At 72.0% G+C, this 113,047-nt stretch carries 100 protein-coding genes, 3 tRNA genes and 2 pseudogenes (1 of these 105 running past the window's edge); 51 read left to right on the top strand and 54 right to left on the bottom strand.

All coding sequences use genetic code 11. The features are described 5' to 3' along the window. Window positions 1-1,935, top strand: partial view of a pyruvate, phosphate dikinase gene (gene ppdK, locus ACIA6T_RS04905; RefSeq protein WP_399445128.1) — the 3' portion only. Its footprint begins 786 nt before the window's first position; the window shows 1,935 of its 2,721 coding nt (coding positions 787-2,721); its start codon lies off the left edge, out of view; it ends in the stop codon at window positions 1,933-1,935. 125 nt (window positions 1,936-2,060) lie between these two features. Here ppdK and ACIA6T_RS04910 read toward each other — a convergent pair whose 3' ends face one another. The 5 genes from ACIA6T_RS04910 to ACIA6T_RS04930 all read right to left on the bottom strand — a co-directional run bounded on the left by ACIA6T_RS04910 (window position 2,061) and on the right by ACIA6T_RS04930 (window position 7,885). Then, on the bottom strand, window positions 2,061-2,495 hold the full coding sequence (locus tag ACIA6T_RS04910; protein ID WP_399445129.1) for an LAETG motif-containing sortase-dependent surface protein: 435 nt from the start codon (window positions 2,493-2,495) through the stop codon (window positions 2,061-2,063). Window positions 2,496-2,645: 150 nt separating this feature from the next. After that, on the bottom strand, window positions 2,646-3,593 hold the full coding sequence (locus tag ACIA6T_RS04915) for an SMP-30/gluconolactonase/LRE family protein (protein WP_399445130.1): 948 nt from the start codon (window positions 3,591-3,593) through the stop codon (window positions 2,646-2,648). Between the two features lie 130 nt (window positions 3,594-3,723). After that, window positions 3,724-4,074, bottom strand: a complete 351-nt coding sequence (gene nirD, locus ACIA6T_RS04920; RefSeq protein ID WP_385048951.1) for a nitrite reductase small subunit NirD — start codon at window positions 4,072-4,074, stop codon at window positions 3,724-3,726. Beyond that, a complete protein-coding gene (gene nirB, locus ACIA6T_RS04925; protein WP_399445131.1) occupies window positions 4,071-6,668 on the bottom strand; it encodes a nitrite reductase large subunit NirB in 2,598 nt (865 codons plus the stop codon). The genes nirD and nirB overlap by 4 nt, the downstream gene beginning before the upstream one ends. After that, a complete protein-coding gene (locus ACIA6T_RS04930; RefSeq protein ID WP_399445132.1) occupies window positions 6,668-7,885 on the bottom strand; it encodes an NAD(P)/FAD-dependent oxidoreductase in 1,218 nt (405 codons plus the stop codon). Before ACIA6T_RS04930 ends, nirB begins: the two co-directional genes overlap by 1 nt. A 174-nt stretch (window positions 7,886-8,059) precedes the next feature. Here ACIA6T_RS04930 and ACIA6T_RS04935 point away from each other — a divergent pair, with 174 nt between their 5' ends. Further along, window positions 8,060-8,842: a sulfite exporter TauE/SafE family protein gene (locus ACIA6T_RS04935; protein ID WP_399445133.1), complete on the top strand. Its 783-nt coding sequence runs from the start codon at window positions 8,060-8,062 to the stop codon at window positions 8,840-8,842. A 132-nt stretch (window positions 8,843-8,974) separates the two neighbouring features. On the opposite strand, the gene ACIA6T_RS04940 is transcribed toward ACIA6T_RS04935, so the two are convergent. The 5 genes from ACIA6T_RS04940 to ACIA6T_RS04960 form a co-directional block, all read right to left on the bottom strand. Beyond that, complete coding sequence (locus ACIA6T_RS04940) at window positions 8,975-9,625, bottom strand: class F sortase (protein ID WP_399445134.1); 651 nt, start codon at window positions 9,623-9,625, stop codon at window positions 8,975-8,977. Between the two features lie 118 nt (window positions 9,626-9,743). Beyond that, window positions 9,744-10,289: a hypothetical protein gene (locus tag ACIA6T_RS04945; protein WP_399445135.1), complete on the bottom strand. Its 546-nt coding sequence runs from the start codon at window positions 10,287-10,289 to the stop codon at window positions 9,744-9,746. Window positions 10,290-10,643: 354 nt separating this feature from the next. Next, on the bottom strand, window positions 10,644-11,051 hold the full coding sequence (locus ACIA6T_RS04950; protein WP_399445310.1) for a gamma-glutamylcyclotransferase family protein: 408 nt from the start codon (window positions 11,049-11,051) through the stop codon (window positions 10,644-10,646). Between the two features lie 67 nt (window positions 11,052-11,118). Next, window positions 11,119-13,251 (bottom strand): molybdopterin oxidoreductase family protein, encoded by a 2,133-nt coding sequence (locus ACIA6T_RS04955; protein WP_399445136.1) that lies wholly within the window; start codon window positions 13,249-13,251, stop codon window positions 11,119-11,121. Window positions 13,252-13,350: 99 nt separating this feature from the next. Continuing rightward, window positions 13,351-14,052 (bottom strand): vancomycin high temperature exclusion protein, encoded by a 702-nt coding sequence (locus tag ACIA6T_RS04960; protein ID WP_399445137.1) that lies wholly within the window; start codon window positions 14,050-14,052, stop codon window positions 13,351-13,353. A gap of 211 nt (window positions 14,053-14,263) precedes the next feature. Between ACIA6T_RS04960 and ACIA6T_RS04965 the strand changes: the two genes are divergently transcribed. The 7 genes and pseudogenes from ACIA6T_RS04965 (at window position 14,264) to ACIA6T_RS04995 (ending at window position 24,536) form a co-directional block, all read left to right on the top strand. Continuing rightward, window positions 14,264-15,031, top strand: a complete 768-nt coding sequence (locus tag ACIA6T_RS04965; RefSeq protein WP_399445138.1) for a sirohydrochlorin chelatase — start codon at window positions 14,264-14,266, stop codon at window positions 15,029-15,031. Window positions 15,032-15,239: 208 nt separating this feature from the next. Beyond that, the gene (locus ACIA6T_RS04970) at window positions 15,240-16,514 is read left to right on the top strand and encodes a deoxyguanosinetriphosphate triphosphohydrolase (RefSeq protein ID WP_399445139.1); all 1,275 of its coding nucleotides are present in this window, start codon (window positions 15,240-15,242) and stop codon (window positions 16,512-16,514) included. A gap of 92 nt (window positions 16,515-16,606) precedes the next feature. Continuing rightward, window positions 16,607-17,872 (top strand): NAD(P)/FAD-dependent oxidoreductase, encoded by a 1,266-nt coding sequence (locus ACIA6T_RS04975; RefSeq protein WP_399445141.1) that lies wholly within the window; start codon window positions 16,607-16,609, stop codon window positions 17,870-17,872. A 212-nt stretch (window positions 17,873-18,084) separates the two neighbouring features. After that, window positions 18,085-18,768, top strand: a pseudogene (locus tag ACIA6T_RS04980) (DUF4157 domain-containing protein); the annotation flags it as partial. A 278-nt stretch (window positions 18,769-19,046) separates the two neighbouring features. Continuing rightward, the gene (locus tag ACIA6T_RS04985; RefSeq protein WP_399445142.1) at window positions 19,047-21,038 is read left to right on the top strand and encodes a hypothetical protein; all 1,992 of its coding nucleotides are present in this window, start codon (window positions 19,047-19,049) and stop codon (window positions 21,036-21,038) included. Between the two features lie 194 nt (window positions 21,039-21,232). Further along, a complete protein-coding gene (gene dnaG, locus ACIA6T_RS04990) occupies window positions 21,233-23,161 on the top strand; it encodes a DNA primase (RefSeq protein WP_399445143.1) in 1,929 nt (642 codons plus the stop codon). Between the two features lie 106 nt (window positions 23,162-23,267). Then, entirely contained in the window at window positions 23,268-24,536 is a 1,269-nt protein-coding gene (locus ACIA6T_RS04995) for an RNA polymerase sigma factor (protein WP_399445144.1), read from the top strand. Window positions 24,537-24,707: 171 nt separating this feature from the next. On the opposite strand, the gene ACIA6T_RS05000 is transcribed toward ACIA6T_RS04995, so the two are convergent. The 4 genes from ACIA6T_RS05000 to ACIA6T_RS05015 form a co-directional block, all read right to left on the bottom strand. Next, on the bottom strand, window positions 24,708-26,636 hold the full coding sequence (locus ACIA6T_RS05000; protein ID WP_399445146.1) for an ABC transporter ATP-binding protein: 1,929 nt from the start codon (window positions 26,634-26,636) through the stop codon (window positions 24,708-24,710). After that, window positions 26,636-28,369 (bottom strand): ABC transporter ATP-binding protein, encoded by a 1,734-nt coding sequence (locus tag ACIA6T_RS05005; RefSeq protein WP_399445147.1) that lies wholly within the window; start codon window positions 28,367-28,369, stop codon window positions 26,636-26,638. The genes ACIA6T_RS05000 and ACIA6T_RS05005 overlap by 1 nt, the downstream gene beginning before the upstream one ends. A 104-nt stretch (window positions 28,370-28,473) precedes the next feature. Then, window positions 28,474-29,928: an FGGY family carbohydrate kinase gene (locus tag ACIA6T_RS05010; RefSeq protein ID WP_399445148.1), complete on the bottom strand. Its 1,455-nt coding sequence runs from the start codon at window positions 29,926-29,928 to the stop codon at window positions 28,474-28,476. A 175-nt stretch (window positions 29,929-30,103) separates the two neighbouring features. Beyond that, window positions 30,104-30,409, bottom strand: coding sequence for a YtxH domain-containing protein (locus ACIA6T_RS05015; RefSeq protein WP_385054672.1), 306 nt, complete (start codon window positions 30,407-30,409; stop codon window positions 30,104-30,106). Window positions 30,410-30,556: 147 nt separating this feature from the next. Here ACIA6T_RS05015 and ACIA6T_RS05020 point away from each other — a divergent pair. The 6 genes from ACIA6T_RS05020 to ACIA6T_RS05045 all read left to right on the top strand — a co-directional run bounded on the left by ACIA6T_RS05020 (window position 30,557) and on the right by ACIA6T_RS05045 (window position 32,640). Further along, window positions 30,557-30,629, top strand: a tRNA-Asn gene (locus ACIA6T_RS05020). Window positions 30,630-30,634: 5 nt separating this feature from the next. Continuing rightward, window positions 30,635-30,707: transfer RNA gene (locus ACIA6T_RS05025), tRNA-Asn, on the top strand. Between the two features lie 177 nt (window positions 30,708-30,884). Next, window positions 30,885-30,958: transfer RNA gene (locus ACIA6T_RS05030), tRNA-Ile, on the top strand. Between the two features lie 360 nt (window positions 30,959-31,318). Then, a complete protein-coding gene (locus ACIA6T_RS05035) occupies window positions 31,319-31,840 on the top strand; it encodes a hypothetical protein (protein ID WP_399445149.1) in 522 nt (173 codons plus the stop codon). A gap of 162 nt (window positions 31,841-32,002) precedes the next feature. Beyond that, window positions 32,003-32,236, top strand: coding sequence for a type II toxin-antitoxin system VapB family antitoxin (locus ACIA6T_RS05040; protein WP_399445150.1), 234 nt, complete (start codon window positions 32,003-32,005; stop codon window positions 32,234-32,236). After that, entirely contained in the window at window positions 32,233-32,640 is a 408-nt protein-coding gene (locus tag ACIA6T_RS05045; RefSeq protein WP_399445151.1) for a PIN domain nuclease, read from the top strand. Before ACIA6T_RS05040 ends, ACIA6T_RS05045 begins: the two co-directional genes overlap by 4 nt. 18 nt (window positions 32,641-32,658) lie before the next feature. On the opposite strand, the gene ACIA6T_RS05050 is transcribed toward ACIA6T_RS05045, so the two are convergent. Both ACIA6T_RS05050 and ACIA6T_RS05055 read right to left on the bottom strand, forming a co-directional pair. Continuing rightward, window positions 32,659-32,823, bottom strand: a complete 165-nt coding sequence (locus tag ACIA6T_RS05050; protein ID WP_399445152.1) for a hypothetical protein — start codon at window positions 32,821-32,823, stop codon at window positions 32,659-32,661. Window positions 32,824-32,888: 65 nt separating this feature from the next. Next, window positions 32,889-33,569, bottom strand: coding sequence for an ANTAR domain-containing response regulator (locus ACIA6T_RS05055; protein ID WP_399445153.1), 681 nt, complete (start codon window positions 33,567-33,569; stop codon window positions 32,889-32,891). 260 nt (window positions 33,570-33,829) lie between these two features. Here ACIA6T_RS05055 and ACIA6T_RS05060 point away from each other — a divergent pair, with 260 nt between their 5' ends. Further along, on the top strand, window positions 33,830-34,126 hold the full coding sequence (locus tag ACIA6T_RS05060) for an STAS domain-containing protein (protein ID WP_399445154.1): 297 nt from the start codon (window positions 33,830-33,832) through the stop codon (window positions 34,124-34,126). Next, window positions 34,123-35,076: an anti-sigma factor RsbA family regulatory protein gene (locus tag ACIA6T_RS05065; protein WP_399445155.1), complete on the top strand. Its 954-nt coding sequence runs from the start codon at window positions 34,123-34,125 to the stop codon at window positions 35,074-35,076. Before ACIA6T_RS05060 ends, ACIA6T_RS05065 begins: the two co-directional genes overlap by 4 nt. 171 nt (window positions 35,077-35,247) lie before the next feature. Here the strand turns inward: ACIA6T_RS05065 and ACIA6T_RS05070 are convergent, their stop codons facing one another. The 3 genes from ACIA6T_RS05070 to ACIA6T_RS05080 all read right to left on the bottom strand — a co-directional run bounded on the left by ACIA6T_RS05070 (window position 35,248) and on the right by ACIA6T_RS05080 (window position 39,237). After that, entirely contained in the window at window positions 35,248-36,285 is a 1,038-nt protein-coding gene (locus tag ACIA6T_RS05070) for a rod shape-determining protein (protein ID WP_399445156.1), read from the bottom strand. A gap of 125 nt (window positions 36,286-36,410) precedes the next feature. Beyond that, on the bottom strand, window positions 36,411-37,763 hold the full coding sequence (locus ACIA6T_RS05075) for a carboxyl transferase domain-containing protein (protein ID WP_399445157.1): 1,353 nt from the start codon (window positions 37,761-37,763) through the stop codon (window positions 36,411-36,413). After that, window positions 37,756-39,237 (bottom strand): acyl-CoA synthetase, encoded by a 1,482-nt coding sequence (locus ACIA6T_RS05080; protein WP_399445158.1) that lies wholly within the window; start codon window positions 39,235-39,237, stop codon window positions 37,756-37,758. Before ACIA6T_RS05080 ends, ACIA6T_RS05075 begins: the two co-directional genes overlap by 8 nt. 224 nt (window positions 39,238-39,461) lie before the next feature. Here ACIA6T_RS05080 and ACIA6T_RS05085 point away from each other — a divergent pair, with 224 nt between their 5' ends. Continuing rightward, window positions 39,462-40,334, top strand: coding sequence for a RimK family alpha-L-glutamate ligase (locus ACIA6T_RS05085; protein ID WP_399445159.1), 873 nt, complete (start codon window positions 39,462-39,464; stop codon window positions 40,332-40,334). On the opposite strand, the gene ACIA6T_RS05090 is transcribed toward ACIA6T_RS05085, so the two are convergent. Continuing rightward, complete coding sequence (locus tag ACIA6T_RS05090) at window positions 40,315-40,926, bottom strand: hypothetical protein (protein WP_399445160.1); 612 nt, start codon at window positions 40,924-40,926, stop codon at window positions 40,315-40,317. The two genes, ACIA6T_RS05085 and ACIA6T_RS05090, sit on opposite strands and share 20 nt — an antisense overlap. Window positions 40,927-41,261: 335 nt before the next feature. Between ACIA6T_RS05090 and ACIA6T_RS05095 the strand changes: the two genes are divergently transcribed. Both ACIA6T_RS05095 and ACIA6T_RS05100 read left to right on the top strand, forming a co-directional pair. Next, window positions 41,262-42,035 (top strand): IclR family transcriptional regulator, encoded by a 774-nt coding sequence (locus tag ACIA6T_RS05095; RefSeq protein WP_399445161.1) that lies wholly within the window; start codon window positions 41,262-41,264, stop codon window positions 42,033-42,035. After that, a complete protein-coding gene (locus ACIA6T_RS05100) occupies window positions 42,032-42,886 on the top strand; it encodes an SMP-30/gluconolactonase/LRE family protein (RefSeq protein ID WP_399445162.1) in 855 nt (284 codons plus the stop codon). Before ACIA6T_RS05095 ends, ACIA6T_RS05100 begins: the two co-directional genes overlap by 4 nt. A gap of 164 nt (window positions 42,887-43,050) precedes the next feature. Here ACIA6T_RS05100 and ACIA6T_RS05105 read toward each other — a convergent pair whose 3' ends face one another. From ACIA6T_RS05105 to ACIA6T_RS05120, 4 genes are read right to left on the bottom strand one after another with little or no spacing between them, the layout of a single operon-like run. Beyond that, on the bottom strand, window positions 43,051-44,457 hold the full coding sequence (locus ACIA6T_RS05105) for an FAD-dependent oxidoreductase (RefSeq protein ID WP_399445163.1): 1,407 nt from the start codon (window positions 44,455-44,457) through the stop codon (window positions 43,051-43,053). Then, window positions 44,447-45,652, bottom strand: coding sequence for an MAB_1171c family putative transporter (locus tag ACIA6T_RS05110; RefSeq protein WP_399445164.1), 1,206 nt, complete (start codon window positions 45,650-45,652; stop codon window positions 44,447-44,449). The genes ACIA6T_RS05105 and ACIA6T_RS05110 overlap by 11 nt, the downstream gene beginning before the upstream one ends. Window positions 45,653-45,683: 31 nt before the next feature. After that, window positions 45,684-46,874 carry an MAB_1171c family putative transporter gene (locus tag ACIA6T_RS05115; protein ID WP_399445166.1) on the bottom strand — a complete coding sequence of 397 codons (1,191 nt, stop codon included), beginning with the start codon at window positions 46,872-46,874 and terminating at the stop codon, window positions 45,684-45,686. Further along, a complete protein-coding gene (locus ACIA6T_RS05120; RefSeq protein ID WP_399445167.1) occupies window positions 46,871-47,380 on the bottom strand; it encodes a toxin in 510 nt (169 codons plus the stop codon). Before ACIA6T_RS05120 ends, ACIA6T_RS05115 begins: the two co-directional genes overlap by 4 nt. 287 nt (window positions 47,381-47,667) lie before the next feature. On the opposite strand from ACIA6T_RS05120, the gene ACIA6T_RS05125 reads away from it, so the two are divergent. The 5 genes from ACIA6T_RS05125 (at window position 47,668) to ACIA6T_RS05145 (ending at window position 53,407) form a co-directional block, all read left to right on the top strand. Beyond that, window positions 47,668-49,020, top strand: coding sequence for an extracellular solute-binding protein (locus tag ACIA6T_RS05125; RefSeq protein WP_399445168.1), 1,353 nt, complete (start codon window positions 47,668-47,670; stop codon window positions 49,018-49,020). Next, window positions 49,017-49,958: a carbohydrate ABC transporter permease gene (locus tag ACIA6T_RS05130; protein WP_399445169.1), complete on the top strand. Its 942-nt coding sequence runs from the start codon at window positions 49,017-49,019 to the stop codon at window positions 49,956-49,958. The genes ACIA6T_RS05125 and ACIA6T_RS05130 overlap by 4 nt, the downstream gene beginning before the upstream one ends. Next, window positions 49,955-50,821 (top strand): carbohydrate ABC transporter permease, encoded by an 867-nt coding sequence (locus ACIA6T_RS05135; RefSeq protein WP_399445170.1) that lies wholly within the window; start codon window positions 49,955-49,957, stop codon window positions 50,819-50,821. Before ACIA6T_RS05130 ends, ACIA6T_RS05135 begins: the two co-directional genes overlap by 4 nt. A 21-nt stretch (window positions 50,822-50,842) precedes the next feature. Beyond that, window positions 50,843-51,811: an arabinan endo-1,5-alpha-L-arabinosidase gene (locus tag ACIA6T_RS05140; RefSeq protein WP_399445172.1), complete on the top strand. Its 969-nt coding sequence runs from the start codon at window positions 50,843-50,845 to the stop codon at window positions 51,809-51,811. A gap of 90 nt (window positions 51,812-51,901) precedes the next feature. Further along, window positions 51,902-53,407 (top strand): alpha-N-arabinofuranosidase, encoded by a 1,506-nt coding sequence (locus ACIA6T_RS05145; protein ID WP_399445173.1) that lies wholly within the window; start codon window positions 51,902-51,904, stop codon window positions 53,405-53,407. A 16-nt stretch (window positions 53,408-53,423) separates the two neighbouring features. On the opposite strand, the gene ACIA6T_RS05150 is transcribed toward ACIA6T_RS05145, so the two are convergent. Beyond that, window positions 53,424-56,267, bottom strand: a complete 2,844-nt coding sequence (locus ACIA6T_RS05150; protein ID WP_399445174.1) for a beta-galactosidase — start codon at window positions 56,265-56,267, stop codon at window positions 53,424-53,426. Window positions 56,268-56,561: 294 nt separating this feature from the next. On the opposite strand from ACIA6T_RS05150, the gene ACIA6T_RS05155 reads away from it, so the two are divergent. The 3 genes from ACIA6T_RS05155 (at window position 56,562) to ACIA6T_RS05165 (ending at window position 59,818) form a co-directional block, all read left to right on the top strand. After that, window positions 56,562-57,212 (top strand): DUF4360 domain-containing protein, encoded by a 651-nt coding sequence (locus tag ACIA6T_RS05155; RefSeq protein WP_399445175.1) that lies wholly within the window; start codon window positions 56,562-56,564, stop codon window positions 57,210-57,212. A gap of 213 nt (window positions 57,213-57,425) precedes the next feature. Next, window positions 57,426-58,403, top strand: coding sequence for an arabinan endo-1,5-alpha-L-arabinosidase (locus ACIA6T_RS05160; protein ID WP_399445176.1), 978 nt, complete (start codon window positions 57,426-57,428; stop codon window positions 58,401-58,403). Beyond that, window positions 58,385-59,818: a family 43 glycosylhydrolase gene (locus ACIA6T_RS05165; protein ID WP_399445177.1), complete on the top strand. Its 1,434-nt coding sequence runs from the start codon at window positions 58,385-58,387 to the stop codon at window positions 59,816-59,818. The genes ACIA6T_RS05160 and ACIA6T_RS05165 overlap by 19 nt, the downstream gene beginning before the upstream one ends. A 55-nt stretch (window positions 59,819-59,873) precedes the next feature. Here ACIA6T_RS05165 and ACIA6T_RS05170 read toward each other — a convergent pair whose 3' ends face one another. From ACIA6T_RS05170 to ACIA6T_RS05185, 4 genes are all read right to left on the bottom strand, one after another. After that, window positions 59,874-61,085, bottom strand: coding sequence for a helix-turn-helix domain-containing protein (locus tag ACIA6T_RS05170; protein WP_399445178.1), 1,212 nt, complete (start codon window positions 61,083-61,085; stop codon window positions 59,874-59,876). A 217-nt stretch (window positions 61,086-61,302) separates the two neighbouring features. Then, on the bottom strand, window positions 61,303-62,244 hold the full coding sequence (locus tag ACIA6T_RS05175; protein ID WP_399445179.1) for a hypothetical protein: 942 nt from the start codon (window positions 62,242-62,244) through the stop codon (window positions 61,303-61,305). Window positions 62,245-62,279: 35 nt separating this feature from the next. Further along, a complete protein-coding gene (locus tag ACIA6T_RS05180; RefSeq protein WP_399445180.1) occupies window positions 62,280-63,872 on the bottom strand; it encodes a DUF6801 domain-containing protein in 1,593 nt (530 codons plus the stop codon). Between the two features lie 101 nt (window positions 63,873-63,973). Continuing rightward, complete coding sequence (locus tag ACIA6T_RS05185) at window positions 63,974-64,606, bottom strand: hypothetical protein (protein WP_399445181.1); 633 nt, start codon at window positions 64,604-64,606, stop codon at window positions 63,974-63,976. 650 nt (window positions 64,607-65,256) lie between these two features. Here ACIA6T_RS05185 and ACIA6T_RS05190 point away from each other — a divergent pair. Genes ACIA6T_RS05190 through ACIA6T_RS05255 form a run of 14 tightly spaced genes read left to right on the top strand, consistent with a single transcriptional unit; the run spans window position 65,257 to window position 78,786 of the window. Further along, complete coding sequence (locus ACIA6T_RS05190) at window positions 65,257-66,267, top strand: ABC transporter ATP-binding protein (RefSeq protein WP_399445182.1); 1,011 nt, start codon at window positions 65,257-65,259, stop codon at window positions 66,265-66,267. After that, window positions 66,264-67,028, top strand: coding sequence for an MlaE family ABC transporter permease (locus ACIA6T_RS05195; protein WP_399445183.1), 765 nt, complete (start codon window positions 66,264-66,266; stop codon window positions 67,026-67,028). The genes ACIA6T_RS05190 and ACIA6T_RS05195 overlap by 4 nt, the downstream gene beginning before the upstream one ends. Window positions 67,029-67,034: 6 nt before the next feature. Further along, the gene (locus ACIA6T_RS05200; protein WP_085574364.1) at window positions 67,035-67,841 is read left to right on the top strand and encodes an ABC transporter permease; all 807 of its coding nucleotides are present in this window, start codon (window positions 67,035-67,037) and stop codon (window positions 67,839-67,841) included. A 1-nt stretch (window position 67,842) separates the two neighbouring features. After that, window positions 67,843-69,108 (top strand): MCE family protein, encoded by a 1,266-nt coding sequence (locus tag ACIA6T_RS05205; RefSeq protein ID WP_399445184.1) that lies wholly within the window; start codon window positions 67,843-67,845, stop codon window positions 69,106-69,108. Further along, a complete protein-coding gene (locus ACIA6T_RS05210) occupies window positions 69,105-70,169 on the top strand; it encodes an MCE family protein (protein ID WP_399445185.1) in 1,065 nt (354 codons plus the stop codon). Before ACIA6T_RS05205 ends, ACIA6T_RS05210 begins: the two co-directional genes overlap by 4 nt. Next, window positions 70,166-71,206: an MCE family protein gene (locus ACIA6T_RS05215; RefSeq protein WP_399445186.1), complete on the top strand. Its 1,041-nt coding sequence runs from the start codon at window positions 70,166-70,168 to the stop codon at window positions 71,204-71,206. The genes ACIA6T_RS05210 and ACIA6T_RS05215 overlap by 4 nt, the downstream gene beginning before the upstream one ends. After that, window positions 71,206-72,228: an MCE family protein gene (locus tag ACIA6T_RS05220; RefSeq protein WP_399445187.1), complete on the top strand. Its 1,023-nt coding sequence runs from the start codon at window positions 71,206-71,208 to the stop codon at window positions 72,226-72,228. Before ACIA6T_RS05215 ends, ACIA6T_RS05220 begins: the two co-directional genes overlap by 1 nt. Then, window positions 72,225-73,493 (top strand): MCE family protein, encoded by a 1,269-nt coding sequence (locus tag ACIA6T_RS05225; protein ID WP_399445188.1) that lies wholly within the window; start codon window positions 72,225-72,227, stop codon window positions 73,491-73,493. Before ACIA6T_RS05220 ends, ACIA6T_RS05225 begins: the two co-directional genes overlap by 4 nt. Continuing rightward, on the top strand, window positions 73,490-74,767 hold the full coding sequence (locus tag ACIA6T_RS05230) for an MCE family protein (RefSeq protein ID WP_399445189.1): 1,278 nt from the start codon (window positions 73,490-73,492) through the stop codon (window positions 74,765-74,767). Before ACIA6T_RS05225 ends, ACIA6T_RS05230 begins: the two co-directional genes overlap by 4 nt. Continuing rightward, complete coding sequence (locus ACIA6T_RS05235; protein ID WP_399445190.1) at window positions 74,764-75,279, top strand: hypothetical protein; 516 nt, start codon at window positions 74,764-74,766, stop codon at window positions 75,277-75,279. Before ACIA6T_RS05230 ends, ACIA6T_RS05235 begins: the two co-directional genes overlap by 4 nt. Continuing rightward, complete coding sequence (locus ACIA6T_RS05240) at window positions 75,276-76,052, top strand: hypothetical protein (RefSeq protein ID WP_399445191.1); 777 nt, start codon at window positions 75,276-75,278, stop codon at window positions 76,050-76,052. The genes ACIA6T_RS05235 and ACIA6T_RS05240 overlap by 4 nt, the downstream gene beginning before the upstream one ends. A gap of 26 nt (window positions 76,053-76,078) precedes the next feature. Then, window positions 76,079-76,627, top strand: coding sequence for a nuclear transport factor 2 family protein (locus tag ACIA6T_RS05245; protein ID WP_399445192.1), 549 nt, complete (start codon window positions 76,079-76,081; stop codon window positions 76,625-76,627). A gap of 48 nt (window positions 76,628-76,675) precedes the next feature. Beyond that, window positions 76,676-77,485 (top strand): hypothetical protein, encoded by an 810-nt coding sequence (locus ACIA6T_RS05250; RefSeq protein WP_399445193.1) that lies wholly within the window; start codon window positions 76,676-76,678, stop codon window positions 77,483-77,485. A gap of 41 nt (window positions 77,486-77,526) precedes the next feature. Continuing rightward, window positions 77,527-78,786, top strand: a complete 1,260-nt coding sequence (locus tag ACIA6T_RS05255) for a lytic transglycosylase domain-containing protein (protein ID WP_399445194.1) — start codon at window positions 77,527-77,529, stop codon at window positions 78,784-78,786. A gap of 33 nt (window positions 78,787-78,819) precedes the next feature. On the opposite strand, the gene ACIA6T_RS05260 is transcribed toward ACIA6T_RS05255, so the two are convergent. The 8 genes from ACIA6T_RS05260 to ACIA6T_RS05295 form a co-directional block, all read right to left on the bottom strand. After that, a complete protein-coding gene (locus tag ACIA6T_RS05260) occupies window positions 78,820-80,637 on the bottom strand; it encodes a pyridoxal phosphate-dependent aminotransferase (protein WP_399445195.1) in 1,818 nt (605 codons plus the stop codon). Between the two features lie 158 nt (window positions 80,638-80,795). Continuing rightward, complete coding sequence (locus ACIA6T_RS05265) at window positions 80,796-81,953, bottom strand: aldose epimerase family protein (RefSeq protein WP_399445196.1); 1,158 nt, start codon at window positions 81,951-81,953, stop codon at window positions 80,796-80,798. A gap of 55 nt (window positions 81,954-82,008) precedes the next feature. Further along, the gene (gene mmsB, locus ACIA6T_RS05270) at window positions 82,009-83,253 is read right to left on the bottom strand and encodes a multiple monosaccharide ABC transporter permease (RefSeq protein WP_399445198.1); all 1,245 of its coding nucleotides are present in this window, start codon (window positions 83,251-83,253) and stop codon (window positions 82,009-82,011) included. Then, window positions 83,250-84,800 (bottom strand): multiple monosaccharide ABC transporter ATP-binding protein, encoded by a 1,551-nt coding sequence (gene mmsA, locus ACIA6T_RS05275; RefSeq protein WP_399445199.1) that lies wholly within the window; start codon window positions 84,798-84,800, stop codon window positions 83,250-83,252. Before mmsA ends, mmsB begins: the two co-directional genes overlap by 4 nt. Window positions 84,801-84,832: 32 nt before the next feature. Beyond that, entirely contained in the window at window positions 84,833-85,945 is a 1,113-nt protein-coding gene (gene chvE, locus ACIA6T_RS05280; RefSeq protein ID WP_399445200.1) for a multiple monosaccharide ABC transporter substrate-binding protein, read from the bottom strand. A gap of 137 nt (window positions 85,946-86,082) precedes the next feature. Continuing rightward, a complete protein-coding gene (locus tag ACIA6T_RS05285) occupies window positions 86,083-87,051 on the bottom strand; it encodes a hypothetical protein (RefSeq protein ID WP_399445201.1) in 969 nt (322 codons plus the stop codon). Between the two features lie 127 nt (window positions 87,052-87,178). After that, window positions 87,179-88,183, bottom strand: coding sequence for a zinc-binding dehydrogenase (locus ACIA6T_RS05290; RefSeq protein ID WP_399445202.1), 1,005 nt, complete (start codon window positions 88,181-88,183; stop codon window positions 87,179-87,181). Between the two features lie 28 nt (window positions 88,184-88,211). After that, on the bottom strand, window positions 88,212-89,375 hold the full coding sequence (locus ACIA6T_RS05295) for a mandelate racemase/muconate lactonizing enzyme family protein (protein ID WP_399445203.1): 1,164 nt from the start codon (window positions 89,373-89,375) through the stop codon (window positions 88,212-88,214). A gap of 241 nt (window positions 89,376-89,616) precedes the next feature. Here ACIA6T_RS05295 and ACIA6T_RS05300 point away from each other — a divergent pair, with 241 nt between their 5' ends. Continuing rightward, window positions 89,617-90,465, top strand: coding sequence for a hypothetical protein (locus tag ACIA6T_RS05300; RefSeq protein ID WP_399445204.1), 849 nt, complete (start codon window positions 89,617-89,619; stop codon window positions 90,463-90,465). A gap of 11 nt (window positions 90,466-90,476) precedes the next feature. Here ACIA6T_RS05300 and ACIA6T_RS05305 read toward each other — a convergent pair whose 3' ends face one another. After that, window positions 90,477-91,715: an RNA-guided endonuclease InsQ/TnpB family protein gene (locus ACIA6T_RS05305; RefSeq protein WP_399445205.1), complete on the bottom strand. Its 1,239-nt coding sequence runs from the start codon at window positions 91,713-91,715 to the stop codon at window positions 90,477-90,479. Window positions 91,716-92,051: 336 nt separating this feature from the next. Then, a complete protein-coding gene (locus ACIA6T_RS05310) occupies window positions 92,052-92,489 on the bottom strand; it encodes a MarR family winged helix-turn-helix transcriptional regulator (RefSeq protein ID WP_399445206.1) in 438 nt (145 codons plus the stop codon). A 92-nt stretch (window positions 92,490-92,581) separates the two neighbouring features. On the opposite strand from ACIA6T_RS05310, the gene ACIA6T_RS05315 reads away from it, so the two are divergent. Continuing rightward, on the top strand, window positions 92,582-93,601 hold the full coding sequence (locus ACIA6T_RS05315; protein WP_399445207.1) for an NADP-dependent oxidoreductase: 1,020 nt from the start codon (window positions 92,582-92,584) through the stop codon (window positions 93,599-93,601). Between the two features lie 95 nt (window positions 93,602-93,696). Here the strand turns inward: ACIA6T_RS05315 and ACIA6T_RS05320 are convergent, their stop codons facing one another. After that, entirely contained in the window at window positions 93,697-94,299 is a 603-nt protein-coding gene (locus tag ACIA6T_RS05320; RefSeq protein WP_399445208.1) for a hypothetical protein, read from the bottom strand. A gap of 62 nt (window positions 94,300-94,361) precedes the next feature. Here ACIA6T_RS05320 and ACIA6T_RS05325 point away from each other — a divergent pair, with 62 nt between their 5' ends. Both ACIA6T_RS05325 and ACIA6T_RS05330 read left to right on the top strand, forming a co-directional pair. Beyond that, entirely contained in the window at window positions 94,362-95,159 is a 798-nt protein-coding gene (locus ACIA6T_RS05325) for an EI24 domain-containing protein (protein ID WP_399445209.1), read from the top strand. Continuing rightward, on the top strand, window positions 95,156-95,770 hold the full coding sequence (locus ACIA6T_RS05330; RefSeq protein WP_399445210.1) for a LysE family translocator: 615 nt from the start codon (window positions 95,156-95,158) through the stop codon (window positions 95,768-95,770). Before ACIA6T_RS05325 ends, ACIA6T_RS05330 begins: the two co-directional genes overlap by 4 nt. Here ACIA6T_RS05330 and ACIA6T_RS05335 read toward each other — a convergent pair. The 3 genes from ACIA6T_RS05335 to ACIA6T_RS05345 form a co-directional block, all read right to left on the bottom strand. Further along, the gene (locus tag ACIA6T_RS05335; protein WP_399445211.1) at window positions 95,742-96,989 is read right to left on the bottom strand and encodes a pyroglutamyl peptidase; all 1,248 of its coding nucleotides are present in this window, start codon (window positions 96,987-96,989) and stop codon (window positions 95,742-95,744) included. The genes ACIA6T_RS05330 and ACIA6T_RS05335 overlap by 29 nt on opposite strands. Before the next feature lie 536 nt (window positions 96,990-97,525). Beyond that, window positions 97,526-98,503 carry an aldose epimerase family protein gene (locus ACIA6T_RS05340; protein ID WP_399445212.1) on the bottom strand — a complete coding sequence of 326 codons (978 nt, stop codon included), beginning with the start codon at window positions 98,501-98,503 and terminating at the stop codon, window positions 97,526-97,528. 15 nt (window positions 98,504-98,518) lie between these two features. Continuing rightward, window positions 98,519-99,433, bottom strand: coding sequence for an SGNH/GDSL hydrolase family protein (locus ACIA6T_RS05345; RefSeq protein ID WP_399445213.1), 915 nt, complete (start codon window positions 99,431-99,433; stop codon window positions 98,519-98,521). Window positions 99,434-99,616: 183 nt separating this feature from the next. Here ACIA6T_RS05345 and ACIA6T_RS05350 point away from each other — a divergent pair, with 183 nt between their 5' ends. Next, complete coding sequence (locus tag ACIA6T_RS05350; RefSeq protein ID WP_399445214.1) at window positions 99,617-100,111, top strand: DUF3145 domain-containing protein; 495 nt, start codon at window positions 99,617-99,619, stop codon at window positions 100,109-100,111. A 343-nt stretch (window positions 100,112-100,454) separates the two neighbouring features. Here ACIA6T_RS05350 and fabF read toward each other — a convergent pair whose 3' ends face one another. From fabF to fasR, 5 genes are all read right to left on the bottom strand, one after another. Further along, window positions 100,455-101,726 (bottom strand): beta-ketoacyl-ACP synthase II, encoded by a 1,272-nt coding sequence (gene fabF / locus ACIA6T_RS05355; RefSeq protein ID WP_399445215.1) that lies wholly within the window; start codon window positions 101,724-101,726, stop codon window positions 100,455-100,457. Between the two features lie 124 nt (window positions 101,727-101,850). After that, on the bottom strand, window positions 101,851-102,099 hold the full coding sequence (locus ACIA6T_RS05360; protein WP_004931691.1) for an acyl carrier protein: 249 nt from the start codon (window positions 102,097-102,099) through the stop codon (window positions 101,851-101,853). An 80-nt stretch (window positions 102,100-102,179) separates the two neighbouring features. Continuing rightward, complete coding sequence (locus ACIA6T_RS05365; protein ID WP_399445216.1) at window positions 102,180-103,181, bottom strand: ketoacyl-ACP synthase III; 1,002 nt, start codon at window positions 103,179-103,181, stop codon at window positions 102,180-102,182. Between the two features lie 22 nt (window positions 103,182-103,203). Then, window positions 103,204-104,118 carry an ACP S-malonyltransferase gene (locus tag ACIA6T_RS05370; RefSeq protein ID WP_399445217.1) on the bottom strand — a complete coding sequence of 305 codons (915 nt, stop codon included), beginning with the start codon at window positions 104,116-104,118 and terminating at the stop codon, window positions 103,204-103,206. An 89-nt stretch (window positions 104,119-104,207) separates the two neighbouring features. Further along, complete coding sequence (gene fasR / locus ACIA6T_RS05375; RefSeq protein WP_399445218.1) at window positions 104,208-105,413, bottom strand: fatty acid biosynthesis transcriptional regulator FasR; 1,206 nt, start codon at window positions 105,411-105,413, stop codon at window positions 104,208-104,210. Between the two features lie 50 nt (window positions 105,414-105,463). Here fasR and ACIA6T_RS05380 point away from each other — a divergent pair, with 50 nt between their 5' ends. Further along, a complete protein-coding gene (locus ACIA6T_RS05380) occupies window positions 105,464-106,135 on the top strand; it encodes a pirin family protein (RefSeq protein WP_399445219.1) in 672 nt (223 codons plus the stop codon). A 68-nt stretch (window positions 106,136-106,203) separates the two neighbouring features. Here the strand turns inward: ACIA6T_RS05380 and ACIA6T_RS05385 are convergent, their stop codons facing one another. After that, complete coding sequence (locus tag ACIA6T_RS05385; protein WP_399445220.1) at window positions 106,204-106,767, bottom strand: DUF4232 domain-containing protein; 564 nt, start codon at window positions 106,765-106,767, stop codon at window positions 106,204-106,206. A 316-nt stretch (window positions 106,768-107,083) separates the two neighbouring features. On the opposite strand from ACIA6T_RS05385, the gene ACIA6T_RS05390 reads away from it, so the two are divergent. Next, complete coding sequence (locus tag ACIA6T_RS05390) at window positions 107,084-107,350, top strand: hypothetical protein (protein ID WP_399445221.1); 267 nt, start codon at window positions 107,084-107,086, stop codon at window positions 107,348-107,350. A 60-nt stretch (window positions 107,351-107,410) separates the two neighbouring features. Here the strand turns inward: ACIA6T_RS05390 and ACIA6T_RS05395 are convergent, their stop codons facing one another. Continuing rightward, entirely contained in the window at window positions 107,411-108,232 is an 822-nt protein-coding gene (locus tag ACIA6T_RS05395) for a serine hydrolase domain-containing protein (protein ID WP_399445222.1), read from the bottom strand. A gap of 75 nt (window positions 108,233-108,307) precedes the next feature. Then, a pseudogene (locus ACIA6T_RS05400) lies at window positions 108,308-108,427 on the bottom strand (GNAT family N-acetyltransferase); the annotation flags it as partial. 96 nt (window positions 108,428-108,523) lie between these two features. Between ACIA6T_RS05400 and ACIA6T_RS05405 the strand changes: the two are divergent. Beyond that, window positions 108,524-108,997, top strand: a complete 474-nt coding sequence (locus ACIA6T_RS05405; protein WP_399445223.1) for a MerR family transcriptional regulator — start codon at window positions 108,524-108,526, stop codon at window positions 108,995-108,997. Beyond that, a complete protein-coding gene (locus ACIA6T_RS05410; RefSeq protein ID WP_399445224.1) occupies window positions 108,994-110,010 on the top strand; it encodes an aldo/keto reductase in 1,017 nt (338 codons plus the stop codon). The genes ACIA6T_RS05405 and ACIA6T_RS05410 overlap by 4 nt, the downstream gene beginning before the upstream one ends. An 83-nt stretch (window positions 110,011-110,093) precedes the next feature. Here ACIA6T_RS05410 and ACIA6T_RS05415 read toward each other — a convergent pair whose 3' ends face one another. The 3 genes from ACIA6T_RS05415 to ACIA6T_RS05425 all read right to left on the bottom strand — a co-directional run bounded on the left by ACIA6T_RS05415 (window position 110,094) and on the right by ACIA6T_RS05425 (window position 112,970). Continuing rightward, window positions 110,094-110,942 (bottom strand): DUF4429 domain-containing protein, encoded by an 849-nt coding sequence (locus ACIA6T_RS05415; RefSeq protein WP_399445225.1) that lies wholly within the window; start codon window positions 110,940-110,942, stop codon window positions 110,094-110,096. Window positions 110,943-111,008: 66 nt separating this feature from the next. After that, complete coding sequence (locus ACIA6T_RS05420; RefSeq protein WP_399445226.1) at window positions 111,009-112,226, bottom strand: alpha/beta hydrolase; 1,218 nt, start codon at window positions 112,224-112,226, stop codon at window positions 111,009-111,011. Window positions 112,227-112,280: 54 nt separating this feature from the next. Next, window positions 112,281-112,970: a TetR family transcriptional regulator gene (locus ACIA6T_RS05425; RefSeq protein ID WP_399445227.1), complete on the bottom strand. Its 690-nt coding sequence runs from the start codon at window positions 112,968-112,970 to the stop codon at window positions 112,281-112,283. Window positions 112,971-113,047 lie beyond the last annotated feature (77 nt).

Consider the following 113,047-nt stretch of genomic DNA (forward strand, 5'->3'; position numbering starts at 1 on the left):
TTCACCCGCGATCCCGCCTCCGGCCACCAGGGCGTCTACGGCGACTACCTGCAGAACGCGCAGGGCGAGGACGTGGTCGCGGGCATCCGCAACACCGTGCCGCTCGCGGAGCTGGAGTCGATCGACAAGAAGTCGTACGACCAGCTCATGCGGATCATGGAGACCCTGGAGAACCACTACAAGGATCTCTGCGACATCGAGTTCACCATCGAGCGCGGCCAGCTGTGGATGCTCCAGACCCGCGTCGGCAAGCGCACCGCGGGCGCGGCCTTCCGCATCGCCACCCAGCTGGTGGACCAGGGTCTGATCGACGAGGCCGAGGCGCTCAGCCGCGTCAACGGCGCCCAGCTCGCCCAGCTGATGTTCCCCCGCTTCGACGAGAGCGCCAAGGTCGAGAAGGTCGGCCGGGGCATCGCGGCCTCGCCGGGCGCGGCGGTCGGCAAGGCGGTCTTCGACTCGTACACCGCCGTCAAGTGGTCCCGCTCCGGCGAGAAGGTCATCCTCGTCCGCCGCGAGACCAACCCCGACGACCTGGACGGCATGATCGCCGCCGAGGGCATCCTCACCTCGCGCGGCGGCAAGACCTCCCACGCGGCCGTCGTCGCGCGCGGCATGGGCAAGACCTGTGTCTGCGGCGCCGAGGAGCTGGAGGTCGACACCAAGCGCCGCCGGATGACCGTGCCCGGCGGGCACGTCGTCGAGGAGGGCGACGTCATCTCCATCGACGGCTCCTCCGGCAAGGTCTACCTGGGCGAGGTCCCGGTCGTCCCGTCGCCGGTCGTGGAGTACTTCGAGGGCCGGATGCACCCGGGCGCCGACGACGCCGACGAACTCGTCGAGGCCGTGCACCGGATGATGGCCTTCGCCGACCGCAAGCGCCGGCTGCGGGTGCGCGCCAACGCCGACAACGCCGAGGACGCGCTGCGGGCGCGGCGCTTCGGCGCCCAGGGCATCGGCCTGTGCCGCACCGAGCACATGTTCCTCGGCGACCGCCGCGAACTGGTCGAACGCCTGATCCTCGCCGACACCGAGGCCGAGCGCGAGGAGTCCCTGAAGGCCCTGCTCCCGCTCCAGAAGCGGGACTTCGTCGAACTCTTCGAGGCGATGGACGGCCTCCCGGTCACCATCCGCCTCCTCGACCCGCCGCTGCACGAGTTCCTGCCCGACATCACCGAACTGTCGGTCCGTGTCGCCCTCGCCGAGTCCCGGCAGGAGCCGCACGAGAACGAGCTGCGCCTGCTCCAGGCCGTGCACCGGCTGCACGAGCAGAACCCGATGCTGGGTCTGCGCGGTGTCCGCCTCGGCCTGGTCATCCCCGGCCTGTTCACCATGCAGGTGCGGGCCATCGCGGAGGCGGCGGCCGAGCGCAAGGCGGCCAAGGCCGACCCGCGCGCGGAGATCATGATCCCGCTCGTCGGCACGGTCCAGGAGCTGGAGATCGTCCGCGAGGAGGCCGACCAGGTCATCGCCGAGGTCGAGCAGACCACCGGCACCAAGCTGAAGCTCGCCATCGGCACGATGATCGAGCTGCCGCGCGCCGCGCTGACCGCCGGCCAGATCGCGGAGGCGGCGGAGTTCTTCTCCTTCGGCACGAACGACCTCACCCAGACGGTGTGGGGCTTCTCCCGCGACGACGTGGAGGCCTCGTTCTTCACGGCGTACCTGGAGAAGGGCATCTTCGGGGTGTCGCCGTTCGAGACGATCGACAAGGACGGCGTGGGATCCCTGGTCGCCGCCGCCGCGCAGGCCGGCCGCGCCACCCGCCCCGACCTGAAGCTCGGCGTCTGCGGCGAGCACGGCGGCGACCCGGAGTCGGTCCACTTCTTCCACGAGGTCGGCCTGGACTACGTCTCCTGCTCCCCGTTCCGCATCCCGGTCGCCCGCCTGGAAGCCGGCCGCGCGGCCGTCACGTCGACGGGCAGCGACCACCGGTAGGGGCACGCGAAGCCCCGGAGCCGTCGTCTGTCACCCGACCACCCTCACCGATCGGCGACGGCTCCGGACCACGAAAGAGAGGGCGGCACCCGTGCGGGGGTGCCGCCCTCTCGCGCGGCATGGACTCAGCGGCCGTCGCCGCGGCGCCTGCGGGCCGCGATCATCACGCCGCCGCCGAGGAGGACGACGGCGGCGCCGCCGGCCGCGATGTACGGCGTGGTGTCGCTGCCACCGGTCTCGGCGAGGTCGGTGCCGCCGCCCTGCTCCTTGCTGTCGGAGGAGCCGGTGTTCCCGGTCTCCGTGCCGTCCTCGGCCTCCGCGTTCTCCTCGTGGGGCTTGAAGTCCGCCGGCGGCCGGTCGCAGCCGATGCCGTCGTCGTCGCGGTCCAGGTGCTCGCCGTAGTGGTCGTCGCCCTTGGGGATGCTCTCGTACCCGTTCTCGTACGCCTCGGTGCAGTTCTCGAACGGGTGGTCGCCGTCGTGGGCCACGGCGGTGGCCGGTACGGCGGCCAGGGCGAGTGCGGCGAGGACCGCGGCGGCGGAGGTGCGGAACGGGTGCATGGCGGAGAGCCCCCCAGATCGGGCGATTGCGTGTGCTTGGTGCGGAAGTGACGAAGCTACTGGGGGGATCGTGCCGTGTGGGGCATATGGAGGGCCCGTGATGCGAACGTGACGTGACCGGAAGGTAGCTCTCCGCTGCCGTCCCGGTGGTTACAGCGGTACCGCCACCGCCGTGAACGTCGTCTCCGGGGTCTGTGGGCTGGTGAAGCGGGCGTTGACCAGGTAGAGGCGGTCGCCGAAGCGGGCGGCGGTGGCGGGGACGTCGAAGCGGGGGTCGGTGATCGAGCGGCGCAGGGTCGCCTTCGTGGAGTCGGCGTCCAGGTCGAAGACCGTGACCATGTTCGAACGGTTCTGTACGACGTACAGGGTGCGGCCGACGCGGACCAGGCCGTCGCCGTTGACCACGTTCTCCGCGCCGGACAGGGCGATACGGGTGGCGCGCCCGGTGCGGAGGCTCACGCGGTACAGCTCGCCCGGGGTGCTCTTGACCACGATCACATCGCGTCCGTCGGGGGTGCTCACGATGCCGTTGGCGTTGTTGACGCCCGGCAGTTGCTCCCAGTCGCCGGTGAGCGGCAGGGCGCGGACGCCCCCGCCCCGGCCGCGCGCGACACCGTACAGGACCGCGTCGCGGGAGTCGGTGAACCAGGCGCGGTCCGGGAAGAGTACGGCGTCGTTGATGAAGTGGCCGGTGGTGGAGGTGAGTTGGTGTGTCCGCTCCGGCTCGCCGGTGCGGGCGTCGACGACGCGCGCGGTGCCGCCTCCGCCGCCGGCGACGTACAGCAGGCCGTCCCGGCCCAGTTTGAGGCCGATGGCCACGAGGCCGGGGGCGCCCTCGTGGAGGACCTCGCCCTTTCCGGTGCGCAGGTCGGTGCGGAGGATCGCGCCGTCGGCGCGGGATCCCATGTAGGCGTACGGCGCGCCGCCGATGGTGATGCCCTCGGGCAGCCAGCCGTCCGGAAGCGGGAACTCGGTCGGCCAGGCGGGCCGGTGGCCGGCGGCCTGCGCCGTACCGGTGCCGGCCGCCACCGCGAGCGCGGTGACGGCGGCACCGCCGAGCAGGGCGCGCCGGGAGGGTCGGGTGTGCTTGCGGGTCATGGTTCGGGCCTCCGTGACGGATGGGTGTGGGGCCTGAAACGGGTGGGGCACGACCGATGTAACCCGATGGACCCGGCCCGCCGGGCGGAACGACCCGAACCGACAGTGATTCGACAGGCGTCCCGCCGGATCAGGCCGCCTTCACCTCGTACGCCGTCACCCGTACCGCCTCGTCGTCCAGGCACTGGCCCGACTCCAGGTCGAAGCGCTGCTTCAGGAGCGGGGAGGCGACGAAGGGGCGGCCCTGGTGGGTGCCGGTCAGGCCGCGGGAGAGGACCGCCGCGCCGGTGAAGGGGTCGCGGTTGTCGATGGCGTACAGGCGGCCGGTGCGGTCGGCGAAGACGGCGACCTGGCGGCCGTCGGGGAGGAGGGCGGCCACCCCGCGGCCGGGGAGCAGCGCGCTCAGGTCGCAGACCGTGAACCAGTCGTCGGCGAGGCGGAGCTGGACCTTCAGATCGGTGGTCTCGAGTGCCAGGGTCATCGCGTGGCGCTTCCTTCCAGGATCTCGTCGGCGGGACGCAGGCCGATGTTCAGCAGCGGCAGGTCGGGCTTCATCTGGTCGCGCTCGGGGACGAACGCGACCACCGGGTCGGGGGTGTCGGGGGCGTTCACGAAGGACACGAAGCGGGCCAGCTTCTCCGGGTCGTTGATGGTCTCGGCCCACTCGTCGCGGTAGTGCGAGACGTGGGCGGCCATCAGGCCCTCCAGTTCGTCGCAGATGCCGAGCGAGTCGTGGACGACGACGTCCCGTACGTGGTCCAGGCCGCCGGGGACGCGGTCCAGCCACACGCTGGTGCGCTCCAGGCGGTCGGCGGTGCGGATGTAGAACATCAGGAACCGGTCGATCAGGCGGATCAGTTCGGCGTCCGAGAGGTCCTGCGCGAGCAGGTCCGCGTGGCGCGGGGTGGCGCCGCCGTTGCCGCCGACGTAGAGGTTCCAGCCGCCCGCGGTGGCGATGACGCCGAAGTCCTTCGACTGGGCCTCGGCGCACTCGCGCTGGCAGCCGGAGACCGCGGACTTGAGCTTGTGCGGGGAGCGCAGCCCCCGGTAGCGCAGCTCCAGGTCGATCGCCATGCGGACGGAGTCCTGGACGCCGTAGCGGCACCAGGTCTGCCCGACGCAGGACTTCACCGTGCGCAGCGACTTGCCGTAGGCGTGCCCCGACTCGAAGCCGGCGTCGACCAGGCGGGCCCAGATCACCGGGAGCTGTTCGACCCGCGCGCCGAACATGTCGATCCGCTGGCCGCCGGTGATCTTCGTGTAGAGGCCGAAGTCGCGGGCGATCTCACCGATCACGATCAGCTTCTCCGGGGCGATCTCACCGCCGGGGATGCGCGGCACGACCGAGTACGAGCCGTTCTTCTGCAGGTTGGCCAGGAAGTGGTCGTTGGTGTCCTGGAGGGCCGCCTGCTCGCCGTCGAGGACGTGGGTGCCGGCGCCGATCGTCGGGGCGAGGGAGGCGATGATCGAGCCGACCGTCGGCTTGCAGACCTCGCAGCCGTCGCCGCCCCGGGCGGCCTCGCGGCCGTGGCGGTCGAGCAGGTCCCGGAAGGAGGTGACGCGCAGGGCGAGGACGATCTCGTACAGCTCCTCGCGGGTCTGGGAGAAGCAGCCGCACAGGCCCTTGTCGACCTCGACGCCGCTCGCCTCCAGCTCGGCGTTGATGAGCTGGCCGAGGACCTTGACGCAACTGCCGCACGTCGTGCCGGCCTTGGTGCACTTCTTCACCTCGGGCACGGTGGTGCACCTGTGCTCGGTGACGGCCTCGCGGATCGTGCCCTTGCGGACGTTGTTGCAGGAGCAGATGATCGCGTCGTCCGGCAGCGCGGACGGCCCGAGCTGCACGGGGGCGCCCGCGCCGGCCGGCAGCACCAGCGACTCGGGCGGGACCGGCGGGACGGAGCCGGTGAAGGCCTTCAGGGTGCCGTACGCCTCCGCGTCGCCGACCAGGATGCCGCCGAGCAGCGTGCCGTCGCGGCCGATGACCAGCTTCTTGTACAGGCCGGCGCGGGAGTCGGAGTAGACGACGTCCAGGCAGTCGTCGGCGGTGCCGTGCGCGTCGCCGAAGGACGCCACGTCCACGCCGAGCAGCTTCAGCTTGGTGGACAGGTCGGCGCCGGTGAAGGACGACTCGTCCTCGGCGATGGTCGCGGCGACCGTCTCGGCCTGCTCGTAGCCGGGCGCGACCAGGCCGTACACCCGGCCGTCGGCGGCCAGCGCGCACTCGCCGATCGCGAACACGTGCGGGTCGGAGACCGTGCGGCACTGCTCGTCGACCGCGATGCCGCCGCGCTCGCCGACGGTGAGGCCGCAGTCGCGGGCCAGCTGGTCGCGGGGGCGGACACCGGCGGAGAACACCACCAGGTCGGTGGTGAGTTCGGAACCGTCGGAGAGCTTCATGCCGGTGACCGCGCCGTCCTCGCCGACCACGATCTCCTGGGTGCCCACGCCCGTGTGGACGCTCAGGCCCATCTCCTCGATGGTGCGCAGCAGCGCCGCGCCGCCGCCCTCGTCGACCTGGACGGGCATCAGACGGGGCGCGAACTCCACGATGTGGGAGGTGAGTCCGAGGCCCTTGAGCGCGCCCGCCGCCTCCAGGCCGAGCAGACCGCCGCCGACCACGGCACCGGTCGTCGACTTCCTCGCGTACTCCTCGATCGCGAGCAGGTCCTCGATCGTGCGGTAGACGAAACAGCCCTCGGCGTCCTTGTTCGGCACCGGCGGCACGAACGGGTAGGAGCCGGTGGCCAGCACCAGGACGTCGTAGTCGACGACCAGCCCGGAGCGGGCCGTCACCCTGCGCGCCTCGCGGTCGACGGTCTCCGCCGGGTCACCGATGTGCAGCTCGATGCCGTGCTCCTCGATGAACGCCATGTCCGTCATCGACAGGTCCTCGGGCGTCCTCCCCGAGAAGTACGAGGTGAGCTGGACACGGTCGTACGCCGGACGCGGCTCCTCGCACAGCACGACCACGCGGTGCGTGGCGGTCAGGCCGCGCTCGGCGAGCGCCTCCAGGAAACGCTGGCCGACCATGCCGTGGCCGATGAGCACGATGGTCGATGTGTCCGTGGACATCAGGAGCCTCCGTCATTGGTGAGCAGGTGGAGCAGGGGCCCGCCGGCGGACGGGAGCGGCTCTGCTCCCTCCCAGGCGCGCGCGAGGGCGCCGACGGTGCCGAGTTCGCCGACCAGGACCCCGCCGACCAGGCGGTCGTCGCGGACGACGACCTTGCGGTAGGTGCCCCGGGTGGCATCGGTGAGCTGGACGACGTCGTCGCCCGGCAGCGCCTCGGTCTCGCCGAACGCGGCCAGGTCGAAGGGGCTGTCCGGGCCGGTGAGGGTGAGCCGGGTCAGGGAACGGGTGCCGGTGTAACGGGCGCCGCTGTCCCCGGCGAGCAGCGCGGCGAGCGCGTCGGCCTGTTCCAGCGCCGGGGTGGCCAGCCCGTACACCGTGCCGGCGTGCTGGACGCAGTCGCCGATCGCGTGGATGTACGGGTCGGAGGTGCGCAGCTCGTCGTCGACGACGACGCCCTTGCGGACGTCGAGCCCGGCCGCCTGCGCGAGACCGGTCCTCGGGTGCACCCCGCAGGCCAGCACCACGAGGTCGGCGTCGAGGGCGTAGCCGTCGGCCATCTCCACCGAGCGGACCGCGCCGCCGACGCAGCGCACGTCCCGCACCCGGCACTCGGTGTGCACCTCCACGCCGAGGTCGGTCAGGTGCCGCCGGACCAGCTTGGACGCGGCCGGGTCGAGCTGCCGTTCCATCAGCCGCTCGGACTGCTGGGCGAGGACGACCTGCGCGCCGCGCACGGCGAGAGCGCGGGCCGCGGAGACCCCGAGCAGCCCGCCGCCGATCACCACCGCCCGCACCCCGGGCCGTACCGCCTCGGCCAGGCCCAGGCAGTCGTCCAGGGTGCGGAACGCGTGCACGCCCTCGGGCAGCTCGTGGTCCTCGGTGAACAGGCCGCGCAGCGGCGGCAGTACGGGGTTGGAGCCGGTGGCCAGGACGAGCCTGTCGTATGCGATCACCGAACCGTCCGCGCAGCCGACGGTCCGCGCCGCGCGGTCGATGCCGGTCACCCGGGCGCGGGTCAGCTCCGCGGGCGCCGGCAGGGCGATCACCTCGGGGCTGTAACGTCCGGCCAGCACCTCGGCGAGCAGCACCCTGTTGTACGGGCGGTGCTCCTCCTCGCCGATCAGCGTCACGGGCGTGCCGAGCTCGCCGAGCCGCCGGGCGAGTCGTACGCCCGCGAGGCCGGAGCCGATCACCACCACACGCTCATTCGAGGTCATGCCCCTGAGCCTGCGGTGCGGGTGTTACCCGTCGGCATCCCTTCTGTTTCCCGCGCGGAACGCTGCCCTCAGCGAAGGGGTGCGGCGGATGTGAGGAGGCCGGCCCCGCCGGCAACCTCAAGTAACGCTCATCTTGATGGACGTGGCATCTATCTCGTCCATAGGCTCCCGACCATGCCCGACATCTCCCTGACCACGGTCGTCCTGCTCTGTCTGGCCGCCCTCGCCGCCGGCTGGATCGACGCCGTGGTCGGCGGCGGCGGACTGCTGCTCCTGCCCGCCCTGCTGCTCGGCCTGCCCGCCGGCACCCCCGCCGCGCACGCGCTCGGCACCAACAAGGCGGTAGCGATCGTCGGCACCACGGGCGCGGCGGTCACCTACGCCCGCAAGGCGCCGGTCGACGTGAGGACCGCCGTACGCATCGGCCTCGCGGCCCTCGCCGGATCGTCGGGCGGGGCCTTCTTCGCGGCCGGGATGAGCACCGAGGTCCTCAAACCGGTGATCATGGTGGTGCTGCTCGCCGTGGCCGCCTTCGTGATCCTGCGCCCCGCCTTCGGCACGGCCCCCGCCACCGGCCCGGCGACCCGCCGCCAGATCCTCGCCGCGATCGGCCTGGCCGGCCTCGGCATCGGCTTCTACGACGGTCTCATCGGCCCCGGCACCGGTACGTTCCTCGTCCTGGCGCTCACCGCCCTGCTCCACCTCGACCTGGTCACCGCCTCCGCCACCGCCAAGATCGTCAACTGCTGCACCAACGCCGGCGCGCTCGCGATGTTCGCCTGGCAGGGCGCGGTGCTGTGGCAACTGGCGTTGCTGATGGCGGTGTTCAACCTGGCGGGCGGCACGCTCGGCGCGCACACGGCACTGAAGAAGGGCAGCGGCTTCGTCCGCGTCGTCCTGCTGACGGTCGTCTTCGCCCTGGTGGCGAACCTGGCGTACGAGCAGTGGCTGGCGTGAGGGTCCGAGCAGTGGCCGGCGTGAGGGTCCGAGCAGTGGCCGGCCTGAGGGTACGAGCGGTGACCGCAGCCGGTCCGGGCGGGCGACGACCGTCCCGGCGCTCGCGGTCGGTGCCCGGTCGGCGTCCCCGGCTCAGCGGCTGCCGGTCAGGTGGGCGTACACGACGACGTTCCCCCGGTACCCGGTCGTCCGGGAGTAGCCCCCGCCGCAGGTGATGACCCGCAGTTCGGGGCGGGGCGCCGCCCCGTACACCTTCCCGTCGGGGAAGTCCCGGGCGTCGTACACCTCGACGGCGTCCACCGTGAACACGGCGACGGTGCCGTCGCGGCGGTCCACCTCGATGGTGCCGCCCTTGCGCAGGGCGCCGAGGGAGTAGAAGACGGCGGGGCCGTCGGCGTTGTCGACGTGGCCCGCGACGATCGCGGTGCCCGTCTCACCGGGGGTGGTGCCGGCCTCGTACCAGCCGGCGAGGTTCTTCCGGTCGGGGGGCGGGGCGTCGAGACTGCCGGTCCTCGTCAGGCCGAGGCCGGTCAGGGGCGCGTCCACGTCGATCGCGGGGATGCGGACGCGGTCGGGAGGAGAGGGCGGCAGGGCGGGGGCCGAGGCCCGGTCCGCGCCGCGGTCGTCGTCCCCCGCGTGCGCCTGGGCGGCGGACGGCTGCGGCGGCGCCTGCGCCCCGGTCCCGTCGTGCAGCAGCCACATCCCCGCACACAGGGCGCACACCGTGACGGCGGCTACCGCTGCGTTGCCCGGACACCCGGCCCGGCGGAACCTGCGGCGCATGACGGACTGACCTCGTCTCGAATCGGTCCCCGTGCCCCCTCCGGGCCGCGAGGGGCGTCGGACCCGGAGGGGGAGGGGACGTGCGGTACCGGCGGGGACGGGCGGCGGAGGGTGCCCGTCAGATGTCATCGCCTCTCGCCCGGCGATGCAGGAGCCAGGTACCGCCCGCGGCGGCGACGGCGAGAGCCGTCACACCGGCCGCGGTCTGTACGGGGTCGGGGCCCAGCGCGCCCCCGACCCCCGTCTTCACACTCCCCCGGGGAACCACCTGCCGCGCGTCGGGCGTCAGCGTGACCACCAGGTCACCGGCCACCCGCCGGTCGCTCCCGTCACACGTGGCGACGATCTCGTACGTCCCCGGCTGCGCGCTCGGCGGCACCTGGAACTGTCCGATCGCGTCCCGTTCGTGCGCGCTCGGCGCCAGCGTGAACCGGCCGGCGCCCACGGCGGTGGCGTCGCCCGCCGCCGTCCCTCCGTCGCCGCACGCCGCGGTGTTCACCGTGACGTGGGATCCCGGCGCGACCGAGGACGGGTACACCTCCAGGCTTCCCGTCGACGTGCCGGCGCTCTCCCCGGCGTACGCGGGCGTGACGAGCAGCCCCGCGGTGGCCACGGCGAGCGCGGTGCCGGTCAGGCCGGTCAGCAGCCGGGCGGTACGTCGCATCGATGCTCCCTCGGGTTCACGGCGGGGCCACGGCCCGCGGCACCCCCATGTGCCGCCGTCGGACGCGTCCCTGCCCCTTCGAGGTAAGTGCCACCGAGGCCGTACCGCTTCTTGAGGGGGCGTCAGGAGGCGGGCTGAACGGGTGTCAGGCGCACCCGGACGGCCGCCGTCCTTTGTGGCGTTTCAGCAGGTCACCGGCGCCGCGCCGATCCGGTCGCGGTGAAGTGCCCGAAGGGTGCGGCACACGGGGGTGAACGGGTGACCGGCGCGTCCGCGAGGCCCGGACGCGACGCCCGTGAGGCGTTCACGGGGCGTCCGCGCGGCCCCTCGGCCGCTGGGGGCGCCGTCCGGCCGTCACCCCCGCCACTCCCCGCCCTCGACGATCTCCCCCCGTACCCGCAGCCGGGCGGCGACGGCGGGCGCGGCGACGTACACCCAGGCCCGTACCGCCGTGCCGTCGCCGGCCCGGACGACGTCCCGCGCCACCCGCTCGTAGAGGTTGCGCGGATCGCCCGGCACGTACTCCTCCAGCCGGTCCAGCTCGGTGAGCAGCCCCGCGTACGCCTCCGGCAGCGCGGTCACCAGCTCCCCGTTCACCACGGAGCCCGGCTCCTCGACGGCGTACGGATATCCGGGCCCCTCGTACAGCACCGCGCCCCGGAGCCGGCCGGGTTCCTCGCGCAGGGTGCGGCCGCGCAGGAAGAGGTCGTGGTTGGTCCCGCCGGGGCGGAGGGTGCCGTAGACGAAGAAGGGGAGGATCACGTTCACCCGCGCGGACGGTCGGCGGAACCTTGCGGAACGATTCTCACCCCGCGCGCACCCGTGGCCGCTACGGCGAGGAAGGCGCGGGCCGGCCGGCCTCCACCGCCTCGAGGCGTACCGCGCACGCCTTGAACTCGGGCATCCGGGAGACCGGGTCGAGGGCGGGGTTGGTGAGGGTGTTGGCGCGGCCCTCACCGGCCCAGTGGAACGGCATGAACACCGTGTCCGGCCGGATCGCGGTCGTGATCCTGGCCGGCGCCACCGCCCGCCCCCGCCGGGACACCACGGCCACCGGCTCGCCCTCGGCCGCGCCGAGCCGCTCCGCGAGCCGGGGGTGCAGCTCCACGAACGGGCCGGGCGCGGCGGCGTTCAGCTCGTCGACGCGGCGGGTCTGGGCACCGGACTGGTACTGCGCCACGACCCGCCCGGTGGTCAGCAGCACGGGATACTCGTCATCGGGCTCCTCGGCGACCGCCCGGTGCGACACCGGCGCGAACCGCGCCCGCCCGTCCTCGGTGGCGAACCGGTCGTGGAAGAGGCGGGGGGTGCCGGGGTGGGCACCGTCTTCCGGGCCCTCGTCCGCCGGGCACGGCCAGAAGACGCCGTTCTCCTCCGCCAGCCTCCTGTAGGTGATCCCGGAGTAGTCCGCGGGCCCGCCCGCGCTGGCCCGGCGCAGTTCCTCGAAGACCTCCTCGGGGTCGGTCGGGAAGCCCTTCTCCAGGTTCCTCTCCCCGCCCAGCCGCGCGGCCAGCTCGTGCATGACCTCCAGGTCGCTGCGGACGCCCTCCGGTGGCGCGATCGCACGCCGCCGCAGCAGTACCCGCCCCTCCAGGTTCGTCGTCGTCCCCGTCTCCTCCGCCCACTGCGTCACCGGCAGGACGACATCGGCGAGCGCGGCCGTCTCCGACAGCACCACGTCGCACACCGCCAGGAAGTCCAGCGAGCGGATCCGCTCCTCGACGTGCGCGGCGCGCGGTGCCGACACCACCGGGTTGGAGCCCATCAGCAGCAGCGAGCGGATGTCCGTGCCGAGCGCGTCGAGCAGCTCGTACGCGCTGCGCCCCGGCCCCGGCAGCGAGTCGGGGTCCACGCCCCACACCTCGGCGACGTGCGCCCGCGCCGCCGGATCCGTCAGCTTGCGGTAACCGGGCAACTGGTCGGCCTTCTGGCCGTGTTCGCGCCCGCCCTGACCGTTGCCCTGCCCGGTCAGGCACCCGTACCCGGACAGCGGCCGGCCCGCCCGCCCCGTCGCCAGGCACAGGTTGATCCACGCGCCCACCGTGTCCGTGCCCTTGGACTGCTGCTCGGGCCCGCGCGCGGTGAGCACCATCGCGGCCTCCGGCTCGCAGAACATCCGTACGGTCTCCCGCAGTTCGGGAACGGGCACGCCGGTGATGCGCTCCACGTACTCCGGCCAGTGCGCCATCGCGGCGGCCCGGGTCTCCTCCCAGCCGCTGGTGCGCTCCCGGATGTACGCCTCGTCGGTGCGCCCCTCGGCGACGATCAGGTGCAGCAGCCCCAGCGCCAGCGCGAGATCGGTGCCGGGACGCGGCGCCAGGTGCAGATCGGCCTGCTCGGCGGTCTTCGTACGGCGCGGGTCGACGACGATCAGCGTGCCGCCGTTCTCCCTCAGTTCGGTGAAGTACCGCAGCGACGGCGGCATGGTCTCCGCCGGGTTCGACCCGACCAGGATCACGCACCCGGTCCGCGGAATGTCCTCCAGCGGAAACGGCAGCCCGCGGTCGAGACCGAACGCCTTGCCGCCCGCCGCCGCGGCCGACGACATGCAGAACCGCCCGTTGTAGTCGATCTGGGAGGTCCCCAGCACCACCCGCGCGAACTTCCCGAGCGAGTACGCCTTCTCGTTGGTCAGCCCGCCCCCGCCGAACACCCCGACCGAGTCCGCCCCGTACTCCGCACGCGTCCGCCCGAGCCCCTCGGCGACCCGCGCCAGCGCCTCCTCCCAGGAGGCCGGCACCAGCGCGCCCCCCTCGGACCGCACCAGCGGCGAGGTCAGCCGCACGCTCGACGACAGCACGGCGGGCGCCGTGCGCCCCTTCCCGCACAGCGCCCCCCGGTTCACCGGGAAGTCCGTACGCTCACTCACCTCGACGGCTCTCCCGTCGGGGGCCGGCGTCAGATTCATCCCGCACTGCAGGGCGCAGTAGGGGCAGTGCGTGGGCGTCACGGTGTCTCGCATACCGCCCAGGCTGAGCCCCCGGTGTTACACACCGCACCGGCCGCTGTTACACCCCGGGTACGGCGGCCTCCCCGCCGGCCGCGCCCCACGGTGAGGGGTTCATCCGACGCTCCGCGCGGACGCCTCCTCGAGCGCCCGCTCCACCCCCGGCTCCCTCGGCCCGAGGAAGTGCGGGTCCGGGCGGAAGGTGACGTCCAGGGCCGCCTTGCCCGCCGCGAAGATCTCCCTGACGCCCCCGTAGTACCAGGTGACGTCGTGGCGGTCGTCCACGCCGATGCCGTACGAGGTGACGCCGGCCGTCCGGCACAGGGCCACCGCGCGGCGGATGTGGAAGCCCTGGCTGATCAGCACCGCGCGGTCCACGCCGAAGATCTTCTTCGCGCGGACACAGGAGTCCCAGGTGTCGAAGCCCGCGTAGTCGCTGACGATCCGCGCGTCGGGGACGCCGTGCCGGGTGAGGTAGGCGCGCATCGCGTCCGGCTCGTCGTACTCCTCGCGGCTGTTGTCGCCGGTGACCAGGACCACCTCGATCCGTCCCGCGCGGTACAGCTCCGCCGCCGCGTCCAGCCGGTGCGCGAGATACGGCGACGGCTCCCCGTCCCACAGACCCGCGCCGAAGACCACGGCGACGTCGGTGCGCGGCACGTCGGCGGTGGTGCGCAGCCGGTCCTCCGTCGTCAGGCGCAGCCAGGCCGCAGGCAGCAGCGCCAGCACGCACACCGCCACCACCCCCCGCACCAGCCGCCGCCGCCCCGTACGGGTACGCGGCAGACGCGGGCGGCGGACTCTGAAACGGCACATCGGACGGGCCCTCCCCGGTCGGTCCTCGACCGTGAGAGACGCCCCGCCGAGCCTTCCGGTTCACGTCACGCACTGTGACCGGCTTCACGGCCGGCGCGAACCCGCGGGCCGAGCGGCCTCACACCCGCCGCCGTCCACATCGTGAACCGCGGGAAAACACCCGTCACGCCCGCGCAACGGGAAGGCAACGTGCCGCGTCCACCATCGGTGCATGACGACGTACACCACGAACCCTCCCGCCCTCGTCGTCGTGGCCCACGGCAGCCGCGACCCGCGCGCGCTGAGCACCGTACGGCAGCTCCTGGACCGCGTCCGCGCACTGCGGCCGGGCCTGCCCGTGCACCTGGGCCACATCGAGCTGAACGCGCCCCTGCTCCCCGACACCCTCGCCGAACTGGACGCGCACGGCACCGGGGCCGCCGTGCTGGTACCGCTGCTGCTCAGCCGGGGCTACCACGTCAAGCGGGACATCCCCGAGATGGCCGCCGGGGCACGACTGCACACGCGCGTGGCCGCACCGCTCGGTCCGCACCCCCTGCTCGTGGACGCCCTGCACGCCCGCCTCACCGAGGCCGGCTGGCGCACCCCGGCGGACGAGGCGACCCGCCGCGCGAGCGGCATCGTGCTCGCCGCCGCGGGCTCCCGCGACCCCGAATCGGGCATCGACACGAACCGCACCGCGCGACTGCTCGCCGAACGCCTCGGCGTCCCCGTCGTCCCCGCCTACGCCTCCGCCGCGTCCCCCACGGTCCCCGGAGCCGTCCGCGCCCTGGCCGCCAGGGGCCGCCACCGCGTCGCCGTGGCCTCCTACTTCACGGCCCCCGGCCGCTTCGCCACGGAATGCGCGGCGGCGGCGCCGGGAATCGCCTCCGCCCCCCTGGCCACCCACCCCGCGATGGCCCACCTCCTCCTCCACCGCTACGACCAGGCTCTGCGCACTCCGTCCACCACGCCCATGGAGCTGGCGCCGGCCGTCTGAAGGGGCGCGGGGAACCGCGCGAGGAAGAGGGGCCCGGGGGGCGCAGCCACCGGGGGCGGCGCGTAGCGGGCCGTGCGGGTGCCGCCGGCACCGGTGAACAGCGAGTGTGACGGTGCGCCGCCTCGTCCGAGCCCCGGAACGGCACGGACGCGGCCCCCGGAGGGCGGGAAACCCCCCGGTTGTCACACCCGCCCCGTACTGTCGGGGCATGGAAGGCGCCGCACCACCCCCCGCATACGACCCGACGTCAGTCGCCCGCTGGGCCCCCGAACCCGACAAACGCCCCGGCCGCACCGCCTTCCAACGCGACCGCGCCCGCGTCCTGCACTCCGCAGCCCTCCGCCGCCTCGCGGGAAAAACGCAGGTCGTCACCCCCGGCGAACGCAGCCAGGTCTGGGACGCCAGCCCCCGCACCCGCCTCACCCACTCCCTCGAATGCGCCCAGGTCGGCCGCGAACTCGGCGCCGCCCTCGGCTGCGACCCCGACCTCGTCGAGGCCGCCTGCCTCTCCCACGACCTCGGGCACCCGCCCTTCGGCCACAACGGCGAACAGGCGCTGAACGAGTTCGCCGAGGACTGCGGCGGCTTCGAGGGCAACGCCCAGTCGCTCCGGCTCCTCACCCGCATCGAACCCAAACGCTTCACCCCCGAAGGCTCCGTCGGCCTCAACCTCACCCGCGCCGCCCTCGACGCCGCCACCAAGTACCCCTGGCCCCGCGGCGCCCACCCCACCGACCCGGCCTCCCCGAAGTTCGGCGTCTACGACGACGACCGTCCCGTCTTCGACTGGCTCCGCGAGGACGCCCCCGGCACCCGCACCTGCTTCGAGGCCCAGGTCATGGACTGGTCCGACGACGTGGCCTACTCGGTGCACGACGTGGAGGACGGCCTGCACGCCGGCCACATCGACCCGAACTGCCTGCACTCCGATCCGGAGCGGGAAGCCGTCTTCGCCGTCGCCGTCGGCCGGTACGTCCCCACCGGCACCGACCCCGCCGAACTCGCGGAGGCCCTCGACCGCCTCCTCGACCAGGAGTGGTGGCCGCACGGCTACGACGGCACCGCCGTCGCCCAGGCCCGCCTCAAGGACGCCACCAGCCAGCTCATCGGCCGCTTCTGCCTCGCCGCCGAAGGCGCCACCCGGCAGGCCTTCGGCACCGGGTACCTCACCAGATACGGTGCCGAACTGGTCGTACCGCGCAGCACCCGTATGGAGTGCGCGGTCCTCAAGGCGGTCGCCGACCGGTACGTCATGCAGCGCGCCGAACAGGAGCTGCTCCGCGCCGACCAGCGGATCGTCGTCCTCGAACTGGCCGAGGCGCTCACCTCCCGCGCCCCCTACGGCCTGGACCCCCAGTTCCGCACCCTGTTCGAGCGGGCCCCGGACGACCGCGCCCGCAAGCGCGTGATCGTCGACCAGATCGCGTCGCTCACCGACGCCTCGGCCCGCTCGCTTCACGCCCGGCTCACGGGGCAGGCATGAGCCGTACGGCCTGATCGGGTCGCTCCCCCTTACGGCATCATGCTGAGTGCGGGACGCTCACAGGTGGCTACACCGTTACGAGGAGGCATCACGTGGTCGACGCGGATCAGACATTCGTCATCGTCGGAGGCGGCCTGGCCGGCGCGAAGGCGGCCGAGACGCTGAGAGCGGAGGGCTTCACCGGCCGCGTGATACTGATCTGCGACGAACGCGACCACCCCTACGAGCGTCCGCCCCTCTCCAAGGGCTACCTCCTCGGCAAGGACGAACGCGACAGCGTCTTCGTCCACGAGCCCGCCTGGTACGCGCGCCACGACGTCGAGCTGCACCTCGGCCAGACCGTCGACGCCGTCGACCGCGCCGCGAGGACCGTCCGCTTCGGCGAGGACGGCACCGTCGTCCGCTACGACAAACTGCTGCTCGCCACCGGCGCCGAACCCCGTCGCCTGGACATCCCCGGCACGGACCTCGTCGGCGTCCACCATCTGCGCCGCCTCGCCCACGCCGAACGTCTCAAGGGCGTCCTGGCCTCCCTCGGCCGCGACAACGGCCATCTGGTGATCGCCGGCGCCGGCTGGATCGGCCTGGAGATCGCGGCGGCGGCCCGCGGGTACGGCGCGGAGGTCACCGTCGTCCACCGCGGCGAGACCCCGCTGCACTCGGTCCTCGGCCCCGAGCTCGGCCAGCTCTTCGCCGAGCTGCACCGGGAGCACGGCGTCCGCTTCCACTTCGGTGCCACGCTCACCGAGATCACCGGCCAGGACGGCATGGTCCTCGCCGCCCGCACCGACGACGGCGAGGAGCACCCCGCGCACGCCGTCCTCGCGGCGATCGGCGCGGCTCCCCGCACGGCCCTCGCGGAGGCGGCGGGACTGGAGCTCGCCGACCGCGCGGACGGCGGCGGCGTCCGCGTCGACGAACGGCTGCGCACCTCCGACCCGGACATCTACGCGGCCGGTGACGTCGCGTCCTTCCCGCACGGCCTCTTCGGCACGCGGCTGCGGGTGGAGCACTGGGCCAACGCGCTCAACGGCGGGCCGGCGGCGGCCCGCTCCATGCTGGGCCGGGAGGAGGTCTACGACCGCGTCCCCTACTTCTTCACCGATCAGTACGACCTGGGGATGGAGTACTCCGGGTGGGCGCCGCCGGGGTCGTACGACCAGGTGGTGATCCGCGGGGACGCGGGGAAGCGGGAGTTCGTCGCGTTCTGGGTGAAGGAAGGGCGCGTGCTCGCCGGGATGAACGTGAACGTGTGGGACGTCACGGAGCCGATCCAGAGGCTGATCCGCTCCGGTGCGCGGGTGGACACGGAGACGCTGGCGGATCCGCACGTGCCGCTGGAGAGCGTCGGGGCCTAGGGGGGCGTTCGGATCAGGCCGGCTCAGTGAGCGGTGCCAGGGCCCGCGACCCCGGCAAGACCCGAACGGCACCCCCTGGCGCTCCGGTACGGCTCCACGATCCGGCCGGCGGGTTCGCGGGGGTCCGGTGCGGTGCAATTTCCGCAGCGGACAAGCGAATTGGAGAGCGGAGGGCCTGGATGTCCCGGGGCGGGATGGCCGATGATCGGAGTATGCGTCTACAGGATCAGCAGGACACCGCCGCCCGTCCCGCCCGGACCGCGCCTGCTGTCGCGCGCTCGACCGATGCCGCCGGACCGGCGGCCGCGAGGCGGCTGCTGGCGTTGCAGCGCGCGGCCGGCAACGCCGCCGTCGTCCAGGCGCTGGAACGGCAGCGGCGGGCCGGGCCTCACCCGCACGGACCCTCCTGCGGTCACGACGACCCCACTCCCGTGCAGCGCCACGCGCACGGACCCTCCTGCGGCCACGACGAGTCCGCGCCGGTGCAGCGTTCGTCCGTGCCGGACGTGCTGCGTACCGCCGGACGGCCGCTGGACGGGGCGGTCCGCACGGAGATGGAGGCGCGGCTGGGCGCCGACTTCTCCGACGTACGGCTGCACACCGGAGCGGCCGCCCAGCGCTCGGCAGCCGAGGTGGGGGCCCGCGCCTACACCTCCGGCAGCCATGTCGTCATCGGGACCGGCGGTGCGGACCGGCACACCCTGGCCCATGAGCTGACGCACGTCATCCAGCAGCGTCAGGGACCGGTCGCGGGTACCGACAACGGCTCGGGGCTCAGCGTCTCGGACCCCTCCGACCGCTTCGAACGCGCGGCGGAGGAGAACGCCCGTCGTGTCCTGGCGGGCCCCGTGCCCACCGGGGCGGCGCCCGTGCAGCGGACGGCGGCCGCTCCCGCCCACTCCGGCGGGGAGACCGCCCACTCCGGCGGCCGCTCCCGCCCACTCCGGCGGGGAGACCGCCCACTCCGGCGGCCGCTCCCGCCCACTCCGGCGGGGAGACCGCCCACTCCGGCGGGGAGACCGCCGTACAGCGCGCCGGCGGCGGCGAGGCGCCCTTCGACCACGCCCAGTACTACGCGAAGACGGACTGGCAGGCGGCGGCCGAGGAGTTCGAGAAGCGGCTGGGCGCGTACTCCTTCGGGCATCCGAAGGCGCTCGCCGCGGCGCGCGGGACCGTGAACCGGCTCAAGCAGCTGCTCATCGCCTACGCCCACGCGGAGCACAAGGACCCGGCACTCGCCAACAAGTCGTTCTTCAAGAACGACAGGACGAGCGCCGGGCAGGTGGGCGAGGGGATGGCCACCGAACAGATCAAGGACTTCTTCTCCCGGGACGGCAACGTCCGGGAGCTGATCACGGCCGTCTACAACGCCGCCTACTACAACAAGGGGGCGGAACTCTCGCTCAAGCACGTCCTCGAAGGCGTCATCGGGCCCAAGCCACAGCTCGCCTCGACCCTCGGCATGAACGAGGAGGAGCTGAAGAAACACTCCGCGTTCCTCAACAGCTGGTCCCGGCCGCCCATGTGGGCCGTGGCGAACCTCGTGGGCAAGGGCTACAACTACGAGAAGGACCCGTACGCGCTGGGCAACCTGCTGTGGCAGTCGACCCCGGAGGCCTTCGCCGGTGACACCCGCGAGATGATCAACAGCCAGGGGCCGCGCAAGCCGCGGAGCCAGGCCGACAAGGAGGCCAACCGCAAGACCCCCCGCGACTACGCGGACCGGGGCGCCCCGCTCAGCGCGCGCGAGCTGGCGTTCGCCGGCAAACCCGGCCCGGACGACAAGCTGCCCTGGGACGAGGGCACCGCCTACTGGGAGATCCAGCAGAACGAGTCCTGGCCGAAGCAGAACGCCGCGCGCGGCATCCCGACCGTCGCCGGCATGTCCGGCACCACGACCCGGATGCTCAAGACCTTCCAGTGGATCAACGTGCCCGGGGTGGACGTCTTCGACTACCGGATGGCCGTGATGGGCTGGATGCTGCCGTCCTGGGACCACTCGCTCTACGAGATCCTGCGCGGTTCCTGGGCGGCCGGGGTCAAGGGGCCGGGCGAGTCCGCGGCCCGGGCGGGCAGGGGCGCGGCGCTGATGTACCAGAACATCGCGCCCTTCACGGAGGAGGAGCTGCGGCAGCACGTCTGCGTCGACGGACAGTTCCCGCACGAGCTGATGTACCTCGCCGAGGCCAACAAGCCGCGTACGGAGGACCCCGCGACGAGCGGCTTCATGGAACCCGGCCAGGCCGCGGCGGGCGAGGTACCGGACAAGTACGACGAGTTCGTGGCGGGCGACACCGCGCCCACGGCGCGCATCGCCCAGTGGAAGGCGGACAACAACGACGCCTCCACCGAGGCCGTCGCGAAGACGTTCAAGCCCGCCCACGCGACCGCGCTGATGACGTACACCGGCGGCGCGCACCAGATGATCAACTCGGTGGTGCGCAGCCGGCTGCTGCCCGGGGGGTACGCGCCGTACGGCACCGCCGGCGTGGCCACCGCCGGCGCCGAGGCCGTCTCCTTGCGGCAGATCAAGGGACAGCTCAGCTGGGCCGCCCAGAACAGCCACAACCAGGAGCCGGTGCCCACCCTCGACGAGGATCCGGTGATCGGGCCGCAGCTCGCGGCCGCCCGGGGCACGGACCCGGTGGCCAAGAAGGCGGCGATGGCCGTCATCGACGCGCGGATCGAGGTCATCGCCCCCGCGCTCTTCGAGGAGCTCAAGATGCACGCCGACATGACGATGGAGGCGCTGAACCGGCTGCCTCCCGTCACCGGCACCGTCTTCCGCGGCGACTGGAACCTCGGCGGGGACGAGTCGGTCTACCGGCTCGGCAAGCAGGCCGCGCTGAACTACCGGCCGGGCTCCGTCTTCACGAGCTCCTTCGACAGCACCAGCAGGGAGCAGTCCGTGGCCCTGGGCTTCATGCGTGGCCAGCGGGTCTCCGGCACGAAGACGCACCGGATCCTCCTGGAGCTGACGCTCACCGGGAAGTACGGCCGTGACATCGACCCCTTCCACCAGTACCAGGGCACCGAGGCGGAGGTCCTGCTCATGCCGGGCGCGAACTTCAAGGTGGACCGGAGCGAGTGGGAGCACGACCCGGACCACGACCCGGCCGACGGCGGCAGCGACTGGTACGAGCACGTCTACGCGACGGAGGTGTGAGGGCACGCCGGACCGGCCGGGAGACCGCGTACGACACCGGGGCCCTCCTCGGAGGTCTCCTCCGTCCGTCGTGGCCTCGGCACCGTCGCGGCCGGTCGCGTCCACGCGGTGGAGCCGCGTATGTCACAGTCCCGGGCCCCCTCCGGGGCGCTCCACGCCCCGGAGACGCCACGGCGCACCCGTAGAATCTACGCGTGGCAGGACGGATCAATGACGAGGACGTGAAGGCGGTTCGGGACGCGGTCCCGATCGACGCCGTCGTGTCCGAGTACCTCCAGTTGCGGAACGCGGGCGGTGGGAACCTCAAGGGGCTCTGCCCGTTCCACGACGAGAAGTCGCCGTCCTTCCAGGTCAGCCCGAGCAAGGGACTCTTCCACTGCTTCGGCTGTCAGGAGGGCGGCGACACCATCACGTTCGTGATGAAGGTCGACCACCTCTCCTTCTCGGAGGCGGTCGAGCGCCTCGCCGGTCAGGCCGGCATCACCCTGCGTTACGAGGAGGGCGGGTACAACCCGACCCACCAGCGCGGTGAGCGCATCCGTCTGGTCGAGGCCCACAAGATCGCCGCCGAGTGGTACGCGGAACAGCTCGCGACCTCCCCCGAGGCGGACACCGGCCGGATCTTCCTCGCCGACCGCGGCTTCGACCAGGCCGCCGCCGTCCACTTCGGTGTCGGCTACAGCCCGCAGGGCTGGGACCACCTCACCCGTTTCCTGCGCGGCAAGGGCTTCAGCGACAAGGAGCTGATCCTCTCCGGCCTCTCCCAGGAGGGCCGCCGCGGCCCCATCGACCGCTTCCGCGGCCGGCTGATGTGGCCCATCCGCGACATCGGCGGGGAGGTCGTCGGCTTCGGCGCCCGCAAGCTCTACGAGGCGGACACCGGCCCGAAGTACCTCAACACGCCCGAGACGGCGATCTACAAGAAGTCCCAGGTCCTCTACGGCATCGACCTGGCGAAGAAGGACATCGCGAAGGCGTCCCGCGCGGTCGTCGTCGAGGGCTACACCGACGTCATGGCCTGCCACCTCGCCGGGGTGACGACCGCCGTCGCCACCTGCGGCACCGCCTTCGGCGGCGACCACATCAAGATCCTGCGCCGGCTGCTCATGGACAACGGCAGCGCGCGCGTGATCTTCACCTTCGACGGTGACGCGGCCGGCCAGAAGGCGGCCCTGCGCGCCTTCGAGGACGACCAGAAGTTCGCCGCCGAGACCTACATCGCCATCGCCCCCGACGGCATGGACCCCTGCGACCTGCGCCTCGCCAAGGGCGACGAGGCCGTCGCCGACCTGGCCGAACCCCGCACCCCGCTCTTCGAGTTCGCCCTCCGCCAGATCGTGGTCCGCTACGACCTGGACACCCCGGCCGGCCGCGCAGCCGCCCTCGACGAGGCCGCGCCGATCGTCGCCCGGATCAAGAACAGCGGCGCCCAGCACGAGGTCGCCGTCCAGCTCGCCGGGATGCTCGGCATCCTCGACACCCAGTTCGTCGTCAAGCGGGTCGCCCAGCTCGCCCGCTGGGCCCGCGAACGCGGCGGCAAGGGCCCGGCACCGGACCAGCGACAGCGCGGGGGCGGCGGTGGGCCCCAGCAGTACGCCCCGGCCCAGGCCGCCCCGCGCGGTCCCGCCCTCAACCTCCGCAACCCGGTCTTCGCCACCGAACGCGAACTGCTCAAGCTCGCCCTCCAGCGCCCGGAGCTGGTCTCCCCGGCCTTCGACGCGTACGGCGTGGACGAGTTCACCGCCCCGCCCTACGCGGCCGTACGCCAGGCGATCCTGGACGCGGGCGGCGCGGAGCACGGCGTGCAGGACCCGCAGGAGTACCTGATCCGGGTCCGCGAGGCCGCCCCCGACGACACCGTCCGCGCCATGGTCACCGAACTCGCCGTCGAGGCGATCATGCTGCACCGGGGCGTCAAGGGGGTCGACGAGACCTACGCGGGCGCCCAGCTCGTCACCGTCCGCCGCCGCGCGGTCGAGCGCCGCATCCGTGACATCACCAGCCGCCTCACCCGCCTCAGCACCCACGGCGACCCGGGCGAACTGGCAGCCGTGCAGAACGAGTTGTGGGTCCTCCAGCAGTACGACCAGGCCCTGCGGGAGCACGGCGCGACCGCGCTGTGAGGGCGGCCGGGGAAGGCCCCGGGTAACCGGCCGGTCACCGACCGGACGCAAAAAGTCATCGCACGCCCCTCGTGGGGACGATGTGTCGTACCCCACACTGGTCCCGGTGCCTGAGTCCTCGGAGCGCGGCCGATCCGTCACCGACGGGTCCCGGACATCCGCGGTTGTGCTCATCGCGTACGGGACGGACAGCGGCGAGGCCGCCGGCTCCGTTCCCGAAGTACCGCTGCCCCACCCCCTGGCAGCGATCATCCTGGAGGTCGCCCCCGTGCAGACCCAGACCCAGATCCTCACCCAGCCCGACGCCGGCGTCCTCGTCGCCGTGCCCGCGCGGAGCCGCGTCGCGCACCATCCCGGGACACCGCCCGAGCCGGCCGCGCCCGTCGAGGAGCCGGCCCCGTCCGTCGAGGAGCCGGCCGCGCCCGTCGAGGAGCCGGCCGCGCCCGTCCGCGCCGAGACCGGGGGCCCCTCCTCGGACCTGTTCCGGCAGTACCTGCGCGAGATCGGGCGCATCCCGTTGCTGACCGCCGCCGAGGAGGTCGAACTCGCCCGCCGTGTCGAGGCGGGGCTGTTCGCCGAGGAGAAACTGCGGCTGGCCCCCGATCTGGACAGCCGGCTCGCCGTCGACCTGGACCGGCTCGTCGTCATGGGCCGGATGGCCAAGCGGCGGCTGATCGAGGCGAACCTGCGGCTCGTCGTGTCCGTCGCCAAGCGGTACGTGGGCCGGGGGCTGACCATGCTCGACCTGGTCCAGGAGGGGAACCTCGGGCTGATCCGGGCGGTGGAGAAGTTCGACTACGCGCGGGGGTACAAGTTCTCCACGTACGCCACGTGGTGGATCCGCCAGGCCATGTCGCGTGCGCTGGCCGACCAGGCCCGGACCATTCGCGTGCCCGTGCACGTGGTGGAGCTCATCAACCGGGTGGTGCGGGTGCAGCGGCGGATGCTGCAGGAGCGCGGGTACGAGCCGACGCCGGGCGAGGTCGCCGCGCATCTCGACCTGCCGGCCGAGCGGGTGGGGGAGGTGTTGCGGCTCGCGCAGGAGCCGGTCTCCCTCCATGCGCCGGTGGGCGAGGAGGAGGACGTGGCGCTCGGTGACCTCATCGAGGACGGCGACGCGGCGAGCCCGGTCGAGTCGGCCGCGTTCCTGCTGCTCAGGGAGCACCTGGAGGCGGTCCTCTCCACCCTCGGCGAACGCGAGCGCAAGGTCGTCCAGCTCCGCTACGGCCTCGTCGACGGGCGTCCGCGCACTCTGGAGGAGATAGGCCGCCTCTTCGGTGTGACCCGTGAGCGGATACGGCAGATCGAGTCCAAGACGCTGAACAAGCTCCGCGATCACGCCTTCGCGGATCAGTTGCGCGGGTATCTGGACTGAGTTTTTCGCCCCCGCCGCCCCTTCCCGTCCCGAACCCGGGGCTCCGCCCCAGACCCCGCTCCTCAAACGCCGGAGAGGCTGAAATCCAGCCTCTCCGGCGTTTGAGGAGCGAGGGTCCGGGGGCAGCGCCCCCGGGATGGGACGGGAAGGGGCGGCGGTGGCGAGGGAAACTCAGTCGACCTCCGCCACCGCCTCCGCGAACTGCGCCTTGTAGAGGCGGGCGTACGCCCCGTCCGCCGCCAGCAGCTTCTCGTGCGCGCCCTGTTCGACGATCGAGCCGTTCTCCATCACCAGGATCGTGTCCGCGTCCCGGATCGTGGACAACCGGTGAGCGATCACGAACGACGTACGCCCGTGCGCCAGTTGCGCCATCGCCTTCTGGATCAGCACCTCCGTACGGGTGTCCACGGAACTCGTCGCCTCGTCCAGGACGAGGATCACCGGGTCCGACAGGAACGCCCGGGCGATCGTGATGAGCTGCTTCTCACCCGCGCTCACCCCGCCGCCCTCGTCGTCGATCACCGTGTCGTACCCGTCGGGCAGCGTCCGGACGAACCGGTCGGCGTGCGCGGCCCGCGCCGCCTCCTCGATCTCCTCCCGGGTGACCTCGCGCGCGGAACCGTACGCGATGTTCTCCGCGATGGTGCCGCCGAACAGCCAGGTGTCCTGGAGCACCATGCCGATCCCGGCGCGCAGTTCGTCCCGGGACATCCTCGCGATGTCCACCCCGTCGAGCGTGATCCGCCCGCCGGACACCTCGTAGAACCGCATCAGCAGGTTCACGAGGGTCGTCTTGCCGGCGCCCGTCGGGCCGACGATGGCGACCGTGTGCCCCGGCTCGACCTTCAGGGACAGGTCCTCGATCAGCGGCTTCTCGGGGTCGTACCGGAACGACACGTGCTCCAGCGCCACCCGCCCGCGCAGCTCGGCCGGCTTCTCGGCCGGTGAGGCGTCCGCCTCCTGCTCCTCGGCGTCCAGCAGTTCGAAGACCCGCTCCGCCGAGGCGACACCCGACTGCACCAGGTTCGCCATCGAGGCGACCTGCGTCAGCGGCATCGAGAACTGCCGCGAGTACTGGATGAACGCCTGCACGTCACCGATGGACAGCGTGCCCGACGCGACCCGCAGGCCGCCGACGACCGCCACCAGCACGTAGTTGATGTTCGAGACGAAGAACATCAGCGGCTGCATGACGCCGCTGTTGAACTGCGCCTTGAACCCGGCCTCGTACAGCGCCTCGTTCTCCTCGGCGAACTTCTTCGCCGACTCCTCCTGCCGCCCGAACACCTTCACCAGGGCGTGCCCGGTGTACATCTCCTCGACGTGCGCGTTGAGGGTGCCGGTGGTCCGCCACTGCTGCACGAAGTGCGGCTGCGACCGCTTGCCGACGCGCGTGGCGACGACGAACGACAGCGGCACCGTCACCAGCGCGACCAGCGCCAGGATCCACGAGACGTAGAACATCATCGCGAGCACGCCGATGATGGTGAGCAGCGAGTTGATCAGCTGCCCCATCGACTGCTGGAGCGTCTGCCCGATGTTGTCGATGTCGTTGGTGGCGCGGCTCAGCACCTCACCGCGCTGCCGCTTGTCGAAGTACGACAGCGGCAGCCGCGACAGCTTCGTCTGCACGTCCTCGCGCATCCGGAACATGGTGTGGTTGACCGCCCGGTTCACCAGCCGGGTGGCGACCGCCATCAGCAGACCGGCGACCAGGAACACCGCCAGCGCGAACAGCAGGACGTTGCCGACCGTCGTGAAGTCGATGCCCTCGCCGGGGGTGAAGTCGGTGCTGCGGAGCATGTCGGCGACGTCGCCCTCGCCCCGCTCCCGCATCGAGTCGAGCACCTGTTCCTTGGTGGCGCCCTCCGGCATGTCGCGTCCGACGATGCCCGCGAAGACCAGGTCGGTCGCCCTGCCGAGGATCTTCGGCCCGATCACGCTGAGCCCGACGCTCAGTACGACACAGGCCAGCAGCCCGTAGATCGTCAGGCGTTCCGGTCCGAACCGGGCGATCAGCCGTTTGCTCGACCCCTTGAAGTCGATCGAGCGCTGGTCGGGGCCGCCCCCGGCCATCATCCGTCCTCCGGGCCCGGCCATCAGGCGGCCTCCGCTTCCGTCAGCTGGGAGAGCACGATCTCCCGGTAGGTCTCGTTGTCCGCCATCAGCTCGTGGTGCCGGCCGGTGCCGACGACCCGGCCCTCGTCCAGGACCACGATCCGGTCGGCGTCCCGGATGGTCGCCACCCGCTGGGCGACGATCACCACGGTCGCCTCGGCCGTCTCCCGTCCGAGAGCGGCCCGCAGGGCCGCGTCGGTGGCGTAGTCGAGCGCGGAGAAGGAGTCGTCGAAGAGGTAGATCTCCGGGCGCTGCACCAGCGTCCGGGCGATCGCGAGGCGCTGGCGCTGACCACCGGAGACGTTCGTCCCGCCCTGGGCGATCGGCGCGTCGAGGCCGCCCTCGAGACGCTCCACGAAGTCCTTGCCCTGCGCCACCTCCAGCGCGTGCCACAGCTCCTCGTCGGTGGCGTCCGGATTGCCGTAGCGCAGGTTCGTCGCCACCGTGCCCGCGAAGAGGTACGGCTTCTGCGGCACGAGTCCGACCGTCCTCGCCAGCAGCGCCGGCTCGACGTCCGCCACGGGCACGCCGTCCACCAGCACTTCCCCGTCGGTCGCGTCGAACAGCCGGGGGACCAGACCGAGGAGGGTGGACTTGCCGCTGCCGGTGGAACCGATCACGGCCGTGACCTCACCGGGCCGCGCCACCAGGTCGACCGCCCTCAGCACCGGCTCCTCGGCACCCGGGTAGCGGAAGCCCGCGCCCCGGATCTCCAGATGCCCGTGCCGGCGCAGCTCGGTGACGGGAGTGACGGGCGGCACCACGCTGGAGGAGGTGTCCAGCACCTCGTGGATGCGCTCGGCGCACACCTCGGCGCGCGGCACCATCATGAACATGAAGGTGGCCATCATCACGGACATGACGATCTGCATCAGATAGGCGAGGAACGCGGTCAGGTCGCCGATCTGCATCCCGCCGCTGTCGATGCGGTGCGCGCCGAACCACACCACCGCGATCGACGACAGGTTCACCACCGTCATGACCACCGGGAACATCAGCGCCAGCAGGTTGCCCGTGCGCAGCGACATGTCGGTCAGATCGGTGTTGGACCTCCGGAACCGCTCCTGCTCGTACTCGTCCCGCACGAAGGCGCGGATCACCCGGTTGCCGGTGATCTGCTCGCGCAGCACCCGGTTCACCGTGTCGAGCCGCTCCTGCATGGTCCGGAACAGCGGACGCAGCCGTCGCACGATCAGCGTCACGCAGATGCCCAGCACCGGCACCACCGCGACCAGCACCCCGGACAGCGGGACGTCCAGGCCGAGCGCCATCACGATGCCGCCCACACACATGATGGGCGCCGACACCATCAGGGTGAACGTCATCAGGGCCAGCATCTGTACCTGCTGGACGTCGTTCGTCGTACGGGTGATCAGCGAGGGCGCGCCGAAGTGACCCACCTCACGCGCGGAGAACGACTGCACCCGGTCGAACACGGCGGCGCGCACGTCCCGTCCCAGCGCCGACGCGGTCCGGGCGCCGTAGTACACGGCACCGATGTTGCACACGACCTGAACCAGCGAGATGCCGATCATCAGGGCGCCGTAGCTCAGGATGTAACCGCTGTCACCCTCGACGACGCCCTGGTCGATGATGTCCGCGTTGAGCGTGGGCAGGTAGAGCGAGGCGCAGGTCTGCAGGAACTGCAGCAGCACCAGCAGGACGATGGGTCTCTTGTAGGGCTGGAGATGGGTCCGCAGGAGTCGTATGAGCACGCTGAATCTCTCGGAGTGGTCGGCGGGGGCGTTGGTTGCCCGTGGCCCCTATCGTCGAACACTCCACCCGCGTTACCTCAACCGAATTAATCCACCGGCCCGTGCTACGCGCGGAACGCCCCCGGGTGCGTCTGCTCGCGCACCGACACGTACTGCTGGCGCACCGCCTGTCCCACCGCCAGGTCCTCCCCGGGATCCAGCACCTGTGCCACCGCGCCCTGCCACACGGGCGGGGTGCGCGGATCGAGGGCGCCCTGCGACACCCCGAGCGCCCACGCCGCCTGCCGGGCCGCGCCGATCGCCGCGTAGTCCGCGGGCTGCGGCACGACCACCTGCGCCCCGAACAGCGCGGGCGCCGCCGACTGCACGGCCGGCAACTCCGCGGCCTGGCCCAGCAGGAAGACCCGCCGCACCTCCACGCCCCGGCCGCGCAGCACGTCCAGCGCGTCCGCGAGCCCGCACAGCATCCCCTCGAACGCGGCCCGCGCCAGATGCTCCGGCTTCATCGACTCGCGCCGCAGCCCCGCCAGCGTCCCGGCGGTGTGCGGCAGGTTCGGGGTGCGCTCGCCCTCCAGGTACGGCAGCAGCACCAGCCCGTGCGACCCCGGCGTCGACTTCATCGCCAGGTCGGACAGGCTCTCCAGGTCGGGCAGCCCGAGCAGTTCGGCGGTCCCGCGCAGGGCGCGCACGGCGTTCAGGGTGGTGACGACGGGCAGGTGCATGCCGGTCGCGTCCGCCAAAGAGGTGATCATCCCGTGCTGGTCGACGAGCGCCTCGGGGTGCACGGCCATCACGGACCCGGACGCGCCCAGCGACACCACCGCGTCGCCCAGCCCGATGCCGAGCCCGAACGCCGCCGCCATCGTCTCGCCCGTACCGGCGGAGATCAGCAGTCCCTCCGGTGTCGTACCGGCCGCCTCCGCCGGACCGATCACCTCGGGCAGCATCGCCTGGTGCCCGAGCGCCAGCTCCACCAGATCGGACCGGTAACCGCCGGTGGCCGCCGCCCAGTACCCGGTGCCGGAGGCCCCGCCCCGGTCGGTGGTGCGCCGCACCGGACGGCCGAGGAGCTGCCACACCAGCCAGTCGTGCGCCTGCAGCAGTACGGCGGTGCGCGCCGCGTTCTCCGGTTCGCTGCGGGCCATCCAGCGCAGCTTGGTCACCGGCTGGGCGGCCCCCGGCACACAGCCCACGGCCTGCGCCCACGCCTCACGCCCGCCGAACGCGTCGATGAGGTCCGCCGCCGCGACCTGCGCCCGCTTGTCCCCGCCGGTCATCGCCGGCCGCACGGTGTTGCCCTGCGCGTCCAGCGGCACCAGCGCGTTCTGCTGCGCGGAGACGCCGATGGCCTGCACGCCCTCCAGCAGGCCGCCGCCCGCGGCCTCGCCGAGGGACAGCAGCCAGGCCTGCGGGTCGACGTCGGAGGGACGGCCGCCGCCGTCGGTGCCCTGTACCGGATGCCGGGCGTACCCCTGCTTGAGCACGGATCCGGTGTCCGTGTCACAGACGACGATGCGAGTGAAGTCTGGCGCGCTGTCCAGTCCGGCGACTATCCCCATACGGCGATTTTGCCGTACCGCGGCGCTTGCGTGGGCGGTGGGCGCCGTTGGGGTTCCTGTCGCGTCGCGGGTGCGGGTCGTCCGTGGTCGCTCGCGCCCACGCGGCGGAGCCGCATATCGACACGGCCCCGCGCCCCTGGGGGTGTGGCGGTCACCCCGGGTTCCAGAGGTGCTGTCAGGTGTTGCTCGTACCCCAGTCGTCCTCCGCCGGGCCGTGGGCCGTGCGCTCGCGGAGGGTGCGGACCCGCTGGGCGACCGAGTCGGGCATGCGGTCGCCGACCTTGTCGCTGACCGCGTGGTACGCCTTGTCCGCGAAGTCGCGGCCCTGCTGCGCCGCGCTCTCCGCGGTGTTGCGCACGGCGGGGTTCCGCGTGAACTGCTGCGCGGACCTCTTCATCTGCTCGTAGCGCTCGCGCCCGGCTTTCGTGCCCAGCACGTAACCCAGGACGACTCCGGCGACGAACGTGAGCCGGTAACGCATGGCGGCCACCCTTCCCGTTGTTCCGGCGACAGCGCCGGGGAGTACCGATTGGCGGAGCACCCCCCTGCTTGCGCTAATGTATGTGTCGCAGCGAGCGAGCGCCCCCTGGCGAATACCCAGGTGGCCACGTTCGATGCAACGAGTCATTCCTCCGTAGCTCAATTGGCAGAGCAGCCGGCTGTTAACCGGCAGGTTACTGGTTCGAGTCCAGTCGGGGGAGCTCGGTCCTCCGTAGCTCAATTGGCAGAGCAGCCGGCTGTTAACCGGCAGGTTACTGGTTCGAGTCCAGTCGGGGGAGCATGATGAACGAGGACCCCGTGGGGGTCCTTTTTCATGTTCGGGGGAACCGTGCGAGGCTCGGCGAAGTCTCCATGGTCACGAAGACCGCACGCAGCCGACCAGCCGGAGCAGGAGATCGTATGAGCGGCTATGCTGCGGCAGACGGCGCGCACACATGTACGCGACACGCCGTTATGGGGCGGTAGCTCAGCCGGTTAGAGCAGCGGACTCATAATCCGTCGGCCGTGGGTTCGAGTCCCACCCGCCCCACTCACCGCACCACGGGAGACGCCCGCTCCGTCACCAAGGGGCGAGTGGCATCCCCTCGGGGTCCTCCGGGTCCACCTCCGCCCCTCGCTGCGAAGAGGTGTTCGGCCGCTCCTCTCCGGCCACGAACGGGCCCTGCCCGCAGTGGTGACGATCGGCTCCTCTCCGCGGAGTGCCGCAGCCGCCCCGCGGACCGTGACCCGTGCGACCCCGGACTCCGCTTCGGGCCGCACCCCGCAAGGAGACCTCCGTGAAGTGCCCGCCCCTCGCCGGTGGTTGTCGCGCCGCGGGAGGCTGCGGCACCCCGCCGAACCCGTCGAAGGGGCGCCGGGTCCTGTCCGTCCGGTCCGGTACCTTCCCGTCATGACCGAAGACGAGGACTACCTCGACAAGAGCCCGTCGGCTGCTCAGATGGGCAAGGCGGCCGAGTACCTGGTCGCGGCCTCCTGCGTCCTCGCCACCCAGGGCGAGTTGAACGTCTCGACGTCCCAGGCCGACGACGCGGGGGTGGACCTGGTCTTCCACCGGCGGGGGAGTTCGGTGACCCTGGCCGTGCAGGTGAAGTCGCGCATGTCCACGACGTCGGTCGTCCGGAAGGGCCAGTACCTGGCCGATGTGCGGTCGCAGACGTTCCGGCCTCGCGAGGACCTGGACATGCTCTTCGTGGCGGTGGACGTCGAGCGCACGGCGATCATGACCGCCTGGCTGGTACCGAGCGGCGTGTTCGGCGAGATGGTGAGCGAGCCCAACGGCAAGGGGAAGTACCGGTTCGCCGCCTCCCTGAAGCCGGACTCCAAGGACCGCTGGACGCCGTACCGGCTGACGACTGCGGAGCTGTCACAGCGGATTCTGGCTCGGCTGTCCGAGCTGGAGGAGGCCGGGTAGCGCTTCCCTCGGAGTTCCACTCCCGCCGGGCTCTGCCTGCGAGTTCCGGATCAAGGGAGAGCGTGGTGGGCGGGTCCGGCACTCGCCGGCAGTCCGTTCTCCGCCTGCTGCACGTTGGTGATGTGTCTTGTTGGCACACATGGCGTATGGAGGTGGTGGCGGATGTCTGTCACGCAGATTGACCTGGATGACGACGCACTCGCCGAGGCGATGCGTCTCATGGGATCCACCACGAAGGAGGACACGGTCAACGAAGCCCTCCGGGACTACGTGGCACGTGCTAAACGGCTTGAGGCGGCCGAGCGGCTGGCCGCTCGCGGTGAGCGCGGCGAATTCGAGGCCGCGGCGGCTGCGCATGACGCGGTCAAGCGTGCGCGGCGGGCTGCCTTCGAGTGATCACGTACCTGCTCGACGCCTCGGCCCTGTGGCATCTGTTCCGTACTCCGGGGGCGGTCCTGCCCTGGGAAGGACATATCGCCGCCGGAGTTTTCCATGTCTGTGAACCTACGAGGGCTGAGTTCCTCTACTCGGCCACCAGCCCGGCGCACCGCGACGAACTCGCCGAAGGACTGGACGCGCTGTGCCGGCTCTCGCCGGTGCCGAAGAACGCGTGGCGCTGGGTGGACACAGCCCAGTACAAGCTCACCCGGCGTGGGCAGCATCGCTCCGCAGGGGCCGTCGGTCTCCTGGTGTGCGCCACCGCGGTCCACCACGGCCATACCGCGCTCCATGTGGACAACGACTTCGGCACTGTCGCGGCCGTCCTGAAGGACGGGGAGCAGCGGGACGTACGGGCCTGAGGCGGCGGGGCCCCGGGCTCACCGCTCCTCGGTGTCGCCGTCGGACGCGGCGGGGGCGTCCGACGGGTCGCGTTCGCCCTCCGCCTGGGACGGGGTGGAGTGCGGGACCTCGGGGGTGGTCCACTCGTCGTCGTCCCGGTCGCCCTCGGCCTGGGACGGAGTGTGCTCGCTCAGCTCGCTCATGGTGCTGCCTCCCGATCGCGGGACGGGTGGTCGGTCCGTCGCCGGGTACCCCGCGCGGGCCGGTGTCACCGTGCCGAGCGGCGGGCCAGAGCCCTGGACAGGGCGGCGCGGACCTCCTCGGGCGGGGGAGCGCCCTCCGCCTCCGCGGAGGCGGTGAGCGCCTCCGCGACCGCGCGGAGCTTGGTGTTGGACAGCTGGGACGCCTCCCGCAGGATGTGCCACGCCTCGTCCGAGGTGCAGCCGTACGTCGCCATCAGGATGCCACGGGCCTGGTCGATCACCGGGCGGGAGGCGATCGCCTGCCGCAACTGCTCGACCTCCTCCTGGAGCAGGTGCAGCCGCTCCTCCCGCTCCAGCGCCACCGCCGAGACGGCCCGCGGCGGCGCGTCCTCCGGCGCCGGGGAGCGCAGCGGGTCCGTGGCGTCGAGGCCGGCCAGTTCCAGGATGCGGCGCGGCTGACCGTTCCAGCGGGTGACCGTGACCGGCACCGACCACCGCCGGCCGTGGTCGCGCAGCACCTCCAGGAACTCCAGCCCCGCCGTGTCCATGAAGTACACGCCGCTCATGTCCACGTCGACCCGCGCCGTGCCGGCCGGCAGCCGCGCCAGCTTCTCGGCCAGGTCCTGGGCACATCCGCGGACCAGCTCGCCGCGCGGGGTGAGCAGCGCCCGGTCCGCGTCCATGCGACCGCCGATGACCAAGGTGTTCAGCCTTCCCGAAAGAGGGAGTGATGCCGCGGAGGTCATGTCACCGCCTTGTCGGTGCTCGTGAGTGGTCGGGGCGTTTCGGATGGGTTCGGCCGCCGTCGGCACCGGAGCGGTAGGCTGCGCACGGTCCCGGCTGCGCTGCGGGTGCGCCTGCCCAGCCTGAGGCGTACTACACGCGGTGCCGGGGAATGGCGGGGAACCGACGGGGTACCTACAGGTCCGGGAGCGCAGGGAGACGGGTGTTGGGCGATCACCATCGGACGCCGTGCGGGCCCGGGACCGCGGCGCCGTGTCTGACGGTGCGCCCGCTGGAGGGCGGCCGCGGTGTCCGCGCGGCCGGGGAGATCGGCCTGGCCACGCATACGATCTGGGAGCGCGTGCTGGAGCAGGCGGTGCGCGAGGGTGAGGCCGTGTACTACCTGGAACTGTCCGAGGTGACGTTCGTCGACGTCGCGGGTGCCGGAGCACTCGCGGCGGCCGCCGAGCGCCTCGGGGACGGCCGCCGGTTCGTGGTGCACCGCCCGCCGCCCGCCCTGAGCCGGGTGCTGGACATGTTCTGGCCCGACCTGTCGACGATCGAGGTGTCGATGTCATGAGTGCCGCGGCCGAACCCCTGGAAGCCCCCGCCGGTCCCTTCGTCCACCCCGCCCTCTTCTACCGGGACGACCAGGAGTACCTGGAGGGCACCGTCCCCTTCGTGCGCGAGGGGCTCGCGGCCGGCGAGCCGGTGGCGGTCGCCGTGCCCGGTGACCGGCTGCGGATGATCCGGGACGCGCTCGGTGACGACGCGGACGGCGTCCGCCTCCTCGACATGCGCGAGGCCGGACGCAACCCCGGCCGGATCATCCCCGGCGTGCTGCGCGCCTTCGCCGACACCCAGCCGGCCGGGAAGCGGGTGCGGATCATCGGCGAGCCCGTCTGGGCCGGCCGCTCCGCGACCGAGTACCCCGCCTGCGTCCAGCACGAGGCACTGATCAACGCCGCCTTCCAGGGCCGTACGGCGACGATCCTGTGCCCCTACGACGCCGTACGCCTGCCCGCGCACGTCCTCGCCGACGCCCACGCCACCCACCCCGCCGTCATCCCCGTCGGCGCCCGCCCGGCGCGGGACAGCGAGGCGTACGCCCCCGACGCGGTCGTCGCCCGCTACAACGAGCCGCTGCCGCTCGTGACGGACGCGATGACCTTCCCGTTCGTCGCCGACTCGCTGCCCTCGGCCCGGCACGCCGCGTCCGACGAGGGGCGGCGGCTCGGCCTCACCGGCGTCACCCTGGACGACCTGGCCCTCGCCACGGCCGAGCTGACCACGAACAGCGTGGTGCACGGCGGCGGTTCGGGGGTGCTGCGGATCTGGGCCGAGAACGGCCACGTACTGTGCGAGGTGCGCGACGGGGGCCGGATGACCGACCCCCTCGCCGGGCGCCGCCCCGCCTCCCGCGACCAGCGCGGCGGACGCGGCCTGCTGATGGTCAACCTGATCGCCGACCTGGTACGCGTGCACACCGGGGACGAGGGCACGACGATCAGATGCTGGTTCCCCCGCTGACGGCCCGCCCGGGGGCGAGGGCCTGACGGCCCGCCCGGCCGCCCGCGCCCGCGGGTGCGCACCGGGCGAGGGCCTGCCGCTCGCCTGCTGACGGCCCGCCCCGGCCGTCCGCGTCCGCGGGTGCGCGCCGGGGCGAGGGTGGGCCGGTCCGCCCGCCGGAGCCCGTCCGGTTCAGGCGCGCAGCGGGTCCAGCACGATCGGGGCGATCCTGCCCTCCAGCATCTCGCCCAGCCCCTGTACGGCGCAGAGCTCCGGCCGTTCGGCGATGTGCACCGGCATGCCCGTCGCCTGGCGCAGCATCTGGTCGAAGCCCGGCAGCAGGGCGCTCCCGCCGACCATCATGATCCCCCGGTCGACCAGGTCGGCGACCAGATCCGGCGGGCACTCCCGCAGCACCTTGCCGATGCCGTCGAGGACGGCGGTGAGCGGCGTCTGGATGGCCCGCCGCACGGCGGCCGTGTCGACCCGTACGGAACGGGCCAGACCGGTGGCCACGTCCCGCCCGTGGATCTCCGTCGACTCCGGGCCCTGCGGGGTGAGCCCGTTGCCGTGCAGGGCGAGCTGCAGGGGCCGTACGGACTGGCTCGGCAGCATCAGCTCGTGCTGGTGGCGCAGGTGCTGCACGATCGCGTTGTCCACGGCCTCCCCGCCGACGGGGACGCGCTCCGCCGTCACGATCGCCCCGAGGGAGAGCACAGCCACCTGCGTGGCCGCCGCACCGCACACCATGATCATGGTGGCCTCGGGCCGCTCCACCGGCAGACCGCAGCCGACGGCGGCGGCGATGAGCGTGTCGACCAGCTCCACCCGGCGGGCACCGAGACCGACCAGCGTCTCGATCGCGGCGCGCTGGGCGAGCGGATCGGCGTCGTGCGGGACACAGGCCGCGGCCCGCAGCCGGGGCCTGCGGCGCAGCGTACGGCGCATTTTGTCCCCGATGAGCTGCCGCAGCATGCGCTGCGCCATCTCGATGTCGACGACCGTGCCGCCGGAGACGGGACGTACGACGCGGATGTAGTCCGGTGTACGGCCCGTCATCTTCTCCGCGAACTCACCGACCGCCATCAGCGCTCCGGTACGGGTGTTCACGGCGGCGGTGGACGGCTGGTCGACGACGAGTCCGGCGCCCTTGACATACACCCGGGTGCGGGCCGCCCCCAGGTCGACGGCGAAGTGGCAGCGGCGCAGCTGCTCCAGACTGGCGGTCACGGCGGATCCTCCCGAGTGCGCACCCAGCGGCCCGCCGGGCGGCGGACCTCTCAGGCATCGTGCGCGGCGGAGGGGGAGGGCGCCTTTCCTGGGGGGCCGGGTGGGGGGCCGCCGAACGGGGCCTCTCAGGCGCGGGGGGTGCGGTCCGCCGGTCCCACGACCCCCCGGACCACCCCCAGCTCCACCAGGTCCTGCGGGCGGACGCGGAGCCGGTCCGCCGTGTCCTCCGCCTCCTCCGGGGGCCGTTTGAGGATGGCCGCCGCGAGTTCCGGGGCGATCACCGAGAAGTAGCTGTCCGGGGTGGCCCAGGTGTTGCCGGGGGCCGCGAGGGCCAGCGCGCCGCCGGAGCCGCCCTCGCCGACGACCAGCGTGGTGACCGGCGTACGGGCGGCGGCCACGGCGCCGAACAGGTCGGCGATGGCGGCTCCCGCGCCCTGTCGCTCCGCCTCCGCGTCGTTCGCCGCGCCCGGCGTGTCCACCAGCGTCAGCACCGGGATGCCGAGCCGGTCCGCGAGCCGGACCAGCCGGGCGGCGGTGCGGTACCCGGCGGGCCGGGTGGCCGCCCCGGTCTGCGCCGCGTAGGCGACCGTACGGCCCTCCCGCTCACCGAAGCCGCACAGCATGCCGTCGGGGTCCGTACCGCCGCAGCGGTCGCCGCTGATGGTGACGCGGGAGGTGAGGCAGGCGTCCAGGTAGGCGGTGGCGCGCGGGCGTTCGGGCGAGCGGGCGCGGCGGACGGCGTCCCGGCCGGTGGCCGGGAGGTCCGCCCTGCCCAGCGCGGGCGGCGGCGGGACCGGGGCGGTGGAGGGCCGGGTCAGCAGCCGCAGCCAGCGGCCCAGCGTCCCCCGCAGCTCCTCCGGCCGTACCAGCGCGTCCGCCGCCCCCGCCGCCACCTGCGCCTCGGCCGTGTACGCCGCCGGGTCCGCGTCCGTGGGCCGCACCCGTGAGCCGGCGAAGCCGACCTGCGCGCCGGGCAGGGCGAGGACGACATCGGCGCCCGCGCCCAGGGTGGCCCACCCGCCGCCGGTCGTCGGGTCCCGCACCACCGCGATCTGCGGCAGCCCGGCCTCCCGCGTGAGCGCCGACTCCCGAGCCACCCGCTGGAGCTGGGTGAGCGCGAGCATGCCCTCCTGCATCCTGCTGCCCCCGGTGGCGACCAGCGGCACCACCGGCAGCCGGTGGGCGCGGGCATGGGCGTACGCCGCCACCAGACGGTCGCCGGTGCGCTCACCGAGCGAGCCGCCGAGGAAGCCGAACTCGAAGGCGACGACGACGGCCCGGGTGCCCTCGACGCTCGCGGTGCCGCAGATCACGGACTCCTGCTCGCCGGTGCGCCCGGCGGCACGGGCGCGGGCGGTGCCGTAACCGGGCCAGCCGAGCGGGCCGTCGGGGGGCGACCGCCGTTCGGAGTGCGGCAGTCCGGTGAAGTCGTCCGCGAGGAGGGCGACGGCCTCCCGCGCGGACAGCCGGTCAGCCACGGGACAGCGCCCGCTTCATGATCTTCCCCATGTCGTTGCGGGGCAGGGCGTCGAGGTGGTGGACCACGCGCGGCCGCTTGTGCGGGGCGAGACGCCCGGCGACATGACCGGCCAGCTCCTCCAGGCCGGGCGGGGACTGCGGATCCGCCGGCACCACCCACGCCACGATCCGCTCGCCCAGATCGGCGTCCGGCTCCCCGGTGACCGCGGCCTCCCGCACCCCCGGATGCTCCAGCAGCGCGTTCTCGATCTCACCCGCGCCGATCTTGTACCCCCCGCTCTTGATCAGGTCGGTGGCCTTGCGGCCGACGATCCGGACGTACCCGTCGGCGTCGCGCACCGCCATGTCCCCGGTGCGGAACCAGCCGTCGGCCGTGAACGCGGCGGCCGTCGCGTCCGGCCGGTTCAGGTACTCCGTGAACAGGTTCGGCCCGCGCACCTGGATCTCGCCGACCGTCTCACCGTCGTACGACGTCACCGGCGACCCGTCCTCCTCCACCAGCCGCAGCTCCACGCCCGGCAGCTCCACGCCCACCGTGCCGGGGCGGGCCTCGCCGTCCGCGCGGACGGCGGGCCGGGGGCCCGGGGGTGTCCACCGGGACGAGCACAGCATGAGCGTCTCCGTCATGCCGTACCGCTCGATGACCCGGCGCCCGGTCGCCGCCGCGATCCGCTCGTGGTCGTGCACGGGCAGCGCGGCCGACCCCGACACCAGCAGCCGCGCCCCGGCCAGCGCCTTCACCAGCCCGGGTGCGGCGGGCAGCGCCCCCGCGAGGCGGTGGTACATCGTCGGCACCCCGAACAGCATCGTCGCGCCGTCGTTCAGCTCGCGCGCCACGCCCTCGGGGGTGAACCTGCCCAGGTGGCGCACGGAGCCGCCGCGCCGCAGCGGGCCGAGCGTGCCGAGGACGAGTCCGTGCACGTGGAACAGCGGCAGCCCGTGCACCAGTACGTCGTCGCCGGTCCACCGCCAGGCGTCGGCGAGGGCGTCCAGGGTGGTGGCGATCGCGCGGCGCGGGAGGACGGCGCCCTTGGGCGGGCCGGTGGTGCCGGAGGTGTAGACGATCAGGGCGGGGTCCTCCGGGTCCCGCTCGCGGTCGTCGGGGAGCGCACCCGAAGCCGCCGGGTCCACATCGACGCGGGGCAGGTCGCCCAGCGGGGCGGGCAGTTCCTCGCCGGGCGCGGTGAGCAGCAGGTCCGGGGCGCTGTCGGAGAGGATGTGGCCGAGCTCCTTCCCGCCCGACTTCGGGTTGAGCGGCACGACGGTCACCCCCGCGACCAGTGCCGCGGTGACCGCGACCGCCGTCTCCAGCGCCGGCGTGGCCCATACGGCGACCCGGCGCGCCCCCGTCAGGCCCCCGGCCACCGCTCCGGCCGCCGAGGCGAGTTCCCCGTACGTCAGCGCGCGCTCGCCGAAGCGCAGGGCGGGCCGGTCGGCCGGGCCGTCGGTCAGGGCCGGGAAGAGAGAGGACACGGGGCGTACTCCTTGGCTCGCTGTCGGTCGAAGACGGTCGGTACCCGCCGGACCAGGGTGCCCTACCGGTCCCGGGGACCGGACGGGGTACGGCGGTTCCGGCCGCCGGAGTCTCCCGCGTTTCCGCAACCGATACCGGGCCTTCACCGAAGTGAAGGACGGGTTGCCGGGCGTGGTTGCTAGCCTGCTCGTCGATCGGCTGTTCGTATGAGGAGTGAGTCGTCGTGCCCCGTATCGCGCTCGTGACCTGCCGGCCCGGCCCCGACGTCGCCGAGGACCGGGACCTGCCGGGGCTGGTGCGGGCGCTGGAGGAGGCCGGGGCCGGGGCGTCCGCCGAGGTGTGGGACGACGACGCCGTCGACTGGGCCCGCTTCGACCTCGTCGTGATCCGCTCCACCTGGGACTACAGCTGGCGGTCGGCGGAGTTCACCGCGTGGGCCGAGCGGTGCGGCACGCTCACCCGGCTGGCCAATCCGGCGGACGTGGTGCGCTGGAACACCGACAAGCGGTACCTCGGGGAGCTCGCCGCCGCCGGGGTGCCGGTGGTGGACACCCGGTACATCGCGGCGGGCGATCCGCTCGACCTCCCGGACGGCCACGAGTACGTCGTCAAGCCGACCTCCGGCGCCGGCGCCCGGTTCGCCGCCCGCTACACCCCCGACGAGCACGACACGGCCGTACGGCACCTGCGGCGCATGCACGCCGAGGGGTTCACCGCGATGGTGCAGCCCTATGCGCGCGGCATCGACACCACCGGCGAGCGGGCGCTGCAGTTCTTCGGCGGGAACCTGCTGCACGTGAGCCGCAAGGGGCCCGTCCTCGCCCCCGGCACGCCCTACGACCGGCGCAAGGTGGCCCACCCCGGACTGACCGACTGGACCCCGGCCCTCGTCGACACCGCCCTCGCCAGGAAGGCGTTGGCCTCCGTGCCGGGCAGGCCCGAGCTGCTGTACGCGCGCGTCGACGTCGTGGACGGGGAGGACGGACAGCCCCGGGTGATGGAGCTGGAACTGGTCGAACCGAACCTGTTCCTGTGGCTGCACCCCGAGTCGGTGCCGCGCGTCGTGGAGGAGATCCTCAAGGCAGCGGTCCGCTGACCGCCGTGCGCTGCAGCAGTCCCCACGTGAACTCGGCGGCCACCTCGCGCCGTACGCCGCTCGCGTCCGGGGCCGTGAAGGCGAGCCCCCACCGCGTCGGGGCCGAGCCCTCCAGGGGCCGGGCGGGCGCGAAGGCGCGGGCGGCCTCGTCCACCGTGCAGGACCAGGGGGTGAGGTCCTCCACCGTGCGCAGGGCGGGCGGTCCGGCGCCCGGCGCGCGGACCAGCCACTCGTTCCACACCGCTCCGCCGGCCGCCGTGGCCAGCACCTCGAAGCGCAGGCCGGGCCAGAGCGGGACCGGCCACCGCCACGCCTCGCAGTCCAGGTCACCGATCCTGCGCGGGGTCCGGGACTCGGGTTCGCCGAGCACGGACCGGTACCGGGAGAGGGCGGGGCGGGGGCGCGGCGAGCGGACCATCGCCTGCCAGCGCTTGTTGGCCTCGCGCATGTCCGCGAGGGAGACGCCCAGTTCGCGCCGGGCGTCCTCCACCGGGCCGGGGTTGTGGTCGGCCATGCGGCGCAGCAGCACGAGCTGGAAGTCGAGCGGGGTGAACGGGCTGGTGGGACGTCGTCCGGTGGGCACGGGACCCATCGTCGCGCACCGGGGACGCGCCGGGGACGCTTCGGGGCGGCGGCCGTCCGGCGGCACCCGGCGCGGCAGGCCGTGCGTGACGACGTACGAGGTACGGGCCTGGTGGGGCCTCCAGAGCTCGGCGGACCGATGACCGCACCGCCGGTACCGTCGGCCGTCAGCCGGCCCCGGCACCCCCTTGAACCCCGCCCGGCCCCCTGCGCACGACGGTGAGGACGATCGTCCCATTGCCCGGGGTCGGCCCGCCCGGTTAGCCTGTGTGTTCGTCATTCCGATCGCCTGTTGAAATCTCGAACGACCGCAGGCACCTGAGACACATAGGGAGGGGGCCGGTCGTGGGACGCCTCGTACCAGCCGTGACCCGGGCTCTCGACATTCTCGAGCTCTTCCTCGACGGGGACGGGACGCTCTCCGCCCCCGACATCGTGCGCAGGCTGCAGCTGCCGCGCACCACCGTGCACGAGCTGGTGACCACGCTCGCCGCCCGGAAGTACATCGTCCCGGTGACGGGCCAGCCCGGCCGCTACCGGCTCGGCGTACGCCCGTACCAGCTCGGCGCCCGCTACGCCGAACACCTCGACCTCGCCGCCGAGGGCCAGCAGGTCGCCCGCTCGGTCGCCGAGACCTGCGACGAGACGGTGCACGTGGCGATCCTGGAGGAGACCGACGTCATCTACATCGCCAAGGTGGACTCCACCCACGCGGTGCGGATGGTGTCGGCGGCCGGCCGCAGACTGCCCGCCCACTGCACCTCCGTCGGCAAGATGCTGCTGGCCTCCCTTCCCGAGCACGAACTCACCGCGCGCGTCCCCGACGACGCCGAGCTGTCCGCGATGACCCCCAACAGCATCACCGACGTGGCCGCCCTGCGCGAGACCCTCGCGGAGATCCGCGCCCGGGGCGTCGCCGTGGAGAGCCGCGAGTCCAACCCCGACGTCTCCTGCGTCGCCGCCCCGGTGCGCGACCGCACGGGGCAGGTGGTCGCCGCGCTGTCCATCTCCGTACCGATGATCCGCTGGAGCGACGAGCGGCTGGGCGAGCTGGAGCAGCTCGCGGCCAAGGGCGCCGCCGAGCTCTCCGAGCGACTGGGCTACAGGAGCGTGGCATGACGAACACCTTCGACGTCGCCGTCCGCGCGGAGGCGGCCCTCGGCGAGGGCCCCACCTGGGACCCGGCCACCGGCCGCCTGCTGTGGATCGACATCCTCGGCTCCCGCGTCCACACCTGGGACCCGGCCACCGGCCGGCGCACGGTCCGCCGCACCGACCAGCACGTGGGCGCCGTCAAGCCCCGCGCGGGCGGCGGACTCGTCCTCAACCTGCGGGACGGCATCGGCCTGCTCGACCCCGACGGCACCTTCCGCTGGCTGCACCGCGAGGTCGTCCCCGGCCGCCGCGCCAACGACGCCGCCGTCGCCCCCGACGGCAGCCTCTTCGCGGGCACCATGCGTTACGACGAGGCGCCCTGTGGCGGCACGCTGTCCCGTGTCACCGGTGACGGCACGGTGCGTGTCCTCCTCGACGACGTGGCGGTGAGCAACGGCACCGGGTGGAGCCCGGACGGGCGGCTGATGTACTACATCGACTCGCCGACCCGGCGTATCGACGTCTTCGACGTCGGCGAGGCGGACGGCAGGATCACCAACCGCCGTTCGCTGGTCGCGATCGAGGACGGCGCCGGTTTCCCCGACGGTCTGTGCGTGGACGCCGACGGCTGTGTCTGGGTCGCCCTGTGGGACGGCGGCGCGGTACGCCGCTACACCCCCTCCGGGGAGCTGGACCGGGTGATCCCCCTCCCCGTCCCCCTCGTCACGGCCTGCGCCTTCGGAGGTCCGGACCTGACGGACCTCTACATCACCACGGCCCGCGTGGGCCTCACGGCCCCGCACCCCCTGGCGGGCTCGCTGCTGGTGGTACCGGGCGCGGGCAAGGGAGTGCCGCAGCCTCCGTTCGCGGGCTGATTTCGCCCCCGCCGCCCCTTCCCGTCCCGGACCCGGGGCTCCGCCCCGGACCCCGCTCCGCAAGGTGAAATTCAGCCCCTCCGGCGTTTGAGGAGCGGGGGTCCGGGGGCAGCGCCCCCCGGGATGGGACGGGTAAGGGCGGCGGGGGCGAAAAAATCCTCGGTTCACACCCCCGTACGGTCGAGCCCCCGCAGAACCTCACGTTCACCTGGCGTCAGCGGAGGCTCCACCGACGGAGGCAGCGGGGACCCGGCCAGAGCCGCCAGCATCGCCGAGGGCCGGAACATACGGGTCGGCGGCGTGCGCAGACTGGTGACGTCCCAGACCGCCGAGGCCGCCGCGTAGGAACCCGTCGCCGCCTTCATCATCCGCCGCGTGTACGCCGTCATCACCCGGTCGCCGACACCCGGCGGCGTCCCACCCCGTACCCCCGGGTACAGCACGTCCTGCCCCACCGCCATCGCCCACGCCGCGTCCGCCGCCCGCGCGGCCCCCCGCACCACCCGCCGGCCCAGACCGGGCGCGCCGACGCCCCCGCCCCGTCCCAGCTCCCGCCCGAGCACCCGCGCCCCGAACGCCGCCACCGACATCCCGTGCCCGTACGCCGGATTGAACGCGGCCAGCGCGTCCCCGAGGACCGCGAACCCCTCCGGCCACCGCGGCATCCGCTCCAGATACCGCCGTACATTGCTGGTCGACCGGCTCAGACGCACATCGGACAGCGGCTCCGCGCCCGAGATCAGCCGGCCCACGATCGGGTCCGGCAGTTCGAGGGTGTACCGCAGGAACCCCGCCGGGTCCGCCGGCGGCTCACCGCCGCGCGAGCCGCCGCAGCTCACCAGCCAGCGGCCCCCCTCGATCGGCATCACCATCGCGCTCCGCGCCGGCCGCGACACGTACGGGTCGGCCTGTACGACCGTCAGCGGGAACCGTTCCGCCCCGTCCGGCACCCGGTACACGCGCGAGGCGTTGACCAGCCCGGAGTCCACCGCGCGTTCCCGCACGCCGGGCAGCCCGAGCCCGTCCAGCCAGCCGGTGACCCGCGTCCCGCGTCCGCTCGCGTCGACGACCAGGTCCGCCTCCAGGTCCGTGTCCCCGCCGGGCGCCGCGATCCGCACCCCGCGCACCCGCCCCGCGGAGCCCGTCAGACCCACCACCGCCGCCCTGCGGAACTCCACCGGCACCTGTTCCCGTACCGTCTCCCGCACCACCCAGTCCAGCAGCGCCCGGCTGCACGTCACCATCGCCGGGCCCTCGCGCCGCCACCGCCGCAGCCAGCCCTCGGGGGTGAGCGCCAGCACGCCCGAGCCGAGCGGGATCTCGTGCGCCCCGGCGGCGAGCAGCCGCCCCCGCAGCCCCGCGCCCGGCAGCAGCTCCTCCATGGCGTCCATGCCGCCCGCCATCAGCAGATGCGCGTGCCGCCCCTGCGGCAGCCCCTTGCGGTGCTCGGGGCCGTCCGGCAGTTCGTCGCGGTCCAGGACGATCACCTCGTCCGCTCCCGCACGGGACAGCACCGCCGCGGCCAGCGTGCCGGCCGGCCCGGCACCGATGACGACAGCTCTACGCGACATGGGGCTCCTCGGGTTCGGTCACGGTTCCGGTCGGGGACGAGGGCGCCGCGCCCGTGCGCGCGGCGGGCGGGCGGGGCAGCGCCTGCGCCAGTTCCACCAGCCCGCCGGTGCCGGAGACCTCGGTGGCGTGCAGCCGGTACGTTCCGGCGGTCTCGGGAGGGTCCTCGCGGGCGGCGGCCCGGCGTGCCGCGTCGGAGAGCATGGCCGCCTCCGCCGCCAGCCGCGCCTCGTGGGGGGAGCGGCCCGCGCGCAGGGCGGTGTCCCGGACCCGTTCACGGACCCGGTGGTCGAAGTACGGCGCCAGTGCGAGCAGCGCGTCGTGGATCGACACCTCACGCCACTGCAGCCGCGCCCGCGGCAGCTGCCACCAGGCGGCCTGTGGCTTGGGCGCGGTCGGCACCGGCCCCACCAGCGACCACAGCGGGCCCAGCCGCCGGTAGTCGCCGAGCCCCCGCCACTGCGCGAGGACGGACGGCAGCAGCCTCGGCAGCGCGAAGCCGGCCGAACACAGCAGCGCGGCCAGCGAGGCCATCGGCGGGGCAACCGTGGTGGACAGGAAGTCCAGGTCGTGGCCCGTCCAACGGGCAACCACCGCCGTGTACTTGGTGAGCTGGAAGCCCACCACGTCCAGCAGCGCCCCCACGAGGATCAGCCGCAGCCCGGCCCGCAGCAGCCCGCCGACCTCGCGCCCCCACTTGACGCAGACGACGCACATCACCAGCATCGCCGCGCTGTGCCCGACCAGGTAGAGCAGGATCATCTCCCGCATGAACGGGGTGTTGGCGTAGTAGGTGTCGAGGTCGGCCAGCCGCTCGGTGTCCGCCTCGGCGAGCGCGAACAGGACGACGATGGCGGCCACCAGCAGCCCGTAGGCGGCCACACTGCGCAGCACCATGCGCCGCACCCGCTCCCGCGACCCGCCCCGCCAGTTGATCAGCAGCACCAGCACCGCGCAGCTGTACGCGGAGAGCATCCCGTAGGTCAGCGGGGCCCCGAAGTTGGGGACGCCGGTGAGGGAGTTGACGCCGGCCAGGGTGGCCGGGGCGGCGCACACGAAGACCAGGGCACCCAGGATGATCGCGGCGCAGGTGGACAGCGTCAGCGGGTTGCGCGGGGCCGCCGTGCGCGGGCGGCGGAACAGCAGCACGGACGTCATCCCGAACACGAAGGCCGCCAGGTAGACGACGAGACTCATACCGGCCGGCTCCTCTCGTCCGGGGCCCGGTTCACGCGGTCCCCGCCGTGGTCGTACGGCTCGGCACCACGTCGGCCGCCGGTGCCGGAGCCGCACCGGCCAGCGCGTCGGCGATCCGGAGCAGGACGGCCGGGTCCGGCACCCGGTCCAGGGACCGGCCGCAGCCACCGCCGTCGCGCGGCGGGACCCGGCGCCCCGCGTCCGCCTCCTCCCGTACCGCCGCGGTGATCACCGCCGCCCACGCGGCGGCCTCCGCGCGCTCCGCCTCCCCCGTCGCGGCCGGCGCACCGGCGCGGGTCCGGTCGTACAGCTCCCGGTCGAAGTAGGGGGCCAGGTGGCTCAGCGCGTTGTGGACGCTGGTCTGCCGCCACATCAGCCGTGTCGTGGGGGAGGCGAGCCCGGGCCGGGGCAGCCGCAGCGTCCGGCGGGTGAGGAGGTCGTCCAGCGCCCGCTCCAGCGGTTCAAGGCGGGCGTACGTCCGTCGTGCCCGCCGCCACTCGGTGATCCGGGGCGCCGCCAGCGGCACCAGCACCCCGACGACCGTCAGCAGGGCGCCGAGCCCGGCGGCGGCCGGGGAGACGGTGGTGCCGAGCCCCGACCAGTCCCGCCCGGACCAGCGGGCGCCCACCGCGACCAGCTTGGCCACGCTGTACCCGGCCCCGCACAGCGAACCGGTGCCGAGCAGCGTCAGCCCCGCCCGCAGCCCGCCCCGCACCCGGCGTGCCCAGCGCAGCGCCGACACGGTGGTGACGGTCACCGCGGTGAGGTGCGCGACCAGGTAGAGCACGATCATCTGGGCGATGTACGGCGTCGTCGCGTAGTAGGTGTCCAGGTCGGTACGGCGCTCCACGGGCGCCTCACCGAGCGCGAACGTCACCGCGATGCCGAGGACGACGACGGTGTAGGCGAGCAGCCAGCGGCGGGCGGTGCGGCGCACCCGGGGCCCGCCGCGCCAGTGCACGACGAGGAGCTGGGACGCGGCACAGTACCCGGTGATCGCCGCATAGGTGACCGGCGCCGCGAGGTTCGGCACGTCGCCGATCCGGTTGACGGCGCCGACCGTCGGCGGCGCCCCCAGGAAGAAGCACAGCCCCGCCAGGCCCAGCACCGCGCAGATCGCCCGCAGATACGGATCGCGCCGGTGCCGCAGCAGGTCGGGGGCCCGCACCAGCAGGCCGAGCCACAGGGCCCCGCAGCTCACGTAGTTGACCAGGCCGCTCATCTCCTGGTCCCGCGGTGGTTGAGCGCGGCCCCGATGCGTCCGGCGAGGTCCGGCGGGTTCTCGGGGCCGCCGCCCTCCGCGGCGTACACCGAGTCGGTGGAGGCCTCCAGCCAGGTGCGCAGGCGGCGGCCCATCAGCATGCCGAAGCGGTCGGCCTCCTGTTCCTCGGCCAGGCTGAAGTCGGTGCGCGCGGCGACGGGTCCGGGCCGTCCGCCGGTGGCCGTGCCGGTGTCCGCCTGCCGGCGGCTCATGTGCCACACCTCGTGGCAGAGGATCACGATCTGGTGCCAGACGGCGGCCCGTTCGTCGACCACCACGTCGTCGTGGCCCTCGCGCTCCAGCCACAGTCCGCTGGCCGTGTGCGGGGGGAACGCCGCCCGGTGGACGACCACGTCACGGCCCCGCCAGGCGCTGACGGAGGCGACCAGCGCCTCGAACAGGACCTCGGGGTCCGCCGGTACCGGCACCCGGATGGGGCCGATGAGGGCGTCAGCGAGACGACGCATCTCCTTCCTGGTACGCACCGCTGTCTCCCTGTTCCCCTGGGTGTTGCCCGGTCACCAGTGCAATATGCCAAGTCGGGTGCCGTCCCGGCCAGTTCCCCGTGCGACGCGGTCACTCGGTGACCGCCGCGGTGTCCCCGGGTGCCACGGCGGGAGCGAGGCGCTCGGGAAGTCCGGCTGTGAGTTCCTGTCCGAACCATTGACGCGTCGGCCCATCACCTCTACGGTCCGTTCGAAGTTACGGGCGTCATTCGATATCTCGAACAATCCATGAGCAGATGGGGCAGGGCATGGGACGACCTGGCCTGAATCGCAGGCAACTCCTCGCCGGAATGGGCGGGTTGACCGTCGCCGGAAGCTTCGGCTTCGCGGCGCTCGGGACCGGGGCCGACGCGCTCGCCTCCGGAGCGGACACCCGCGTGCGCTACTGGAACCTCTTCAGCGGCGGCGACGGATACAACATGATCTCGATGCTGGACTCCTTCCGTGAGGACAACCCCGGCATCGACGTGAAGGACTCCACCCTCCAGTGGGGCAATCCCTTCTACACCAAGCTCGCCATGGCGGCCGCGGGCAACCGCGCCCCCGACCTCGGGGTCATGCACATGGGCCGGGTCACCGGCTTCTCGCCGGGGCGGCTCCTCGACGCCTGGGACATGGGCCTCCTCGCGAAGTACGGCGTGCGCGAGGAGGACTACAACCCCGCGCTGTGGAACCGCGGCGTCATCGACGGCAAGCTCTACGCCCTGCCGCTCGACATCCACGTCCAGCTCTGCTTCTACCGCAAGGACGTGCTGAAGAAGGCGGACCTGCTCGGCGACGACGGCCGGATGATCCCGGTGACCTCCACCACCGAGTGGTTCGACGTCCTGAAGAAGGCCAAGAAGGCCCAGAAGAAGGGCCTGCAGACCATCGGCCTGTGGACCAACGACCAGAACTTCCAGTGGTGGTTCTTCGTCGCCTTCTACACCCAGCTCGGCGGTACCTGGTTCGACGACGCCAACACCGAGGTCACCTTCGACACCGACAAGGCCACCGAGGTCCTGGAGTTCCTCCGCCGGCACGTCACCGACGGGTACGTCATCCCGGGCGCGCCGACCGGCGAGCAGTTCGTCAACGGCGCCCCGTTCACCTGGGAGGGCAACTGGTCGGTGCCGGTCTTCTCCGGCGCGGAGCTGGACTACGGCGCCACCCCGCTGCCGTCCGTCTTCGGCAAGCAGGCCACCCACGCCGAGTCGCACGCCTTCGTGCTCCCGCACCAGTCCGGCCGCGGCGGCACCACCGACAACGAGGCCGCCCACCGGCTCGCCGCCTACATCGTCCAGCACGCCCAGCAGTGGGCCGCCGGCGGACACATCCCCGCCCACACGCCGACCCTGTCCACGGACGCGTACAAGAAGCTCGAACCGCAGAACGAGTACGTCTCGGCCATGGACCACCAGGCCACCGAGCCGAAGGTGTGGTTCGCGGGCTCCACCGGCGTCCTCGCCCAGGACCTCGGCCCCGTGGTCGTCTCCTCGACGATGGGCTCCGCCAAGCCGGACGCCGTCGCACGGCGGATGAAGAGCCGGCTCACCACGCTCCTCGCCTCGAAGAACCCCATGGACGGCAGGACCGCCGCGCAGGGAGGTGCGGTCGCATGACGACGACCAGTGCAGAGACCGTCATCCGCCCGGCACGCGCGAAGACCGCCACCGCCGGCGCCACCGTCCGCCGCAAGCAGGGCTTCCAGCACGGGGGCTGGTTCCTCGCCCCCTTCCTGACGCTCTTCGTGCTGTTCATCGTCTGGCCGCTGCTGCGCGGCGTCTACCTCAGCTTCACGGACGCCAACATCTCCGGCGAGGGCGCGAGCTTCGTCGGCCTCGACAACTACCGCGAGGCGCTGAACGACTCGGCGATGTGGGACGCGCTCGGCCACAGCGCGTACTTCACGCTCCTGGTCGTGCCCTGCATCACGGTCATGGCCTTCCTCCTCGCGATGCTCGCCCACCACATCGAACGCGGCAAGTGGCTGTGGCGGCTGTGCTTCTTCGTCCCGTTCCTGCTGCCGTCGACGGTCGCGGCCAACATGTGGCAGTGGCTGTTCACCCAGGGCATCGGCCTGTTCAACCACACCCTCGGGACCGACACGCCCTGGCTGACCGACAAGTCGTACGCCATGTTCGCCATCGTGATCCAGACCCTGTGGTGGACGGTCGGGTTCAGCTTCCTGCTGTACCTCGCCGCCCTCCAGGGCATCCCGGGCCACCTGTACGAGGCGGCCAAGCTGGACGGGGCGAACGCCTGGCACCGCATGGTCCACATCACCCTGCCGATGCTGCGCAACATCACCGGCCTGGTGATCGCGCTCCAGATCCTCGCCTCGCTGCAACTGTTCGACCAGGCCGTCGTGATGATGGACTTCAGCCCCGGACCGGAGCTCAGCACCCGCTCCTTCGTCCAGTACACCCTCGAACAGGGCTTCACCGGCTACCGCGTGGGCTATGCCTCCGCGATGTCCATCATCTTCTTCGTGATCATCGCAGCCGTCGCCCTGGCGCGGATGTGGCTGCTGCGCAACCGTGAGGAGGGCGGCCGATGACCACCGCCGCGACCACGCCGACACACACCAAGTCCCGCAAGCGCTGGACGCCCAGCCAGATCGTCCTCACCCTGCTCGGTACCGCCGTCTCCGCCGTCTTCGTGGCGCCGATCGCCGCGGCCCTGCTCACCTCGTTCAAGTCCGAGGCGGAGGCCGCCGAGATCCCGCCGCACTGGCTGCCGGAGGTCTGGACGGGCCAGGCCTGGAAGGCGCTCTTCGAGACCGGCAACATCACCAACTGGTTCGTGAACTCCCTGGTGGTGTCCGTCTGCGTGACGGCGATCGTGCTGGTGACCGGCGCCCTCGCCGGATACGGCTTCGCCCGCACCGAGTTCCGCGGCAAGAACGTCCTGATGGGCGTCGTCATGGCCGGCCTCATGGTCTCCCCGGCCGTGCTCGGCGTCCCCCTGTTCACCACCGTCCAGCAGATGGGCATGGTCGACACCTACTGGGGCATGATCCTGCCGCAGTGCGCGCCCGCCGCGATGGTCTACATCCTCTACAAGTTCTTCCAGGGCATCCCGCGCGAACTGGAGGAGGCCGCCTTCATCGACGGCGCCGGCCGCTGGCGCGTCTTCCTCACGATCATCGTGCCGCTCTCCCGCCCCTCCCTCGCGGCGGTCGGCATCTTCACCTTCATCAGCTCGTGGAACAACTTCCTGTGGCCCTACATGGTCACCAACAACCCCGACCTGATGACCATGCCGAACGGCATCGCGACCGTCATGAACTCCTACGGCATCCAGTGGGCCCAGCTCATGGCCGGCGGCCTCATGGCGGGCCTGCCCCTGATCATCGTCTTCGTCTTCTTCCAGCGCCAGATCGTGGCGGGCGTCGCCCACACCGGTCTGGCCGGCCAGTGATCCCGCCGAGGGGAGCCTGATGTGAAACGCCCGAGACTCGTCACCCTCCTGGCCGCCGCGGTCGTGGCCCTGCTGCCGACCACCGCCCAGGCGGACGTGACCTACCCCGACCCCCAGCCGGTCACCGGCCAGCAGATCATCCACGACCCGACCGTGATGCGCCTCAAGTCCGGCGGCTACGTGGCCTATTCGACCGGCGGCGTCATCGGCGCCCGCACCTCGAAGGACCGCGTCCACTGGACGGACGCGGGCAACGCCTTCGCCGAACCACCGAGTTGGTGGTACGAGTACAACGACACCGGCGACCCCTGGGCCCCCGACCTCACCTACCGGGCCGGCCGCTACTGGCTGTACTACGCAGTCTCCTCCTGGGGCACCAACCACTCCGCGATCGGCGTGGCCACCTCCCGCACGGGCCTGCCCGGCACCTGGACCGACCACGGCAGGGTCTTCACCTCGGAGACCACCGACCACTGGAACGCCATCGACCCGGCGGTCGTCCGGGCCGACGGCCGCCTGTGGATGACCTTCGGCTCGTACTGGACCGGCATCCGCATGGTCGAACTGAACCCGCGAACGGGCAGGGCGATCGAGAACCCCACGGTCCACCACCTGGCCACCCGCCCCGACGAGCCGTACGCGGTCGAGGGCCCGGAGATCGTCAGACACGGCCGCCACTACTACCTGTTCGCGTCGTACGACGCGTGCTGCTCGGGCGTGAACTCGACGTACAGGATCAAGGTCGGCCGCTCGACATCGATCACCGGCCCGTACGTGGACAGCAAGGGCACCCCGATGCTGGAGGGCGGCGGCGACCTCCTCCTCGCCGGCCACGGCAAGTACGTGGGCACGGGTGGCCAGTCCGTCTTCCGCGACCGGGACAAGGACTGGCTGGCCTACCACTACTACGACGCAGAGGACGAAGGCACGCCCAAGCTGGGGCTCAACAAGCTGAGCTGGACAAGAGACGGCTGGCCCACCGTCCTCTAGGGGCGCGGGGCTGTGTCCATGTGCGGCTCCGCCGCGCGGGCGCGACCAGCCACAACGCACCCGCACTCGAAAACGCACCGAAAGGAACCCATGCGAACCGCCCGCTTCACCCTGGACCCCGCCTTCACCGTAGGTGAGGTGAACCCCCGCCTCTTCGGCTCGTTCGTGGAACACCTCGGCCGCTGCGTGTACACCGGCATCTTCGAACCGGACCACCCCACCGCGGACGCGGAAGGCCTCCGCACGGACGTCCTGGACCTCGTCAGGGAACTCGGCGTCACCGCCATCCGCTACCCCGGCGGCAACTTCGTCTCGGGCTACAAGTGGGAGGACTCCGTGGGCCCCGTGGAGGACCGCCCCCGCCGCCTGGACCTCGCCTGGCGCTCCACGGAGACCAACCGCTTCGGCCTCTCCGAGTACATCGCGTTCCTGAAGAAGATCGGCCCGCAGGCCGAACCGATGATGGCCGTCAACCTCGGCACCCGGGGCGTGGCGGAGGCCCTGGAGCTCCAGGAGTACGCCAACCACCCCTCCGGCACGACCCTGTCGGACCTGCGCGTCGAGCACGGCGACAAGGACCCGTTCGGCATCCGCATGTGGTGCCTCGGCAACGAGATGGACGGCCCCTGGCAGACCGGTCACAAGACCGCCGAGGAGTACGGCCGGATCGCCGCCGAGACCGCCCGCGCCATGCGCCAGATCGACCCCGGTGTCGAACTCGTCGCCTGCGGCTCCTCCGGCCAGTCCATGGAGACCTTCGCCGAGTGGGAGGCGACGGTCCTCAAGGAGACGTACGACCTGGTCGACCACATCTCCCTGCACGCCTACTACGAGCCGCTCGACGGCGACGTCGACTCCTTCCTCGCCTCCGCCGTCGACATGGAGTCCTTCATCGAGAACGTGGTCGCCACCTGCGACCACGTCGGCGCCCGCCTCAAGTCCAGGAAGAAGATCGACCTCTCCTTCGACGAGTGGAACGTCTGGTACCTGTCCCGCACGGAGGCCCAGGTCAGCGCTCTCGACTGGCCCGAGGCCCCCCGCCTCCTGGAGGACAACTACAACGTCACCGACGCCGTCGTCTTCGGCTCGCTGCTCATCGCGCTGCTCCGGCACGCGGACCGCGTCACCGTCGCCTGTCTCGCCCAGCTCGTCAACGTGATCGCCCCGATCATGACCGAGCCCGGCGGCCCGGCCTGGCGGCAGACGACGTTCTTCCCGTTCGCCCAGGCCTCGAAGTACGGCCGGGGCGAGGTGCTCGACGTGCGCGTGGACTCACCGACGTACGAGACGAAGAAGTACGGCGAGGCCGACCTGCTGCACGCCACCGCCGTGCGCGCCGAGGACGGCACGGTCACCGTGTTCGCCGTCAACCGCAGCCGCACCGAGTCGCTGCCGCTGGACGTCGCCCTCAACGGCCTCGACCTCACCTCGGTCGTCGAGCACAGCGCCCTCGCGGACGCCGACCCCGACGCCCGCAACACCCTCGCCGAGCCCGAGCGGGTCACCCCGCACACGGTCGACGGCACGGCCCTGGACGACGGCCGGCTCTCCGCCGTACTGGAGCCGCTGTCCTGGAACGTGATCCGGCTGGCGTGAGTGTCCGGCGGTGGGCTCACCTCCTCCCCGGTGAGTCCACCGCCTCCACCGGAACCCCGCCCCGCACCGCGCCCAGCAGCGTCAGCCGCACATCCCGCGGGCCCGAGGGCGTGGTCCCGTCGGACAGCACCGCCAGGGCCAGTGTGTTGGTCCCACGTGTGCGCAGAATCCCGTTCGGCAGGACGAAGGTGTGCTGCGGGCCCACATCGTTGATGTACTGGCCCATGTTCCAGCCGTTGAGGAAGATCTGGACCCGGTAGGCACGCTCCGGGTCGTCGTCGATCGTGAGCCCGATCGAGGCGTCCACGTCGGCGGGCACGTTCAGCCGGAAACCCGTCCGGCACCAGGTCACCCCCTGCCGCCGCACCTCCCGCGGGAACTCCGCGGCCCGCCACTCCCGGTCGTCGAACCCCGGCAGGTGCCAGCCCTCCCGCTCCCCGTACAGCCCGCCGTTGTTCAGCGGCCCGCGCACCCGGTCCGGCGCCGTGGCGCCCTGGATCCGCCACTCCACGCTCCGGGAGCCGCCCCCGAACCCGACGGCCACGAGCCCGCGCGCGGCCTTGTGCGTGTCCTCGGCCCGCTCGTCCCCGTCGTGCTGCATCGGCCGTACGAGCACCGACAGCACGTGCGGGCCCCGCTCGCGCCGCTCCTCCGGCACGTCGAAGGAGGCCGTCGCCGTCCACGTGCCCCGCCGGGCCGTGTCCTCGTCCGGCACCGGCATGCGGTGCGTGCCCAGCGGGCGGCCGTCCAGCCAGGCCATCAGCAGTCCCTGGGTACCGGTGCTGTAGGACAGCGACACGGACTCGACACCGCGCGTGTCCTCGAACCGCCCCCGGTACCAGACGTCGCCGTGGTGGAAGCCGTAGTCGTCCGCGAAGAGGACGGGACCGCCCTCGGGCACGGGCGTGGTGCTGTGCGACGAGGTGAGATCGGCGGCCGGCCACGCCGAGTCGTCGAAACCGGCCTCGGACTCCGGGTTCTCCGCCCGTCTCCGCCAGCCCTCCAGCGCGGGCAGCCGCACCTCGGGCGTGTTCGGCATCAGCCCCTCCATCGCCAGGCTCCCGGCCCGGCTGACACGGGTGCGCACCGGCCGTCCGTTCCAGGTCACGGCGGTGATCCCGCGCGGTGCCCACACCTCCAGGCCCATCCCGCCGACGTGGTCGCCGACGAGATGGGCGGTGGAGCCGCGCAGGGTGACCGAGCGGAGCAGCGCCGGGCCGTGGACCAGCAGCGAGCCGGACGGGGTCTCGTACGGCCACAGGTGCAGCGCCGTCGCGTCGTCGGCGAACAGCAGCAGCATGGGCGTCTCGGAGTCCCCGCCCTCGACCAGCACCCTGCTCAGCCCGCCCACCCCGAGCGGCACCACGACGTTCAGCCTGCCCCGGTCGTAGGACCATCCGGGCTCGTCGTCCAGCCGGCTGGTGACCGGTTCGGTGTCGCAGTCCAGCGCGACCTGGGCCGTCTCACCGCTGCGGCCCGTGAACAGGGCGATGTCCTGCCGTCCGACGGTCATGTTCAGCGTGGGCTGCGCGGTGGTGTACGCCAGTTTCCGCCGGCCCAGTTCCAGGCCGGTGGTGAGCAGCTTGGCGTCCCGCGCGCCGACGGTGACCGGTACGTCGATGCCGGTGTCCGGCAGCATCGAGCCGACCGGCTCCGCGGAGTCGTTGTGCAGGACGTACACCTGGGCGCCGGTGTCGGGGTTGGCCAGGTGGCGCACCTTCAGCCGGTCGTCCTCGGCCCGCACCTCCTTCGCCGGGTCCAGCCGGGCGAGGTCGGGCACGGTCCGCAGCAGATGGCCGAGCTGCTGGAGCGCGGCCAGTTTCGGCGTCGGCCGGCGGCCCTCGTCGATCGCCGCCCCGTAGTCGTACGAGGTGTAGACGCCCGGCCCGGGCAGCCAGCCCCACGAGGTCCCGCCGAACGCCACCCGGACGTTGTGCACCGTGACGCCGTCGGCGAGGCTCGTGAGGTGGGCGCGCCGCTCGTGGGCCGCGTCGTGCGTCCGCCGCACCTGCGCGTACCCCTTGCCGCCGGAGGTGGCCCCGCCCCACGGATCGGCCGCCCCGCCGGCCGCCCCGGCGAGCACTCCGGGCGCCTGCCGGCCGGTCTCGCGCTCACCGAGGTGCCCGTCCGCGTGGAAGAGCGGTACGTCGATGCGGTCGGCGCGCGCCTTGTCGTACAGGTGGGTCAGATAGGCCTGCCCGGCCGGCTCGTCGGCGAAGACCTCGAACCCGTCCTCGAACCGGTACAGCAGCACGGTGCCGCCGCCCGCGGTGAACAGGTGCCGTACGGCGATGCGGTTGACGGCGCTCAGCCACTCGTCGACGTGCCGCAGGTACTCGGGGTCGGTGGTGCGGGCGCGGCCCTCGGTGGCCGTCAGCCATCCGGGGAAGCCGCCGGCGTCGAGATCGGCGGAGCCGAGGTACGGGCCGGGACGCAGGATGACGTACAGCCGCTCCTCGGCGGCCATGGTCAGGAAGAGGTCCAGGTCCCGCACTCCGGTGAAGTCGTACGTCCCGGGCGCGGGGGAGTGGTGGTTCCACGGCACGGGGACGCTGACCGCGTTGCACCCGCCCGCGCGCAGCTTCTGCAGCACGTCCCGCCACAGGGAGGGGCTGGGCAGCCGGAAGGGGTGCAGCTCGCCGGACCACAGCACCAGGCGCCGGCCGTCGACCAGCAGCGAGTACCGGTCGTGGCCGATCCGGTGCCGCTTGCCGTCCGCGCTCGGGGGAGGGGGCGGCGGACCCGTCGGCACGCCGCGCGGTCCGTGCGCGCCGGTCGCCGCCCCGCCGCTGCCGGCCAGCGCGAGACCGAGCGCCGCCGTACCGGCCAGGGCGGTGAAGGTACGCCTGCTGAGCTCCAAGGGAGCGCCTCCTGCTTGTACTGCCACACGGGGTGCCGGTGGGCCATTGTCCATGAACCGGTGCCTCCGCGTTCACATGAGGGTTCCGGTACGCCTGTTTCCTCCCGTTTCGGTGTGGTGGAAGTGAATGGCCGGAGTTGGCCCTGTCCGCCGGTCGTGGGGCTTCGTACGATGCGAGCGCTCCCGGCCTCCACCGCACCTTCATGCCTCCTTCACGAGGCCGGGGGTACATGTGCGTGCGTTATTGGCATGTACATGATATTTCAATCACCCCCCACCGAAGGACGGAGAACCATGGCTGGTGGACTGCTCCTGAGCGCGGCGGCGGCCGCGCTCCTCACCGCCGCGTTACCCGCGCACGACCCGTCGGCCGGTTTCGAGGACCCGCCGCCGGACAAGATCGTCATCAAGGTCGCCACGGTGAACGGTTCCGGTTGCCCCCAGGGCACCGCCGCGGTCGCCGTCTCCGCGGACAACACCGCCTTCACCGTGACGTACAGCGACTACCTCGCCCGGGCCGGCGGGAACTCGGACCCCACGGCCTTCCGCAAGAACTGCCAGCTCAGCCTGCTGGTGCACGTCCCCCAGGGCTTCACCTACGCCGTCGCCAGCGCCGACTACCGGGGCTTCGCCTCGCTCCGGTCCGGCGCGAAGGGGACGCAGAGGGCGTCGTACTACTTCCAGGGCTCCCCGAACACGGAGTACCGCAGTCACCCCTTCGTGGGCCCCCTCGACGACAACTGGCAGGTCACGGACGAGACCGACTGGGCCCAGCTGGTCTACGCGCCCTGCGGGGTCCAGCGCAACTTCAACATCAACACGGAGCTGCGGGTGAGCGCGGGCACCTCGTCCCCCGACGACGTCAGCTTCATGACGATGGACTCCACGGACGGGGACATCAGCACCGTGTACCACCTCGCGTGGAAGGAGTGCCCGGAGGGGTGACGGCCCGCTGAGGAGCGGGAACGGGAGCGGGCGGGCCGGCGCGGCGCATGCGCGGCCCGCCCGCTTCCTCGGCGAGGCCGTCCGTGCGGAGGCAAGTGGTGCCGCGCGGACCATTGACGCGCAAGTGGTTCGATTCTACGGTCCGTTCGAACTTGCGATCGTCGTTCGCAATCCCGAACGACCTCCCCACCCCCACCGCAAGGAGAACCCCGTATGAGCCGCACCCTCCGGAAGCGCACCGCCCTCCTCTCGATCCCCGCCGCAGCCCTCCTGGCGCTGATGCCGTCCACCGCCTCGGCGTACCCCGACCCCGGCCGCGTCACCGGGTCCGTCGTCACGCACGACCCGTCGATGATCCGGACCTCCTCCGGGCAGTACCTCCTCTACGCCACCGGCGGAGGCGTCTCCCACAAGACCTCCACCGACCGCACCGCCTTCTCCGCCGGCGCCGACGCGTTCTCGTCCCGGCCGAGCTGGTGGCGGAACTACTCCTCCGTACCGGAGGCCTGGGCGCCGGACATCTCGTACCACGGCGGCAAGTACCTGATGTACTACTCCGTCTCGAAGTTCGGCTCGAACACCTCCGCCATCGGACTGGCCGGCTCGACCACCGGACAGCCGGGCAGCTGGACCGACTACGGCACCGTGTACACCTCCGGCTCCTCCAGCGACTACAACGCCATCGACCCCAACCTCTTCGTCGACGACGACGGCAAGTGGTGGCTGTCCTTCGGCAGTTGGTGGACCGGGATCAAGATGATCCGGATCGACCCCTCCACCGGGAAGCAGCTCTCCTCCCACACCACCCGCTACTCGCTCGCCTCCCGCCCCTCCGGGACGAAGGCCGTCGAGGCGCCGTTCGTCGTCAAGCGGAACGGCTACTACTACCTCTTCGCCTCGTACGACACCTGCTGCGCCGGCACCGGCTCCACCTACAAGGTCAAGGTCGGCCGCGCCACCAGCGTCACCGGGCCGTACCGCGACAAGAACGGCGTCTCGATGATGAACAACGGCGGCACGCCCGTACTCGAGTCGCACGGCAGCGTCATCGGCCCCGGCGGCCAGTCGATCATGAACGACGTCGACGGGGACCTGATCGTCTACCACTACTACGACGGCGACGACAACGGCACCCCCAAGCTCGGCATCAACCTCCTGAACTGGAGCAGCGGATGGCCCGTCGCCTACTGACCCTGCCGGCCGCGCTGCTGCTCGCCCTCTCGTTCGGGCAGTCGTCCGCGCAGGCGGCCTCCTTCGGCAACCCCGTCAAGGCCCAGAAGGGCGCCGACCCCTGGATCGTCCGCCACGACGGCCACTACTACCTGGTCAGCACGTCCTGGACCGACGTCATCACCATCCGCAGGTCACCCACCCTCGGCGGCCTCGCCACCGCCCCCGGCGTGCAGGTGTGGCAGGGTGACGCGGCCTCCCGGTGCTGCAACATCTGGGCACCGGAACTGCACTACCTCAACGGGCGCTGGTACCTGTACTACGTGGCCGGGCAGAACATCGCCGACTACAACCCCACCCAGCGCAGCCACGTCCTGGAGAGCGCCGGGTCCGATCCCATGGGGCCGTACAGCTACAAGGGACGGCTGAACTCCGGCTGGATGCTGGACCCCACCGTCGCCACCGTCGACGGACAGCTGTATCTCTTCGGCAGCACGCACAACGGCACGCAGAACATCGTCGCCGCGCGCATGTCGAACCCGTACACGGTGAGTTCGTCCTTCTCGACCGTCTCCACGCCCACGTACGACTGGGAACGGCAGGGCGGCACCGTCAACGAGGGCCCGGAGATCCTCCAGCGGGGCGGCCGCACCTTCCTCGTCTACTCCGCGAGCGGCTGCTGGACCCCCGACTACAAGCTCGGGCAGCTCACCCTCACCGGCTCCGACCCGGCCTCCGCGTCCTCCTGGACCAAGAAGTCCACGCCCGTCTTCCAGCGCAGTGACGGCAACGGCGTCTACGGTCCCGGCCACAACGGCTTCTTCACCTCGCCGGACGGCACGGAGAGCTGGATCGTCTACCACGCCAACGACTCCGCGTCCGAGGGGTGCGACAACGGGCGTACGGCACGGGCGCAGAAGTTCACCTGGAACGCGGACGGTTCGCCGAACTTCGGTACGCCCGTACGGCTCGGGGCGGGCCTCACCGGTCCCTCCGGTGAGCCGTCGACCGTCTCCACCACCTACACCCTCACCAACCGCAACAGCGGCAAGTGCCTTGATCTGTCAGGGAGTTCGTCCGCCGACGGCGCCCATGTGCAGCAGTACGCCTGCAACGGCGGCGCCAACCAGCGGTGGCGCCTGGAGGACCTCGGCGACGACACCCACCGGCTGGTGAACGTCGCCAGTGGCAAGGTGCTCGACACCGAGAACTGCTCCTCCGCCGACGGCGCCGACCTGAGGCAGTGGTCGTGGCTGGACAACACCTGCCAGCGGTTCCGGTTCGTGGCGACGGACGGCGGTCACGTCCGTATCGTCAACCAGGCCACCGGCAAGGTCGCCGACGTCGCCGACTGCTCCACCGCGGACGGTGCCGACGTACGGCAGTGGACCTGGCTGGACAACGGCTGTCAGCAGTGGCGGCTGAACCCGGCGTGAGGCCCGTACGAGGCCGGCGTGGGGCCCGTACCAGGTCTCCCACCGGCCTCGGGGGTCACTCCGTGCCGTCGTGGCCCCGCAGGTGGAGCGAGCGGAGGGCCACCTCGATGGCGAAGCGGTGGTCGGGGTCGGCGAGCCGGTCGCCCAGGTAGGTGTCCAGCATCCGCAGGCGGTAGCGGACGGTCTGGGCGTGCACGCCCAGGATCTCGCCGACCTGTTCGGCGGGCGCCCGGGTGGAGACGTGGACCCGGAGGGTCTCGACCAGCCGGTCGCGCCGCCTGGCGGGCAACTCGTCGAGCGCGGCCAGTTCACGCGCCGCGACACGGTCGACGAGGGCGGAGTCGGACAGCAGCCACAGGGTCGTCAGATGATCCTCGCAGCGGATCAGCGGGGCGTCGGGGACGACATCGTCGTCAACGAGCTGGAGCACACGGCGGGCCCAGCGGACGGAGTCGGCGGCCTGCGCGATCGGCACGGTCAGGCCCACCGCGGCACGGGTGCCGGTCAGGGCCGTACGGATCATGTCGAGGCGCCGGGGGGTGAGGTCCCCGGGGACGAGCAGGTGCGGTTGCGGTATGTCCAGGTCGGCGAGGACGTCCCGGTCGAGTCCCGCCTGGATGTGCTCCGGCACCGGGGGGCGCAGGGCGACGAGGAAGCACGAGCGGGGCAGCTCCCAGGCGGCGGCCTTGCACAGTTCGGAGACGGTCGTCCGGGGCATCGGCGAGGAGGCCAGGAGGAAGTGCAATAACTGCCTCCGTAACGCCGACTCCTCGGAGGCGGCCCGCTCCCGCACCTCCGCGTACCCCTCGCGGGTGATCGCCTCCAGTTCCTCGACGTACGCGAAGAGGGCGTCGGCGAAGGCGAGGACCAGCGCGGGGGAGAGGCTGTACTGCCGTCCCAGCGTCTTGGCCCGGCGCAGTGCGATGCGGGCGCCGAGCCGGTAGGCGCCCTGCAGTACCTCCAGGTCACGGCCCTCGTAGGCCTCCACCCGGCCGAACCTGCGCAGCAGTTCGTCCCGCAGCTCCGAGCTGCTGCCGGGGTCGGCCACCCGGTCCACGAAGGCGGTCAGCGCCTGTTCGACGCCTTGGCGGATCGCGTCCCCGTCCGGGCCGTTGAGCAGCCTGCCGTACACCGGGTAGGTGCGGGTGACCTCGGTCCGTATCTCGTTCAGCAGCCCCGGAAGCAGCGGCCGCATGAAGGCCGCGAACTTCTTGGGGAGCGGGTCGAGCGGTTCACCGAGCACCGAGGGACGCGCGCTTGAGGGCATGAGTGATCCCTTGCTCTCCGACATGTCCGGTGGGGCGGCCGGCCGGCCGGGTTCCGCCCTCGTCGGGCGGAACCCGGACCGGTCCACCGGGATTCACCGGCTTGGCAAGCTGACGGTAAATCAACTTTGTTGTGTTGTACATCACTTGTGAAGGAATCGCGTCATGGTGGTGAGGGCCGGCTGCCGGGACGGCCACGCGGTTCCGGTCCCGTGGTGGCTACTCGGCGGCGGAGTGCCAGTTCTCCGCCAGGACCTTGCCGGCGTCGGGGGCGACGGTCCCGGGGGCGTTGAGGCCGGTGAGGTGGGTCTGCGTGTCGTTGAGGGTCAGGCTGTTGTTCCCGGAGGCGGAGGGCAGCCCGGTCTTCGCGTTGACCGCGGCGTTGATCAGACCGACGTTCAGGCCGCAGCCGGTGGCGCCGGGGACCGCGAAGGTGCTGTCGTTCTGGGGGGCGCCGGTGAGGTCGATCCGGCTCATCTCGCCGGCCGGGTCGGGGGTGCCGTCACCCTGGAAGAAGGTCATCCCGAACGCCGGGTACTCGCGGTTCGCGGGGCGCAGCACGATCGGGTCGGCGGCCGTTCCGATGTAGCACTTGCTGCCGAGGAGCGGGTTCTCCAGGTGGATGCGGACCGGCAGGGCGATGATGGGCGTGTCCGTGAGGACGCCGGCGGTCTGGTCGAAGGCGTAGGGCGCGCCGACGGACTCCATGGTCGCGGTGATCTTGTTGAGGCTGGAGTTCTCCAGCGACTCGCAGATGCCCGTGATCACGAATATGTCGCTCGGGCACATCAGGCCGAGCAGTCCGCCGGGCACGGTGGCGGGCTCGGCGACCAGCGCGCCGGAGGCCGGGGCGACCACGCTGCTGGTGCCGTCCGCGTTCTGGACGACGCCGATCTGGAGGTTGGTCCTGCCGGTCGTCACGGTGGTGTCGCCCAGCTTGATGGAGCCGCTCGCCGAGGTGGAGACCACGCACTGCGGGGTCCTGTCGAAGCCGTCGGCGGCCAGCATCGCCGGGGCGTCCACGGGGCAGCGGGTGAAGGGGGCCCACTCGCCGTTGAGCGCGGGGCCGGCGGCGGTCGCCGTGCCCAGGGAGGCGAAGGCGCCGAACGCGGTCAGCGCGGAGACGGCGGCGAGCCGGGTGCGGGGGGAGAACGGGGGCATGGTGGTGGCCTTCCGTGGAGGTGGGGGACAGGGGATCAGCGCTCGGCGACGGGGACCTCGTAGGGCTGGAGGTCCTCGGTGCACTGGCCTTCGTTGGTCGGGCTCGGGAACACCGGGGCGGCGATCGCGCACGTCTGGCCCTGGACCTGCTTGATGTGGTTGCCGGGACCGGAGACGGAGGCGGTGAGCAGACGGTCGAGGTCCTCGCCGTCGGTGCCGCAGCCGGTGAAGGCGGGGATGGCCGCCTCGCCGGACAGCACGCCGCCGCTGAGGAGCAGATAGCCGGTGGCCGGCAGGCCGATGATCTGCTCGCCCCGGCCGTACAGCACCAGGTGGTCACCCGGGAAGTTCGCGGGGTCCGGGTCGGCGGAGGTGAGGGACGTCTCGGTCCGGCACCCGGGACCGACGTCCAGGGGCGTCCCGTTGACCTCGAGATCCAGTACGTGCAGGACCAGCGGGGCCCGGACGTAGGTGTCCGTGATCGTGGTGAAGTCGGAGAGGCGCATCCTCATGCGCGAGTCGATCCTCATGGTGCCCGTCTGCTCCAGCACCATGGTGGCCTTCACCGGGGCGAAGTCGAAGGACAGGAAGGTCGCGTCGAAGGGCGGTGTCTGCTTCCGCTCCCGGTAGTGGAGGTTCGCGTACGACACGGTGTCGAAGATCAGGTACTCAGGGTCGGGGGGACCCATCTCGGGGAGCCCCTGTTCGATCAGCACGCAGGACGGCGGCAGGTACGCGGCGCCCTTCATCTTCTTCACGTTGGCGTAGCCGGTGACGTAGGCGTTGAGCGACACGTCCGTGGGCGGGTGCTGTTCGTCGTAGCGGCACGGCGGTACGTCGCGGTCCGCGGCGGTGCCGGGCGAGTTCTCCAGCACCTTCGGTGACCGGTCCCCCTGCCGCTCCTCCGTTCCGTCCCCCGGCCCGTCCTCCGGTGGGCCCGATGCCTCCGCGGACCCGGACGGGGAGGGCGGGCCGCTCGCCCCGGGGCCGTCCGTGCCGACCGGTACGGTGGCCAGCAGCCCCTGGTCCGTGGCGTCCTCGGTGAGGGAGCAGTCGACGGTCAGCGAGCCGGGGCCGGCGGTGGCCGTGTCCGCCGTGTCCGCCGTGCCGGGCGCCAGGTCGATCGCGAGGTCGCCGGCGGTGAAGGTCAGGGCGCCGTCGCCCCGGCCGGCCACCGAGGGGACGTCGCCCTTCGTGGTCAGTGTCAGCGGCCCGGAGGCGGGAAGGGCGACGGGTTCGGCGCTTCCGCGCCAGGTCGCGGTGGCGGTCGCCGCGTTCTGGGCGACGCCCACGGCGAGCCGGGTCGCCGCCCGTACCCCGGACGCCTCGTGTGCGGTGAGATCGGCGACGGCCTCCGCGGGGAGTTCCACGGTGGTGGTGACGCCGGTGGGCGAGAACGCCTCGCCCGCCTCGGCCCGTTCCGGGAAGTCCGCCGAGATCCGCACCGTCGCGGGCAGCCGCCCCGAGGGCAGGGTGCAGACGTAGGGGAGTTCGGCCTCGATCTCCTGGGGGCCCGTGGCGGAGGCCGTGGTCGGTATCAGGGCGGCGAGCACGACGAACGCCGCGATCGACGTGGTCCTGGTGCGGGCACGGGAGGGCCGCGGGGCGGCGGCTCGCTGGACTCTCATACAACTCCGCTCGGTAGGAGGCCGGTGTCGGCGGGACGCGGCACGGAGTCCGCGAACGCCCGGCCGGGGTAGCCGGCCGGGCGGACGTGAGCGGGGGCGGTCTACGGGTTGGAACCGACGATGGTCGGGATGATGCCGGTGCCCGCCTGCTTGACGGCGTAGTTGCCCTTGAAGGTGGGCTTGGTGGCGGTCGTGACGATCGCCCCGCAGTTGACGGGGTTGCTGACCGCCAGTTCACCGGCGACGCTGTTGACCGCGAGGACACCGGTGGAGTTGGTGTAGGTGGCCGAGGCCTTGCCCGCCACCGTGAACTTGCAGGCGCCGGCGGTCACGTTGGCCTTGACGTTGCCGACGTAGCCCTTGGTGACGCCGGTGGAGGCGGTGTAGTCCACCGCGACGACGTCCCAGGGGGTGACCGACGTGGTGGTGACGTTGCCCAGGACACTGGTGCACGGCGAGCCGGTGGCACCGAAGTTCATGGTGGTGATGTCGGCGACGTCCCCCGGGTTGCCGGTGGCGCTGTTCATCACACCGGCCGCGTTGGAGGTCGTACAGGTCATCGGGATGGTGGCGGTCAGCACGATGTTGCCGACGTTCGCGGCCTGGAACGAGGACGGCGAGGGGGTGACGGTCCACACCGTGGAGGGCACCGCGGAGGACGGGCCGGCGGCGAGACCCAGCGCCGACGCGGCCGCACACACCACGACGGCCGACCTTCTCGTGTTCTTCTTCATGACTCGGGACTCCTTGAGGGTTGACCTGCAGTGAGCGGTGACGTTACTCGCCGGAAACTTAGCCGAACAATGCGGTTGTCCATGATTCTTTTAAAAGTGGAACAAGCTGTTTCCCCAGTGAGTGATTCGCGGTTCGCCTTAGTCACGCGCTGCCAAGGAGGAAACGTCCGGAGAGGATGATCCCGCTCTCCGGGCGCTCCCCGTACCGGGGGGTGTGACACTCACCCGCCGACAATGCCGGGAGGGTTTTTTGTGTCCTCCGTGACAGGTTCCGGATGGCCGGAGTCGGTATCCCGGAAAACTCGGATTCCGGTGTTGCCCGTCGAGGTTACCGGGCCGTAACGTGCCGGTGTGGTGCTCGGTTCCAGGTCGGTGGCCCCCGTCGGCCGGAGCCATGACGGGCGCTTTCCGGCCCCCCTTCCATCGGGCTCGGGCGTCCGTCGGCAGGGTCTCACGGATCCACACCCCCCGGAGCCGCGGGACCCTGCCCTGTCTCCCCGGAGACAAGTGCGGGGCCGGTGTGTTGTGTGCGCGGTGACAAGTTCCGGTGGGTCGGCGGGGATCCGCTGCCGCACCCGTTGTCAGTGCGCTCCGCGCCGACTTAACGTGCGCCCGCGGTACCTATCCGATGGACGTCCGCTGGAGGTGATATGGGAATCGAAGTGGTGGTCGAGGGCCTGACCAAGTCCTTCGGTAAGCAGAGCATCTGGCGGGACGTGACACTCACCCTTCCTGCCGGAGAGGTGAGCGTGATGCTGGGCCCGTCCGGCACCGGGAAGACCGTTTTCCTGAAGTCGCTCATAGGGCTGCTCAAACCCGAGAAGGGCCGTGTCCTCATCGACGGGGTGGACATGGTGAACAGTCCCGAAAAGGATATCTACGAGACCCGTAAACTGTTCGGTCTCATGTTCCAGGACGGGGCCCTCTTCGGGTCCATGTCCCTTTTCGACAACATCGCCTTCCCGCTGCGCGAGCACACCCGCAAGAAGGAGTCCGAGATCCGCCGCATCGTCATGGAGCGGATCGAGGTCGTCGGGCTGCTGGGTGCGGAGGGCAAGCTTCCGGGAGAGATCAGCGGAGGCATGCGCAAGCGGGCCGGACTGGCCCGCGCGCTCGTCCTCGACCCGCAGATCATCCTGTGCGACGAGCCGGACTCCGGACTCGACCCGGTCCGCACCGCCTACCTCTCCCAGCTGCTGATCGACCTGAACGCGCAGATCGACGCGACGATGCTGATCGTCACCCACAACCTCGACATCGCCGCCACCGTGCCCGACAACATGGGGATGCTCTTCCGGCGCGAGCTCGTCACCTTCGGTCCGCGCGAGGTGCTGCTCACCAGCGACGAGCCGGTCGTGGCCCAGTTCCTCGGCGGCCGGCGCGAGGGCCCCATCGGGATGTCCGAGGAGAAGGACGCGGCCACCCTCGCCGCCGAGGCGGGCGCCGCCTCCTCCGCCCCCGCCGTACCCCGGGTGATCGTCCCGCAGCTGGAGCCGTCGCCCGGCCTCCCGCCGCGCCGGGCCGTCGACCGGCGACGCAACCGTGTCATGGGCATGATCGACACGCTGCCGCCCGCCGCGCGCTCCGCCATCCGGGACACCTACGCGAGGAACTCCGGGGCGGCCACCCTGCCGATGCCCACCGCCGGGAGCGGCGCGTGATCACCGGCGCGCTGCGGCAGACCGGCCGGCTCTTCGCGCTCGCCGCCGAAGTCGGCCGCGCCGTCTTCCGAAGACCCTTCCAGTTCCGCGAGTTCGTCGAGCAGTTCTGGTTCGTCGCGAGCGTGACCATCCTGCCCGCCGCCCTCGTCTCGATCCCCTTCGGCGCCGTCATCGCCCTCCAGGTCGGCTCCCTGACCGAGCAGCTGGGCGCCCAGTCGTTCACCGGGGGCGCCAGCGTCCTCGCCGTCGTCCAGCAGGCCAGCCCGCTCATCGTCGCCCTGCTGATCGCCGGCGCCGGCGGCTCGGCCATCTGCGCCGACCTCGGCTCCCGCAGGATCCGCGAGGAACTCGACGCGATGGAGGTCATGGGCGTGTCCCCGGTGCAGCGCCTGGTCGTGCCCCGGGTGCTGGCCGCCATGGGCGTCGCGGTCCTGCTCAACGGCCTGGTCTCCGTCGTCGGCATCCTCGGCGGCTACTTCTTCAACGTCATCATGCAGGGCGGCACCCCCGGCGCCTACCTCTCCAGCTTCTCCGCCCTCGCCCAGCTCCCCGACCTGTACATCAGCGAACTCAAGGCGCTGGTCTTCGGGTTCATCGCGGGCATCGTCGCCGCCTACCGGGGCCTCAACCCGCGCGGCGGCCCCAAGGGCGTCGGCGACGCCGTCAACCAGTCCGTCGTCATCACGTTCCTCCTGCTCTTCTTCGTCAACATGGTGATGACGGCCGTCTACCTCCAGATCGTCCCGCCGAAGGGAGGCTGAGGTCCGATGGCCTCCCCGCTCGTCTGGCTCGACCGCTCCGGCGACCAACTGCTCTTCTACGTCCGGGCCCTGCTGTGGATCCCGCGGACCCTGCGCCGCTACCTCAAGGAGGTGCAGCGCCTGCTGGCCGAGGTGGCGTTCGGCTCCGGCGGCCTCGGGATCATCGGCGGCACCATCGGCGTGATGATCGCGATGACGCTCTTCACCGGGACCGTCGTCGGACTCCAGGGCTACGCGGCCCTCGACCAGATCGGCACGGCCGCGTTCACCGGATTCGTCTCCGCCTACTTCAACACCCGCGAGATCGCCCCCCTCGTCGCCGGACTCGCCCTCTCCGCGACCGTCGGCGCCGGCTTCACCGCCCAGCTCGGCGCCATGCGCATCAACGAGGAGGTCGACGCCCTCGAAGGCATGGGCATCCGCTCCATGCCCTACCTGGTCACCACCCGCATCATCGCCGGCGTCGTCGCCATCGTCCCGCTCTACGCGATCGGGCTGCTCTCCTCCTACGTCGCCTCCCGCTATGTGACCGTCCTGTTCAACGGGCAGTCCCGGGGGACGTACGACCACTACTTCAACCTCTTCCTCTCCCCGACGGACGTGCTGCTCTCCGTACTGAAGGTGCTGATCTTCAGCGTGATGGTGATCCTCGCCCACTGCTACTACGGCTTCCGCGCCTCGGGCGGCCCCGCCGGCGTCGGCGTCGCCGTCGGCCGGTCCGTGCGCAACGCCATCGTGCTGATCAGCGTCACCGACTTCTTCCTGTCGCTCGCCCTGTGGGGCGCGACCACGACCGTGAAGGTGGCGGGGTGAGATGAGCGGACCCCGGGGATCCCGAGGACAGACGCTGCGCCGCCGGCTGGCCGGGGTGGTGTTCGTGCTGGTGCCCGCCCTGCTGATCTGGCTGGCCGTCGCCGTCTACGACAAGAGGTTCACCGACTCCGACCCGGTGGTGGTCGAGACCGGCAGCGCCGGCAACCAGATGCACCCGGGCGCCGAGGTGAAACTGCGCGGCGTCGTCGTCGGCGAGGTCCGCGCCATCGACGCCACCGGCGACGGGGCCCGGCTCACCCTCGCCATGAAGCCCGGCGCGCTGGACGACGTACCGTCCGACGTCCGCGCGCAGATGCTGCCGACCACCCTGTTCGGCGAACGGTTCGTGGCCCTCGTACCGCCCGAGAACCCCTCGGCCCGGCCACTGGCCGCCGGGGCCGTCGTCCCCCAGGACCGCTCCGAGAACGCCATCGAACTCCAGCAGGTGCTCGACGACGTCCTGCCGATGCTCACCGCCGTGCAGCCGCAGAAGCTCTCCGCGACCCTGTCGGCCGTCTCACAGGCCCTGGAAGGCCGCGGGGACCGGCTCGGCGAGACGCTGAGCCTGCTGGACGAGCACCTGGAGGAGTTCAACCCCCACCTGCCCGCCCTCAACCGCGACCTCAGGGAACTCGTGAAGGTCAGCCATGTCTACGCGGACGCCGCGCCCGACATCGTCACGGCGCTCACCGACTTCACCACCACCAGCGGCACCCTCGCCGAGCAGGAGGCCGAACTCGCCGCCACCCTCGGCGCCACCACCCGCACGGCCGAGGACGTGACGGCCTTCCTGCGCGAGAACAAGGACAACATCATCCGGCTCGGTGCCGCCGGCCGACCCACCCTGGAACTGCTCGCCGAGTACTCCTCGGCCTTCCCCTGCACCCTGCGCACCCTCACCGAGTTCGTCCCGGCCATGGACAAGGCGCTCGGCAAGGGCACCGGCCGGCCCGGCATCCACGTCGACGTCACCACCGTCGCCTCGCGCGGCGCCTACCGCCCCGGCCGCGACACCCCGGTGTACGACTCCGGCGGCGGCCCCCGCTGCCCCTCCGTGCCCTACCTCGGCTCACTGCCCCGGCCCACCGCGCGGGCCGCCGCCCCCGCGGCCGAGCAGGACCTCGGACCCGCCAACTCCCCGGCGGAGAACGACCTCGTCAACGAACTCCTCGCCCCCGCCGCCGGCGAGAGCCCCGGCGACCTGCCCGACTGGAGCAGCCTGCTCGTCGGCCCCGTCTACCGCGGTACGGAGGTGACCCTCGGATGACCACCGCCGACGACGCGCACACCCGGCGCCGCCCGCTGACCGGGCCGCTGCTCAAGTCCCTCGCCTTCGTGGTGGTCACCGCCCTCGCCACGACCGTGCTCGGCATCGGCGTCGCCAACACCGGCGTCGGCTCCGGCTCCGGCACCACCACCTACAAGGCCCTGTTCACCGACGTCACCGGACTCGTCGACGGCGACAGCGTGCGGATCTCCGGGGTGGAGGTCGGCGAGGTGACCGACGTACGCGTGGTGGAACGGCGCACCGCGCAGGTCACCTTCACCGTCCGGGAGGACCGCAGGCTGCCCCGGTCGACCACCGCCGCCGTGAAGTACCTCAACATGGTCGGCCAGCGCTACGTCTCCCTCGGCCGTGACAGCGGCGACCTCACCGGCACCCTGGAGGAGGGCGGCACCGTCCCGCTGGAGCGCACCACGCCCGCGCTCGACCTGACCCTGCTCTTCAACGGCTTCAAGCCGCTGTTCGAGGGGCTCTCCCCGAAGGACGTCAACGAACTCGCCGGATCGATCGTGCAGGTGCTCCAGGGCGAGGGCGCCACCGTGGACAGCCTGATCCGCCACATCGGCTCGCTCAGTACGACCGTCGCCGCCAAGGACGAGGTGATCGGCCAGGTCGTCGGCAACCTCACCACCGTCCTGGACACCCTCAACGACCGCGAGGACGGCTTCGACGACCTCGTCGTCACCCTCCAGGAACTCGTCACCGGCTTCAACGAGGACCGTGAACCCCTCGGCAGGGCCGTCGCGGCCATGGGCGACCTGACCACCGTCACCGCCGACCTCTTCGAGGACGGGCGGGAGCCCCTCAAGCAGGACATCCGCGAACTGGGCCGGCTCTCGACGAACCTCGGCGAACACACCCCGCAGATCGAGGACTTCCTCGAGAAGACCCCCGCCAAGATGACCGCCCTGGCCCGCCTGTCCTCCTACGGATCGTGGTTCAACCTCTACCTCTGCGAGGCGCGCGTGAGCGGAGTCACCACCTCCGACGGCTCCGAACCGCCGACCGGTATCGCGGTCACCGAATCGAGGTGCCGCGGATGAGGCGCCCGCACATCAGGCCCGTGAAAGAGCGCGACCCCGTCGCCGTCGGCGTCGTGGGGCTGCTCGTCCTCACCCTGATCGCCCTCCTCGCCTACCACGTCGACCGGCTCCCGTTCGGCGGCGGCACCGCCTACAGCGCCGACTTCTCCGAGGCGGCGGGTCTGGACGAGGGCGACGAGGTGCGCATCGCGGGCGTCAAGGTCGGCCAGGTCACCGGCGTCGCGCTCGACGGCGCCAAGGTGAAGGTCACCTTCGAGGTCGAGGACGCCTGGCTCGGCGACCGCACGACCGCCGCCATCGCCATCAAGACCGTCCTCGGCGACAAGTACCTGGCGCTCGACCCGCTCGGCTCCGGCCGCCAGGACCCCGGCAGCCGCATCCCGCTGACCCGCACCACCTCCCCCTACGACGTGACCCAGGCGTTCCAGGACCTCAGCGGCACCGTCGACGACATCGACACGCGGCGGCTGGCGGAGAGCTTCGAGACCATCTCCGACACCTTCGAGGACTCCCCGCCACACGTGCGCAAGGCCGCCACCGGCCTGTCCGACCTGTCGCGGTCCATCTCCGAGCGCGACGCGGAACTCTCCGAACTCCTCAAGGGCAGCGCGAAGTTCACCAAGACGCTGGAGAACAGGAAGTCCAGCTTCGAGACCCTCATCGAGGACGGCGGCTCCCTGCTCGGCGAACTCCGCGACCGCCGCGCCGCCATCAGCGCCCTGCTCAAGGGCAGCCGCGACCTCGGCGGCGAACTCGGCGGCCTCGTCGAGGACAACGAGAAGCAGCTCGGCCCCACCCTCAAGGCCCTCGGCCGCGTCACCACCGTCCTGGAGGAGAACAACACCCAGCTCGGCAGGACCCTCGCGCTGGTCGGCCCGTACTACCGCCTGGTCGGCAACACCCTCGGCAACGGCCGCTGGTTCGACAGCTACCTGTGCGGTGTCGTGCCCCGCGACTACCTGCCCGAGACCTCCCAGCCCGAGACCGGATGCCTGCCGCCGAAACAGCCGGTGGCGGCCCAGGGGAGCGGTGAGTGATGAACCGACGCGGAAAGATCCTCACCGGCGTGCTCGCCTTCCTGCTGCTCGCCGCCGGCGGCGTGGCCACCGTCCGGACCCTCTCGTCCGACGGCACCCGCGTCACCGCCTACTTCGACCGCGCCACCGGCGTCTACGCCGGGTCCGACCTGCGCGTCCTCGGGGTACGGGTCGGCGAGGTGGAGTCGGTGCGGCCACAGGGCACCACGGTCCGCGTCGACCTCCGCCTGGACGAGGGGATCAAGGTCCCCGAGGGAGCGCGGGCCGTCGTCGTCGCGCCGAGCGTCGTCGCCGACCGGTATGTGCAGCTCACCCCCGCCCACAGCACGGGCCCCGCCCTCGCCGACGGCGCCGTACTGCCCGCCTCGCGCAACCGCCTCCCCGTCGAGATCGACCAGATCTACGACTCGATCACCGAACTCGGCGAGGCCCTCGGCCCGGACGGCGCCAACGCCGACGGCGCCCTGTCCGAACTGCTGCGGACCGGCGCCGCCAACCTCGACGGCAACGGCGAGGCCATCGGCGAGGGCGTCGAGGAGTTCGGCAAGGCGGCCAGGACCCTCGACGGCAGCAGCGGTGACCTGTTCAAGACGCTCAGCAGCCTCCAGACCTTCACCACCATGCTGAAGAACAAGGACACCGACGTGCGCACCGCGCAGGAACGCCTGGACGAGGTCGTCGGCTTCTTCGCCGACAACAAGGACGACCTCACCGGCGCGCTGGAGGAACTCGGCAAGGCCCTCGGCCAGGTCAAGACCTTCATCGAGGACAACCGGGGCGAACTGAAGAAGAACGTCGACCGGCTCGTCCCCCTCACACAGACCCTGGTCGAACAACGGGCCTCGCTGGCCGAGGCGCTGGACGTGGCGCCGCTGGCCGCCGGCAACGTCGTAGGCGCCTACGACCCCGACACCCGCACCCTCGACGGCCGCGCCAACCTCAACGAGATCAGCATCGGCGGCCCGCTGCTGCCGCTGCCCGTGACCGGTGCGGCCGACGGGCGGAAGGGGGACGGCCGATGAAGCGCGGCACGCTCACCGCGGGCCGGGCCGCGGGCCTCACCGCGGGCGGACTGATCGCCCTCGGCCTCGGCTTCACCCTCGCCCTCGGCGCGGTCGCCGTCGGACCACCGCGCTTCGACGGCATCGAGGACCTGCCGCTGCCCGGCGGCGCCGACCTCGGCGACCACCCCTACACCGTCACCGCGGAACTCCACGACGTGCTCAGCCTGGTCCCGCACGCCGCGGTGAAGGTCGACGACGTCGCCGTCGGCCGGATCACCGACATCGAACTCGGCCGCGACGACTGGTCGGCCCGCGTCACCATGGAGATCAACGGCGATGTGCGGCTGCCCGCCGACGCCACCGCACGGCTCGAACAGTCCAGCCTGCTGGGCGAGAAGTACATCCAGCTCGTCGCGCCCGCCAAGGAGACCGGCGCCGGCCGGCTGACGGACGGGAACGTCATCCCGCTGGCCCGCACCAGCCGCAACACCGAGGTCGAGGAGGTGTTCGGCGCGCTGTCCCTGCTCCTCAACGGCGGCGGCGTCAACCAGCTCAAGACCATCACCCAGGAGCTCAACGCGGCCCTCGGCGGACGCGAACCCGAGGTCCGCTCCATGCTGAAACGGGTCGACACCCTGGTGGGCGACCTCGACGACCACCGGGGGGACATCACCGACGCCCTCGACGCCGTCAACCGGCTCTCCTCGACCCTCGCCACCCGCAAGGACGACGTCGGCACCGTCCTCACCGGACTCTCGCCCGGACTGAAGACGCTGGAGAAGCAGCGCGGCTCACTGCTGACCATGCTGCGCTCCCTCGACACCCTCTCCGGCGTCGCCGTCTCCACCGTCAACGCGAGCAAGGACGACATGATCGCCGACCTCAAGGCCATCGCGCCGACGCTGAAGGCGCTCGCCGACGCGGGCACGGACCTGCCCGACTCGCTCCAGGTGCTGGTGACGTACCCGTTCACCGACGAGGTGCTGCGCGGGGTGAAGGGCGACTACCTCAACACATATCTGACCATGGCCGCCGTGCCCGGGACCCAGGTGATCCCGCCGCTGGTGACCGAGGGCACGGCTTCTCCGTCCGCCGCGGCGGACGGCGGGCCGGGCGCGGCCGGGAAGGGGCGGTCCGCCCGGGGCGACGACGGAGCACCGGGAGCCGGGCCGTCGTCCGTGTCGCCGTCCGCACCGCCGTCCGGGGCGCGCTCCCCGTCGGGGGACTCCTCCTCGCCGCTGCCGCTGCCCTCCGTGTCCGGGGCCGGAGGTGAGAGCAGGTGATCACTCCCGCCGTACGGCTGAAGAACCTCGCCTTCCTCCTCATCGCCGTCCTCGCCCTCTCGTTCCTCGGCATCCGCTACGCCGACCTCGGCCGGTACGTGGGCGTCGCCGACTACTACACGGTGGACGTGCGACTTCCGCGCACGGGCGGCCTGTTCACCCACTCCGACGTCACCTACCGGGGCGTCTCGGTGGGCCGCGTCGGCCCGATCGGCCTCACCGCCGACGGAGTCGTCGCCGAACTCCGCATCAAGAAGTCCGCCCCCCGCATCCCCGCCGACACCAAGGCCGTGGTCGCCGGACTCTCCGCCGTGGGCGAGCAGTACATCGACCTGCGGCCCGAGAGCGACGGCTCCCCCTACCTCGCCGACGGCACCCGCATCGAACAGGCCGACACCCAGGTGCCCGCACCCGTCACCGACGTCCTCACCAGCGTCGACGACCTCGTGAGCTCGGTCCCGCTGGAGGATCTGCGCACGGTCGTCGACGAGTTCGGCAAGGCCTTCGAAGGGCACGGCGACGACCTCCAGGCGCTCCTCGACGGCGGCAGCGACTTCGTCGAGGCCGCCGACCGCGCCCTGCCGTCCACCGCCCTGCTCATCACCGACGGCGAGACCGTCCTGCGCACCCAGGCCCAGGAGGCGAAGGCCATCCGCGACTTCGCCGGCGGGGCGGAGGAACTGGCCCGTGCCCTCAAGGGCTCCGACGCCGACCTGCGCCGCCTCCTCGCGGTCACCCCCGAGGCCGCCACCCAGGTCAGCGGTCTGCTGCGGGACCTCGACCCGAGCCTCGGCGTCGTCCTCGCCAACCTCCTCACCACCTCCGAGGTCGCCGTCACCCGGCAGCGCGGCATCGAGGAACTCCTCGTGAAGTACCCGGCGGCCGTCGCCGCCGGCTCCACCGCCGTCGACGGAGGGAAGCTGAACCTCGGCATGGCCGTCACCTTCTTCACCCCCCTGCCCTGCACCGACGGATACGGCGCCACGCGCTACCGCAACGGCCTCGACCTCGGCACCGCGCCCGCCCTCAACACCGGTGCGGCCTGCACCGCCCCGGCCGCCGGCGGGTCGAACGTACGCGGCTCGGCGAACGCCCCGAAGGGCGGCGCGGTGCCCGAACCGGCCAGGCCCGGCTCGCTGCCCTCGGGCAGCGGCGGGACACCCGCCGGGAACGACGCCTCCCCGGTACTCCCCGGCGCCCTCGCCCTGCCCGGACAGAGCGGCGAGGCACCGGACGACCTGTCCGGCCTCCTCGACACCGGCGGTACGCGATGAGGAGGGCCCGGATCCTCACCGGAGCGGGGCTCGCGCTGGCCCTCGGCTTCTGCGGCACGGGCGCGTGGACGTACGCGCAGGCCCGCACCGACGACTCGCTCGCGTACGGCCGTGAGCGGGACGAGGCGCTCGCCGACGGACGGGCGGGCATCGCGGTGCTCACCACGCTGGACGCCTCCACCCGGCAGCGTGCGGAGCGGGGCGTCCGGGCCTGGCGCGCCGCCTCCACCGGGCCGCTGCGCGAGGAGTTGGGCCGTACCGGCGCCGAGGCGGGCGCCTCGGCGCGCGGCACGGTCACCGAGGCCGCCGTCACCGCGCTCGACACGCGGTCCGGCACGGCCAAGCTCATCGCCACCGTCCGCGTCGAGGTCACGCCCGCCGGCGCGAAGAGGCCGACCACCGACCGCAAGCGCCTGGAGGCGGTCCTGGCCCGCACGGGCGAGGGGGAGTGGAAGGTGAGGGCACTGAGCGCCGTACCGGTCGAGGGCGAGAAGGAGGGCGGCGACCGATGACGCTGACGCGACTGCTGCGCAGGGGCGGTACGTCGGAGCCCGGCGCGGAGGCGGCCTCCGCGGACGCGCCCGTCGGGAGGGAGGGCGGGGGCGAGCCCGCCGAGAGGGAGGGCGGGGGCGAGCCCGTCGGGAGGGAGGGCGGGGGCGAGCCCGCGTCCGTCGAGGAGGAGGGCGGGGACGAGCCCGAGCCCGTCGAGGAGGAGGGCGGGCAGGAGCCCGGGTCCGCCGCCGACGCGCCGGACGGTGAGCGCGCCCGCCGCCCGCCGGGCGGGCGGCTGCGGCGGGCCGTCCTCGTCGCGGCCGTCGTGGCGCTCGTCCTCGGTGGCTGCGGCTTCTTCCACGGTGCCCACCAGTTGAGGTCGGCCGCGTCCGCCCGGAACCACGCGCTCACCGACACCGGGGCCACCACCCGCGTCGCCGGCGACGTCGGCAACGCCCTCGCCCGTGTCTTCTCCTACACACCGGACGGCACCGCGGCCGCCGAACGCTCCGCACGCACCGTTCTCGACGGCCGCGCCGCCCGCCAGTACGCGACCCTCTTCGAGCAGGTCCGCGACGACCTCACCGAGCAGCGCGTCACCCTGAGCACCCGGGCCGTCCGCACCGGAGTGGTCGAACTCGACGGCGACGAGGCCCGCCTGCTGGTCTTCCTCGACCAGACCTCCCACAAGGGCGGAGGCAAGGACGGGGTCACCACCGCGGCGGCCCAGCTCACCGTCACGGCCCGGTTCGAGGACGACCGGTGGCGGATCGTCGACATCAAGGCCCGCTGAACGTGCGCGGGAGACTGGAGCACCCCATGGAACGCGCGGTCCGCGCCCTCGCCGGAGCCCGCTCCCGGCCGCTGCCGGCCCTGGTCCTCGCCCTCGCCCTCGTCGCGGGCGGCTTCGCCGCGTGGGCCGGTCAGGACTGGTACCACGCGGCCCACGACGACCGGGCCGCGTACGCCGGGCAACGGGACGAGGCACTCGCCGCCGGGGAGCAGGCCGTGCAGAACCTCAACACGCTCGACCACCGCGACGTGAACCGGGGCCTCGACCTCTGGGAGTCGTCGACCACCGGTGAACTGCACGAACAACTCACCTCCGGCCGCGCGGAGTTCGCCGAGCAGGTGAAGGCGGCGAAAACGGTCACCACGGCCCGGGTGCTGTCGGGCGCCGTCACCGAACTCGACGACCGGGCCGGCCGCGCCCGGGTGCTGATCGCCCTGCGCGTCACCGTCGAGGCGTCCGACGGCGCGAAGACCGACAAGGACAGCCGCATGCTCGGCGAACTCACCCGGACCGACGGCCGGTGGAAGCTGAGCGCCCTGGGCCAGGCACCCGTGGGCGGCACATCGGCCGGCTGACCGGTCCCGTACCGCGGCAGCCGGCCGCACCGAGGAGGACACCGCACCATGTCGACGACCCGTCACCACATCAACAGCCAGCGGCGCCGCCGGGCCCGCGAGACCCGGCCCGCCGCCTCCGCCGGGACCCCGGAGGGCACGGGAAGCCGGACCCGTACGCGCGGCACGGCGGTCCTGACCCCCTCCGGCGCCTCGTCCTCGTCCCCGTCCTCCGCGCGGGCGACGGAACCGGTCGCGGCCGAGGAGAAGGCCACCCGGACCCGGCCGCGCCGACCGGTGGGCCTCGTGGCGCTCTGCGTACTGACCGTGCTCCTCGGCGGCTTCGCCGGCTGGGCGCACGCGGAGGCCGAAGCGCTCCGGGACGGCCCCGCGCGGCACAACACCGCCCTGACCGACCTGGCCCGCACCAGCGAGATCAAGGGACAGACGGCCAAGGCCGTCGACGCGCTCTTCTCCTACGACCACACCGACCCCGGCGCCCTCGAGGAAGCCGCGGAGGACCTCCTCACGGGAAAGGCCGTCGACCAGCACGGAGCCCTGCTCGCCGACGTCCGCGAGCGGGCCGACGAACAGAAGGCGGTGATCACCACGACGGTCACCGAGAGCGCGGTCGAACGGATCGACGGCGACCGGGCCCGGGTCCTCGTCTACGCCGACCAGAGCAGCGTCGGCACCGCCGGAACCGCGAAGGACGCCAAGGACGCGAAGGACGCGAAGGACGCCAAGGACGCGAAGGACGCCAAGGACGCGAAGGACTCGCAGGACGAGGGCGTGTACGCGGGGGCCATGCTCGCCGTCGACGTCGTACACCGCGACGGACGCTGGCTCGTCTCCGGCATCGACACCTTCGGCCGCTGAGGACCGTACGACCGCCCCCACCACCCACAGGAGCGACAGCCATGCCCGTACGCCGCGCCGCCCGACGCCCGTATGCCGGCCGGACCCGCAGGGGACTGCGGACGACCGCCGTCGCAGTGGCGGCCATGGCGGCCCTCACCGCCTCCCAGGCACCCGGCCTCACCCGGGACACGAAGGACGACCACGCCGCCCCGCTCGCCGACGACGTACGCACACCGGCGGCAGGCGGCCCGTACACCGAGCTCGCTCCTCCGGGCGACGGCTCCTACCACACCGAACTCCCGCCCTTGAAGACCCCGGACGTCGCGTCGGCGCCCCCGGCGCTCGTGCGGGAACTGCGTTCCCAGTCGGGCATCCCGGCCACCGTGCTGCGCGCCTACCGCGCCGCCGAGGCCTCCGTCGGCGGCACGGACCCCGGCTGCCGGCTGCCCTGGGAGCTGCTCGCGGCGATCGGCAAGGTCGAGTCGGGCCAGGCGCGCGGCGGCGCGGTCGACCGGAACGGCACGACGCTGGGCCGCATCACCGGACCACCGCTCGACGGCCGGGGTTTCGCCCTGATCCGGGACACGGACGGGGGCGCCCACGACGGTGACACGGTCTACGACCGCGCGGTGGGGCCGATGCAGTTCCTGCCGTCCACCTGGGCCCGCTGGGGCGTGGACGGCAACGGCGACGGCCGCGCCGACCCGAACAACATCTTCGACGCGTCCCTGGCGGCCGGCCACTACCTGTGCGCCGGCGGCCGGGATCTGGGCCGGGCGGCGGACCTGGACCGGGCGGTCCTCAGCTACAACCACTCGTCCTCCTACCTGAGGCTGGTCAGGTACTGGCTGGAGTTCTACGGCCGGGGGGTCCACACCGTCCCCGACGGCGAGGGCGTCGTCCCGAGGAGCCCCGGCGCGGGCGGTGGGACCCCGGCGACCGAACCCGTCGACGGCGGGAGCGGCGGCAAGGGGGACGGGAACGGGGGCGGCGGCATCGTCATCGGCCCGGACCCGAGTACGCCGGGCAGCCCCGGGCCGTCCCCCTCCGCGCCCTCACCGTCGTCCACCCCGGATCCGGCCTCCCCGTCCCCGGAGCCCTCCTCCCCGACGGCGTCCCCGACGGGTCAGGAACCCTCGCAGCCGCCCGGCGAGTCCCCCACCGGGACCCCGTCGCCCTCACCTGACCCGACCGATCCGAGCCCTTCGCCCACCGCCTCGGACGACTGTGCCCCGGAGTCCGCGACCCCGTCTCCCGAACCCGGCGCCTCCCCGACCGCCTCGCCCTGCCCGACCGTCCCGGCCACTCCCTCCGAGTGAGGCCCGTCATCCGCCGGGCGGACGTCGGCGGGCTCAGCCCACCTGGTCCATCCCCGCCGGGTTGGGCCAGCTCTGCGGCCCCTGCCAGCCCGTCGCCGGGGCCATGGAGAGGCCGTCGGTGCCCCTGACCTGGGCGGCCGTCAGACCGCCGCGGGCGGGGACGCCGGGCGGGGTGGGGCCGGCGGGCGGCGGCATCTGCGGTGACATCTGGGCCGCCGCCGGTGCCGGGAAGGCCGTGGCGGGCATCGGCGCCTGTGCCACGGGCGCGAGCGGCTGGGCGGGCGCGGGCATCGGCACGGGCTGCGGTACGGCCTGCCGCGGCACGGGTTGCGGGACCGGCGCGGGAACCTGCTGCGGGACCGGCTGCGGGACCTGCTGAGGCACGGGCTGCGGGACCTGCTGCGGGACCGGCTGCGGGACCTGCTGCGGCACGGGCTGGGCAACCGGCTGGGGCACTCCCGGCACCCCCGCCCCGCCCCCCGTCACCACCGAAGCCGCGGCCGGCACCGGCATCCCGCCGCCCGCGCCCACCGCGGGGGCGGACGCGGCGGCGGGGAGCGGCATGCCGGTGCCGGCGGACGGAGCGGCGGCGAGCCCCGGAACGCCGGCACCGGCGGCCTGGGCGGCGAGCCCCCGCACGCCGGCCCCGTTGGTCCGGCTCACCAGCCGGTCCACGGCCGCCGTGCCCGAGCTGTAGCCGGTCCCCGGAGCCTGCTCGGGCACGGCGGTTCCCCTCCTGGACGTCCCGTAGAGCACCTGTTCCAGGCCGGACACCAGGCGGCGTACGTCCACCTGGGGGCGTACCACGAGACGCAGGAAGCGGCTGGAGGAGCCGATCTTGTTGCCGCACTCGCGGACCAGGATCCGGTGCTCGGTGAGCATCCGGTCCCGGACCACGGTGCCTTCGGCGCCCACGGGGAGGCGCACGAAGAGGAAGTTGCCCTGGGACGGGTAGACCGTCAGTCCGGGCAGCGAGGAGAGCTGGCCGGACATGTCCATCCGGTCGCGGCGGACCTGGTGCAGACTCTGGGCGTACTCGGCGCCGTGCTCCTTCAGCATGAACACCACGTGCTCGGCGAAGGAGTTGAGGTTCCACTTGGGGAGCATGGACCTCACCCGCCCCGCCAGGGCCGGGTTGGCGACCAGGTAGCCGAAGCGGATGCCGTGCAGGCCGAAGTTCTTGCCGAGGCTGCGCAGCACGATGACGTTGGGGCGCAGCATCGCCTCCTGCACCACGCTCGGTTCGTTCTCCGCGTCGGCGAACTCCAGGAACGACTCGTCGATCACCACCAGGTCCAGGTCGGCCATGGCGTCCATGAACTGCACGACCGCGTGCTTGTGCAGGAAGCCGCCGTCGGGGTTGTTGGGGTTGCAGATGACGGCGACCCGGGTGCCGCGCGCCCGGATGAACTCGGCGTACTGGGCGAGGTCGAGGGCGAAGCCGCCGGCCTCCTGGAGCGGGAACATGTCGACCCGTTTGCCGGTCTCCATGGGCTGGTCGGTCCAGCGGCCGAAGGTGGGGACGGGGACGGCGAGGGACTCACGGACCAGCAGGTGGTCGATCCAGGTGATCAGCTCGGTCGATCCGTTGCCCATCGCCACGCACTGCGGCGGCAGTCGGAGCAGGCCGCACAGCTCGGCCGTGATGGTGTCGGCGCTGCTCGGGTAGTACGTGATGATGTCGCGCAGCCGGCCCGCCATGTCCTCGAACATGGCGGGGGTGGGGAAGTACGGGTTGCAGGGGATGCAGAAGTCCACCGGGCCGGCCCCGTCGCTCTCCCGTGTCAGCGCCGCCATCGACGGACTGTGCGCCGTGGTGCTGCGGAACAACGAGGTGACGTTGTCGGCCAAGGGAACCTCCGTGTGCGGCGGGCCCGCTGGGGAGGTGGCGGACCCGTCATGCCTGGGTGGCCCGCGCGGGGGAGCACGGGCCACCCAGGAGTACGGAGCGGGACGCGCCGCCGTTCAGTTCGTGTGAGGAAAATGTGACGGCGGCGATCCCCGGGGGCTCATGCCCCGAACGAGTGGACCGTCGTCGTCCGGTACGTCTGCCCCGGCCGCAGCACGGTCGACGGGAACGACGGCTGGTTCGGCGAGTCCGGGAAGTGCTGGGTCTCCAGGCACAGCCCGTCGCCCTGCCGGTAGACCCGGCCGCCGGTGCCGACGAGGGTGCCGTCGAGGAAGTTGCCGGAGTAGAACTGCAGGCCCGGCTCGTTCGTCGCGATCCTCAGCGTGCGGCCGGAGGACGGGTCGCGGAGAACGGCGACCTGCTCGGGACGGCGGGTGATGCCCTTGTCGAGCACCCAGTTGTGGTCGAAGCCCTGCCCGTACAGCACCTGTTGGTGCGCGGTGCGGATGTCCCGGCCGACCGGCTTGGCCCGGCGGAAGTCGAAGGGGGTGGCCGCGACCCGCGCCAGTTCGCCCGTGGGGATCAGCCCCGGGTCGACCGGTGTGTAGCGGGAGGCGGCGATGGACAGCTCGTGGTCGTATATCGAGCCGCTGCCCTCGCCGGCGAGGTTCCAGTAGACGTGGCTGGTGAGGTTGACGACGGTGGCGTGGTCGGTGGTGGCCTCGTAGTCGACGCGCCAGTCGCCGTCACGGGTGAGGGTGTACGTGACCTTCGTACGCAGCGTGCCCGGGTAGCCCATCTCCCCGTCGACGCTCGTGTAGTACAGGTACAGGCCGACGTCGGAGCCCCGGGTGAACGGCTCGACGTCCCAGACCCGCTTGTCGAAGCCCTGGGCGCCGCCGTGCAGGCTGTTCTCGCCGTCGTTGACGGAGAGCTGGTACGGGGTGCCGTCGAGGGTGAACCGGCCCTGGTCGACGCGGTTGCCGTAGCGGCCGATCAGGGCGCCGAAGTAGGGACTGGAGGCGACGTACTCCTCGATGGTGTCGAAGCCGAGGGAGACGTTGGTGTACCGGCCTCGGCGGTCGGGGATCTCCAGGGACTGGACGATGCCGCCGTAGGAGAGGACCTTCATCCGGGTGCCGCCGTTCTCCAGCGACCAGCTGTGGACCTTGGTGCCGTCCGCGAGCCTGCCGAAGAGCGACTTCACCGGCTTCCCCCTGCCCGACGCGGCGTGTGCCGTGCCGCCGAACGCGGTGGTGGTGGCGGCGACCCCGGCCGCCGCCGCGCCCGCGATGACCGTGCGTCTGTTCAGTTCCATCCGTGCGGCTCCCGAAAAGGAAGGGGCCCCGCCGTCCGGCGGGGCCCGAGCTGACTTACGAACCGGACTTGCGCTTGTTCCACACGTCGAAGCCGACCGCGGCCAGCAGGGCGAGCCCCTTGATGACCTGCTGCCAGTCGGTGCCGACGCTGAGGAGGTTCATGCCGTTGTTCAGCACGCCGAGGACGAGACCGCCGATGATCGCGCCGAGCACGGTGCCGACACCGCCGCTCATGGACGCGCCACCGATGAACGCCGAGGCGATCGCCTCGAGTTCGTAGTTCAGGCCCGCCTTCGGAGAGGCCGCGTTCAGACGGGCGGCGATCGCCAGACCCGCCAGGGCCGCGAGCACGCCCATGTTCAGGAAGACCAGGAAGGTGACCTTCTTGTCCTTCACGCCGGACAGCTTCGCCGCCGGCAGGTTGCCGCCGATCGCGTAGATGTGCCGGCCGAAGACCGAGTTCCGCATGAGGTAGCCGTAGCCGACCACCAGCGCGCCCAGGATCAGCAGGATGATCGGGGCACCCTTGTAGCTGGCGAGGAGCAGGGTGACCGTGAGGAGCGCGGCGGCGATGGCGACGAGCTTCAGCAGGAAGAGGTTGAACGGCACCACGTCCAGCGCGAACTCCTGCTGGCGCTTGCGGTCGCGGAGCTCCTGGAGGACCACGAAGGCGACCATCGCGAAGCCCAGCAGCAGGGTGATGTTGTGGTAGTTGGTCTCCGGGCCGGTCTCGGGGAGGAAGCCGTTGCCCATCTTCTGCAGACCGCCCGGGAACGGGCCGAGGGTCTGGCCCTCCAGGAGGATCTCCGTCACACCGCGGAAGACCAGCATGCCGGCGAGGGTGACGATGAACGACGGTATGCCGAGATAGGCGATGAAGAAGCCCTGTGCCGCGCCCGCGACGGCGCCGGCCAGCAGGCACAGCACCACGGCGACGGGCCAGGAGAGGTCGTGCTGCACCGTCAGCACGGCCGCGAACGCGCCCACGAACGCCGTGAGCGAGCCGACCGACAGGTCGATGTGGCCCGCGATGATCACCAGCATCATGCCGATCGCGAGGATCAGGATGTAGCTGTTCTGCAGGACCAGGTTGGAGACGTTGCGCGGCAGCAGCAGGTCGCCGTCGGTCCACACGGCGAACAGCGCCACGATCAGGCCGAGGGCGAGCAGCATGCCGTACTGGCGCATGTTGCGGCGCAGGCCGTCCAGCACCAGGTGGAGCAGGCCTGAGCCCGCGGCCGATCCGGTGCCGCCCGGCGGCGCCGGGGCCGGGCTCTTGGCGGTCACATCCGTGCTCATCGGGTTACCTCTTTGTCCTTCGTCATCTGGCGCATCAGCGATTCCTGCGAGGCCTCGGCCCGCGAGAACTCACCCGTGAGCCGCCCGGCGGCCATGGTGTAGATGCGGTCGCACATACCGAGCAGTTCCGGCAGCTCGGAGGAGATGAAGACGACCGCCTTGCCCTCGGCGGCCAGCTTGTCGATGACCGTGTAGATCTCGTACTTGGCGCCGACGTCGATGCCGCGCGTCGGCTCGTCGAGGATCAGCACGTCCGGGCCGGCGAAGATCCACTTGCTGAGGACGACCTTCTGCTGGTTGCCGCCGGACAGCTTGCCCACCGGCTCGAACACCGTCGGGGCCTTGATGTTCATCGACTTCCGGAAGCCCTCGGAGACCTGCCGCTCCTCGTGCTCGTCGACGACGCCCCGCTTGGCGACCTTGCCGAGGGCGGTCAGCGAGATGTTCCGGTTGATGGTGTCGAGCAGGTTCAGGCCGTAGTGCTTGCGGTCCTCGGTGACGTACGCGATGCCGTGGCCGACCGCCTCGGGGACGGTCTTCGTACGGATCTCCCGGCCGTCCTTCAGGACGGTGCCGCCCGCGTGGCGCCCGTAGGCCCGGCCGAAGACGCTCATCGCCAGCTCGGTGCGGCCGGCGCCCATCAGGCCCGCGATGCCGACGATCTCACCGCGCCGGACGCTGATCGACACGTCGTCGACGACCTTGCGCTGCTGGTCGATCGGGTGGTGCACGGTCCAGTTGCGGATCTCCAGCGCGGGGGCCGTGCCCTCCTCCGGCTGGTGCGGGGTGCGTTCGGGGAAACGGTGGTCGAGGTCGCGGCCGACCATGCCGCTGATGATCCGGTCCTCGGTGGTCGCCGGGTCCTTCACGTCGAGCGTCTCGATCGACTGGCCGTCCCGGATGATCGTCACCGAGTCGGCGACCTTGCGGATCTCGTTCAGTTTGTGGGAGATGATGATCGAGGTGATGCCCTGTTTCTTCAACTCCAGGATGAGATCCAGTAGTTTGTCGCTGTCCTCGTCGTTCAGGGCCGCGGTCGGCTCGTCGAGGATGAGCAGCTTCACCTTCTTGGAGAGGGCCTTGGCGATCTCCACGAGCTGCTGCTTGCCCACGCCGATGTCGGCGACGCGGGTCTCCGGGTGGTCGGTGAGACCGACCCGGCGCAGCAGCTCGGTGGCGTGCCGCAGGGTCTCGTTCCAGTTGATCAGCCCGCGGGTGGCGTGCTCGTTGCCGAGGAAGATGTTCTCCGCGATGGACAGGAACGGCACCAGCGCCAGCTCCTGGTGGATGATCACGATGCCGTGCTGTTCGCTCGCCCGGATGTCCTTGAACCGGCAGAGCTCCCCCTCGAAGAGGATCTCGCCCTCGTAGCTGCCGTGCGGATGGACGCCGGAGAGCACCTTCATCAGGGTGGACTTCCCGGCGCCGTTCTCGCCGCAGATGGCGTGGACCTCGCCCTGCCGGACGGTCAGCGTGACGTCCGACAGCGCCTTGACGCCGGGAAAGGTCTTGACGATCGAGCGCATTTCCAGGACGGGTCCCGCCATGGTCGTGCCTTCCAATCAGTGGGGGTCGGCGGTTACTTGAGGTCGCTTTCCTTGATGTAGCCGGAGTCGACGACCGTCTTCTGGTAGTTGGCCTTGTCGACGGCGACCGGCTCCAGCAGGTACGCCGGCACGACCTTCGCGCCGTTGTCGTAGGTCTCGGTGTCGTTGGTCTCGGGCTTCTTGTCGTTGAGCAGCGCGTCGACCATGTTGGTGGCCACCTTGGCGAGCTCGCGGGTGTCCTTGTAGACGGTCATCGACTGATCGCCGGCGATGATCGACTTCACCGAGGCGACCTCGGCGTCCTGGCCGGTGACGACCGGCAGCGGCTTGTCCTTGGAGCCGTAGCCGTCGGACTTCAGCGCCGAGAGGATGCCGATGGAGATGCCGTCGTACGGCGAGAGCACGGCGTCGACCTTGCCGCTCTTGTACGACTTGGTGAGGATGTCGTCCATGCGGCGCTGCGCGGTGGCACCGTCCCAGCGGAGCGTGGTGACCTGGGTCAGCTCGGTCTGGCCGGACTTGACGACGAGCTGCTTCTTGTCGATGTACGGCTGCAGGACGCTCATCGCGCCCTGGAAGAAGTAGCGGGTGTTGTTGTCGTCGTTGGAGCCGGCGAACAGCTCGATGTTGAAGGGGCCCTTCTCGCCGCCGTCCTTCAGGCCGAGCTTCTCGACGATGTAGGTGCCCTGGAGCTCGCCGACCTTCTCGTTGTCGAAGGAGGCGTAGTAGTCGACGTTCTCGGTGCCGAGGATGAGCCGGTCGTAGGAGATCACCGGGATGTCCGCGTCGGCGGCCTGCTGGAGCACGTTGTTCAGCGACTTGTTGTCGATGGCCGCCACGATCAGCGCGTCCACGCCCTGCGTGATCATGTTCTCGATCTGCGAGACCTGCTGGTCGGGCTCGTCCTCGCCGAAGACCAGCTTGGTCTTGAAGCCCTTGGACTCCAGGTTCTTGACGACGTTGTCGCCGTCGGCGATCCAGCGCTCGGAGGACTTGGTCGGCATCGCGATGCCGACGGTGGCCCCGTCCGAACCGCCCTTGTTCTCCTCGCTGCCGCCCTCGCCGCTCTGTCCGCAGGCGGACAGGGTGAGGGCGAGGGAGGCGGCCGAGGCGACGGCGGCGAGTGCGGCTCTGCGGTTACGCATGATCATCATCCTTGATGTGTGCGGGGTCGGTCCGGACGAGCGAGGCGCTTCCGGGGGTGGAACCAGGAGACCGAGAAAGAGGTGTGTGCGATTGTGCGCGGCTGTGTCTACTTCTGTGAAGCCGAGTTTCCGGAACGTTATGACGTAATTTCGAACCGGCTCAGATCGCCCGGGAGCCGGGATCCGAGCGGCGCCATGTCGCCGTCCGCGCCGTGGCGGGCCAGCAGGTCCAGGGCCAGCCGGCCGCGCCGCACCCGCTCCTTCGCGGTCGCCAGGGTCAGCTCCCGCAGGTGGTGCCCGTACGGGTAGATCCCGGGCGCCTTGGACAGACCGAACTTCAGGTACAGCGGGGCGCCGCGCCGGATGAGTTCGGCGACCTCGTACATCCGCACATAGCCGCCGAGGTCGTCCGGGGCCTCGATGTACATGTCCATCGGCGTGGCCGAAACCCGCCGTATCTCGGTGAGGTGATCGAGCGTCAGGTCGCTGGGGACGTTGATCGAGTCGGCGCCGAGCCGCTCGTAGACCGCGAACGAGGCCGGGTTGACCGGTCCGACGAGCGCCGACAGCTTCAGCGTGGTGTCGGCGGGGAGCAGCCCGGCCGCGCGCGCCCGGTGCAGCGTCCACAGCACGCCCTCGTCGGCGACGAGCAGGCACTTGACGCCCAGCTCCGTTGCCCGGACGGCGTCCTCGACACAGCCGGCGACCGCGTCGTGGCCCCGGGCGCGCAGTCCGGCGCCGCCCGAGTCGGTACGGGTGGAGCCGCCGATGTCCCAGGTGCCGCGCGGGCCGGTGAACAGGCAGAGCTCGATGTCGCGCTCCGCGGTGGCCTCGACCATCTCGGTGATCTCGGCGTCGGTCAGCATCCAGACGCCGCTGCCCTGGCTGATCCGGTGGATCGGCACGTCGAGGCGCGAGGCCTCCTTCAGTACCACGGCCAGCGCCTCGGGCCCCTCGCACGAGGGAACCTCGGTGCGCCAGCGGCCGCCGCCGGGGAAGGCGTGCGGCGAGGCGTCGGCGGGGTCGAGGGCGGGTGCGCTCATGCCGAGCGCGGTGAGGGTCTGCTCACCGGGCCTGCGGGGAGCCGTGGCGGAAGCGTCGGTCACAGGGTGTCCTTTGGTTCGGTATATCGGACGAAGTTCGCGGCTCGGGGTACGAGTCGGGCGAGTTCGGTGCGGGCCGGGTGTACGCCGGTACGAGGGCCGTCAGGTCGCCCTCGTACCGGCGTACGGACTAGGGACGCAACAGCACCTTGCCCACCTTCGGATCGCCGGACCCCACCAGCTCGATGGCCTGCGGGAACTCGGCGAGCGGCAGCTCGTGGCTCACCAGCGGCAGCGGATCGAGCAGCCCGGCGGCGAACACCCGCACGGTGTGCGCCCAGGCGTCCGGCGGAGCGCCGAAGACGGTGTGCACCTCCAGCTGCCGGACGACCAGGTCCGTGGGGTCGAGCCCGTCGGCGCCCGGCGCGGGGATACCGGTGAGCACCAGCCGTCCGCCGCGCCGCAGCAGCGAGGCCGCCGTACGGGCCGCGTCCGCGGACCCGGCGGTCTCGATCACCACGTCGAAGTCGTCCGGGAGTTCACGGTCCTTGGTACGGAAGTCGGTGGCCCCGTACTGCCGGGACAGCGCCTCACGGTCCCCCCGGGAGCCCACCACCAGCAGCTCGGCGGGGGAGCCCGCGCGCAGGAACTGCACGGCGAACATCCCCAGCGTGCCGGTGCCGACCACCGCCACCCGCTCACCGGGCACCGCACGCGCCTTCAGCGCGGCGGCGGCGATGCAGGCGGCCGGCTCCAGCAGCGCGGCGGCGCTCAGGTCGGCGTCGTCGGGCAGGACGTGCAGCAGCCGGGCCGGGAGGGTCAGCGTGGCGGCCATGGCGCCCGGCTGGGTGAACCCGGTCTCCTCGTAGCCCGCCGAGCACAGCGTCGTCTCACCGGCGTGACAGCGGTCGCAGACCTGGCAGTTGCGGAAGCCCTCGCCGACCACCTTGCGGCCGACCAGCGAGGCGGGCACGCCCGCGCCCACCCGCTCCACGGTCCCGGACCACTCGTGGCCCGGGGTGAGCGGGTACCGCACGTACCCCTCGGGCCGGTTGCCCTGGTACACCTCGCGGTCACTGCCGCAGATGCCGGAGGCGTGGACCCGGACCAGGGCCTCGCCGGCCCCGGGCTCGCGCGGCTCGTGCGGGACCAGCCGGTGCTCGCCGGGTCCCTCGATGACGACCTGGGTGCTCATCGCCGCGCCTCCCGGCGGTCCGCGGCGGTCACTTCGCGCCCTTGGGCTTGCGCGTCTCCCAGCCCTCGGCCCACAGGTCGAACCGGGCCTGCTGCTGCGGGAACTCGGCCGCCGCGTCGACGTCCAGCTCCACACCGAGACCGGGGGCGTCGGAGAGGTGGAAGCAGCCGTCCTCCGGGTTCACCCGCGGCGCGCCCTTGACGACCTTCTTGATGTCCGCGTCCGCGAAGTCGTTGAAGTGCTCCAGGATCTTGAAGTTCGGCGCGGTGAAGCCGACCTGGAGCGACGCGGCGGTCAGCACGGGGCCGCCCACGTTGTGCGGGGCGACCAGCATGTAGTGGGTCTCGGCGGTCGCGGCGAGCTTGCGGGTCTCCCAGATGCCGCCGATGTGGCCGACGTCCGGCTGGATGATGTCGACGGCCTGGCTCTCGAAGAGCTCGCGGAACTCGATCCGGTCGTGGATGCGCTCACCGGTGGCGAGGGGCATGTCGACCTTCGCGGCGACCTTCTCCAGCGCCTTGAGGTTCTCCGGCGGGACCGGCTCCTCCAGCCAGGCCGGCTTGAACGGCGCCAGCTCGTGCGCGAGGCGCACGGCGGTGGCGGGGGAGAAGCGGCCGTGCATCTCCAGCATCAGCTCGGTGTCCGGACCGATGGCGTCCCGGACCGCCTCGATCAGCGAGACCGCGTACAGCGTCTGCTCGTGGTCGAGCTCGAAGTGGCCGGTGCCGAACGGGTCGATCTTCAGCGCCCGGTACCCGCGCTCCATGACGCCCTGCGCGGCCTTGTGGTACGCCTCGGGGGTGCGCTCGGTGGTGTACCAGCCGTTGGCGTACGCCTTGACCTTGTCGGTGACCTTGCCGCCAAGCAGCTGCCAGACGGGCACGCCGAGGGCCTTGCCCTTGATGTCCCAGCAGGCCATCTCGACGACGGCGATACCGGACATCACGATCTCGCCGGCGCGGCCGTAGTCGCCGTACTTCATCCGGCGGACCAGGTCCTCGACAGCGAACGGGTCGGAGCCGAGAATGTGGTTGACCTCGGCTTCCTTCAGGTACCCCAGGAGGGCGTCGGTGTGGCCCAGCATCCGGGTCTCGCCGACTCCGGTGATGCCCTCGTCGGTGTGCACCTGGACGTAGGTCAGGTTGCGCCACGGCGTCCCGACCACGTGTGTGCTGATTCCGGTGATGCGCACGGCAGTTAGCCCCTCGCTGTGGTGGTGGACCTTGTCTTCGTCGTCAGCGGTTCGACGTGTTCGATATTTCGGCACACGTTCGAAATGCTGGCGTGACAGTAAGGACGGGGCGGCGGGGGTGTCAATGGGTCACGCGCATAACGGTTTCGGCAGTTTCGAAACCATTGAGCATTGGTCCGCACCAAACCTTCACAACAAGGCCTATGAAGCGGGCCTGAACGGAACCTAACCTTCCCGCGTCATGGATTTTTGCCACCCGTGCCGACGGCACCTCAATGGCGCCCTCGCCTGCCCCGGCTGCGGCACCCCCGTCGAGACGCTCCGCACCCGGCAGTGGCAGGAACCTGCCGGGCCTTCGGGGTACGAGGGTGAGGTGCACGGGACCGAGGAGGTCGCCGGGGCCGGACAGGTCGGGGAAGACCCCGACGAGTACGACGACGGGCCACGGGACGACGGGCCGCGCGGGCGTCGGGCGGCCCGGCGCCGAGGCCGGGAGCCGGGCCCGAATTCGAACCCGCACCTGGACCCGGACCCTGCCCTCGCCCCGGACGAGGCCTCGGCGGCGGGCGAGAGCCGCCGGGACCGCAAGGCCGCGGCGCACCGCCGCCGGCGCAACCGCACCCTGCTGATCGCGGCCGGTTTAGTCCTCGCGGTGGGCGGACTGAGCCTCGCGGAACTCGGCCTGGACGCGCCCGGCTCGGCCTCGGAGCCGGCGGCCGCCGGGGAGGAGACCACGGACGGCGGCGCGACGGAGGTGGAGCCGGCGGAGTCGGCGAGCGGCGGCGCCACGGACGCGGTGGCACCCGGAAAGTCGCCCGGTGCGAAGCCTTCTGACTCACCGTCGGCTTCCGGCTCCCCGGAGGAGACGGAGTCCGGAGAAGCGGAGGCGGAGGAGGAGGCGGAGGAGGAGGCCGACGAGAACGTGTCGTCCGCCCCCGCGGATCCGTCCGCGACCGACCCGACGACTCCTCCGCCGTCGGAACCCTCGGCGGGTCCGGAGACCCCGGCCCCGGACCCGACCACGAAGAACCCCGAACCGGAACCCGACCCCACGGAGACGTGCGACCGTTTCCTGTGGTGGTGCACGTAAACTGCCCGACGCTAAAGCGCCGGGCTTGCGCAACGGGCATCACTGGCGGTGATGCTGCGTTCGCGTCCAGCCCCACCCCGCTGCTGCGGTGGTGGGGCAGGGGCCGTTGACGGGGCCCCGCGTCGCCACAACTCCCACGCGCGAGCGCGGATGTTGCGGGAGCCGTTCCGGTCTGCGTGATCAACGAATCCGCAGTTCCGGCACGCGAACCGGGCCTGCGAGACCCGGTTCGCCCTGTCGATGTGCCCGCATTTGGCGCAGGTGCGCGAGGTGTACGCCGGATCGACGTACATCACCGGCACCCCCGCGCGGCGGGCCTTGTACGCGATGAAGCTGCCCAGCTGGGCAAAGGCCCAGCTGGAGTGGGTGGCCCGTTGGGGCTTGCGAAGCCGTACCCGTTCGCGGATGCCCGTGAGGTCTTCGAGGGCGATTCCGCGACCGGTGCGTTCAGCCTCGGCCACCACATGTTTCGCGATCTTGTGGTTGATGTCCTTCGCCCGTCGCGCCTCCTTGCGGCGCCGCTTCTTCAGCCGGCGCCTGGCGGACGGGGTGTTCTTGCGTCGCAGCTTGGTCCGCAGGCCACGCTCCCGGGCCCGGATACGGTTGAGCGCGCGTCCGGCCATGATCTCGCCGTCACTGGTGGTGGCGATGTTGACGATGCCCAGGTCGATGCCGAGGAAGTCCACCGGCTCGGTGTTCGGCTCGGCTTCGGGCACCTCGCAGGTGGCCAGCAGGAACCACATGCCGTCGCGGCGCACAAGGTCGGACTCGCCCTTGCGATGCAGGGCCAGCGTGGCCAGCTGCTCCGGCGACGCGGTGAGGGCCACGTCCTTGACCCGGCCCGCCACCGTCCAGATCGACACCCGCCGCTCGCCGATCCGCCACGACAGCATCCGGTCGTCGTAGGGCTGCGCACCCTCCGGACGGAAGACGATCGGCTTCTCCGCGGCCCGGCGGTAGCGCTGGGAGCCCGGCCTGCCCAGGTTCCCGGCCTTCAGGTTCGCCTTCAGGGCGGCGTACGCGTCACACGTCTTCTTCACCACGTGCTGGGCGGCCTGCGCACCCAGCCCCCATCGGGCCCGGACCTCGCCGTAGGTGTGCTCGCGCAGTGCGAAGGTGCGCTTCACCTCCTGCTCGAAGGCGATCTGGCTGCACCAGGTGGCGGCCTCGTTGCAGGCGTGCAGGGTCGCCTCAAGTGCCGCCGTCTGTACGGGCGTCGGCAGCAGTCTCACCTGCACAGTCAGTTTCACGATCACCGAATGTACACACCCGTACGGGACACCACTGCACGTTCGGAACGGATCACCCGATCGGGGGAAACAGTCCGCTTCGACGGCCGTCTCCGTCGGCCGGATTCCCGGCCGCTTCGCGGCCGATCAGACCGTGATGCCGCTTCCCGTGTTCCCGCGGGCAGTCGTGCCTCCCCAGCGCCTTAAGGGCCGGGGAGGTGCCCCAGGGCGGTGGGGCACCTCCCGTTCGAGCGGAGCCGAGAGTGGGATAGACACCCCGTAAGCGCCGGGCTGCGCAACCCCACCCCCGCCCCACACCCACGCCGGGGCACCCCGTCAACACCCCGGCCGTAGCCCTTACCCCAGCATCCTCCGCAACGCATCCCGCAACGCCACCCGCTCCCCCTCCGAAAGCCCCGCCAACGGCTCACGCGCGAACCGCAGGGACTCCCGCAGGCTCCGGGCCACCCGCCGCCCCTCAGTCGTCGCCGCCGCCAGCTTCACCCGCCGGTCCGCCGGATCCGGCCGGCGCTCCGCCAGACCCCGCGCCTCCAGCCGGTCCACGATCCCCGTGACGTTCGACGGCTCGCACTTCAGCCGCTGCGCCAGCTTCCGCATCGGCAACGGTTCCAGGGACAGCAGACTCAACAGCTTCGCCTGGGCACCCGTGAGGGCATGACCGGCGGCGGCTTCCTCGTACTCCTCGTGGTAGCGGGCCACCACCGAGCCGATGAGCTCGACGACCTCCAGGGTGAGGGCGTCGGGACGGCGCGAAGAGGCATCGGGTGTGGCCATGCCCTCCAGGGTACCCGGTTGCTTGACATCCTGAAATATTCAGCCGCATGGTTGTTTCAGGTAATGAACTATCCGAGGAAAGGTGCCAGGCCATGACCGCCCCCACACTCCCCACCACCGGCCGCGAGTGGCATCTGCTGAGCCGCCCCGTCGGCTGGCCGAAGCCCGAGGACTTCGCCCTCGTCGAGACGGAGGTCCCCGCCCCGGCCGAGGGCCAGGTGCTCGTACGGAACAAGTACCTCTCCGTCGACCCGTACATGCGCGGCCGGATGAGTGCCGCGAAGTCCTACGTCGCCCCGTACGAGCTGGGCAAGGCCATGCAGGGCGGAGCCGTCGGCGAGGTCGTCGCCTCGAACGCCGACGGCATCGCGGCCGGCGACCACGTCCTGCACTTCTTCGGCTGGCGCGAGTACGCCGTCGTGGACGCGAGGAACGCCGTCAAGGTGGACCCGGAGGCGGCGCCCCTCTCGGCGTACCTGGGCGTGCTGGGCATGACCGGCCTCACCGCCTACGCCGGCCTGCTGCGCACCGCCTCCTTCAAGGAGGGCGACTCCGTCTTCGTGTCCGGTGCCGCGGGTGCCGTCGGCAGCCAGGTCGGACAGCTCGCCAAGCTCAAGGGCGCCTCGCGGGTGATCGGCTCGGCCGGCTCCGACGAGAAGGTGAAGCTGCTCGTCGAGGAGTACGGCTTCGACGCCGCCTTCAACTACAAGACCGGCCCCGTGAGCGAGCAGCTGCGCGCCGCCGCCCCGGACGGCGTCGACGTCTACTTCGACAACGTCGGCGGCGACCACCTGGAGGCGGCCATCGGGTCCCTCAACCGGGACGGCCGTATCGCGGTCTGCGGGATGATCTCGGTCTACAACAACACCGAGCCCGCCCCCGGCCCCCGCAACCTCGCCCGGCTGATCCAGACCCGCGGCCGCATCGAGGGCTTCCTCGTCGGCGACCACTACGACCTCCAGCCGCAGTTCGTCCAGGAGGTCGGCCCCTGGGTCCGCTCGGGCGAGCTGAAGTACCGCGAGACGGTCGTCGAGGGCATCGAGAACAACCTCGAGGCGTTCCTCGGCGTCCTGCGCGGCGACAACACCGGAAAGATGATCGTCAAGCTCTGACACGGCCGTGACGCGGCACCGGTGACGGTCGTTGCGTACGACGGGGGCCGCACCCTTGGACGTGGGGTGCGGCCCTTGCCCGTGCCGGGCGGGAGTCAGTGGGAGCCCATGAAGTACCCGAGGAAACTCATCCGGCGCAGAAAACGCCCGGGCCACGAGAAGAGCGCGCCGCCGAAGGAGAGGTTGCGCGTGTAGACGCCCTCCAACAGGATCGCGAGCCCGAGATCCAGCGCGTCGGCCTCACCCTGCGTGACACCGGAGAGGCTCTGCGGATGCCGCCACTCCGAGCGCGTCATCGTGACGACGGCCCCCTCGCGCCGCAGCTCGTGCCGGAGCCTGCCGCCCAGCTCCTGGTAACGGTAGGAGCGTCCGGAGAGCTCGATGCGCAGGGCGCGGTCCTGCTCGGTGACGGCCAGATGGCGTCGGCGCAGCCCGGCGGTGCGGCCGTCGGCTTCGAGCTTCATCAACGCCATGCGCGGGGCGCCGCGGAAGCCGAGGCCGTGGAAGGCCAACGCCGGTACCGATTCGCCCGTCACCCGGGCGGTCAGCTTGTGCACTAAGGAGTTCGCGTCCTGGGGGTATGCCAACTCGACCCCTCCACCACCGGGCAGTGTCCCGGTCCAGACGTGTGTCTTCCGCATGTGCGGCGCTCTGTACTCGGGGCCCGTGCGTACGAGCCGGAACTCCATGGTGGTCATGTACCGCCCCCTCGACCGATGCGGGGCAAGGCACCCTGCCCGGCCCCGATAAAGTCTCCCCCATGCGCGATCTTGGGGCGGGTTTCCGGTATCTCCTGAAGGGCCAGCGGTGGGTGGCCCGGCACGGCAGGCAGTTCGGGTTCGGGCTGCTGCCGGGGCTGATCACCCTGGTGCTGTACGCGGCGGCGCTCGTCGCCCTGGCGCTGTGGGGGGAGGACTTCGTCACCTGGGCGACCCCGTTCGCCGACGACTGGTCCAGCCCCTGGGCCGGGCTGTTCCGCGGCTTCCTCACCGCCGTGCTGTTCGCGCTCGGTCTGCTGCTGTCCGTGCTCACCTTCACCGCGGTGACCCTGCTCGTCGGGCAGCCGTTCTACGAGAAGCTCTCCGAGGAGGTCGACCGTGACGTCTCGCCCGACGGCACCGCGCCCGAGTCGGGGCTGCCGCTGTGGCGGGAGCTGTGGATCTCGGCCCGCGACAGCCTCCGTATCGTCGTACGGGCCCTGGTGTGGGGCGTGCTGCTGTTCGCGCTCGGGTTCGTCCCGGTGGCCGGGCAGACCGTCGTACCGGTGATCGGGTTCTTCGTCACCGGGTTCTTCCTCACCGAGGAGCTCACCGCCGTCGCGCTCCAGCGACGCGGGGTCGAACTGCGCGAGCGGCTCCGCCTGCTGCGCTCCCGCAAGACCCTCGTCTGGGGCTTCGGCACACCCCTGGGGCTGGCCTTCCTCGTCCCGTTCGTCGCCGTGTTCCTGATGCCCGGCGCGGTCGCCGGCGCCACGCTGATGGCCCGCGACCTGCTCGGTGAGGAGACGACCGCCGGGGACGACGCGGAGAAGCCCGAGGAGGAGGGCGTCACGTCGTGACCGAGGTGCTCGCCGTCGCCGTCATCACCGTCCTGGCCGTGATCGCGCCGGGCGCCGACTTCGCCATGGTGGTCCGCAACAGCTACCTCCACGGCCGCCGCACCGGCCTGCTCGGCGCCCTCGGCGTCGCCGCCGGTGTCCTGGTCCACGTCACCTACACGATGCTCGGCGTCGGCCTGCTGATCGCCTCCTCGACCTTCCTCTTCACGGTGATCAAGCTGGTCGGCGCGGCCTACCTCGTGTACGTCGGCGTCCGTACCTTCCGCACCCGCGGCGAGGTCACCGTCGACCTGGAGAACAGGACGGAGCTGACCCCGTTCGCGGCGCTGCGCACCGGCTTCCTGACCAACGTCCTCAACCCGAAGACGACCCTGTTCGTCGTCTCGACCTTCGCGCAGGTCGTCAGCCCCGGCACACCGGTCCTCCAGCAGGTGGGCTACGGGCTGTTCATGTCGCTCGCCCACCTGCTGTGGTTCGGCGTCGTCGCGGTGTTCTTCTCCCACGACCGGATGCGCACCCTGATGCTGCGAGGCCAGAAGGTCCTCAACAAGGTGATCGGGTCCGTCCTGGCCGGCCTCGGCGTCAGCCTCGCGTTCGCTCCGTCGCACTGACCGCCACGGTCACGATCGACCGCACCTGCTCGATGATGTCCAGCCGGTTCCGCACGAACTCGGGGTCGGTGACCTCGGTGGTGTTCCCGGCGCCGAACCGCAGCACGGGCGTGTGCACGTGCCCGCCCGGCAGCCTGTCGTGCAGCCCGAGCCGGTCCCGGAGCAGGGTCGCCCGGTAGGCGATCTCGTTGGACAGGTAGTCCCCGCCGCCCCCGGCCCGCGCCGTCGAGCCGGGCGTCGGACCCTGAGGCCGTACGACGGGCTCGGTGCCTCCCGCCGGGATCTCGGTGACGCCCGTGTTGTCGTACACCGGGAACCGCCCGGTGTCCGCGGCGACGATCTCCGCGTACGGCAGTGTCGTGGACGTCCACTGGGGCTGCGAGGCCGGGTCGGTGACCGGGATCGTCTCCGTGCGGCCGATGTTCTCGTTGTCCCCGAAGCCGCCCCGCCAGGCCCCGTTGGTCCGCTCGACGTCGAAGCGGCCCACCCGGCCCTGACTGACGGTGGTGAACAGGTCGACCCCCGGCAGTTGCGGCCGCAGCGCCCGCTCCACCGTCCCCTCCGCGAAGTCCCGCCAGCGCACCGGGAACACGGCCGTCTCGATGCGCGCGGGCCCGTCCGCGGTCTCGATCACCGTGCCGTCGAGGGCGAGCGCGACCGCGCCGGACGGATTGGAGATACGGATGTCCCGGTCCAGGGTGAACGGGTCGAAACCGGTCAGCAGGACCCGCTTCATGCCCTTCCCGTGCGGATAGCGGATGGCGGTCTGCCCGCGCGAGGTCCGCTCCAGCTCGTCGAGCAGCCGCGCCCGCCGGTCGTCGCCCAGCCGGAACCCCGGCTCCCAGCTGCGCAGTTCACGGGTCATCCCGAGTCGCGCCCAGTACAGCGGCCGGTCGTCGTCCCGGCTGAGGTCTCCACCCGCCGGGCCACGCCCCTGCGCCCGGTCGACGGCCCTGCGCCACAACCGGGTCCCCTCGCGCACGACGGCACGGCGGGCCTGGGCGTAGGAGTACGCGTGGTCGAGCGCACGGGCCAACTCCGGTGCCACGTCGGCGAATCCGGAACGGCGGAGTATCTCCTGCGGGGCGGCCCCGTCCAGGCGGCGTTCCTCGACGGTGGGGGAGGGGGCTGTCCCGGCGGCGGTCGCGGTCGTAGGGGCGGTGAGACCGGTCAACAGGGCCAGACCGAGAACACCGATGCGAACACGTACGGATCTCAAGGGAGTTGGGCCTTCCGTCGTCGTGGGGTACGGGGATGCCGAAGCCCGCAGTATCGCGCGCCCGCCACGATCCACGCCACGGGCCGCGTGCCGCCGTTCCCGCGGGCAGTCGTGCCTCCCCCAGTGCCTCAAGGGCCTGGGAGGTGCCCCCAGGGCGGCACGGGTGGGCGGTGGGGGCACCTCCCGCTCGAGCGGAGCCGAGAGTGAGGGGAGGCACCCCGCAAGCGCCGGGCAGCGCGAACCACCCCCGGCCCACACCCATGCCGGGGCACCCCGTACGGCGCCGGGCCGCGCAACCCCACTCCCGGCCCACACCGACGCGGGGCACCCCGTAAAGCGCACCGGGCAGCGCGACCCCACCACATCGCGGGCATATGTGAAGGCTTCGTACGAGATTCAAGCGGGCATGCTGATCGAGGACCGTGATCCCACCACAGCGATTAACGTCTGATCCGGGAAGCACCCACATGAGCAGCCCCGGTCCGGGACCCTGACCCCGGACCGGGGCTTATGTGCGAGCGGAGGCCGGACAGGCCCTACCGCACCCCGAACCCGTACACCGTCTCCGACCGGAACACCTCGCCCGGCTTCAGGACCGTGCTCGGGAACTCCGGACGGTTCGGGGAGTCCGGGAAGTGCTGGGTCTCCAGCGCGATGCCGTCACCGGGGGTGAAGGGCTCCCCGATGTGGTCCGAGGTGTAGAGCTGCATGCCGGGCTCGGTGGTCGCCACCGTCAGCACCCGGCCCGACCCCGGGTCGTACAGCTCGGCGACCTCCTCGGCGGCCGCCGTCACCCCCTTGTCGAGCACGAAGTTGTCGTCGTACCCGGTGCCCGTCTTCCGCGCCTCACGGAAGTCGAAACGGGTCCCGGAGACGTCGGCGAGCTCGCCGCTCGGGATCAGGTCCGCGTCGGACGGGGTGTAGCGGGAGGCCGCGAGCCGCAGCTCGTGCCCGGCCGCGCTGCCGGAGCCGGCGCCGGCCAGGTTCCAGTACGAGTGGTTCGTCAGGTTCACGTGCGTCGGCGCGTCCGTCACCGCCTCGTACGCGATCCCCAGCGCGCCCCGCTCGTCCAGCGTGTACGTCACGGAGACCTCCAGGCGGCCCGGGAAGCCCTCCTCGCCGTCCTCGCCGACCAGGGAGAGCCGCAGACCGTGTTCGACCGGGCTCGCGTCCCACACCCGCTTGTCGAAGCCCCGCTCACCACCGTGCAGCGAGTTCGGCCCGTTGTTCGCGGCGAGCGTGTGGTCGCGCCCCGCCAGGGAGAAGCGGGCGCCCGCGATCCGGTTGGCGTACCGGCCGATCAGGGCGCCCAGGAAGGGTTCCGGGTGCCGGAGGTAGCCGTCCAGGTCGGAGAAACCCAGCACCACGTTCCCGGTCCGTCCGTCCCGGTCCGGCACCTCGACGTCCTGCACGATCCCGCCGTAGGACAGGATCCGCACCCGTACGCCCGCCCGCTCCAGGGTCCAGCGGTGCACCGGCGTGCCGTCGGAAAGTGTGCCGAAGAGTTCGTTCATGTGCGAAACAATAAGTCACGGCTGCTTCGCCGTGACCGTCCGGTACGCGATCCCGGCCAGCTCGGCCTGCCCCTCGACACTGGGATGGAACCAGTCCCAGCGGCTCAACTCGTCGGTGCCGAAACGGTACTCGTACACCGCGCCGCCGTCGTAGCGGCAGCGGCGGTCCTTCGCGCAGACCTCCTCCAGCACCTCGTTGTAGTCCTCCACCCGGTCCTGCACCGTCTCGCGCCGCAGCGTCGCCGCCGCGTCCAGCGCGTCCGCGTCCCCCAGCATCGACGGGCAGATGCCCAGCTTCCACACCTGCTTGCCCAGCGGATTGGTCCGCCCCTGCGACCAGAGCCGCATCAGGTTCGGCACGCTCGCCACATACACCTGCGCCTTGGGCAGCGCCTCGCGCAGCGTGCGCATCGCCTCCTGGAAGTCGGCCCGGAAGTCGTCCACCGACGTCATCGCCGACGTCGTCTCCCGGCAGGCGTCGTTCGCCCCGGCCATCACCGCCACCAGCTCCGGACTCCGCCGCACCGCCCGTGCCATCTGCCCCGGCAGATCCGCCATCCGGGCCCCGGTCGCCGAGTGGTTCCAGCTCCGCTCGGCCGCCCCCGCCCGCCCCAGCAGCCGTACGGCGAGACTGTCGACCTCCTCGCTGCCGCCCGTCGCCCACGACACCTCGGGGCAGTCCGTCAGCACCGCGCACGCGTCGAAGCCGCGCGTGATCGAGTCCCCCACGGCGGCGACCGACTCGGGACTGGTGTCCCACACGGGCGTGGGCTTCGGGGACGGCCGCCCCTTCTCCGCCGCGGTGCCCGACGGGGCGGGGGAGCCGCCGCCGACGGCATCACAGCCGGCCACGCCCAGCGTGACGGCCGCCACCACGGCGAGCACGGCCGCCCGTGAACGCCGGGCCGGCCTCCGCACCGCCTGCTCCATCCGTCGCCTCCCCGTGTGTCGTGGTGTGTTCATTGCATCCCCGTACAGGCGTCCTGCCGGGTGAATGCTGGAGGTTTCCCGGCACCGGGACCGACGGTACGTCACACTCCTTGCGCCGTCGCACGGTAGCCTCGCCATCAACGCGGTCCACCCGGACCGCGCCTGTTCCGTCCGGAGGTTCCGGTGACGACTCGTGGAGTTCTGTACGTGCACTCCGCGCCGCGCGCGTTGTGCCCGCACGTCGAGTGGGCCATCGCCGGGGTGCTCGGCACGCGCGTCAGTCTGGACTGGATCCGCCAGCCCGCCGCCCCCGGCACCTGGCGCTCGGAGTTCTCCTGGCAGGGCCAGGCCGGCACCGCCTCCAAACTCGCCTCCGCGCTGCGCGGCTGGCAGATGCTGCGCTTCGAGGTCACCTCGGAACCCTGCCCCACCGCCGAGGGCGAGCGCTACAGCTGCACCCCCGACCTGGGCATCTTCCACGCCGTCACCGGCATCCACGGCGACATCCTCATCCCCGAGGACCGCCTCCGCGCCGCCCTGACCCGCTCCCGGGCCGAGCAGACCGACCTGGAATCGGAAATCGCCAAGCTCCTCGGCAAACCCTGGGACGACGAACTCGAACCCTTCCGCTACGCAGGCGAAGGCGCCCCGGTCCGCTGGCTCCACCAGGTGGTCTAGAAAACACCGAGAGGTGCAACGCCCCTGAAAGGGGCGCGGGATCGTACCGACATGCGGCTCCGCCGCACGGGCGCGACCAACCGCCCCGACAGGGGCGCGGGGCTGTACCGACATGCGGCTCCGCCGCGCGGGCGCGACCAACCGCCCCGACAGGGGCGCGGGGAACTGCGCGACAAGCCACGACGAACCCGCAGCCGACCACTTGGGGTCAAAGGGGCGAAGCCCCTTGAGGACGGGAAGGGTAAGGGCGGCGGGGGCGAAAAACCCCCGGCACACCCCCACAGCGCCGCACGGCAAAGGGCCCCCACCCCGCCAAGGGTGAAGGCCCTTCAAACAGACCCGGTCACACAGACCGGAACGCCAGCACCACGTTGTGCCCACCGAACCCGAACGAGTCGTTCAACGCGGCGATCCGCCCGGACACGGGCAACTTCCGCGCCTCCCCCCGGACGACATCCGCAACCGCCTCGGCCTCAGGATCAAGGTTCTCGACATTGATCGTCGGCGGAGCCACCCGGTGGTACAGCGCGAGCACGGTGGCCACGGACTCCACCCCACCCGCCCCACCCAGCAGATGCCCCGTCATCGACTTCGTCGCGGAGACCGCGAAGTGGTCCGCGTCGTCCCCGAACACCTTCCGCAGAGCCTTCAGCTCCGCGATGTCACCGGCCGGAGTGGACGTCGCGTGCGCGTTGACGTGCACGATCTCCGCCGGATCCAGATCCGTCCGCTCCAGCAGGTTCTGCAGGGCGTGCGAGATGCCCCGCCCCTCCGGCTCGGGCTGCACGATGTCGTGCGCGTCGGCCGAGATCCCCTGCCCGACCGCCTCCGCGTAGACACGCGCACCACGCGCGGCCGCGTGCTCGGCGGACTCCAGCACGACGACACCCGCGCCCTCGCCCATGACGAAGCCGTCACGGGCGACGTCGTAGGGACGCGACGCGCCCTCGGGGTCGTCGTTGTTCTTGGACATCGCCATCATGTTGCCGAACGCGGCGATCGGCAGCGGGTGGATCGCCGCCTCCGTGCCGCCCGCGACGACGACGTCGGCACGGCCGGTGCGGATCATCTCGATGCCGTAACCGATGGCCTCGGCGCCCGACGCGCACGCGGAGACCGGGGTGTGCACACCGGCGCGGGCGCCCACCGCGAGACCCACGTTCGCGGACGGGCCGTTCGGCATCAGCATGGGGACGGTGTGCGGGGAGACACGGCGTACGCCCTTCTCCTTCAGCACGTCGTGCTGGTCCAGCAGGGTCGTCACACCGCCGATGCCGGAGGCGATGACCGCGCCCAGCCGGTCCGGGTCGACGCTCGGGTCCTCACCGGCCCTGGCTTCGAAACCGGCGTCGGCCCACGCCTCCTTGGCCGCGATCAGCGCGAACTGCGCCGAGCGGTCCAGGCGGCGGGCCTGCGGCCGGGGGATGACCTCGGTGGGCTCCACGGCCACCCGGGCCGCGATACGGACCGCCTGCTCGGCGGCCCACTCCTCCGTGAGGGCCTTGACGCCGGAACGTCCGGCGACCAGTCCCTCCCAGGTCGAGGCTGCGTCGCCACCCAGCGGTGTGGTTGCGCCGATACCGGTGACGACCACGGTGCGATTGGTCGGGCTCATCGGAATGCTCTCTCCAACGGATCTACGAGGATTCGTACGGCGCCACCGCCGGGTGGCGGGGCCGGGGTTCCCGGCCTCCGGGCCTCCCGTACCGGCGGAACGCGGACGGGAGGCCCGGCAGGGCTCAGGCCTGGTGCTTGAGGATGTAGTCGGTCGCGTCGCCGACCGTCTTGAGGTTCTTGACGTCGTCGTCCGGGATCTTGACGTCGAAGCGCTCTTCGGCGGCGACGACGACCTCGACCATGGACAGCGAGTCGACGTCCAGGTCGTCGGTGAAGGACTTGTCCAGCTGGACGTCCTCAACCGGGATGCCGGCGATCTCGTTCACGATCTCCGCGAGACCGGCGACGATCTCTTCCTGAGTGGCGGCCATGGTGGCGCTCCTTCGTTGTGATTCCAGAGGATGGGGTGGTGGTTCCTCGCGTACCGGACCGATGATCCGGCACGGAGTGCCTAGGGGAGGGTAACGACCGTAGCGGCGTAGACGAGACCCGCCCCGAAGCCGATGACGAGCGCGGTGTCGCCGCTCTTCGCCTCGCCGGTCGCCAGGAGCCGCTCCATCGCGAGCGGGATCGAGGCGGCCGAGGTGTTGCCGGTGGTGCGGATGTCACGGGCGACCATGACGTGCTCCGGCAGTTTCAGGGTCTTCACCATCGAGTCGATGATCCGCACATTGGCCTGGTGCGGGATGAAGACGTCCAGTTCGTCCGCGGTGATCCCGGCCGCGTCCAGCGCCTGCTGGGCGACCTTCGCCATCTCGAACACGGCCCAGCGGAACACCGCCTGGCCTTCCTGAGTGATCGCGGGGAACTTCTCGACGGTCCCGTCGCGGTAGTCCGTCCACGGCACGGTCTGCTTGATGGTCTCGGACTTGTCGCCCTCCGAGCCCCACACGGTCGGACCGATCGCGGGCTCCTGGGAGGGGCCGACGACCACCGCGCCCGCGCCGTCACCGAAGAGGAAGGCCGTGGCCCGGTCCTCCAGGTCGGTCAGGTCGCTCAGCCGCTCCACGCCGATGACGAGCACGTACTCGGCGGAACCTTCCACCACCATGCCCTTGGCCAGGGTCAGCCCGTACCCGAAGCCCGCGCAGCCGGCCGAGATGTCGAAGGCGGCGGCCTTGTCCGTGCCCAGCTTGTGGGCGATCTCGGTCGCGACGGCCGGGGTCTGGCTGAAGTGCGAGACGGTAGAGACGACGACGGCGCCGATCTGCGAGGCGTCGATCCCGGCGTCCGCGATCGCCTTGCCGGACGCCTCGACCGACATCGCGGCGACGGTCTCCTCGTCGGACGCCCAGTGCCGGGTCTCGATGCCGGAGCGCGAGCGGATCCACTCGTCGGACGAGTCGATCGTCTCCAGGATCACCTCGTTCGGCACGACCCGGGTGGGCCGGTAGCCGCCCACGCCGAGGATGCGCGCGTACGGGGCGCCCTTGCTGGGCTTGATCTTCGCCATGCGGGTCGGCTCCTTAGGGCGGTCAGGCGGTGTGCTCGGCGACGAGCTCGCGGGCCGCGTCGAGGTCGGCGGGGGTCTTCAGGGCCAGCGTCCGCACACCGGGCAGGGCGCGCTTGGCGAGGCCGGTCAGCGTGCCGCCGGGGCACACCTCCAGGAGGGCGGTGACGCCGAGCTCCTTGAAGGTCTCCATGCACAGGTCCCAGCGGACCGGGTTGGCGACCTGGCCGACCAGGCGGTCGAGCACCTCGGCGCCGGTCCCGACCGCCTTGCCGTCCTTGTTCGACACGTAGGTGACCTTCGGGTCGCCCGGCGTCAGGGCCTCGGCGGCCTTCGCCAGCGTGTCCACGGCAGGCCCCATGTGGTGCGTGTGGAAGGCACCGGCCACCTGCAGCATGACGACCCGGCGCACCCCTTCGGGCTTGTCCGCCTCCAGCGCGGCGAGCTGCTCCCTGGTGCCGGCCGCGACGATCTGGCCCGCGCCGTTGATGTTGGCCGGGGTCAGGCCCAGCTTCTCCAGGTGCGCCACGGTCGTCCCGGGGTCGCCGCCGAGCAGCGCCGCCATGCCGGTCTCGGTGATCGCGGCGGCGTCGGCCATGGCCAGACCCCGCTCGCGGACCAGGGAGAGCGCGGCGGTGTCGTCGAGGACGCCCGCGAAGGCGGCGGCGGTGATCTCACCGACGCTGTGACCGGCGACGGCACCGGGTGCCACGTCTCCGAGTGCGGAGGCGGACAGCAGCCCGGCCGCGACCAGCAGCGGCTGGGCGACGGCCGTGTCACGGATCGCGTCCGCGTCGGCCTTCGTGCCGTAGTGGACGAGGTCGAGTCCGATGGCGTCGGACCACACGGCGACGCGCTCCCCGGCACCGGGGAGGTCGAGCCATTCAGTCAGAAAGCCGGGAGTCTGGGCACCCTGGCCGGGAGCGACGAGTACGAGCACTCTCACACTCTCTCTTGGGGACGGCCACGGCCGCCGGTGGGGACAAGGACGAAGAACAGGAGGCGGTTTTGTGGGGCCCCGACAAAAGGCTAGGGATGAGGATCGCCGTCGGCCAGACGCCCCAGGATCAGCGCGATCCGCAGCGTGAACGCAGAGCGTACATCGGAGGGTGACCATCCGGTGACGTCAGTCACACGTCGAAGCCGGTAACGAACGGTGTTGGGGTGAACGAACAGCATCCGCGCCGCGCCTTCGAGACTGCTCGCCTGCTCCAGATAGACACTGAGCGTCTCCAGCAGCGCGGCCCCGGCCTCCTCCAGCGGTCTGTAGATCTCCTCCACCAACTGCTCGCGGGCCGAGGGGTCCGAGGCGATCGCCCGCTCCGGCAGCAGATCGTCCGCCAGCACCGGGCGCGGGGCGTCCTGCCAGGCGGAACACGCCTTGAGCCCCGCCGCGGCGGCCTGCGCGGACCGGGTCGCGGCCAGCAGATCGGGAACCACCGGACCGGCGACCACCGGCCCCGCCGCATACGGCCCGATCAGCGACTTCGCGACCCCCAGCGGGTTGTCGCTGCCGCCCGCGATCACCACCAGCCGGTCGCCGAGCACCCCGGTCAGCACCTGGAGCTTGGCGTGCCGGGCGGCCCGCCGGATGGCCTCCACGGTCAGCTCGGAGTCCCCGTCCGGCGCGGTGCCCAGCACCACGCACACATGATCGGGCGAGTTCCACCCCAGGGCGGCGGCCCGTGACACGGCCCCCTCGTCGGCCTCACCGCTGAGCACCGCGTTCACCACCAGCGACTCCAGCCGCGCGTCCCAGGCACCCCGTGCCTCGGCGGCCTGCGCGTACACCTGGGCGGTGGCGAAGGCGATCTCACGGGCGTACACCAGCAGCGCCTCACGCAGCACGCTCTCGTCGCCGGGCGCCGCCACCTCGTCGATCGCGGACTCCATGACCTCGATGGTGGTGCGCACCATCTCCACGGTCTGCCGCAGCGTGATCGCCCGGGTCAGCTCGCGCGGCGCGGTGCCGAACACATCGGTGGAGATGGCCTGCGGGGCGTCCGGGCGCCGGAACCACTCGGTGAACGCGGCGATGCCCGCCTGCGCGACCAGGCCGATCCAGGAACGGTTCTCCGGGGGCATGGCCCGGTACCAGGACAGCGTCTCGTCCATCCGCGCGATCGCCTGCGCGGCGAGACTGCCGGACGACCTCTCCAGCCGCTTCAGCGTCGCGGCATGCGGATGGGCGGGGCGTGCGGCGGCGTGGTGGGTACTGGTTTCGGGTTCGGGCACGGGGACAAGACTGCCTTATCGGTACGGCCGCGCGTGTCGCCGGGTCTACGGTGGACCGTGTGACGGACGTACGGCGCGCGCACGAGCGCTACCAGGGCGGCGATCCGGCGGCCGGAATCGAGACGTGGCACGCCTTCTCCTTCGGCCCCCACTACGACCCGGACAACCTCCGCTTCGGCGCGGTGATCGCCTGCAACGAGGAGCACCTCGCCCCCGGCGCCGGCTTCGACGAGCACCCGCACAGCCACACCGAGATCGTGACGTGGGTGGTGGAGGGCGAGCTGACCCACCGCGACTCCACGGGCGAGGAGACGGTGATCCGCCCCGGCGACGTCCAGCGCCTGAGCGCCGCGTCGGGCGTCCGCCACGTGGAACGCAACGCCGGCGACCGCCCCCTCACCTTCCTCCAGATGTGGCTGGCCCCGCTGGAGCCGGGCGGCGACCCCTGCTACGAGGTCGTCCGGGGCATAGCGGACTCCACCCCGTACGCCCTCCCGGAGGCGGGCGCGATGCTCCACGTACGCCGGCTGACGGCGGGGGAGCGGACCGCCGTACCGGACGGGGCGTACGTGTATGCCCATGTCGTCCGCGGCCGTCTCCGCCTGGACGGCGAGGAGCTGGGCCCGGGCGACGCGGCCCGCCTCACGGACACGAAGGACGCCGAGGCGGTCGCCGTGAGCCCGGCGGCGGAGCTGCTGCTGTGGGAGATGCGGGGCTGGTGACCGCTCTGCTTCCTGCTCCGGCCCGACGGGCGGGGCAAGACGGTGTGGTTCGAGTGCCTGGCGTGAGGTCAGGTGCCGCCGGCGGCCTGGAACATGGTCTTCTCGGTGGTCTCCCGGTCGGCGTTCCAGCAGGTGACCAGGGGGTTGTCGTCGATGTCGAGGAAGGTCGTCCCGTCGGGCAGCGGGGCCTCGATCGGCTCGGTGTCCTCGGCGCCGCCCTGGAGGGTGACGGTCATCGTCTCCACGGCGTCGGTCTGTGCGCCGATCCGGAAGAGGAGCATGCCCGCGTACGCCTTCCCGCCCGGCGCGATCACGGGGTCCTGCATCTCGGACTCCATCGGGCCGACCTGGTCCTCCGGGCCGCCGTCGAAGCGGACGACGGGGTGGCGGAACAGGGCGCATTCCTCGTCGCCCGTGTTGGTGGAGGTGAGGAGGAGGTGCCGGACCTCGTCGCGTGGGTAGACCGCCGTGGTGATCGAGAGGTCGGCGTCGGAGCAGGCGGTGGCCGTAGCGGTGGCGGTCTCTTCGCCGCGGGACTCGCTCGGGCCCGGGGTGGTGCCCCCGCCGGTGTCCGCGGCGCCCGGCTCGCAGGCCGTGACGGCGAGGAGGGCGGTGAGAGCCGCCGCTCCCACGGCGCGGGTCTTCCGACTCCTGTGGGTGGTACGCGTGTCGTTCCCCCGTGTGCCGCGGTCATCCGGTCCGGATGCCCGGCCGGTCGGGTCGAGGATGCGGCAGGGAGACCGCCGGGGCTCCGGCCCGTACGGCATCGTGACGGCATGCGGACACGGACGTCATGCTTCCGTGAGTCCCACGGGCAGGCCCGGCCGCACAGCTCCTCCCGGGCGCGTTGAACCGCCGCCGTGGTTCCGGCCGTTGTGCTTCCCGGCAAGTTGCCCAGGGCCGATGGCCGGCATCGCCGGGTCCGGCTCCGTCCGTGAGGAGAGACGTATGAAGTCGTGGCGTTCCCGTATCGCCGCTGTCGCGATCGGCACCGCGCTGGTCACCGTTCCGCTGACCGCGGCCCCGGCGTCCGCCGCCGACACCAACCCCTGGGGCTACGTGGCGATCTCTGGATGGAGGGACAAACTCGCGTGCGTGGATGACGGGCAGTACGCCCTCGCCCACGGGTACGTGAACTACTACTGCGACTGGGACGACCCGTACTGGGTCCTGTGGGCCCTCCCCGTGAAGGACCAGCCGCCGACGGGCGGGTGACCGGCACGGGGAGCCGGAGCCGGCCGGTGGTCGTGGGGGCCGCCGGCCGGTGCGCGGGGCTCAGCCGCGCAGCTCCGCGAGCACCGCGTCGGTGAACGGCGGCCACGCCTCGGCCGCCCACGGGCCGAAGGCGCGGTCGGCGAGGGCCGCGCACGCCACGCCCGCGTCGGGGTCGATCCACAGGAACGTGCCCGACTGGCCGAAGTGGCCGAAGGCGCGCGGTGAGGACGAGGCGCCCGTCCAGTGCGGGGACTTGGAGTCGCGGATCTCGAAGCCGAGGCCCCAGTCGTTGGGGTTCTGGTGGCCGTAGCCCGGCAGGACGCCCTTCGTGCCCGGGTACTGGACGGTCATCGCGGTGGCGACCGTGCGGGGGTCGAGGAGGCGCGGGGCCTGCACCTCGGCGGCGAAGCGCAGTAGGTCGTCCACCGTGGAGACGGCGTCCTTCGCGGGGGAGCCCTCCAACGAGGTTCCGGTCATGCCCAGCGGCTCCAGCACCGCCTGCCGCAGGTACTCCGCGAACGGGATCTCCGTCGCCTTCGCGACATGGTCGCCGAGCTGCTCGAAACCGGCGTTGGAGTACAGGCGCCGCTCACCCGGTGCCGAGGTCGCCCTGTGCTCGTCGAAGGCGAGCCCCGAGGTGTGCGCGAGCAGGTGACGGACCGTCGAGCCCTCCGGGCCCGCCGGTTCGTCCAGCTCGATCGCGCCCTCCTCGTACGCCACGAGCACCGCGTACGCCGCCAGCGGTTTGGTGACCGAGGCCAGCGGGAAGCGGTGCCCGGTCGGGCCGTGCGTGCCCAGGACGGTGCCGTCCGCCCGTACGACACCCGCCGCGGCGGTGGGAACCGGCCAGTTCTCGATCAACGCGAGGCTCTTCAGCGACATGCCGTCGAGCCTAAGCGCTCAGAGGGTCGGCTCCAGCAAGGGGTCCGGCCTCGGCCTGAAGCCCAGCGCGACGTACAGCGACTCGGCGTGCCAGGCCGTGGACGGGTCGGACAGGGGCATCGAGTCGATCATCACCTGGCGCAGACGCAGCACTTCCTCCGCGTCCTCGGGTGTCGCACGGCGTGCAGAGGTCATGACCGTACGCCAATCAGCCACCCGTCTCCGCGTCCCGTCCGTTTCTCACCTTCGTCGTTTGCTTGGAGTGCACTCCAGCGTTCTAGCGTGGGGACCATGACGGTGACGGAGACGGAGACCACCACGGGGACCGGCGCGGACACCTGCGCCGGGCCGCCGCAGCGGGATCGGCGGCCGGACGGCGCGGACAAGTACACGATCAGCGAGGTCGTCGCCCTCACCGGGCTGACGGCGCACACCCTGCGCTGGTACGAGCGCATCGGGCTGATGCCGCACATCGACCGGTCCCACACCGGCCAGCGGCGCTACAGCAACCGTGACCTCGACTGGCTCGCCCTCGTCGGCAAGCTCCGCCTGACCGGGATGCCGGTCGCGGACATGGTGCGGTACGCGGAACTGGTCCGCGCGGGCGATCACACGTACACCGAGCGTTTCGAACTGCTGCAGCGGACCCGCGAGGACGTACTGTCCCGGATCGCCGAACTCCAGGGCACGCTCGCCGTGCTCGACCGGAAGATCGATTTCTACGCGGACGCCGGGCGCGCCCTGGCGTCGGAGAGGGCACGATGAGCGACGGCAGGATCGGTACGGCGGCACTGGGCGAGGGCGGCCCCGAGGTGGGCGTGCAGGGCCTCGGCTGCATGGGCATGAGCTTCGCGTACGGGCCCGCGGACGCGGACGTCTCCCGGGCGACCCTGGAGCGGGCCCTGGAACTCGGCGTCACGCTCTACGACACGGCGGACGCGTACGGCGCGGGGGAGAACGAGCGGTTCCTCGCCCCGTTCTTCACGGCGCACCGGGACGAGGTGGTCATCGCCACCAAGTTCGCCCTGTCGATCCCGCCGGACGACCCGACCCGGCGGATCATCCGCAACGACGCGCCGTACATCCGCGAGTGCGTCGAGGCGAGCCTGAAGCGCCTGGACGTCGACGTGATCGACCTCTACTACATGCACCGGCGCGATGTGGACGTGCCGATCGAGGAGACCGTCGGCGTCATGGCCGAGCTGGTGCGCGAGGGCAAGGTCAAGCAGCTGGGCCTGAGCGAGGTCACGGCCGGTGAACTGCGCGCCGCGCACGGGGTGCACCCGATCGCCGCCGTGCAGTCGGAGTGGTCGCTGTTCAGCCGGGACATCGAGGCGAAGGTCGTACCCGCCGCGCGCGAACTGGGCGTGACCCTGGTCCCGTACTCCCCGCTGGGGCGGGGCTTCCTGACCGGCTCCTTCGCCGACGCCGACCAGGACCTGACGGCCGACGACTTCCGCCGCCGGATGCCCCGCTTCACGGGCGCCAACGCGACGGCCAACGCGGCCCTGCTGGACCCGGTCCGCACCGTCGCCAAGGCCCACGACGCCACCCCCGGCCAGATCGCCCTGGCCTGGGTCCACCAGCAGTCGGAGGTCCACGACCTCCCGGTCGTCCCCATCCCGGGCACCCGCAAGCCGACCCGGGTGGAGGAGAACACGGCGGCGACGCACATCATCCTGACGCCGCAGGAACTGGCCCTCCTGGACCCCATCGCCGAGAAGGTGGCAGGCACCCGGTACAAGGACATGGCGTTCACGTCCGCAGGCAGGGAGTAGAACAACCCACCTGGGGGCGCGGGGAACTGCGCGACCAGCCGCAGCCGGGCCCGAGGCCGAAACACGACCGCACCCGGCAGACGCTAAAGCTCCGCGAGCAACTCCGCCTTCTTCACGGAGAACTCCTCATCGGTCACCAGGCCGGCCTGATGAAGCTCCCCCAAGTGCCGGATCCGCTCGGCGATGTCCGCGGGATCACGGCGCGCCCGCGCCGTGGACACCGCGGGCACCGGCGCACAGTTCCGCACCGCCGCCAGCACGGCCGCCGCGAACGGCAGTGACTCGTGCACGGGCCCGTACCCCAGCCCGAACACCACCGCGGCCGGATCCTGATCGGCCTGCGCCGGCGGAGCCCCCGCATCCCGCCGCAGCAACCGCAGATGCCCCTCGAACACCTCCGGCGACCGCCACTCCACCCCGCTCAGCTCACCCACCGGGAACCGCTGGTCCCCGGCCTTCCACTTCGCCGACGACGCCCCCGTCCAGAACCACCGGAACGCCACCGCCGTACCGTCGAAGGTCGCCTTCCCGTCGTACGCCTTGAACTGCAGCGGCACCTCGGGTGCGGCCACCAGATGGCGTTCGGCGGGCCCGGACTCGGTGAGCTGTGCGCGCAGTTCGTCGGCGTAGTACTCGGCGAGCGTCTCGCGTTCGGCGGGCAGCACCAGCCGGTAGGGGTCGCTGCTCTCCTTCAGCTGCCCGGAGGCGGCCTCCAGCAGTGGATCGGCTCCGGGCCGGAGCTCGATCCGCAGGACCACCGTCCCGCGCCTACCGGGCGCGAGGGTCACCCCCTCGACCGCCTCCAGCGGAACACGCCGCTCCCCGAGCGCCTGGAACAGCTTGGGTGTTCGAATCCCCCGTTCGTAACGGATGAGCACGGAGTCGGACCCGAACTCCCAGGCGGCATGAAATCCGGCCAGTACGTCACCCATGCGGCTCATCGTATGCGGCACGAGCTTCTCCGTCCCTTCTCCACGCATACCGCAGTATCTCCGCCTCTACGCGCGTCCGGTAGTGGTCGTACCGGACAAACCCGTCCGGCAGAGGTCCTCCTCGCCCGCACAGGACACCGCGCGGTATGCGCCAACACCGATCTCGGCGAAGTTCCGCAGACTGTCCGTGCCCGGTACGAAGTACCCGGCGTGGCCCTCGGCCTCCCGTGCCGACAGCACCCGCGCACCGAATTCCGCCGTCACCGGGTCGGCCCCGTGGCCCAGACCGCCGAGCTCCAGGTACGGCACGTCCTGGATCCAGTCGTCGGCGTCCCGCATCGCCCACACCCGGGCGGTGGTGCGCAGTTGGGAGGCGTTCTCGACGCGCATGCCGGGGCTGCCGGCCACCGCGATGTCGGCCACCCGCTCCGGCAGGGTGTGCGCGGCGACCCCGCACACCACGGAGCCGTAGCTGTGGCAGAAGAGCGAGACCGGAGCGATCCCGGGCAGTCCGCGCACCAGCGCGTCCAGCCGCACCGCGCCGTCCTCGGCGCGCATCGCCGTGGCCGCGTCCATGCCGAGCCCGCGGGGGGCGGTGTAGTCGGCCCAGGCGATCACGGCCGTACGGGTCGTGGGGTCGGTGTCGCGCTCCGCCGCGTACAGGGACTTCGCCATGCCGACGGGGGCCGAGTACGTGCGGTTCGTGCGCTGGAAGGTGAGCAGGTCGGTGTCGACGCCGGGGACGACGACCGAGATCCGCTCGGCCCCGCGCAGGTCGCCGAAGACCTCGGCGACCCGGCCGGAGCCCGACGGGTCGAAGGCGAGGATGTGCCGGCCGGGGCGCATCAGCGCCTCGAAGCGGTCCATCCGGCGTGCCGCCTGCCGCTGGCCCGAGGCGGTGAGACGGTTGTCGTGCGCGCGTTCGAGTTCGACCTTGCGGGCCTGCCCCAGCGCGATGCGGTTGGCGCGGTAGCGCAGTTGGACGGGTGCGCCGTTCATGTTGCCGACCGCGAGCGGATAGCGACGGGCGAGACTCGCGCGCTGCCCCGCGGTGAGGGAGGCGAAGAACCGGGCCAGCCGTGCGGGCGCCGCCTCCGGGTCCGGCAGCCGGTGGCCGGCTATCCGGCCGTGCTCCCACGCGCTGAGCGATGCCTGGAGCGGAGCGGGGTGGCGCTGATGGCGCAGCGCCGTCCAGCCCGTGGTCGCCAGCATCACGAAAACGACGGCGAGCGCGAGCAGCATGCGCCAGACGTTCAGTTGCGGGGAGGTGTCGAAGGAAGTCACTGAAAGGACACACTAGGAGAACGGGAGAGTCTCGCGTGACCCAAGTGATCGGGATCACGTTTCGTCGTGCCGCTTCGGGGATCGATCCGTACGCCAGTTCCCCGCGAGCGCCGGTCCCACATGGTCCAGACAGGCCGTCATCAGGTCCCGCATGGCCGCCACGCTGAAATCGTCCCCGGCGGACCAGAGCCGCTCCGCCACCCGGATCACCCCGCCGAACGCGGCCACCAGGATCCTCGGCCGGGGGTCGGCGTCCACGTCGAGCCCCTCGCGCTCGGCGATGATGCGCGCCAGCTCCTCCTCCAGCTCCGTCGCGCGCCGCAGATGGGCGGCGAGCAGGGCGGGCGTCGACTCGATGACCCGGTAGACGCGCATGTGCAGCTCCAGGGGGACGAGCTGTTCGACGGCCTCGTTGATGCCGTCCCAGCTGTCCAGCACGGCCCGGCGCAGCGCCTCCAGCGGCGCCTCTCCCGGCGGGCGTCCGCGTGCGGCCTCGACGACGTGCGACTCCGCGAGCCGGGGGACGAAGAACGCCACCTCCTCCTTGCTCGCGAAGTAGCGGAAGAAGGTGCGCTGCGAGACGTCGACGGCCGCGGCGATGTCGTCGACGGTCGTCTCCTCGTACCCGCGGGTGGCGATCAGCTCCAGCGCGGCCCGGACCAGCGCGTCCCGTGTGCGCTGCTTCTTGCGCTCCCGCAGACCCGGCCGCGGCAGCGCGCCCACGGCGGTCCCGACCGTCTCCATTGCTCCTCCTCGAACTGTTTCCCCAGTTCAGGCTATACGCGGGTGTCCTGTCAGTGACCGACTGGTGAATTGGTTTG

It is taken from the genome of Streptomyces sp. NPDC051740 (assembly GCF_044453165.1).
GTDB lineage: Bacteria > Actinomycetota > Actinomycetes > Streptomycetales > Streptomycetaceae > Streptomyces > Streptomyces atrovirens.

Coding starts and splice junctions, on each gene's coding strand:
- ACIA6T_RS04910 (WP_399445129.1), bottom strand. CDS start 2,495: ATGCACCCGTTCCGCACCTCCGCCGCCGCGGTCCTCGCCGCACTCGCC.
- ACIA6T_RS04915 (WP_399445130.1), bottom strand. CDS start 3,593: ATGACCCGCAAGCACACCCGACCCTCCCGGCGCGCCCTGCTCGGCGGT.
- nirD (WP_385048951.1), bottom strand. CDS start 4,074: ATGACCCTGGCACTCGAGACCACCGATCTGAAGGTCCAGCTCCGCCTC.
- nirB (WP_399445131.1), bottom strand. CDS start 6,668: ATGTCCACGGACACATCGACCATCGTGCTCATCGGCCACGGCATGGTC.
- ACIA6T_RS04930 (WP_399445132.1), bottom strand. CDS start 7,885: ATGACCTCGAATGAGCGTGTGGTGGTGATCGGCTCCGGCCTCGCGGGC.
- ACIA6T_RS04935 (WP_399445133.1), top strand. CDS start 8,060: ATGCCCGACATCTCCCTGACCACGGTCGTCCTGCTCTGTCTGGCCGCC.
- ACIA6T_RS04940 (WP_399445134.1), bottom strand. CDS start 9,625: ATGCGCCGCAGGTTCCGCCGGGCCGGGTGTCCGGGCAACGCAGCGGTA.
- ACIA6T_RS04945 (WP_399445135.1), bottom strand. CDS start 10,289: ATGCGACGTACCGCCCGGCTGCTGACCGGCCTGACCGGCACCGCGCTC.
- ACIA6T_RS04955 (WP_399445136.1), bottom strand. CDS start 13,251: ATGCGAGACACCGTGACGCCCACGCACTGCCCCTACTGCGCCCTGCAG.
- ACIA6T_RS04960 (WP_399445137.1), bottom strand. CDS start 14,052: ATGTGCCGTTTCAGAGTCCGCCGCCCGCGTCTGCCGCGTACCCGTACG.
- ACIA6T_RS04965 (WP_399445138.1), top strand. CDS start 14,264: ATGACGACGTACACCACGAACCCTCCCGCCCTCGTCGTCGTGGCCCAC.
- ACIA6T_RS04970 (WP_399445139.1), top strand. CDS start 15,240: ATGGAAGGCGCCGCACCACCCCCCGCATACGACCCGACGTCAGTCGCC.
- ACIA6T_RS05000 (WP_399445146.1), bottom strand. CDS start 26,636: ATGGCCGGGCCCGGAGGACGGATGATGGCCGGGGGCGGCCCCGACCAG.
- ACIA6T_RS05010 (WP_399445148.1), bottom strand. CDS start 29,928: ATGGGGATAGTCGCCGGACTGGACAGCGCGCCAGACTTCACTCGCATC.
- ACIA6T_RS05015 (WP_385054672.1), bottom strand. CDS start 30,409: ATGCGTTACCGGCTCACGTTCGTCGCCGGAGTCGTCCTGGGTTACGTG.
- ACIA6T_RS05035 (WP_399445149.1), top strand. CDS start 31,319: ATGACCGAAGACGAGGACTACCTCGACAAGAGCCCGTCGGCTGCTCAG.
- ACIA6T_RS05040 (WP_399445150.1), top strand. CDS start 32,003: ATGTCTGTCACGCAGATTGACCTGGATGACGACGCACTCGCCGAGGCG.
- ACIA6T_RS05050 (WP_399445152.1), bottom strand. CDS start 32,823: ATGAGCGAGCTGAGCGAGCACACTCCGTCCCAGGCCGAGGGCGACCGG.
- ACIA6T_RS05055 (WP_399445153.1), bottom strand. CDS start 33,569: ATGACCTCCGCGGCATCACTCCCTCTTTCGGGAAGGCTGAACACCTTG.
- ACIA6T_RS05065 (WP_399445155.1), top strand. CDS start 34,123: ATGAGTGCCGCGGCCGAACCCCTGGAAGCCCCCGCCGGTCCCTTCGTC.
- ACIA6T_RS05090 (WP_399445160.1), bottom strand. CDS start 40,926: ATGGGTCCCGTGCCCACCGGACGACGTCCCACCAGCCCGTTCACCCCG.
- ACIA6T_RS05100 (WP_399445162.1), top strand. CDS start 42,032: ATGACGAACACCTTCGACGTCGCCGTCCGCGCGGAGGCGGCCCTCGGC.
- ACIA6T_RS05105 (WP_399445163.1), bottom strand. CDS start 44,457: ATGTCGCGTAGAGCTGTCGTCATCGGTGCCGGGCCGGCCGGCACGCTG.
- ACIA6T_RS05110 (WP_399445164.1), bottom strand. CDS start 45,652: ATGAGTCTCGTCGTCTACCTGGCGGCCTTCGTGTTCGGGATGACGTCC.
- ACIA6T_RS05115 (WP_399445166.1), bottom strand. CDS start 46,874: ATGAGCGGCCTGGTCAACTACGTGAGCTGCGGGGCCCTGTGGCTCGGC.
- ACIA6T_RS05120 (WP_399445167.1), bottom strand. CDS start 47,380: ATGCGTCGTCTCGCTGACGCCCTCATCGGCCCCATCCGGGTGCCGGTA.
- ACIA6T_RS05125 (WP_399445168.1), top strand. CDS start 47,668: ATGGGACGACCTGGCCTGAATCGCAGGCAACTCCTCGCCGGAATGGGC.
- ACIA6T_RS05130 (WP_399445169.1), top strand. CDS start 49,017: ATGACGACGACCAGTGCAGAGACCGTCATCCGCCCGGCACGCGCGAAG.
- ACIA6T_RS05135 (WP_399445170.1), top strand. CDS start 49,955: ATGACCACCGCCGCGACCACGCCGACACACACCAAGTCCCGCAAGCGC.
- ACIA6T_RS05145 (WP_399445173.1), top strand. CDS start 51,902: ATGCGAACCGCCCGCTTCACCCTGGACCCCGCCTTCACCGTAGGTGAG.
- ACIA6T_RS05155 (WP_399445175.1), top strand. CDS start 56,562: ATGGCTGGTGGACTGCTCCTGAGCGCGGCGGCGGCCGCGCTCCTCACC.
- ACIA6T_RS05160 (WP_399445176.1), top strand. CDS start 57,426: ATGAGCCGCACCCTCCGGAAGCGCACCGCCCTCCTCTCGATCCCCGCC.
- ACIA6T_RS05165 (WP_399445177.1), top strand. CDS start 58,385: ATGGCCCGTCGCCTACTGACCCTGCCGGCCGCGCTGCTGCTCGCCCTC.
- ACIA6T_RS05170 (WP_399445178.1), bottom strand. CDS start 61,085: ATGCCCTCAAGCGCGCGTCCCTCGGTGCTCGGTGAACCGCTCGACCCG.
- ACIA6T_RS05175 (WP_399445179.1), bottom strand. CDS start 62,244: ATGCCCCCGTTCTCCCCCCGCACCCGGCTCGCCGCCGTCTCCGCGCTG.
- ACIA6T_RS05180 (WP_399445180.1), bottom strand. CDS start 63,872: ATGAGAGTCCAGCGAGCCGCCGCCCCGCGGCCCTCCCGTGCCCGCACC.
- ACIA6T_RS05185 (WP_399445181.1), bottom strand. CDS start 64,606: ATGAAGAAGAACACGAGAAGGTCGGCCGTCGTGGTGTGTGCGGCCGCG.
- ACIA6T_RS05190 (WP_399445182.1), top strand. CDS start 65,257: ATGGGAATCGAAGTGGTGGTCGAGGGCCTGACCAAGTCCTTCGGTAAG.
- ACIA6T_RS05200 (WP_085574364.1), top strand. CDS start 67,035: ATGGCCTCCCCGCTCGTCTGGCTCGACCGCTCCGGCGACCAACTGCTC.
- ACIA6T_RS05205 (WP_399445184.1), top strand. CDS start 67,843: ATGAGCGGACCCCGGGGATCCCGAGGACAGACGCTGCGCCGCCGGCTG.
- ACIA6T_RS05210 (WP_399445185.1), top strand. CDS start 69,105: ATGACCACCGCCGACGACGCGCACACCCGGCGCCGCCCGCTGACCGGG.
- ACIA6T_RS05215 (WP_399445186.1), top strand. CDS start 70,166: ATGAGGCGCCCGCACATCAGGCCCGTGAAAGAGCGCGACCCCGTCGCC.
- ACIA6T_RS05220 (WP_399445187.1), top strand. CDS start 71,206: ATGAACCGACGCGGAAAGATCCTCACCGGCGTGCTCGCCTTCCTGCTG.
- ACIA6T_RS05225 (WP_399445188.1), top strand. CDS start 72,225: ATGAAGCGCGGCACGCTCACCGCGGGCCGGGCCGCGGGCCTCACCGCG.
- ACIA6T_RS05235 (WP_399445190.1), top strand. CDS start 74,764: ATGAGGAGGGCCCGGATCCTCACCGGAGCGGGGCTCGCGCTGGCCCTC.
- ACIA6T_RS05240 (WP_399445191.1), top strand. CDS start 75,276: ATGACGCTGACGCGACTGCTGCGCAGGGGCGGTACGTCGGAGCCCGGC.
- ACIA6T_RS05245 (WP_399445192.1), top strand. CDS start 76,079: ATGGAACGCGCGGTCCGCGCCCTCGCCGGAGCCCGCTCCCGGCCGCTG.
- ACIA6T_RS05250 (WP_399445193.1), top strand. CDS start 76,676: ATGTCGACGACCCGTCACCACATCAACAGCCAGCGGCGCCGCCGGGCC.
- ACIA6T_RS05255 (WP_399445194.1), top strand. CDS start 77,527: ATGCCCGTACGCCGCGCCGCCCGACGCCCGTATGCCGGCCGGACCCGC.
- ACIA6T_RS05265 (WP_399445196.1), bottom strand. CDS start 81,953: ATGGAACTGAACAGACGCACGGTCATCGCGGGCGCGGCGGCGGCCGGG.
- mmsB (WP_399445198.1), bottom strand. CDS start 83,253: ATGAGCACGGATGTGACCGCCAAGAGCCCGGCCCCGGCGCCGCCGGGC.
- mmsA (WP_399445199.1), bottom strand. CDS start 84,800: ATGGCGGGACCCGTCCTGGAAATGCGCTCGATCGTCAAGACCTTTCCC.
- chvE (WP_399445200.1), bottom strand. CDS start 85,945: ATGCGTAACCGCAGAGCCGCACTCGCCGCCGTCGCCTCGGCCGCCTCC.
- ACIA6T_RS05290 (WP_399445202.1), bottom strand. CDS start 88,183: ATGAGCACCCAGGTCGTCATCGAGGGACCCGGCGAGCACCGGCTGGTC.
- ACIA6T_RS05300 (WP_399445204.1), top strand. CDS start 89,617: ATGGATTTTTGCCACCCGTGCCGACGGCACCTCAATGGCGCCCTCGCC.
- ACIA6T_RS05310 (WP_399445206.1), bottom strand. CDS start 92,489: ATGGCCACACCCGATGCCTCTTCGCGCCGTCCCGACGCCCTCACCCTG.
- ACIA6T_RS05315 (WP_399445207.1), top strand. CDS start 92,582: ATGACCGCCCCCACACTCCCCACCACCGGCCGCGAGTGGCATCTGCTG.
- ACIA6T_RS05320 (WP_399445208.1), bottom strand. CDS start 94,299: ATGACCACCATGGAGTTCCGGCTCGTACGCACGGGCCCCGAGTACAGA.
- ACIA6T_RS05325 (WP_399445209.1), top strand. CDS start 94,362: ATGCGCGATCTTGGGGCGGGTTTCCGGTATCTCCTGAAGGGCCAGCGG.
- ACIA6T_RS05340 (WP_399445212.1), bottom strand. CDS start 98,503: ATGAACGAACTCTTCGGCACACTTTCCGACGGCACGCCGGTGCACCGC.
- ACIA6T_RS05345 (WP_399445213.1), bottom strand. CDS start 99,433: ATGGAGCAGGCGGTGCGGAGGCCGGCCCGGCGTTCACGGGCGGCCGTG.
- fabF (WP_399445215.1), bottom strand. CDS start 101,726: ATGAGCCCGACCAATCGCACCGTGGTCGTCACCGGTATCGGCGCAACC.
- ACIA6T_RS05360 (WP_004931691.1), bottom strand. CDS start 102,099: ATGGCCGCCACTCAGGAAGAGATCGTCGCCGGTCTCGCGGAGATCGTG.
- ACIA6T_RS05365 (WP_399445216.1), bottom strand. CDS start 103,181: ATGGCGAAGATCAAGCCCAGCAAGGGCGCCCCGTACGCGCGCATCCTC.
- ACIA6T_RS05390 (WP_399445221.1), top strand. CDS start 107,084: ATGAAGTCGTGGCGTTCCCGTATCGCCGCTGTCGCGATCGGCACCGCG.
- ACIA6T_RS05395 (WP_399445222.1), bottom strand. CDS start 108,232: ATGTCGCTGAAGAGCCTCGCGTTGATCGAGAACTGGCCGGTTCCCACC.
- ACIA6T_RS05405 (WP_399445223.1), top strand. CDS start 108,524: ATGACGGTGACGGAGACGGAGACCACCACGGGGACCGGCGCGGACACC.
- ACIA6T_RS05410 (WP_399445224.1), top strand. CDS start 108,994: ATGAGCGACGGCAGGATCGGTACGGCGGCACTGGGCGAGGGCGGCCCC.
- ACIA6T_RS05415 (WP_399445225.1), bottom strand. CDS start 110,942: ATGGGTGACGTACTGGCCGGATTTCATGCCGCCTGGGAGTTCGGGTCC.
- ACIA6T_RS05425 (WP_399445227.1), bottom strand. CDS start 112,970: ATGGAGACGGTCGGGACCGCCGTGGGCGCGCTGCCGCGGCCGGGTCTG.